This is a genomic window from Frankia sp. QA3, from assembly GCF_000262465.1.
GTDB lineage: Bacteria > Actinomycetota > Actinomycetes > Frankiales > Frankiaceae > Frankia.
Genome location: NZ_CM001489.1, coordinates 4,277,851 through 4,393,193, shown reverse-complemented (window position 1 = coordinate 4,393,193; position 115,343 = coordinate 4,277,851). Strand labels below are relative to the sequence as shown.

At 72.6% G+C, this 115,343-nt stretch carries 86 protein-coding genes and 5 pseudogenes (1 of these 91 running past the window's edge); 51 read left to right on the top strand and 40 right to left on the bottom strand.

Annotated elements, in window-relative coordinates; translation table 11 throughout:
- Positions 1 to 355, top strand: the final stretch of a protein-coding gene (pcrA, locus tag FRAQA3DRAFT_RS17925; RefSeq protein ID WP_009740460.1) for a DNA helicase PcrA. Its footprint begins 2,168 nt before the window's first position; 355 of the gene's 2,523 nt are visible here — the last part of the coding sequence; its start codon lies off the left edge, out of view; the stop codon is at positions 353 to 355.
- A gap of 324 nt (positions 356 to 679) precedes the next feature.
- Here the strand turns inward: pcrA and FRAQA3DRAFT_RS38820 are convergent.
- Positions 680 to 1,213: pseudogene (locus FRAQA3DRAFT_RS38820) on the bottom strand (esterase/lipase family protein); the annotation flags it as partial.
- 176 nt (positions 1,214 to 1,389) lie between these two features.
- A complete protein-coding gene (locus tag FRAQA3DRAFT_RS17920; RefSeq protein WP_009740459.1) occupies positions 1,390 to 2,895 on the bottom strand; it encodes a carboxyl transferase domain-containing protein in 1,506 nt (501 codons plus the stop codon).
- Positions 2,896 to 3,152: 257 nt separating this feature from the next.
- On the opposite strand from FRAQA3DRAFT_RS17920, the gene FRAQA3DRAFT_RS17915 reads away from it, so the two are divergent.
- The 8 genes from FRAQA3DRAFT_RS17915 (at position 3,153) to purH (ending at position 14,070) form a co-directional block, all read left to right on the top strand.
- Entirely contained in the window at positions 3,153 to 5,279 is a 2,127-nt protein-coding gene (locus FRAQA3DRAFT_RS17915) for a protein kinase (RefSeq protein ID WP_009740458.1), read from the top strand.
- A gap of 435 nt (positions 5,280 to 5,714) precedes the next feature.
- Positions 5,715 to 6,881 (top strand): ADP-forming succinate--CoA ligase subunit beta, encoded by a 1,167-nt coding sequence (gene sucC, locus FRAQA3DRAFT_RS17910; protein WP_009740457.1) that lies wholly within the window; start codon positions 5,715 to 5,717, stop codon positions 6,879 to 6,881.
- 24 nt (positions 6,882 to 6,905) lie between these two features.
- Complete coding sequence (gene sucD / locus FRAQA3DRAFT_RS17905; RefSeq protein WP_009740456.1) at positions 6,906 to 7,778, top strand: succinate--CoA ligase subunit alpha; 873 nt, start codon at positions 6,906 to 6,908, stop codon at positions 7,776 to 7,778.
- A 191-nt stretch (positions 7,779 to 7,969) separates the two neighbouring features.
- Entirely contained in the window at positions 7,970 to 8,872 is a 903-nt protein-coding gene (locus FRAQA3DRAFT_RS17900) for a hypothetical protein (RefSeq protein ID WP_009740455.1), read from the top strand.
- A 241-nt stretch (positions 8,873 to 9,113) separates the two neighbouring features.
- Positions 9,114 to 10,664 carry a DUF6350 family protein gene (locus FRAQA3DRAFT_RS17895; RefSeq protein WP_009740454.1) on the top strand — a complete coding sequence of 517 codons (1,551 nt, stop codon included), beginning with the start codon at positions 9,114 to 9,116 and terminating at the stop codon, positions 10,662 to 10,664.
- A 97-nt stretch (positions 10,665 to 10,761) separates the two neighbouring features.
- Positions 10,762 to 11,310 (top strand): helix-turn-helix domain-containing protein, encoded by a 549-nt coding sequence (locus tag FRAQA3DRAFT_RS17890; RefSeq protein WP_035921106.1) that lies wholly within the window; start codon positions 10,762 to 10,764, stop codon positions 11,308 to 11,310.
- Between the two features lie 451 nt (positions 11,311 to 11,761).
- Entirely contained in the window at positions 11,762 to 12,427 is a 666-nt protein-coding gene (gene purN / locus FRAQA3DRAFT_RS17885; protein WP_009740452.1) for a phosphoribosylglycinamide formyltransferase, read from the top strand.
- On the top strand, positions 12,424 to 14,070 hold the full coding sequence (gene purH, locus FRAQA3DRAFT_RS17880) for a bifunctional phosphoribosylaminoimidazolecarboxamide formyltransferase/IMP cyclohydrolase (protein WP_009740451.1): 1,647 nt from the start codon (positions 12,424 to 12,426) through the stop codon (positions 14,068 to 14,070). The genes purN and purH overlap by 4 nt, the downstream gene beginning before the upstream one ends.
- 673 nt (positions 14,071 to 14,743) lie before the next feature.
- On the opposite strand, the gene FRAQA3DRAFT_RS17875 is transcribed toward purH, so the two are convergent.
- Positions 14,744 to 15,064, bottom strand: a complete 321-nt coding sequence (locus FRAQA3DRAFT_RS17875) for a hypothetical protein (protein WP_009740450.1) — start codon at positions 15,062 to 15,064, stop codon at positions 14,744 to 14,746.
- 176 nt (positions 15,065 to 15,240) lie between these two features.
- A complete protein-coding gene (locus FRAQA3DRAFT_RS17870) occupies positions 15,241 to 15,876 on the bottom strand; it encodes an FHA domain-containing protein (RefSeq protein WP_009740449.1) in 636 nt (211 codons plus the stop codon).
- Between the two features lie 1,082 nt (positions 15,877 to 16,958).
- Here FRAQA3DRAFT_RS17870 and FRAQA3DRAFT_RS17865 point away from each other — a divergent pair.
- Complete coding sequence (locus FRAQA3DRAFT_RS17865) at positions 16,959 to 17,264, top strand: DUF3017 domain-containing protein (protein ID WP_009740447.1); 306 nt, start codon at positions 16,959 to 16,961, stop codon at positions 17,262 to 17,264.
- A gap of 51 nt (positions 17,265 to 17,315) precedes the next feature.
- Here FRAQA3DRAFT_RS17865 and FRAQA3DRAFT_RS17860 read toward each other — a convergent pair whose 3' ends face one another.
- The gene (locus FRAQA3DRAFT_RS17860) at positions 17,316 to 18,557 is read right to left on the bottom strand and encodes an NAD(P)/FAD-dependent oxidoreductase (RefSeq protein WP_232291651.1); all 1,242 of its coding nucleotides are present in this window, start codon (positions 18,555 to 18,557) and stop codon (positions 17,316 to 17,318) included.
- A 212-nt stretch (positions 18,558 to 18,769) separates the two neighbouring features.
- On the opposite strand from FRAQA3DRAFT_RS17860, the gene FRAQA3DRAFT_RS17855 reads away from it, so the two are divergent.
- The 3 genes from FRAQA3DRAFT_RS17855 (at position 18,770) to FRAQA3DRAFT_RS33320 (ending at position 22,033) form a co-directional block, all read left to right on the top strand.
- A complete protein-coding gene (locus FRAQA3DRAFT_RS17855) occupies positions 18,770 to 19,681 on the top strand; it encodes a serine hydrolase (protein ID WP_035921103.1) in 912 nt (303 codons plus the stop codon).
- Positions 19,682 to 19,987: 306 nt separating this feature from the next.
- On the top strand, positions 19,988 to 20,683 hold the full coding sequence (locus FRAQA3DRAFT_RS17850) for a 2'-5' RNA ligase family protein (RefSeq protein ID WP_009740444.1): 696 nt from the start codon (positions 19,988 to 19,990) through the stop codon (positions 20,681 to 20,683).
- A 30-nt stretch (positions 20,684 to 20,713) separates the two neighbouring features.
- Positions 20,714 to 22,033 (top strand): YihY/virulence factor BrkB family protein, encoded by a 1,320-nt coding sequence (locus FRAQA3DRAFT_RS33320; protein ID WP_232291650.1) that lies wholly within the window; start codon positions 20,714 to 20,716, stop codon positions 22,031 to 22,033.
- A 458-nt stretch (positions 22,034 to 22,491) separates the two neighbouring features.
- On the opposite strand, the pseudogene FRAQA3DRAFT_RS37390 reads toward FRAQA3DRAFT_RS33320, so the two are convergent.
- Positions 22,492 to 23,139, bottom strand: a pseudogene (locus tag FRAQA3DRAFT_RS37390) (D-alanyl-D-alanine carboxypeptidase family protein); the annotation flags it as partial.
- A gap of 407 nt (positions 23,140 to 23,546) precedes the next feature.
- Positions 23,547 to 24,905 (bottom strand): DUF1003 domain-containing protein, encoded by a 1,359-nt coding sequence (locus FRAQA3DRAFT_RS34185; protein WP_009740442.1) that lies wholly within the window; start codon positions 24,903 to 24,905, stop codon positions 23,547 to 23,549.
- An 850-nt stretch (positions 24,906 to 25,755) separates the two neighbouring features.
- Between FRAQA3DRAFT_RS34185 and FRAQA3DRAFT_RS17830 the strand changes: the two genes are divergently transcribed.
- A complete protein-coding gene (locus FRAQA3DRAFT_RS17830; RefSeq protein ID WP_009740441.1) occupies positions 25,756 to 27,243 on the top strand; it encodes a putative zinc-binding metallopeptidase in 1,488 nt (495 codons plus the stop codon).
- Here the strand turns inward: FRAQA3DRAFT_RS17830 and FRAQA3DRAFT_RS17825 are convergent.
- Complete coding sequence (locus FRAQA3DRAFT_RS17825; protein ID WP_009740440.1) at positions 27,191 to 27,727, bottom strand: GNAT family N-acetyltransferase; 537 nt, start codon at positions 27,725 to 27,727, stop codon at positions 27,191 to 27,193. The genes FRAQA3DRAFT_RS17830 and FRAQA3DRAFT_RS17825 overlap by 53 nt on opposite strands.
- Before the next feature lie 301 nt (positions 27,728 to 28,028).
- On the opposite strand from FRAQA3DRAFT_RS17825, the gene FRAQA3DRAFT_RS17820 reads away from it, so the two are divergent.
- The 5 genes and pseudogenes from FRAQA3DRAFT_RS17820 to FRAQA3DRAFT_RS17795 all read left to right on the top strand — a co-directional run bounded on the left by FRAQA3DRAFT_RS17820 (position 28,029) and on the right by FRAQA3DRAFT_RS17795 (position 31,019).
- Positions 28,029 to 28,598, top strand: coding sequence for a hypothetical protein (locus FRAQA3DRAFT_RS17820; protein ID WP_009740439.1), 570 nt, complete (start codon positions 28,029 to 28,031; stop codon positions 28,596 to 28,598).
- A gap of 373 nt (positions 28,599 to 28,971) precedes the next feature.
- A pseudogene (locus tag FRAQA3DRAFT_RS38815) lies at positions 28,972 to 29,046 on the top strand (helix-turn-helix domain-containing protein); the annotation flags it as partial.
- Positions 29,047 to 29,731: 685 nt separating this feature from the next.
- Entirely contained in the window at positions 29,732 to 30,016 is a 285-nt protein-coding gene (locus tag FRAQA3DRAFT_RS17805; RefSeq protein ID WP_035921097.1) for an SCO4848 family membrane protein, read from the top strand.
- A 267-nt stretch (positions 30,017 to 30,283) separates the two neighbouring features.
- Positions 30,284 to 30,457, top strand: a complete 174-nt coding sequence (locus tag FRAQA3DRAFT_RS37385; protein ID WP_232291649.1) for a type II toxin-antitoxin system HicA family toxin — start codon at positions 30,284 to 30,286, stop codon at positions 30,455 to 30,457.
- Entirely contained in the window at positions 30,450 to 31,019 is a 570-nt protein-coding gene (locus FRAQA3DRAFT_RS17795) for a hypothetical protein (RefSeq protein ID WP_009740436.1), read from the top strand. Before FRAQA3DRAFT_RS37385 ends, FRAQA3DRAFT_RS17795 begins: the two co-directional genes overlap by 8 nt.
- Positions 31,020 to 31,270: 251 nt before the next feature.
- Here the strand turns inward: FRAQA3DRAFT_RS17795 and FRAQA3DRAFT_RS35205 are convergent, their stop codons facing one another.
- A complete protein-coding gene (locus FRAQA3DRAFT_RS35205; RefSeq protein ID WP_009740435.1) occupies positions 31,271 to 31,510 on the bottom strand; it encodes a hypothetical protein in 240 nt (79 codons plus the stop codon).
- A 994-nt stretch (positions 31,511 to 32,504) separates the two neighbouring features.
- Here FRAQA3DRAFT_RS35205 and FRAQA3DRAFT_RS17785 point away from each other — a divergent pair.
- Both FRAQA3DRAFT_RS17785 and FRAQA3DRAFT_RS17780 read left to right on the top strand, forming a co-directional pair.
- Positions 32,505 to 34,847, top strand: a complete 2,343-nt coding sequence (locus FRAQA3DRAFT_RS17785; RefSeq protein WP_009740434.1) for a RecQ family ATP-dependent DNA helicase — start codon at positions 32,505 to 32,507, stop codon at positions 34,845 to 34,847.
- Between the two features lie 306 nt (positions 34,848 to 35,153).
- Complete coding sequence (locus FRAQA3DRAFT_RS17780; RefSeq protein ID WP_009740433.1) at positions 35,154 to 35,516, top strand: hypothetical protein; 363 nt, start codon at positions 35,154 to 35,156, stop codon at positions 35,514 to 35,516.
- A 163-nt stretch (positions 35,517 to 35,679) separates the two neighbouring features.
- On the opposite strand, the gene FRAQA3DRAFT_RS17775 is transcribed toward FRAQA3DRAFT_RS17780, so the two are convergent.
- From FRAQA3DRAFT_RS17775 to FRAQA3DRAFT_RS17750, 6 genes are all read right to left on the bottom strand, one after another.
- The gene (locus FRAQA3DRAFT_RS17775; protein ID WP_009740432.1) at positions 35,680 to 36,441 is read right to left on the bottom strand and encodes a succinate dehydrogenase iron-sulfur subunit; all 762 of its coding nucleotides are present in this window, start codon (positions 36,439 to 36,441) and stop codon (positions 35,680 to 35,682) included.
- The gene (gene sdhA, locus FRAQA3DRAFT_RS17770; protein WP_009740431.1) at positions 36,441 to 38,195 is read right to left on the bottom strand and encodes a succinate dehydrogenase flavoprotein subunit; all 1,755 of its coding nucleotides are present in this window, start codon (positions 38,193 to 38,195) and stop codon (positions 36,441 to 36,443) included. Before sdhA ends, FRAQA3DRAFT_RS17775 begins: the two co-directional genes overlap by 1 nt.
- 79 nt (positions 38,196 to 38,274) lie before the next feature.
- Positions 38,275 to 38,721: a succinate dehydrogenase hydrophobic membrane anchor subunit gene (locus tag FRAQA3DRAFT_RS17765; RefSeq protein ID WP_009740430.1), complete on the bottom strand. Its 447-nt coding sequence runs from the start codon at positions 38,719 to 38,721 to the stop codon at positions 38,275 to 38,277.
- A complete protein-coding gene (sdhC, locus tag FRAQA3DRAFT_RS17760) occupies positions 38,721 to 39,071 on the bottom strand; it encodes a succinate dehydrogenase, cytochrome b556 subunit (RefSeq protein WP_035921092.1) in 351 nt (116 codons plus the stop codon). Before sdhC ends, FRAQA3DRAFT_RS17765 begins: the two co-directional genes overlap by 1 nt.
- A gap of 245 nt (positions 39,072 to 39,316) precedes the next feature.
- The gene (locus FRAQA3DRAFT_RS17755; RefSeq protein WP_009740428.1) at positions 39,317 to 41,326 is read right to left on the bottom strand and encodes a serine/threonine protein kinase; all 2,010 of its coding nucleotides are present in this window, start codon (positions 41,324 to 41,326) and stop codon (positions 39,317 to 39,319) included.
- 93 nt (positions 41,327 to 41,419) lie between these two features.
- Positions 41,420 to 45,127 (bottom strand): serine/threonine-protein kinase, encoded by a 3,708-nt coding sequence (locus FRAQA3DRAFT_RS17750; protein WP_009740427.1) that lies wholly within the window; start codon positions 45,125 to 45,127, stop codon positions 41,420 to 41,422.
- 111 nt (positions 45,128 to 45,238) lie between these two features.
- Between FRAQA3DRAFT_RS17750 and tnpA the strand changes: the two genes are divergently transcribed.
- From tnpA to FRAQA3DRAFT_RS17720, 6 genes and pseudogenes are all read left to right on the top strand, one after another.
- The gene (gene tnpA, locus FRAQA3DRAFT_RS17745) at positions 45,239 to 45,640 is read left to right on the top strand and encodes an IS200/IS605 family transposase (RefSeq protein WP_009740426.1); all 402 of its coding nucleotides are present in this window, start codon (positions 45,239 to 45,241) and stop codon (positions 45,638 to 45,640) included.
- Between the two features lie 2 nt (positions 45,641 to 45,642).
- Positions 45,643 to 46,835 (top strand): annotated as a pseudogene (locus FRAQA3DRAFT_RS38810) (RNA-guided endonuclease InsQ/TnpB family protein).
- Positions 46,836 to 47,087: 252 nt separating this feature from the next.
- On the top strand, positions 47,088 to 47,615 hold the full coding sequence (locus tag FRAQA3DRAFT_RS17735) for a cytidine deaminase (RefSeq protein WP_369809466.1): 528 nt from the start codon (positions 47,088 to 47,090) through the stop codon (positions 47,613 to 47,615).
- Positions 47,612 to 48,910, top strand: a complete 1,299-nt coding sequence (locus tag FRAQA3DRAFT_RS17730) for a thymidine phosphorylase (protein WP_009740424.1) — start codon at positions 47,612 to 47,614, stop codon at positions 48,908 to 48,910. The genes FRAQA3DRAFT_RS17735 and FRAQA3DRAFT_RS17730 overlap by 4 nt, the downstream gene beginning before the upstream one ends.
- A 97-nt stretch (positions 48,911 to 49,007) precedes the next feature.
- Entirely contained in the window at positions 49,008 to 50,111 is a 1,104-nt protein-coding gene (locus FRAQA3DRAFT_RS17725; protein WP_009740423.1) for an adenosine deaminase, read from the top strand.
- A complete protein-coding gene (locus tag FRAQA3DRAFT_RS17720) occupies positions 50,108 to 50,767 on the top strand; it encodes a DNA-3-methyladenine glycosylase I (RefSeq protein WP_009740422.1) in 660 nt (219 codons plus the stop codon). The genes FRAQA3DRAFT_RS17725 and FRAQA3DRAFT_RS17720 overlap by 4 nt, the downstream gene beginning before the upstream one ends.
- A gap of 27 nt (positions 50,768 to 50,794) precedes the next feature.
- Here the strand turns inward: FRAQA3DRAFT_RS17720 and deoC are convergent, their stop codons facing one another.
- Entirely contained in the window at positions 50,795 to 51,574 is a 780-nt protein-coding gene (deoC, locus tag FRAQA3DRAFT_RS17715; protein ID WP_009740421.1) for a deoxyribose-phosphate aldolase, read from the bottom strand.
- Positions 51,575 to 51,611: 37 nt separating this feature from the next.
- Here deoC and upp point away from each other — a divergent pair, with 37 nt between their 5' ends.
- Positions 51,612 to 52,250 (top strand): uracil phosphoribosyltransferase, encoded by a 639-nt coding sequence (gene upp, locus FRAQA3DRAFT_RS17710; RefSeq protein WP_009740420.1) that lies wholly within the window; start codon positions 51,612 to 51,614, stop codon positions 52,248 to 52,250.
- Between the two features lie 44 nt (positions 52,251 to 52,294).
- On the opposite strand, the gene FRAQA3DRAFT_RS17705 is transcribed toward upp, so the two are convergent.
- Both FRAQA3DRAFT_RS17705 and FRAQA3DRAFT_RS17700 read right to left on the bottom strand, forming a co-directional pair.
- On the bottom strand, positions 52,295 to 54,040 hold the full coding sequence (locus tag FRAQA3DRAFT_RS17705; RefSeq protein WP_009740419.1) for a phospho-sugar mutase: 1,746 nt from the start codon (positions 54,038 to 54,040) through the stop codon (positions 52,295 to 52,297).
- Between the two features lie 16 nt (positions 54,041 to 54,056).
- A complete protein-coding gene (locus FRAQA3DRAFT_RS17700) occupies positions 54,057 to 54,869 on the bottom strand; it encodes a purine-nucleoside phosphorylase (protein ID WP_009740418.1) in 813 nt (270 codons plus the stop codon).
- Positions 54,870 to 54,908: 39 nt separating this feature from the next.
- Between FRAQA3DRAFT_RS17700 and FRAQA3DRAFT_RS17695 the strand changes: the two genes are divergently transcribed.
- The 7 genes from FRAQA3DRAFT_RS17695 (at position 54,909) to FRAQA3DRAFT_RS17665 (ending at position 61,870) form a co-directional block, all read left to right on the top strand.
- Positions 54,909 to 55,298: a hypothetical protein gene (locus FRAQA3DRAFT_RS17695; RefSeq protein WP_009740417.1), complete on the top strand. Its 390-nt coding sequence runs from the start codon at positions 54,909 to 54,911 to the stop codon at positions 55,296 to 55,298.
- A 114-nt stretch (positions 55,299 to 55,412) separates the two neighbouring features.
- Positions 55,413 to 56,024, top strand: coding sequence for a TetR/AcrR family transcriptional regulator (locus FRAQA3DRAFT_RS17690; RefSeq protein ID WP_009740416.1), 612 nt, complete (start codon positions 55,413 to 55,415; stop codon positions 56,022 to 56,024).
- Between the two features lie 186 nt (positions 56,025 to 56,210).
- Positions 56,211 to 56,921, top strand: coding sequence for a type 1 glutamine amidotransferase domain-containing protein (locus tag FRAQA3DRAFT_RS17685; protein WP_009740415.1), 711 nt, complete (start codon positions 56,211 to 56,213; stop codon positions 56,919 to 56,921).
- Positions 56,918 to 57,250 (top strand): TfoX/Sxy family protein, encoded by a 333-nt coding sequence (locus FRAQA3DRAFT_RS17680; RefSeq protein WP_009740414.1) that lies wholly within the window; start codon positions 56,918 to 56,920, stop codon positions 57,248 to 57,250. The genes FRAQA3DRAFT_RS17685 and FRAQA3DRAFT_RS17680 overlap by 4 nt, the downstream gene beginning before the upstream one ends.
- Positions 57,251 to 57,382: 132 nt before the next feature.
- Positions 57,383 to 59,236 carry an aspartate--tRNA ligase gene (aspS, locus tag FRAQA3DRAFT_RS17675; RefSeq protein ID WP_009740413.1) on the top strand — a complete coding sequence of 618 codons (1,854 nt, stop codon included), beginning with the start codon at positions 57,383 to 57,385 and terminating at the stop codon, positions 59,234 to 59,236.
- A 179-nt stretch (positions 59,237 to 59,415) separates the two neighbouring features.
- The gene (locus FRAQA3DRAFT_RS17670; RefSeq protein ID WP_009740412.1) at positions 59,416 to 60,564 is read left to right on the top strand and encodes a glutamate--cysteine ligase; all 1,149 of its coding nucleotides are present in this window, start codon (positions 59,416 to 59,418) and stop codon (positions 60,562 to 60,564) included.
- A gap of 88 nt (positions 60,565 to 60,652) precedes the next feature.
- Complete coding sequence (locus FRAQA3DRAFT_RS17665; RefSeq protein WP_009740411.1) at positions 60,653 to 61,870, top strand: amidohydrolase; 1,218 nt, start codon at positions 60,653 to 60,655, stop codon at positions 61,868 to 61,870.
- A 79-nt stretch (positions 61,871 to 61,949) separates the two neighbouring features.
- On the opposite strand, the gene FRAQA3DRAFT_RS17660 is transcribed toward FRAQA3DRAFT_RS17665, so the two are convergent.
- The gene (locus tag FRAQA3DRAFT_RS17660; RefSeq protein WP_009740410.1) at positions 61,950 to 62,390 is read right to left on the bottom strand and encodes a gamma-glutamylcyclotransferase; all 441 of its coding nucleotides are present in this window, start codon (positions 62,388 to 62,390) and stop codon (positions 61,950 to 61,952) included.
- Positions 62,391 to 62,581: 191 nt separating this feature from the next.
- Here FRAQA3DRAFT_RS17660 and FRAQA3DRAFT_RS17655 point away from each other — a divergent pair, with 191 nt between their 5' ends.
- Both FRAQA3DRAFT_RS17655 and FRAQA3DRAFT_RS17650 read left to right on the top strand, forming a co-directional pair.
- A complete protein-coding gene (locus FRAQA3DRAFT_RS17655) occupies positions 62,582 to 64,063 on the top strand; it encodes an NAD(P)H-quinone dehydrogenase (RefSeq protein ID WP_009740409.1) in 1,482 nt (493 codons plus the stop codon).
- Between the two features lie 449 nt (positions 64,064 to 64,512).
- Positions 64,513 to 65,874: an HNH endonuclease signature motif containing protein gene (locus tag FRAQA3DRAFT_RS17650; RefSeq protein WP_009740408.1), complete on the top strand. Its 1,362-nt coding sequence runs from the start codon at positions 64,513 to 64,515 to the stop codon at positions 65,872 to 65,874.
- A gap of 48 nt (positions 65,875 to 65,922) precedes the next feature.
- Here the strand turns inward: FRAQA3DRAFT_RS17650 and FRAQA3DRAFT_RS17645 are convergent, their stop codons facing one another.
- The 4 genes from FRAQA3DRAFT_RS17645 to FRAQA3DRAFT_RS17635 all read right to left on the bottom strand — a co-directional run bounded on the left by FRAQA3DRAFT_RS17645 (position 65,923) and on the right by FRAQA3DRAFT_RS17635 (position 70,231).
- Positions 65,923 to 66,318, bottom strand: a complete 396-nt coding sequence (locus FRAQA3DRAFT_RS17645) for a DUF5313 family protein (RefSeq protein ID WP_009740407.1) — start codon at positions 66,316 to 66,318, stop codon at positions 65,923 to 65,925.
- A gap of 59 nt (positions 66,319 to 66,377) precedes the next feature.
- Entirely contained in the window at positions 66,378 to 68,138 is a 1,761-nt protein-coding gene (locus FRAQA3DRAFT_RS17640) for a biotin carboxylase N-terminal domain-containing protein (RefSeq protein WP_009740406.1), read from the bottom strand.
- A 115-nt stretch (positions 68,139 to 68,253) separates the two neighbouring features.
- The gene (locus tag FRAQA3DRAFT_RS33295; RefSeq protein ID WP_232292135.1) at positions 68,254 to 68,421 is read right to left on the bottom strand and encodes an acyl-CoA carboxylase epsilon subunit; all 168 of its coding nucleotides are present in this window, start codon (positions 68,419 to 68,421) and stop codon (positions 68,254 to 68,256) included.
- A gap of 214 nt (positions 68,422 to 68,635) precedes the next feature.
- Positions 68,636 to 70,231: an acyl-CoA carboxylase subunit beta gene (locus FRAQA3DRAFT_RS17635; RefSeq protein WP_009740404.1), complete on the bottom strand. Its 1,596-nt coding sequence runs from the start codon at positions 70,229 to 70,231 to the stop codon at positions 68,636 to 68,638.
- 609 nt (positions 70,232 to 70,840) lie between these two features.
- On the opposite strand from FRAQA3DRAFT_RS17635, the gene FRAQA3DRAFT_RS17630 reads away from it, so the two are divergent.
- Both FRAQA3DRAFT_RS17630 and FRAQA3DRAFT_RS17625 read left to right on the top strand, forming a co-directional pair.
- Positions 70,841 to 71,608, top strand: coding sequence for a biotin--[acetyl-CoA-carboxylase] ligase (locus FRAQA3DRAFT_RS17630; protein ID WP_009740403.1), 768 nt, complete (start codon positions 70,841 to 70,843; stop codon positions 71,606 to 71,608).
- A gap of 66 nt (positions 71,609 to 71,674) precedes the next feature.
- Positions 71,675 to 72,208 (top strand): PH domain-containing protein, encoded by a 534-nt coding sequence (locus tag FRAQA3DRAFT_RS17625; RefSeq protein WP_009740402.1) that lies wholly within the window; start codon positions 71,675 to 71,677, stop codon positions 72,206 to 72,208.
- Positions 72,209 to 72,243: 35 nt separating this feature from the next.
- Here FRAQA3DRAFT_RS17625 and FRAQA3DRAFT_RS17620 read toward each other — a convergent pair whose 3' ends face one another.
- The 6 genes from FRAQA3DRAFT_RS17620 to FRAQA3DRAFT_RS17595 form a co-directional block, all read right to left on the bottom strand.
- Entirely contained in the window at positions 72,244 to 72,954 is a 711-nt protein-coding gene (locus tag FRAQA3DRAFT_RS17620; RefSeq protein WP_157467459.1) for a hypothetical protein, read from the bottom strand.
- A 27-nt stretch (positions 72,955 to 72,981) separates the two neighbouring features.
- Complete coding sequence (locus FRAQA3DRAFT_RS17615; RefSeq protein ID WP_009740400.1) at positions 72,982 to 73,350, bottom strand: hypothetical protein; 369 nt, start codon at positions 73,348 to 73,350, stop codon at positions 72,982 to 72,984.
- A complete protein-coding gene (locus tag FRAQA3DRAFT_RS34180) occupies positions 73,347 to 73,835 on the bottom strand; it encodes a hypothetical protein (protein WP_009740399.1) in 489 nt (162 codons plus the stop codon). Before FRAQA3DRAFT_RS34180 ends, FRAQA3DRAFT_RS17615 begins: the two co-directional genes overlap by 4 nt.
- A gap of 1,671 nt (positions 73,836 to 75,506) precedes the next feature.
- Entirely contained in the window at positions 75,507 to 76,964 is a 1,458-nt protein-coding gene (locus FRAQA3DRAFT_RS17605) for a hypothetical protein (protein WP_009740397.1), read from the bottom strand.
- Between the two features lie 358 nt (positions 76,965 to 77,322).
- On the bottom strand, positions 77,323 to 77,796 hold the full coding sequence (locus FRAQA3DRAFT_RS17600) for a TetR-like C-terminal domain-containing protein (RefSeq protein ID WP_232292133.1): 474 nt from the start codon (positions 77,794 to 77,796) through the stop codon (positions 77,323 to 77,325).
- A 710-nt stretch (positions 77,797 to 78,506) separates the two neighbouring features.
- Positions 78,507 to 78,968: a GtrA family protein gene (locus FRAQA3DRAFT_RS17595; protein WP_051054600.1), complete on the bottom strand. Its 462-nt coding sequence runs from the start codon at positions 78,966 to 78,968 to the stop codon at positions 78,507 to 78,509.
- 379 nt (positions 78,969 to 79,347) lie between these two features.
- On the opposite strand from FRAQA3DRAFT_RS17595, the gene FRAQA3DRAFT_RS17590 reads away from it, so the two are divergent.
- Positions 79,348 to 79,989, top strand: coding sequence for a carbonic anhydrase (locus tag FRAQA3DRAFT_RS17590; RefSeq protein WP_009740394.1), 642 nt, complete (start codon positions 79,348 to 79,350; stop codon positions 79,987 to 79,989).
- A 27-nt stretch (positions 79,990 to 80,016) separates the two neighbouring features.
- Here the strand turns inward: FRAQA3DRAFT_RS17590 and FRAQA3DRAFT_RS17585 are convergent, their stop codons facing one another.
- From FRAQA3DRAFT_RS17585 to FRAQA3DRAFT_RS17575, 3 genes are all read right to left on the bottom strand, one after another.
- Complete coding sequence (locus FRAQA3DRAFT_RS17585) at positions 80,017 to 81,360, bottom strand: UDP-glucose/GDP-mannose dehydrogenase family protein (RefSeq protein WP_009740393.1); 1,344 nt, start codon at positions 81,358 to 81,360, stop codon at positions 80,017 to 80,019.
- Positions 81,361 to 81,482: 122 nt separating this feature from the next.
- Entirely contained in the window at positions 81,483 to 82,436 is a 954-nt protein-coding gene (locus FRAQA3DRAFT_RS17580; protein ID WP_009740392.1) for a TIGR03089 family protein, read from the bottom strand.
- A complete protein-coding gene (locus tag FRAQA3DRAFT_RS17575; protein WP_009740391.1) occupies positions 82,433 to 83,986 on the bottom strand; it encodes an LCP family protein in 1,554 nt (517 codons plus the stop codon). The genes FRAQA3DRAFT_RS17580 and FRAQA3DRAFT_RS17575 overlap by 4 nt, the downstream gene beginning before the upstream one ends.
- A 714-nt stretch (positions 83,987 to 84,700) precedes the next feature.
- Here FRAQA3DRAFT_RS17575 and FRAQA3DRAFT_RS17570 point away from each other — a divergent pair.
- Positions 84,701 to 85,652: pseudogene (locus FRAQA3DRAFT_RS17570) on the top strand (RNA-guided endonuclease TnpB family protein).
- A gap of 21 nt (positions 85,653 to 85,673) precedes the next feature.
- Entirely contained in the window at positions 85,674 to 87,776 is a 2,103-nt protein-coding gene (locus FRAQA3DRAFT_RS17565; RefSeq protein ID WP_009740390.1) for a hypothetical protein, read from the top strand.
- 31 nt (positions 87,777 to 87,807) lie between these two features.
- Here the strand turns inward: FRAQA3DRAFT_RS17565 and FRAQA3DRAFT_RS17560 are convergent, their stop codons facing one another.
- Entirely contained in the window at positions 87,808 to 88,884 is a 1,077-nt protein-coding gene (locus FRAQA3DRAFT_RS17560) for a glucose-1-phosphate thymidylyltransferase (protein ID WP_009740389.1), read from the bottom strand.
- A gap of 403 nt (positions 88,885 to 89,287) precedes the next feature.
- On the opposite strand from FRAQA3DRAFT_RS17560, the gene FRAQA3DRAFT_RS17555 reads away from it, so the two are divergent.
- The 4 genes from FRAQA3DRAFT_RS17555 to FRAQA3DRAFT_RS17540 all read left to right on the top strand — a co-directional run bounded on the left by FRAQA3DRAFT_RS17555 (position 89,288) and on the right by FRAQA3DRAFT_RS17540 (position 95,084).
- Positions 89,288 to 90,751 carry an LCP family protein gene (locus FRAQA3DRAFT_RS17555; RefSeq protein ID WP_157467457.1) on the top strand — a complete coding sequence of 488 codons (1,464 nt, stop codon included), beginning with the start codon at positions 89,288 to 89,290 and terminating at the stop codon, positions 90,749 to 90,751.
- Positions 90,752 to 90,875: 124 nt separating this feature from the next.
- Positions 90,876 to 91,778 carry a dTDP-4-dehydrorhamnose reductase gene (rfbD, locus tag FRAQA3DRAFT_RS17550; RefSeq protein ID WP_009740387.1) on the top strand — a complete coding sequence of 301 codons (903 nt, stop codon included), beginning with the start codon at positions 90,876 to 90,878 and terminating at the stop codon, positions 91,776 to 91,778.
- A gap of 577 nt (positions 91,779 to 92,355) precedes the next feature.
- Entirely contained in the window at positions 92,356 to 93,027 is a 672-nt protein-coding gene (locus FRAQA3DRAFT_RS17545) for a TetR family transcriptional regulator (RefSeq protein ID WP_009740386.1), read from the top strand.
- Positions 93,028 to 93,173: 146 nt separating this feature from the next.
- Positions 93,174 to 95,084: an MDR family MFS transporter gene (locus FRAQA3DRAFT_RS17540; RefSeq protein WP_009740385.1), complete on the top strand. Its 1,911-nt coding sequence runs from the start codon at positions 93,174 to 93,176 to the stop codon at positions 95,082 to 95,084.
- A gap of 60 nt (positions 95,085 to 95,144) precedes the next feature.
- On the opposite strand, the gene FRAQA3DRAFT_RS38805 is transcribed toward FRAQA3DRAFT_RS17540, so the two are convergent.
- Positions 95,145 to 95,264: a hypothetical protein gene (locus tag FRAQA3DRAFT_RS38805; RefSeq protein ID WP_369809367.1), complete on the bottom strand. Its 120-nt coding sequence runs from the start codon at positions 95,262 to 95,264 to the stop codon at positions 95,145 to 95,147.
- 134 nt (positions 95,265 to 95,398) lie between these two features.
- Between FRAQA3DRAFT_RS38805 and FRAQA3DRAFT_RS17535 the strand changes: the two genes are divergently transcribed.
- A complete protein-coding gene (locus FRAQA3DRAFT_RS17535; protein ID WP_009740384.1) occupies positions 95,399 to 97,051 on the top strand; it encodes a hypothetical protein in 1,653 nt (550 codons plus the stop codon).
- A gap of 1,883 nt (positions 97,052 to 98,934) precedes the next feature.
- Here the strand turns inward: FRAQA3DRAFT_RS17535 and FRAQA3DRAFT_RS33275 are convergent.
- From FRAQA3DRAFT_RS33275 to FRAQA3DRAFT_RS17510, 5 genes are all read right to left on the bottom strand, one after another.
- Complete coding sequence (locus FRAQA3DRAFT_RS33275; protein WP_009740383.1) at positions 98,935 to 100,071, bottom strand: glycosyltransferase family 1 protein; 1,137 nt, start codon at positions 100,069 to 100,071, stop codon at positions 98,935 to 98,937.
- A gap of 49 nt (positions 100,072 to 100,120) precedes the next feature.
- Positions 100,121 to 101,797 (bottom strand): glycosyltransferase, encoded by a 1,677-nt coding sequence (locus FRAQA3DRAFT_RS17525; protein ID WP_009740382.1) that lies wholly within the window; start codon positions 101,795 to 101,797, stop codon positions 100,121 to 100,123.
- The gene (locus FRAQA3DRAFT_RS17520) at positions 101,794 to 103,287 is read right to left on the bottom strand and encodes a glycosyltransferase family 2 protein (RefSeq protein ID WP_009740381.1); all 1,494 of its coding nucleotides are present in this window, start codon (positions 103,285 to 103,287) and stop codon (positions 101,794 to 101,796) included. The genes FRAQA3DRAFT_RS17525 and FRAQA3DRAFT_RS17520 overlap by 4 nt, the downstream gene beginning before the upstream one ends.
- Entirely contained in the window at positions 103,284 to 104,765 is a 1,482-nt protein-coding gene (locus FRAQA3DRAFT_RS17515; protein WP_009740380.1) for an ABC transporter ATP-binding protein, read from the bottom strand. The genes FRAQA3DRAFT_RS17520 and FRAQA3DRAFT_RS17515 overlap by 4 nt, the downstream gene beginning before the upstream one ends.
- Positions 104,766 to 104,881: 116 nt before the next feature.
- Positions 104,882 to 105,823, bottom strand: a complete 942-nt coding sequence (locus FRAQA3DRAFT_RS17510; RefSeq protein WP_009740379.1) for an ABC transporter permease — start codon at positions 105,821 to 105,823, stop codon at positions 104,882 to 104,884.
- A 473-nt stretch (positions 105,824 to 106,296) separates the two neighbouring features.
- On the opposite strand from FRAQA3DRAFT_RS17510, the gene FRAQA3DRAFT_RS17505 reads away from it, so the two are divergent.
- The 4 genes from FRAQA3DRAFT_RS17505 (at position 106,297) to FRAQA3DRAFT_RS17490 (ending at position 112,017) form a co-directional block, all read left to right on the top strand.
- Positions 106,297 to 108,885, top strand: coding sequence for an HAD-IA family hydrolase (locus FRAQA3DRAFT_RS17505; protein WP_009740378.1), 2,589 nt, complete (start codon positions 106,297 to 106,299; stop codon positions 108,883 to 108,885).
- Positions 108,882 to 110,552, top strand: a complete 1,671-nt coding sequence (locus FRAQA3DRAFT_RS31630; protein ID WP_009740377.1) for a class I SAM-dependent methyltransferase — start codon at positions 108,882 to 108,884, stop codon at positions 110,550 to 110,552. Before FRAQA3DRAFT_RS17505 ends, FRAQA3DRAFT_RS31630 begins: the two co-directional genes overlap by 4 nt.
- 106 nt (positions 110,553 to 110,658) lie before the next feature.
- Positions 110,659 to 111,534 (top strand): helix-turn-helix domain-containing protein, encoded by an 876-nt coding sequence (locus FRAQA3DRAFT_RS17495; protein WP_009740376.1) that lies wholly within the window; start codon positions 110,659 to 110,661, stop codon positions 111,532 to 111,534.
- Positions 111,535 to 111,612: 78 nt separating this feature from the next.
- Positions 111,613 to 112,017, top strand: coding sequence for a VOC family protein (locus FRAQA3DRAFT_RS17490; protein WP_009740375.1), 405 nt, complete (start codon positions 111,613 to 111,615; stop codon positions 112,015 to 112,017).
- On the opposite strand, the gene FRAQA3DRAFT_RS17485 is transcribed toward FRAQA3DRAFT_RS17490, so the two are convergent.
- Positions 112,002 to 114,518 carry a WD40 repeat domain-containing serine/threonine protein kinase gene (locus FRAQA3DRAFT_RS17485; protein WP_009740374.1) on the bottom strand — a complete coding sequence of 839 codons (2,517 nt, stop codon included), beginning with the start codon at positions 114,516 to 114,518 and terminating at the stop codon, positions 112,002 to 112,004. The two genes, FRAQA3DRAFT_RS17490 and FRAQA3DRAFT_RS17485, sit on opposite strands and share 16 nt — an antisense overlap.
- Positions 114,519 to 115,343 lie beyond the last annotated feature (825 nt).

Here is a 115,343-nt window from a genome sequence, read left to right as displayed (position 1 = left end):
ACTCGTCGACGCGGCGCCGGAGCCGGCCGCCCGGCCCTGGGGCGGTTCCGGCGGGTTCGGGTCGGGCGAGTTCGGGTCGGGCGCGGCCGGGCAGGGCGGCGGGCGCTCGGGCGGCGGGGGCGCGTCGGCGCGCAAGCCGCTGCCGAACTCACCGTTCGCCGGGCGCGGCCGCCCGTCGGCGCGGCCCGTGCTGGAGCTGCGCCAGGGCGACCGGGTGACCCACGACAGCTTCGGCCTCGGCGTCGTCGTCGCCACCGGCGGGGTGGGGGATTCGGCCGAGGCGACGATCGACTTCGGCGCGGACGCCGGGACCAAGCGCCTGTTGCTGCGCTACGCCCCCGTCGAGAAGCTCTGACCGCTCCGGCGCCGCCGTCCCGGCCAGCCACCCGGCGACCCGGTGCGCCACCGCCCCGTTGAACGCCAGGGAGTGATGCCCGAGCCCGGGGACGGTGACGTTCACCGCGTCCAGATCCGGATGATCGAGCGCGGCCTGGGCCGGGCGGACCACCGTGTCCCGCCCGGCGGCGACGGCGACGAACCGCGTCCGGCACCCCGGTGCCGGCCCGCCGAGCTCGACCAGCAGCGGCGAGCCCGGCCGTAACTGGGCGAGCAGGGGATACGGCAGCGCCCGGGGCACCAGCTCGGCCAGCCGGGTGCCGCCGTGCGGGGTGGCGAGGGTGATCAGCGTGTCGACCTGCCGATCGCCGCCCATCCGCTGGACGTAGTAGCGGGCCACCAGGCCGCCCAGGGAGTGGGCGACGATGTGCACGCGGCCGCCGTCGCCGGCCGCGGCCGTGACGGCGTCGGCGAGCAGCCGGGCGCCGTCCTCGACAGTGGTGGTCCACAGGGGCAGCTCGACCGCCCGCACCCGGCGAAAGCCGCGCCGGCGCAGCTGACGGTGCAGCCGGACGAAGACCGAACGGTTGTCGACCAGACCGTGGACCAGCAGGATCGGTGTCCCGGCCGCGTCGGGCGCGCGGACCAGCAGGCCGCGTTGCAGCGGCGGCAGACCGTCGAGGGAATACGGCTCGTCGTCCCGGTCCGGCTGGCGGCGCAGCGCGCTCGCCGGGTAGAGGGCCAGGTGGGCGGCGATCCAGGCGGTCTCGACGGCGAGTCCGCGGGCGTTGTCTCCGGCGGCGCGCAGACCCGCGAGAAGCGCGAGGCGGGGACGCCTGGCCGTCGGCGTGACCGCTTGGCTGCCCGGTGCCGCCACTGCCACTGCCGGTGCCGCTGCGGGTGCGGGTGCCGGTGCTGCTGCCGGTGCCCGTCTGGGTGCTGGTGGTGCCGGCTCGCCGATGGCCGATCACCCTCCTTAGTCGCGCCGTCGCCCGGTGGGCTCGTGCGCGTTCGCCCCACCTCGCCGGGACCGGATCGAGAAACGCAGAGAGATTACAGACCGTTACGTAGTTCTGTCGACCATCGCTGGTGGCGCCGCTGCCGGCGCTGCACCGGGTCCTGCCAGAAGAGCTCGGCGAGCAGTCCCGCGGTCGCCTGCGCCACCTGGTCCGCGGCGGTCGCAGGCAGCAGGCAGTCGGCGAAACCGAGCCGGTGCAGATCCGTCGGGCGCAGCCCCGCCCTGTCCGCCGCCTGCTCGACCGGGATGCGCAGGGTCGTCGCGGCGCCCTCCGGGGAGAGCGCGGTGAAGTAGCTGTCCGGAGTCATGGCAACCACATCGGTGACCGCGGCGGCGAGAGCGCCGCCCGACCCGCCCTCGCCGAGCACGATCGACACGGTCGGGCAGGGGCAGGCCAGGACCGCTGCCATCGCGTCCCCGATCGCCGCGGCGATCCCGGCGGCCTCGGCGGGCGCGCCGCCGGCCGCGCCGGGGGTGTCGACGAGCGTCACCAGCCCGACGCCGAGCTTGCCCGCCAGTCGGGCGGCTCGGGCAAGCAGCCGGTATCCCGCCGGCCCTGGCGCGCTGCCGCGCCGGGCCCCGACCGCGGCGACCACCGCACGGATCCCGCCACCGCCGTCCGCCGCGGTCTCGGTGCCGAGCAGGGCACCGATCCGGGCACCGACCAACGGATCCGGCCCGATGAGATCGACACCGTCGGGCAGCAGCGCGCGCATCACCGTCGCACCGTCCGGGCGTTCACCGGTCCGGGCCGCCACCACCTGCTCCCAGCCGGAGCGGGCAGCCACCCCTTCGTAGCCCGCAGTCAGGTCGGCCCGTGCCGTCCGCGCCGCTGGCACCGCCGGCGCCGGCGACAGCGCCCGTGCCGCCGGCTCGGCCGGGCTCGGTGGGGTCAGCGCGCTCAGCGCCCGGCGCAGCCAGCCCGCGACGGCGTCGGGAGCGGGCGCGGCGTCGACCAGGCCGGCGGCGAAGGCGGACGCCGCAGTATGGCTGCCGGCGGGCGGCGGCGCCCCGGTCATCGCCGCGACCACGCGGGGGCCGGCGAAGCCGACCGTCGCCCCGGCCACCGCGCAGCGCACGTCGCAGCGCGAGCCGATGGTGACCCAGACCCCGCCGGTCGTCGGGTGGTCGGCGACGGCGACGTGACCGACCCCGGCCGCGTCGAGGGCCGCCAGGGCGAGGGCCGCGCGGGGCAGCCCGACGAGCCCGGCGACGCCTTCCTGCAGCCGGGTACCACCGCTGCGCAGGAACGACACCAGCGGACGGCGGCTCGCGACCGCCGCGGCGGCGGCCTCGGCGAAGCCGGCGGCGTCCGCCTCGCCGAAGCTGCCGCCGTGTACGGCGAAGTCCCAGACCGCCGCGACCGCCGGCACACCCGCGATCAGGCCGGCACCCCACCTAAGCGCCGGCCGTCCGTCGTAGTCCGGCCAGCCCAGACGGTTGACCGCGGGGGCGGTCGACGGCCTCAACGTGATACCGGCGAGCAGGTCCGCCCGCCAGTCGGCGGACGTCTGCCGCCCCGGTCGGCTGTCACTGTCCATGTCCGCATCTTGCGGCCGGCAGCGGCCGGATCGGTTGCCCGGGCGGAGGCGGTGTTGCAGGACACGCCGCATCGGGACGCTCGCCGGCGGCACCCGGGGCGATGCTCGGATGTCTCACGACGACGAAGGGAGGGGACATCTGTGACGTACCGTGCAGTCTGCTTCACGGCAGTCAGCGACATACCCTTTCGTTCACAGCCCCCTGAGTGGGTGGGTGCCCGCACCACACCCGCGAGATCAGTGGAGTGAGGAGAGCGATGCTCACACCGCTGCTGGAGGACGACCCCCGCCAGATCGGCCCGTACCGCCTGCAGAACCGGATCGGGGCCGGGGGCATGGGAACCGTCTATCTCGGCTTCACCCCGGAACAACACGCGGTCGCGGTGAAGGTGGCCGCCGAGGAGCTCGCCGAGGATGCCGAGTTCCGCAGCAGGTTCGAGCGCGAGGTGCATGCGGCGCTGCGCGTGCGGGGCAATGCGGTCGCCGCCGTGCTCGACGCCGACACCGACGCCCCGGCGCCGTGGATGGTCACCGAGTATGTCGAAGGCATCAGCCTGGCCGAGGCGGTCCGGGCCCGCGGCCGGCTGGAGAACCATCTCGTCCGCGGCCTCGCGGTCGGGCTGGCCGACGCGCTGGTCGCCATCCATGCCGCGGGCGTCGTGCACCGCGATCTGAAGCCGTCGAACATCCTGCTGGCGTGGGACGGGCCGAAGGTGATCGATTTCGGCGTCGCCCACATCAGCGACAGCAGCACGCTGACCCGCACCGGGCACGTGATCGGGACCCTGGCGTGGATGTCACCCGAGCAGATGCGCGGGGATGCGTCGGACTCCTCGGCGGACATCTTCGCCTGGGCCAGCTGCGTGACGTACGCGGCGACCGGCCGCCATCCCTTCCATGCCGAGACGCCCGACAAGCTCGCCGCCCGCGTGCAACGGGACACTCCGGACCTGGACGCACTGCCCGCCTACCTGCTCACGTCGGTGGCCGGGGCCCTGTCCAAGATCCCCCGGCAGCGGCCGACCGCCTCCGCCCTGCTCGCCTCGCTGGTCGGCCGGGAGGTCCAGGGGGTGACCGAGGCCGATGCCGTCGCCGGTGACTTCCTCGAACGCACCTGGACCGGCACCGCCCGGGCGACGAGCGAGGGCCTCACCGTCCTGCCCGCCGGAGAGTGGGCCGGCGTGAGCCGCGAGCGTGCCGCCGACGGCCCCGATGGGGACGGGTGGTCCGACTCCGCCGTTTCGGGCGACGGTCGCGCGCCCGCCGCGGGCGGCTGGTCGCCGGCCGTCCAGGGGCCGCCACCCGCCTCCGGCCCCTGGCCGGTCGGCCCGCCGCCGCCCGCGTCCGCGTTCCGGCCCGCCGTGTCGCCGCCGCCGACGATCCCACCGCCACCGCCGCCTCCTCCCTTCCGGCTGACCCCGCTGCCACCGTTGCCGCTGCCACCGTCGCCGTCGCCGTCGCCGTCGCCGTCGCAGTCCGCGTCGCCGTCCACGCCGAGCCCGGCTGGAAAGGGTTCCCCCCGACCCTCGACGCCCGCCCAATCCCAGTCGGTCGTCTCGCCCTGGACCTATGACATCGACGAACCGGACTCGCGGGCGCCCGTCCGGCCCCGGCGCGAGCCGCGACCCGACCGATCCGCGGCGGGGGAGAATCGGCCCGAGGCACACCCGTCGCGGCCCGTGCCGGGTGAGATCCGGCCCGGGTCGCGCCCGGACGATCCTGGCCGGCGCGAGAGCCGGGCGCAGGAGCGGGGGGCGTGGCCCGCGTCGCGCGAGAACCGTCCGCAGTCGCGGGAGGGCGGGGCGGAGGAGACCATCCGGCCGCCGGACCCGACCCCGCCGGCGCGCCCGCCGGACCCGTCGGAGTTCCAGGTGTGGATCAGGCCGGCCTCGGCCGGCCTGCCACGGCCCGGCCCGCCGGCGCCGGCCGCCGGCCTCGGTGGCGCGAGCGCCGCGGCGGGGTCCGGCCGCCCGCTTCCGCCCGCGAGCCCGGCTCCGCCCCCGCGACGGCCGGCCCCGGCCCGACCGGCCGCGGCTCGACCGGCCGCGGCAGCGCTGGGCGGTGCCATCACGGCGCCGGCCGACCGTGGGCGCGGCCTTCCCGTCACGTTGGGTGGAGACGGTTGGGGCACTCGCCGGTTCCCACCCACCACCCCGGTGCAGCATGGTCTCAACGGTCGGGCGTTGCTGTCGGTTGTCCTGGCATTGAGCTGGTTTTTCGGGCTCGGCAGCGTCGCCGCGATCGTGGTCGGCTCGGTCGCCCAGGCACAGATCCGCCGTCACAACCAGCGGGGGCGGCGGCTCGCGGCCGTCGGGATCGCGCTGGGCTGGACCGGAATCGGGCTGACCGTCGCCAGCCTGCTGATCGTTCTCGCGCTGCGGTGAATGCCGCCTCGACCGGTCGGAGCAGCCGGAAGGCCGACCACGATCGGTGTTGTTCCCGTGTGATTTCTGACATATATCCGGCGGTCAACTCCGTGACCTCGGACACGGGAGATCGCGGTGCCGCGCGCGGTGGTCACGCTCAGCGTCCTTTCTCGTACGCGTGATCCGCCCGGGCGCCGCGTGCCGGGGCCTCGCGGGGCGCGATGTGCACCTCATTTGTCCTGTATCGATGGGCCTGACGTGGGCACCCGGCCGTTCGAACCCGGGCGATGGCACCATCGGCGGCCCCCGACCGGCCCGCCCGCCGCCGCCGCCGACCGCGCGCGGCGGCACTTCGCGTGACGCGCGCCGTAACCGCCTCGTCAGTAGGCTCGCAGGCGTTCTGTGCCCCCCTACGTAACCCAACCCGTACGACCGCATCCGACTGGACGGACCGTGGATCTCTTCGAATACCAGGCGAAGAAGCTGTTCGCCGAACATGGCGTTCCGGTGCCCACCGGGAAGACGGCGACCACCCCTGAGGAGGCGCGCGCGATCGCCACCGAACTCGGTGGCAAGGTGGTCGTCAAGGCGCAGGTCAAGGCCGGAGGCCGAGGCAAGGCCGGCGGTGTCAAGGTGGCCGACGGGCCGGATGACGCCTTCGCGAAGGCGACGGCGATCCTCGGGATGGACATCAAGGGCCACACGGTCCACTCGGTGCTCGTCGAGGAGGCCAGCAACATCGCGGAGGAGTACTACGCCTCCTTCCTGCTGGACCGGGCGAACCGGACCTTCCTCGCCATGGCCTCCCGCGAGGGCGGCATGGAGATCGAGGAGGTGGCCGCGACCAACCCCGACGCGCTGGCCCGCATCGCGATCGACCCGCTGACCGGCGTCGACGCCGCGAAGGCGCGCGAGATCGCGGTCGCCGCGAAGCTGCCCGAGGCGGCGCTGGACGGCGCGGCCGAGCTGCTGGCCAAGCTGTGGACCGTCTTCGTGGAGTCGGACGCCACCCTGGTCGAGGTCAACCCGCTCATCCTCACCGCTGACGGCCGCGTCGTCGCGCTCGACGGCAAGGTCAGCCTGGACGAGAACGCCGACTTCCGGCACCCGGAGAACGCCGCGTTCGTCGACGTCTCCGCGGTGGACCCGCTGGAGCAGAAGGCCAAGGAGAAGGGCCTCAACTACGTCAAGCTCGAGGGCGAGGTCGGGATCATCGGAAACGGTGCCGGCCTGGTCATGTCGACGCTGGACGTGGTGACCTACGCCGGCGAGGAGTTCGGCGGCAAGCGCCCGGCGAACTTCCTCGACATCGGCGGCGGCGCGTCCGCCGAGGTGATGGCGAACGGTCTGTCGATCATCCTCGGCGACCCGTCGGTCAAGAGCGTCTTCGTCAACATCTTCGGCGGCATCACCTCGTGCGACGCCGTGGCCAACGGCATCGTGCAGGCGCTGAAGATCGTCGGTGACGTCACCACCCCGCTGGTGGTGCGCCTCGACGGCAACAACGCCGAGGAGGGCCGCCGCATCCTCGCGGAGGCGAACCTCCCGGTGGTCAAGCCGGTCGACACGATGGACGGCGCGGCGAAGCTCGCCGCCGAGCTCGCCGCGGCCGCGGCCTGACCAGGGCGAAGGGATTGCGAACCGATGGCTATCTGGCTTGACGAGAACAGCCGGATCGTGGTGCAGGGCATCACCGGCTCCGAGGGCACCAAGCACACCAAGCGGATGCTCGCCGCGGGCACGAACGTCGTGGCCGGGGTGAACCCGCGCAAGGTCGGCCAGCAGGTCGAGGGCGTGCCGGTGTTCGGCTCCGTCGCCGACGCGATCGAGCAGGCCGGCGCGAACGTATCGGTGATCTTCGTTCCGCCGAAGTTCACCAAGGACGCGGCGATCGAGGCGATCGACGCGGCCATCCCGCTCGCGGTGGTCATCACCGAGGGCGTGCCGGTCCACGACACGACCGAGTTCTGGGCGTACGGCCAGTCCAAGGGCACCACCCGGATCATCGGGCCGAACTGCCCGGGCATCGCCAGCCCCGGCCTGTCCAATGCCGGCATCATCCCGGCGGACATCACCCCGGGTGGTCGCATCGGCCTGGTCAGCAAGAGCGGCACGCTGACCTACCAGATGATGTACGAGCTGCGCGAGTTCGGCTTCTCCACCTGCGTCGGCATCGGTGGCGACCCGGTCATCGGCACCACCCACATCGACGCCCTCGACGCCTTCCAGGCCGACCCGAACACCGACGCGATCGTGATGATCGGTGAGATCGGCGGCGACGCGGAGGAGCGGGCCGCGGCCCACATCGAGGCGCACGTGACGAAGCCGGTCGTCGGCTACGTCGCCGGCTTCACCGCCCCGGAGGGCAAGACGATGGGCCACGCGGGCGCCATCGTGTCTGGTTCGTCCGGAACCGCGCAGGCCAAGAAGGAGGCCCTCGAGAAGGCCGGCGTTCGGGTGGGCAAGACCCCGTCCGAGACGGCCCGTCTGATGGCTGACATCATGCGGTCGTTGTAGACCTGTTTAGATGATGAGCCCCCGCGCCCCGCGGTGGCTCGTCATCCAGACGGTCCAGGGGTCGCGGGTTGTCGGGAATGAGGGACGCGGATGCCTTCCCTCATCTCCCCACGACTGCAAGACTCCTGCATCGGTGCGTAGGCGAACTGGCGTCGCCGTGCCGACCGACCTGACGAAGTGGGGTTCCCGTCGTGGCACAGATCGGCGGTCGTAGCGTCGCGACCAACGACATCGGGGTGATCGCCCCCGGGCTGCTCATGTTCATCGTGAGCTTCCTGCCGTGGTATTCGGTGAGCTACTCGTTCTTCGGCCGCGGCACGAAGGCGCATGAGAACGGCTGGGGGCTCGGGTTCAACTCCTGGTTCCCGGTGTTGCTGGTCCTCGCGGTGGCCGGTCTGCTCGCCGCGCGCCTGTTCGCGAATCTCCGCATCCCGGACGTCGGTCCGGTGTCCGCCCTGTGGATCCTGCCGGGCGTCTCGGCGTTCGCCACCCTGCTTCTGCTCATCCGGTGGATCAGGTTCCCCGACGTGCCGAGCGGTCTGGACGCCGGGCCGAGCGTCGGCTTCTATCTCGCGCTCGTCGCCGCCATCGCCCAGACGGTCTTCGGTGTCCTGGCCGCGTTGGCGAACGGTGCGACCATCCCCGGCCGCGGTCGAGCGGGTGGTCCGGGCGCGCCCGGCGGCTGGCCGCCTCCGCCTGGCCAGCCTCCGTACGGTCAGCCCTACGGCCAGCAGCCGACCCCCGGCTACGGCGCCCCGACCGGCGGCTACGGCCAGCCCGGCTACGGCCAGCCCCAGCCCGGCTACGGCCAGCCGCCCGCCGGCTATGGACAGCCTCCCCAGGGTGGCTACGGCCAGCCGCAGCCGGGCGGCTACGGCACGCCGCCCACCGGCGGCGGCTACGGCCAGCAGCAGGGCGGCTATGGCCAGCCCCCCGCGGGCTACGGCCAGCCCCCCGCGGGCTACGGCCAGCCGCCCGCGGGCTACGGCCAGCCGCCCTATGGCCAGCCACAGGGAGGTTACGGCCAGCCGTCGCAGCCTCAGCAGCCGCAGCCCCCGGGCACCTACGGCCAGCAGCCTCCGGCGGACCGTTAGCCGCCCCTGGCCTCCCCTTCGCCGAGCGGCCGCCGTTGTCCCTCACCGCGCCTTTCCATCGGGACGAACCGGGCACGGACGCCGCTGGAAAGGCACGGGAGACGTCTCTCGGGCGCGGCCGGCGCCGCGGGGGTGACCATCGATGCCGGGCGGTGCGGACGTTCGGGATGTTCCCGGCATTTCCGGGATCCGGACGGCGTGTTGTCCGGGATGGCGTGCAGCCGCGTGCGAGCGTCCTATCGTGCCCGCCTTCCCCCACCGTCCCGGTCCCGCAGGCCAGCTCCTCGACCGGTTGTGGCAGCGGGTCGGCCGGCCGGCGGTGGCGGCGATCGCCGCGTCGGCGGCCGGCCTGGTCTTCATCGAGTTCATCGTCCTGGTCGTGTGGGGCGCGGACACCGGCTCGTCCACCGGGCCCGCCGCGGCGCTGCGCGTCGGCGCCGACCTGTGGCTCGTCGCCCACGGCACGACGCTGCGGCTGTCGGACGGGGTCATCGCCTTCCGGCCGCTCGGGCTGGCGCTGTTCCCCCTGGCTGCGGCGCTCAGCGCCGCGCACCGGCGGGCAGCAGCCGCCCCCGCGCCAGCCGGCTCCACGCTCCGCCGCCCAGGTCGGGGCCCCTCGAGTTGGGGCCCCCCGGGTTGGGGCCGGCCGGGTTGGGGCCGGCCGGGTCGGGACGGATCCGGCCGGGACCGGATGGATCGGGTGCCAGCCGGTGTCGGCGGTGGTGCCGGTGTCGGCGGCGGTGAACCGACCGGCCGGGAGTCGAGGGCGTCCGGCGCCACCGGTCCCGGCGCCGGCGAGGTGAACGGGGCCAACAACCGGAGCCGGCGCGGCGCGCCCATCGGCGTCCCCTGGCGGGCGGTGGTTGGCGACGTCCTCGGTGTCGTCGGCGCGCAGACGCTGTTCGTCGTGCTCGTCGCGCTCGTCGTGCGCTCCGGGCCGGCTCGGCCGACCCTGCTGTCCGCGGCGCTGGGCACGATCGCGCTCGGTCTACCCGCCGCGCTGCTCGGCGCCCTCGCCGGCCGCCACCGGCTGCGGACCGCCTGGCGGGCGCTGCCGGTGATGCTGCGAAATTCCCTGCTGTGCGGGGCGGGTGCGTTCGCGTCGCTCGTCGCCATCGCCGCCTTCGGCGTCGCCCTGGTGCTCGCTGCCACGCTGCCCGAGGTGGCCGGGGCGGAGCGGGCGCTCGACGTCGGGGTGCTCGGCGGGATCGGGCTCGCGGCGACGCAGCTGGCGCTCGTGCCCAACCTGGTGCTGTGGGGCCTGGCCTACGCCCTCGGGCCCGGTTTCCGGACCGGGCCCGGCATGGTCCGGGTCGATGCGGTCCATCCCGCGGACCTGCCCGACCTCCCGGTTCTGGCGGCGCTGCCGCCGAGCGCGCTGCCGCGGCCCGGCTGGCTCGTCCTGGCCCTGGTGCCGATCGTCGCGGGCGTCGTGCTCGTGGCAATGGTCCACCGGGCTACCGCCGGGAGCCGGTCGCGGGAGCGGCTCGCAACCGTGCTGGTCGCGGGCGCGACCTGCGGTCTGCTCGCCGGGCTGGCGATTCAGACGTCGATCGGGCAGGTCGGCGGGGCCGACGGCCACTATGGGCCGACCGCCGGCTGGGTGTGCGGCCTGCTCGCCGGGGGCGAGGTCGCCGCCGTCGGCCTACTGCTGCTCGGCGGCATCGATCTTGCGGCCCGGCGTGCCGAGCGGCCGTTTCTGGCCGAGGACGCGGAACCGTCATTCTGGCGACGCCGGATGTCGCTGCCCGGCTCCGGGCTCTCGGCGCGGCCGTCGCGGCGCCCCCAGTGAGCCGGAGCGGACGGGCCCGGCCGGCTGGATCGTCGCCAGAAAATGTCCGTGGCGTGGGTTAGGGTGCCGGCGTTGGATCACCTTCACGGAGGTCGTCGTGCCGGTCGCGGTCGCCCACATCCGAGCCGAGGCCCGGCACCTGCGGGCACTGGGCTGGTCCTACCGTCGCATTGCCCGCAGGCTCCAGGCTCGCCATCGGCTCGGCGCGCTGGTGGCGTTCCGCCTCGCCCACGGCTGGACCCAGGAGGAGGCGGCGCGCCGGTGGAACGAGCGGTGGCCGGGGCGGGGACCGGCCAAGACCGGTAAGACCTGGTCGTACTGGGAGAGCTGGCCGGGAAAGGGCGGCCGGGCGCCCTCGGCCACGGTGCTGTCCCGGCTGGCCGAGCTGTACCTGTGCCGGCCCGGTGATCTGCTCGACGGGCCCGACTTCGGCGAGCTCGATGCCGGTGCGGACGGGGCCGGCGACCGGTCCGCCGCGGGCTGCTCGTGCGAGGCGGGCGCCGTCGGGGACGACGACGACCGTTGTGCGGGGCTGCTCTCCGTGGCCGCGACGCTCGCCTCCCCGACGGGACGCGACGCCCCGTCCGCTACGGCAATCGAGGCCAGGCTGGCCGAGTTTGTCACCGGGTGGGTCCCGGCAGCGTGAGCGGGGCGGCGGGGCCGGGCAGGCCGTGGGCCGTGCACGGGTCCGTGCCCGCCGCCGGTCGCTGGGCGTGGCTCAGGTCCGGGTGACGCATCGGTGTCCACGCGCGCTGCGGCCCCGGGTGGGACGTCCGGGTTCGGGCAGACAGTGCTCCACATGCTGTCCCGTGCGGCGAAGGTGGTCCAGTCAGTACAGTCGGATGGGTCGTCCTTCGCCGGTCGGGGACGCGGGCGTCGCGCGGTGTCGGTTGCTGTCAGAGTGCGGTGGCTGTCAGATCGCCGTGGCTGTCAGATCGCCGTGGCTGTCGGAGTGCGGTGGCTGTCGGAGTGCGGTGGCGATCGGAGTGCCGTGGCGGCCACCATGCTGGTATCGGGGGTTCGCCGGCGCTCTGGTCGCTCGGGGGGCGGCCAGCCCGGGTCAGTCGCGCCGCCCAATTCTGGTTACGGAGTGTGTTGTGTCTGCTCGCCTCGTCGTACTCGCCTCGGGCGCGGGAACCACCCTGCAGGCGGTCCTCGACGCGACCGCGGATCCCGGGTTCGGCGCGACCGTCGTGGCGGTCGGCACCGATCGTCACGACACCGGGGCGGAGCGTCGGGCCCGGGCCGGTGGCGTCGCGGTGTTCACCGTCCGGCTCGAGGATCATCCCGACCGGGAGGCCTTCAACGCGGCCACCGCCGAGCGGATCGCCGGGTTCGAGCCCGACCTGCTCGTCCTGGCGGGTTACATGAAGATCCTCAGTCGGCGGGTCATCGGCCGGTTCCCGACGATCAACACTCATCCCTCGCTGCTGCCCGCCTTCCCAGGCGCTTCCGCGGTCCGCGACGCGCTCGCCGCCGGGGTGAAGGTGAGTGGGGTGACGGTGCACTGGGTCGACGAGGGGGTCGACACCGGGCCGATCATCGCTCAGCGTCCGGTGCAGGTCGAGCCGGACGATACCGAGCAGACCCTTCGCGCCCGGATCCAGGGCGTCGAACGAGGACTGTTCGTCGCGACGATCGGCGAGATCGTGCGGTCGGGGAGCGCCCAGGCGGTTCCGGCCGGACACCGGCGCGCCCCCGGCTTGCGCGCGCCGGCCGAGGTTCAGGTACCGGCAGAGGCTCACGTCCAGGAGGAATCATGACGTCATCGGGCGAAGGTGTGGCGGGCGAGAGCGGCGCCGCCAGGGGATCCGAGTCCGCTGAGGTGATCCCCACCGGGCGCCGGCCGCTGCGCCGGGCGCTCGTCAGCGTCTACGACAAGAGTGGGCTCGAGGTCCTCGCCGAGGCGTTCCTGGCGGCGGGCGTCGAGGTCGTCTCCACCGGGTCGACCGCGGACGTGCTGGCCCGCCATGGTCTGGCGGTGACCCCGGTCAGCACCGTCACCGGCTTTCCCGAGGTGCTCGGCGGGCGGGTGAAGACCCTGCACCCGCACGTCCACGCCGGTCTGCTCGCCGACCTGCGCAACGCCGAGCACGCGGCCGTGCTGGCCGAACTCGACATCGCCCCGTTCGATCTGGTCGTCGTCAACCTCTACCCGTTCGCCGCGACGGTGGCCGCCGGCGCGAGCGAGGACGAGGCGATCGAGCAGATCGACATCGGCGGCCCGGCGATGATCCGCGCGGCGGCGAAGAACCACGCCTCGGTCTGCGTGGTCGTCTCTCCGGACGACTACACGGAGCTGGCCGAGGCGGTCCGCGGGTCGGGCTACGACCTGCCGGCCCGCCGCCGCCTCGCGGCGAAGGCGTTCGCCCACACCGCCGCCTACGACGTGGCCGTGTCCTCGTGGTTCGCCGGGGTCGTCGCCCCCGACGAGATCGCCCGGGAGACCGGCTGGCCCGACGTGCTGTCCGCGCAGTGGCACCGCTCGGACGTGCTGCGCTACGGCGAGAACCCGCACCAGCGGGCCGCGCTCTACGTCGAGTCGGGTGGCGAGGGGCAGCCGGGCCTCGCCACGGCTCGCCAGCTCCATGGCAAGCAGATGTCCTACAACAACTACACCGATACCGACGCCGCCCGCCGCGCGGTGTACGATTTCGCCGAGCCCGCGGTCGCGGTGATCAAGCATGCCAACCCGTGTGGCATCGCGATCGGCGCGACGATTGCCGAGGCACACCGTAAGGCGCACGCCTGCGACCCGGTCTCCGCGTTCGGCGGAGTGATCGCGACCAACCGGCCGGTCACGGTGGAGCTCGCCGAGCAGATCGCGGAGATTTTCACCGAGGTCGTCGTGGCGCCGGCCTACGAGGCTGGTGCCGTGGAGATTCTCGCCCGCAAGCCGTCTATCCGACTGCTGGAGTGCCCCGCGCCGCCGCATCAGCGCGGGATCGAGCTGCGCCAGATCAGCGGAGGCCTGCTGCTGCAGTCGCGGGACGCGGTCGAGGAGCCGGGCGACGAGCCGTCTGGGTGGACGTTGGAGGCGGGGGCTCCCGCGGACGAGGCGCTGCTGGCCGATCTGCGTTTCGCTTGGCGCGCGGTGCGCTCGGTCAAGTCGAACGCGATCCTGCTCGCCAACGACGGCGCCACCGTGGGCGTCGGGATGGGGCAGGTCAACAGGGTCGACGCGGCACGACTCGCGGTGACCCGGGCGGCGGACCGGGCCAAGGGTGCGGTGGCGGCCAGCGACGCCTACTTCCCGTTTCCGGACGGGTTCGAGGTGCTCGCGGAGGCCGGGGTGCGGGCCGTGGTCGAGCCGGGCGGATCGGTGCGCGACGAACTTGTCATCGCTGCCGCCCGGGAGGCTGGCGTGACGCTCTACTTCAGCGGGGTGCGCCACTTCGCGCACTGAAACCGGTCCCTCGTCAACCGGTCCCTCGTCGGGGTGACGGGGGAGTCCGCGTGCAGGCTCAGCGGAACCGTCGGGGGGCCCAGCGAGTTGCAGGGGCCGGCCGTGGATGCTCCGGCTCGATGGCCGGCCGGTCCGGGGACGGGGAACCCGGCGGGTCCGCCGCCGGAGCCGGCGGCGGTTCGCGGGCGCCGGTGGGCCGTTCCCGCGGGGGATCCGCCCGCGGCGGCGGTTGCGGCCGATTTGGGCTGTCGGGCGGTGGTGGCGGGTCTGGCCGGCCGGGGTCCGGCCCCGTGTTCGCCGGAGCGGATTCGGCCGGGGCGCCTTGTGGCGACGGCCGGGCAGGCTCAACCCCCGCGCTCGCGGCCTCCCACGGGTCCGGCCCGGCCGGCGGAGGTGATGGGGCCGTCGGGTCCGGCGATCCCACCGAGTCCGGCTGCGACCGGACGGCGGTGCGGTCCGGGGACGCGGCGGCTCCCGTCACGTGCTCTGCGGACCGCCCGCTCCCCGAGATGACAGGGGCATCGGACGGCCGCGCATCAGATCCCGGCGCCGACCAGCCCGGTGGTCGTTCCCGGCCCGGCAGCCGGACGCCGTCGACCGGTGAGCCGGCCGACTCCGATGACTCGTCGGTGGCGCCGCCCAGCGACGCGCCGCGCCGCCCGGTGCCACCGCTTCAGGACGCGGCGTTCGCCTCCGCGGCGGCCGAGCCCCGCCGTCCGGTCGCGCTGCCGTTCGCGGTGGTGGCCGTCGGCGCGCTCGCCGCTGCCGTCCCGCCCGGCTGGTCGCCGTTGGGCACGTAGCGCTGTGCGACCCAGTCCAGGGCGTCGCGCCAACTCGCGCCGTACAGCACCGAGATCCGGTCGGCCGTCTGCCGCGCCAGCGCCTGGACGAACACCCTGTCGTCGCTGTCCAGGTGTCGGGCGTCGCCGAAGGTCTCCCAGGCCCTGAACATCAGTTCCTGAAGCTTCTTGCTGTGAGGCGATTCGTCTGCCACGTCGAACTCCCTCCCAAGTGGGCACCGCGGCCGGAAGTCTGCCCTAAGGGGGTAGGACGCCCACAGGTGGGGGTGTTGAGCATTGTGTTCCCGATGTGCCCGAATGGGGCGATGGTGCACTTGCCCCCTAGCATGTGATATAGCAGCCATCTCCCCGGGACGTGCTGCTCGCGGGGTCAGGAGTGCTGCATCGGCTCCGCCACGTCCGGGCGCACGATCCCCAGGCGCATCACCTCGTTCGCCAGCCGTCCCCGCCGGTTCGGTCCCGGCGCGATGTCAAACTTGCGATAGAGCCGCAACAGGTGCTGCTTGACCGCTCCCTCGGTGACGACGAGATCCTCGGCCACCTCGCGGGTGGACGACGGGATCACGAAGGCACCCGGCGCCCCGGCGGGTCGGGACAGTGCGCGTAGCACGTCCCACTCCCGGCGGGTGAGGTCCGGTGGGTCGGGTACCCGCAGCTCGGCGGTCCGATCCCGGGCCGCAGCCCCGCCGCCCGCCTCGATGGTGAACTCGATCAGCGGCCGCCTGTCCTGGACGCGCACGCCCGCTGCGCCGAACCGGATGACGTCGCCGTCGTTGAGGATCCGCCGGCCGACGGGCTGGCCGTTGACCCGGGTGCCGTTGCGGGACAGTCCCTGATCCCAGACGTAGAGATAGGGGCCCCGCCGCACGATCTCGGCGTGAAGCCGGGAGACGCTGGAATCGGCGAGTGGCACGTCGACGCCCGGTCCTCGCCCCACCGTGGTGACCTCGGTGCGCAGGGGGAAGACCTCGCCGGTGATCTCGATCCGCAGACTCGGCCCGTCCACTTTTCTCCAACCTCGCTTCCATCGATCCACGCTCGTCCCTGACCTGCCGGTGCCCGCTCCACCGTGCCGGCATCGTGCAGGATCACTGGTGACCGCCTCCGTCTTGCTGGGACAAGCCTTTGGTCCGTGATCCCCGGTCGAGGGTCAGTAACACGTGACTTTCCGACGATCTGGACGCTTCGGATTCGCGGGCGGGGCGGTGGACGGCCGGGGCACGGCCTACCGTGTGTCCTGGGGATCCGGTCGTGCTGGTTGGATGAGTACTCTGCACCGTCCTGTCGCGGGGTGGGACCGCCGGCGACGGCGGGACAACGCCACGCCCAGCACGGCAGGCCTGTCCGCAACGATCCTGACCGGCGCCGGAGGTGGGGGTGACCGACGCGGCACGCCGGCCCGACCCGCCCCGGCCCGAGCGGGAGCCGGCCGGGCACGATCACCCGTATGACGCCCGGAGCCGTCCCGCCGGTGCCGGCCGTCCCGCCGGTGCCGGCCGTCCGGGCGATGCGGGCCGTCCGGGCGATGCGGGCTGGCGTGATGCGGGCTGGCGTGATGCGGGCTGGCCCGGTGATGCGGGCTGGCCTGGTGAGGCCGACCAGACGATTGGCGCTGACCCCGCCGAAGCCGGTCGGCGTGACCCGACCGGGTGGCGGGACGGTAGTGGCCGCAGCGACGCCGACCGGCACCGCGAGCTGCGCCGCCGGGACGACCGGCCCGCGCCGCCGGTGCAGCCGGCCACTCCGCCCTCCCCCCGCACCACTCGCGGCGGGGCGCGCCGTGGTGAGGAGCAGCGCAGGGCGGCCCGTGAGGTCGACACCCGTCCGCGTCTCGGGGCCCGGGGTCCCGCCGTGGACCGGCGACCGGCCGCCCGGCGCACAGCGGGAGCCGTCGAGCCGGATCCGACGGGGTCGTCCGCACCCGCCTGGCCACCCGGCGCATCCGCGGACCATGAACCGCCCATGGCACCCGCGGCCTCGCCGGCCGGTGTGCCCGCTCGGCCCGGTGTGCCCGCTCGGCCCGGTGTGCCCGCTCGGCCCGGTGTACCCGCTGGCCCGGATGCGTCCGGTGGGTCCGCCGCGCCTGCGGTGGTCGGTGCGTCCGGATCCGGCCGGTCGGGGGTCGTCGGCTGGCTGCGGCGCGAGATGCTGTTCGCGTCGGTGCTGGTCGGCGTCGCGGTCGGGTTGGTGCTCGTCTACCAGGACCGGTGGCGCCGCGGCATGCTGGTGGTCGGGGTCGTGCTGGTCCTGGCGGGTCTCGCCCGCCTCGCGCTGCCGACGCGGCGGGTCGGGCTGCTCGCCGTGCGCGGGCGGGTGTTCGACATCGTGATCCTGTTGCTGTTCGGGGCGTCGGTGATCACACTCACCTCCGCGGTGCCCTACCCGGGACCTTGACCATCGGCGGGTGCCCGCGGGGGCACGCGGTCCGCGTTGGGACGGCGATGGTCAGCGCCGCCCGGCCATGGTGCGTCGTACGGCGAGCCGGGTGAGGGAGCTGGCCGGGATGGTGCCCCGGCCCAGCCCGATCTCGACGAGGGTGTCGTACAGCTCGGTGCGGGTGCGAGCGGCCCGCACCGCGGCGTCCATCATCGTGCGGCGCCGCCCGACGAGGCCGGCGAGCAGCGCGGTGTGTCGCAGATGCCGGCCGAGCTCGGCGTCGAGCGAGCGCCGGTACCGCCGGCCGGCACCGGCGGGGCTCGCCACCCCGACCGCCGCCTGCCCGGCCAGGGAGCCGGACAGCAGCGCGTAGTAGATGCCCTCCCCGGTCAGGGGGTTGATCAGCGAGGCCGCGTCGCCGGCGAGGAGTACCGGACCGTTGGGCTGGCGCGGCCGATGAGTCGACAGCGGCAGATGGTGGGCCCGCAGCGTGGCCGGATCCGCCGGGGTTTGCGGCAGCATCCGGGCCAAGGTGCGGTGCAGGACCGTCTTCGCGCTCGCCCCGTCGTCGCCGCCGGTCAGACGGGAGCGCAGCATGCCGTAGCCGATGTTCGCCCGGCCGTCACCGATCGGGAACGACCACGCGTAGGCCGGCCAGCCGTCGTCGGTCATGTGGATGAACTGCTCGGGCGGGCGTTCGTCGGCGGGGAGGTCGGCGTACGCCCGCACCGCGATCGCCATCGCTTCCGGCGGGTTCGCCGCCAGGCCCAGCCCGCGTCGCACGACCGAGTTCGCGCCGTCCGCGCCGATGACGACCCGGGCCGTCAGCGCACCGTTGACGACGACGACCGGTTCGCGTCCCCGGCCGTCGGGCCGCGGCCGGTCGGTGAGCTCCAGGGTCCGTACCCGGCGTCGCACCAGGTGGGCGCCGCGGGCCCGGGCCGCGGCCACGAGACGGGCGTCGAAGACCTCCCGGGGCACCACGTAGCTGGCCCGGGCCGACGGGGTGGCCACCTCGGCGCCGCCCGGCGTGCGCAGCCGCATCCGGTCGACCGGCTGGTAGCCGGCGACGGCGTCGGTGACACCGAGGTCGCGCAGCACGTCGAGTCCGTGCGGGGCGATGCCGTCGCCGCAGGTCTTGTCCCGCGGGAACGCGGCGGCGTCCGCGATGACGACGCTGGCTCCGGGGCGTTCCCGCAGCGCCGCCAGCGCCGCCGCGCAGCCGGCCGGACCACCACCGACGACGAGCACGTCGATCGTGCGATCGGGCAGATCCGCCGACTCGTCGACGCGCACGATCGGGGTAGCCATCGTGATCGTGTCGATGTCCTTCGCTGGTCCCGCCGGGATGGGGCGTGGGCTGGACGGGGTGGGCGCTGAGGACGGGGTCTGCACGCCCGCCAGTCTCGCAGCCGACCATGGGAGGGTGCGCCAGCGCCCCCGTGCCCGCGGTGGGCCCGATCGTCGTCCGCCCAGGTCCGTCCGCAGCCCGGCCGGGCGGAAGAGTTCGTACAGTGCGTGGCGTGGACGCACTGGTGCAGGTTTCGCAGTGGCCGGTCAGGACGGTGGCGGTCACGGTCCTCGGCCTGGATGACGCTCCCGCCGCCGACGCTCCCGCCGCCGACTCTCCCGCCGCCGAGGTCTGGCGGGCGGGCCCGGGCGGGGCGGTCCGGGAGCTCGGCCGGACGGGGCCGGACGATCATCCTTTCCGGCTCGCCTCGGTGTCGAAGTTGCTCAGCGCCTACGCGGTGCTCATCGCCGTGGAGGAGGGCGCGATCGGGCTGGCCGACCCGGCCGGTCCCGAGTCGTCCACCGTGGCGCACCTGCTCGCCCACGCCTCCGGGCTGGCCTTCGAGGGCGACAAGGTCCTCGCCGCGCCGGGCACTCGCCGGATCTACTCCAACGCCGGCTTCGACCGGTTGGCCGAGGCGGTCACCCGGGCGACGGGGATCGCCTTCGCCGACTACCTCGCCGAGGCCGTGTTCGAGCCGCTGGGGATGCGGCGGGCCAGCCTCGCCGGCTCGGCAGCCTCCGGGGTGACGGCAACTCTCGCCGACCTGCGCAGCTTCGCCGCCGAGCTGCTCGCTCCCACCCTGCTGTCGGCCGAGACGTTCGCAGCCGCGACGTCGGTCGCCTTCCCGGGGCTGGCCGGCGTCCTGCCGGGTTTCGGTCGCCAGGACCCGAACGACTGGGGGCTGGGCTGCGAGATCCGCGGCGGCAAGAACCCGCACTGGACCGGCAGCGCCAACGCACCCGTGACCTTCGGCCACTTCGGCCAGGCCGGCACCTTCCTCTGGGTGGACCCGGTCGCCCAGCTCGCGTGCGTCACACTGTGTGATCGCGACTTCGGGGAGTGGGCGCAGCGGCTGTGGCCACCCCTGTCGGATGACGTGCTGGCGCAGGCCCGCCCCCAGGTGGTGAATCCCTCGGCGTGACCGGATCGAGGGGTGGGGCGTGCGGCGCGGGCTGCGCTGGACTTGTCGGGATCCTCCCGCCATCCGCCCGGCCCATATGGCGGGTTGCCACTGTTTTGGCCTGATCCTCGGGCGGCCGGGTCGCGGTCTTCTGGTCCGCGGGAGACAGGCGGCGTCCGTGGGCCATGATGTCGGCATGCTTTCCTCGGCGACACCGATCCCGACGGCCGGTCACCGACCCGGTGATGGCGTGCCCACGAGTACCGAGAGTGACGATCTTGGGGTGGGACGTCGCGGGCGCCGCGTCTGCCACGGTGCCGGTCGCGCATGACTGAAAGGTCGATCGAACCAGGAGCCGGCGTCGAACCAGAGGCCGGGATCGATCCGGCGTCCGCGGTCGGCCCGGTGCGCGCGGCGGATCCGACCCGCCCGGCCGACGCGGTGGACCTGGCCGACATAGGCGTGGCGATCGGCATTCCCGAGCCCTACCGGACCGAGCTCCAGGACTGGCGGGAGCGGCTCGGTGATCCCAATGCCGCCCTCATCGTTCCGCACGTCACCCTCCTCGGGCCGACGACGGTCCGGCTGGCCGATCTACCGGCGATCGAGCGTCATCTGGCGCAGCTCGCCCGTCCGAACGGTCCGTTCACGATTCGGTTGCGAGGCTCGGGCACATTCCGCCCACTGTCACCCGTTGTCTTCGTCGCACTCGTCGCCGGTGCGGCCCGCTGCGCGACGCTGGCGGCGGCGGTGCGATCCGGCCCGCTGGAACGTCCGCTGAGCTTCGCCTACCACCCCCATGTCACCGTGGCTCACGACCTCGACGAGGACGGTCTCGACCGCGCCTACGAGGCACTGGCCGACTACCAGGCGCAGTTCGACGTGCGAGGGTTCGGGCTCTACGAAAGAGGGGCCGACCTACGCTGGCGGCAACTACGCTTCTTCCCGTTCGGGCAGCAGGGGGACGAATCCGAACCGAACGGCGACGGAGGGCGACGCGCCGGCATCGGTTCACGGGAATGAGCAGGCGTCGCCGGGGGGACATTGACGGGTGTGACCAGACCTCGTGAGGCGGTTCGGGCCGGCGTCGGCACGGTTTCCGATACCGCCGGAGCGGTAAGGGCGAAACGTCCGTTTCTCGACCATCTTGTTCGGGCGTATTCCCGATACACCGCCGACGGCGGCGACCGGCTGGCCGCGTCGGCGACGTACTTCGCCTTCCTGTCGTTCTTCCCGATCGTCGCGCTCGCCTTCGCGGTCACGGGGTTCGTGGTCGACGCCTACCCCGACGTGCAGGACAGCCTGACCAAGCAGATCAACGACTACCTGCCGGGGCTGGCGGACAAGCTCGACGTCACCTCGATCGGCAACGCCAAGGTCGGTGTCGGCCTCATCGGTCTGCTCGGACTGCTGCTCGCCGGCCTCGCCTGGATCGACGCGCTGCGCGACGCCCTGCGGTTGATCTGGCACCAGGACATCGACGTCGGCAACATCATCAAGCGGCGGTTGCGCGACATCACCGTCCTCGCCGGCCTCGGGCTGACCCTGCTGGCCTCGCTCGTGGTCACCAGCCTGTCGACCTCGGCGACCGGGACGTTCCTGGACTGGATCGGTTTGTCCGGCAGTACGGCCGCCGCCTGGGTCACCGGCATCCTGGCTCTGCTCGTCGCCCTCGCGATCGACACCGCGGTGTTCCTCTACCTGTTCTGGCGGTTGCCGCGGCAGACCGACCGGAGCCGGTCGGTGCGTGGCGCGATGCTCGGCGCTGTCGGGCTGGAGATCCTCAAGGTCGTGGGGACCTGGCTGATCGGCCAGACCACGGGCAATCCGGTCTACGGCACGTTCGCGGTGATCGTCGGGCTGCTCATCTGGATCAACATCGTGATGCGGTGGACGCTGTTCGTCGCCGCCTGGACGGTGACCGCGCCCTACGCCTCGGACGTCTATCCCTCGGGAACGGCTGCGTCCCCCGAGGCTCACCGGCCGGCTGCGTCGCCGAACCGGGATGCCTCGCGGCGCGACACCTCCCACGGGCTTGCTTCCTCGTCCGCCCAGGACACGGCCACGCCGGCCCTGCCCGGGTCGGACCCGTCGCCGTCGAACCGGTCCGGCCCGGACTCGTCCCGGTCGAGCGTGTCCCCATCGAACGGCTCCCCATCGAGCGGGTCAGGGCCGAGCGGGTCAGGGCCGAACTCGTCGTCCGTCGAGCCGGCCCGGTCGATGGTGCCCGGGAGCCGGGCCGGGCGGATCGAGCCCGCCGACGCCTCCGGCGGGTCCGTGACCACCGATTCGGACGCGACGCTGGCCGCCAGGCTGCGGGCATTGCTGCGTCGACGCCACCCGTCGGAGACCTCCGGGGGCGGGTCGGGCTGAGGGGGTACGAGCCGGCGTGGCCGCGCGCCGAGCCTACTCACGGTGCGGGCCGGCGGCCCATCCGGCGAGGTGCCCACCGGCTGGCCGAGCCCACGGTGACGGCGACGCCGACGGGCCGTCCGCCGCATGAGCGCGGTCACGACGCAGGCGCCCGCCGTGAGCGCGAGCGCGATCCAGGTCATCGGGCCGATCTCGCCGGTGATGCCGCCCGAATGGTCCGCCCGGTGGACCGGCGGCGAGGCGGGCTGCGCCGCCGCCTGCGCACCGGCCATGGACCGGGTCGCGTCACCGGCCACGGCCCCCGCGGAGTTCGGCAGGTAGCCGACCGGCGTCACCTGCCCGGCGTGCGCGAAGCCCCAGTCGAGCAGGGCGCGGGCGTCGGTGCCGTAGGCGGGGGCCGCGCGCAGCAGCGCGACGATGAGCGTGCGACCGCCGCGGGTGGCGGCCCCGACGAACGTGGCGCCCGCGGCCACCGTGTAGCCGTTCTTCACCCCGATGGCGCCGTCGTACGTGCGGAGCAGCGAGTTGTGGTTCTGGATCTCGAAGCGCTGGTTGCCGCGCCCGGGGAGGGACGCCCGCGGGATGGTGAGGTATCCCCGCACGATCGGGTCGTTGAGCGCGGCGCGGCCGAGGATGGCGAGGTCGTACACGCTGGTGACCTGCCCCGGACTGTCCAGACCGGTTGGATCGCCGGCGACGGTTTCGCGCGCGCCCAGCGACCTGGCCAGGGCGTTCATCCGGGGCAGGACCGCCGCGCCGCCGCCGCTGGCCTCGACGAGGGCCACCGTCGCGTCGTTGCCGCTGGAGATCATCATCGCGGTTGCCAGGTCCCGGACGGTGTAGCCGACGCCGGGCACCAGACCGACCTTGGTGCCGTCCACCCGGGGGGCGTTCTCATCGACGGTGATGACCCGGTCCGGCGGCAGACCGGGGAGCACGGTCAGCGCAGTAAGGATCTTCATGGTGCTGGCCGGAAGATCCTGCGCGTGCGGGTGGGAGGCGGCGAGGACGGCGCCGCTGCCGGCGTCCGCGACCAGCCAGGCCTGCGCGGTCAGCCCCGCCGGTGCCGGCGGGGCGGGGGGTCCCTCGGGTGGCGGCGCGGGCATGGCAGCCGGATCTGCCTGAGCGCCGGTGTCCGCCTGGCTGCCGGCAGCCGTACTGCCCCCGGTACCGGCCTGAGCACTGCCGACGGCCTGGCCAGCCGCGGTGGGAGCCGCCGCGGTGGCGGCCACGGCTCCCGCCGCGGTTGCCCCCAGCGCCGGGGTAAGCCACGCCGCGGGGGCGAACAGCAGCCCGACGGCTGTGACGGTGAGGATCAGGGCGCGCCGAGCCCCCGGGTGGACGCGCTGCTCGAGCCTGCTGCCGCCCTGAGGCCGGGCGGCGTCCTGCACGGTGGCTGTGAGTGACCGGCGGGCGGTCTCGAACTCCGCTGACAGGGGTGGACGGGAGCGACACGACCGGCCGGCACGCACCTACAGAACGCTACTGGCTCGAGCCACTCCGGCGCGGGCGGTCACGAGCCGTGTCGCGAACGGGTGTTCACTGTGGGTGAATCACCCGATTTCGGGCGTTCCGCTGATCGACGTGCTGATCCGGCGTGAAGCGGGGCACGATGATGTCCGCGGCCCGCCGTAGCCCGGTTCGTCCGGTGGGTCGCGGTGCCACCGGCGCCTGCGTCTGCCCTGGCTGCGTCCGCGTCCACCGGATCGTCCCCCATCGGCGCGCCCGCGATCCCCGGCAGGGCGGGGTGGGAACCGGCGCTGTCGTTCGCGACGAGGTGCGCCATCGTCGGTCCGGAGCTGGCTGCGCCCGGCTCGGTCTCATCGGGCCGGGAGATACCACCGGGGTGCCCGGCCTGGCTGACTCCGACGGGTGGAGCAGGATCATCGCTCGCGGTGTCAACCCGCGGGCTGTCGGCCGACGACCCGTGGCCCGACGACCCGTGGCCCGATGACCCGTGGCCCGATGACCCGTGGCCCGATGACCCGTGGCCCGATGACCCGTCGACCGCCGATCGGCGGCTCGACGATTTGTCGTCCGGTGGTCCGTCGGCGGCCGGCCCGTCGGCCGACGAGATCCTGGCCGTTGCGACGTCGATGGACGCGTCCGTCGACGTGACCTTTGCGGACCGGGCGCGCTTGGCGCCCTTGGGGCGCTTCGGTGTCCTGGCACGGGCGAAGCCGGGCCCGTCGGCGTCCTCGGTGGAACCCGTCCCGCAGGCGCGGGCCGCGGCCGGGGAGTCGGCCGAGCCGGTCAACGCGCGGTCGTCCGCGCCGGGCTGGAAGGACGTGCCGGGCTGGAAGGACGCGCCGGAGCGGCGGGCGGCGTGGGGCTGACGCGGGAGCTCGACGGCCTCCCGGAGCAGGCTTTCGAGATCTCCCCGCAATGCCTCCAGCTGACCGGCCAGCTCCCCCCGGACGTACTGGCGGGTCGCCGCCTCGCTCTGAGCGAGCCGCAGGGCCGCGACCTCGCGGGTCAGGAACTCCGTGTCCTCGCGCATTCGGCCGGCGACGGCCCGGTCCTCGGTGAGTGAGGCCCGGTCACGGTCGTCCTGACGGTTCTGGGCGAGCAGGATCAGGGGTGCCGCATAGGCTGCCTGGGTCGAGAAGGCCAGGTTCAGCAGGATGAACGGGTAGGGATCCCAGCGCATCAGCGGTAGCGCGATGTTCAGGGCGATCCAGACGATGACGATGCCGGTCTGGATCGCGAGATAACGCCCGGTGCCGAGGAAGCGGGCGATGGTCTCCGCGATTCTGCTGACCGTCTCCCGGTCCACCCGGGGAAGCAGCGCGGGCCGGCCGGAGACCGGCAGGTCGAGACGTTCGGTGCCGAGACCGTGACGATCCGTGGTTCGCGATGCTGAGATGGTCATGGAAGCTCCCCATCCGCGCGCAACGGCCACCGCCGATGAGCGCGCACTCCTCGAGCAGGCCGCACGCGCCGTCGCCACGGCGGCCTCAGGTCGACACGACATCAATCGACCGCACCTGCTCGTGCACTGCCCGATCAGAGCCCCGCGGCCGAGAGGCCACGCGGATCCGGAAGCCGGCACCGACGCAGAGGCGCCGGCCGGGCCGCGGGGGGACGGACGAACGTCACACCGGGCCGGAGAAACGGCAGCCGACCACGCTGCGCTTGCGCGCGGGGGGCGTGAGCCGGACTGCGGCCGGACTTCCGAGCAGTGCCCCGGGAGTCGTCAACCCCGGGTTCGTGGACGCGGACCGGGCGCGCGCGGCGCGCTCCGGCCGGAGCTCAACGCCAGCTGGCGTCCACTAGCAGGAAGCGGCCGTTACTGGAGCACCCGCCAGGACTCACAGCGGCCACCTCCTCGCGTTGGTCCTCCGTGGAGGATTTTTCGGGGGCTTGTCAAGGATAACTGCCCGATCCGTGACCGGACCTATCGGGGTATCCGTGACCTCCGTCGCGAAGGTGTCACCTCCGGCGGTGGGTTTGCCCGGCCGGAGGTGCGACGTCCCCGCCAGGTTGCCGGCTGGTTACCGATGGTGGCGGGATTCGGGGCGGCGTGGTGCGGCACCAGCCCTGGATCTCGGGTTCCCGCAGCATGTCCGGGTTCGTCCGGGCTAGGCGACAGGCGGCAAATGTGGTGCGTGTGGCGGGCGCAGCGGGGTATGCCGTGGCCGGTTGGCGCCGGTACACCGCGGCTTCGGGGGTTCGCCCCCGTTGCCGCCCGCGGGCTGGGGCCGTGAAACGAGGGGAACCCGGTGAAGGTCAACGGATGCGCCCGGTGCGGGCAGCTCGTCTTCTTCGAGAACACCGCCTGTCTGCGGTGCGGTGCGCCGCTCGGTTTCGAGCCGGACGGGGGCCGGGTCCTCACCCTGGTACCCGATTCGCCGGCGGCGGGCGCGGCTGACCGTGACGACGTCCACGACCCGGCGACGGTGTTCTACGAGCTGCCACCGGTCGCGGAGGTGGGGGCTGCGCTCGGCGACGGGCCGGCGACCGGCGACCGGGCCGTTCCCCACTCAGTGGCGGTCCCGCGCGCCGGTTCCGATACGGACCCGATCGCCCGGGATCTCCTCGAGGCCGTCCCGGCGGCGCGTCGGCGCCGCTACCGGCGCTGCGCAAACGCGCGGCTCGCCGGCTGCAACTGGCTCATCGCCGTACCGGCGCCCGCGAATCCCGCGGCCGGTGTCGCCGAGGTGGACGGGGAGCCCGACGCGGGCGGATCCATGCCGTCGGCGGAACCCGCCTGGCCCGGTGGGCTGTGCGTCTGCTGCCGGCTGACGCGGACGCGGCCGGCGGACACGGATCCGGTGGGGAAGGAGCAGTTCGAGCGGGCGGAGGCGGCCAAGCGCCGGCTCGTGGCCCAGCTGCTCGAACTCGGCCTGCCCGTCGTCTCCCACGTCGACGACCCAGCGAACGGCCTGGCATTCGACCTGCTGAGCAGCACCAAGCAGAAGGTGATGACCGGGCACAGCGACGGCGTCGTCACCCTGGACCTGGCCGAATCCGACGACGCCCACCGTGAGATGGTCCGTACCCAGCTCGGGGAGCCCTACCGCACGCTGCTCGGGCACTTCCGGCACGAGACCGGCCACTACTACTGGGCCTCGCTGGTGGACGCCGATTCCGGGCGGGCCGCCGAGTTCCGCGACCTGTTCGGCGACGCGGACCTCGACTACTCCGCCGCTCTGGACCGGCACTACGCCGAGGGCCCCCCGCAGAACTGGCGCGAGACCCACGTCAGCGCGTACGCCACGATGCACCCGTGGGAGGACTGGGCCGAGACCTTCGCCCACTACCTGCATATCCGCGACACGTTGCGAACCGCCGCCGAGTTTGGCCTGGGGGTGACCGGCCCGGATCTCGGCTCCTTCGGGGTGGCGCCACGCAGCCACGCCGCCGAGCCCGCCGACCTGCCGCTCGGCGTGGACGGGCCCGGCGGGAGCTCGCCGGAGCTCGCCGAGATCGTTGCCCAGTGGCTGCCGCTGACGTACGCCCTCAACGCGATCAACCGCAGCATGGGGCGCGACGATCTCTATCCGTTCGTCCTGACACCCGCCGTGCAGGCGAAGCTCTCCTTCGTCCACGACGTCATCGCCTGCGCCCGGACCCGTACGTCGCGGACCGCACACGCCGTCAATGCCGGCGAGGGTACCGATCCGTCCCTCGCGGCGGCGCGTGGCGCCGACGCCGTCACCGGTGGCCGTGCGCCCGAGCCGGATAGAGCGGCCGCAGCATCGGGATGAACGTCTTGACCGACGGATCGTCCGTGACCGGCCGCGGACCGCTGAGGACGACGAAGCCGTGCCGGATGTACAGCCGTCGCGCCGGCCGGTTCGCGGGGGCCACCCACAGCTTCACCGCCTCGGCGCCGGCCCGGCCGGCCCAGCCCAGCGCGGTCGCCAGCAGGACGTCCGCGGCGCCGGTGCCGCGGGCCGCGGGTGCGATCCACATGGCACCCAGCTCGCGTAACCAGGGCCGGCCGGTCGGGGTGAACCCCTGCACCATGCCCACCGCCTCGCCGGCCCGTTCCACGATCGCCACCAGCTCCGCGGGAGAGTCCGCCCCGGCCTCGGCACGCCGCGCCCACTCGGCCGTTGGCTGCGCCCGCGCAGCCTCGAGCGTCTGCCAGAACGCGGCGGGCGAGTCGGCGAGTGCGGCCAGCCGCAGCCGGCGCAGCAACGGCCCCTCGTCGGGCCGGATATGACGACCATGGATGCCGTCCGTCACGGTGTTCGACTCCTCTGGCGTAGCGGTCTCTCGCGCAGGACGCGGCATCCGTGGTGGTGGCTGCCGCGCCGTCCCGGCCACGCGCTATAGCCGGGTCCAGGCCCTGAACGACCGGAGCCGGCCGGATGTCCCGACATCGCGCCCTCGGCGCGTCCGCCGGCGTGGTTGTTGCGCAGGGAAAGAGCGGTGTTGGGCGTAATCGGCACGACCTTTAGCTCAAACGGCTCCCAGGCGCCCCCGCGAGCGCGGATACTGATCAAAGCGGCGGGACGGCGGAGGAGTTCGCTGGAGATGATCCATCGTGGGTAGGCCCGTCACACTCATCGTGCGTCAGGACGGCCCCTCGTGGTCGGCCTGGTCCCCGCAGTACCCGGGGCTCGCCATGGTGCAGCCGGCCGCGGCGGACCTGCGGGCCGTGCTGCCCGAGGTCCTCGCCTGGTATTTCGGCGAGGACGCCGCGATCGAGCCGCAGGTCCACTGTGAGCGCGAGCTGCACGGTGTCATCGTCCGGCTCGCGCAGGACGCCCAGTTGTACGAGCGCGAACGGATCGCCGAGCGGCTCGGTGCCGCCCTCGGCGTCGCGAGCCAGCGGGCGCAGCTACGCTCCGGTCCCGTCAGCGGCGCGGGCGAGGTCACCTTCGTCTGCGCCCTGCAGTCCGACCGGATCGCCTGGCTGACCGCCCAGATGGAGGACGACAACGACGCCGTCGTCGCCCTCCTGCCGGTCGCCGAGACGATGCTGTGGGCCATCCGGTTCGGCGCGGCCGGTGATGGTTCCGCCGCGGTCCAGCCTTCGGCCTACCCGCCCGACACCACGCTGGGCGAGGTCATCCGCACCTTCGCCGGCCCCCGCCAGCAGCTACGCACCTGAGCCACGCCAAGACGAGGCCCATCCCGGTCCCGAGCCCGAGAGATCGGGGTGTTTCGCGGAACCCGGCACGCGCCTCGTAGCGCGTAAGCCCTGATCGTCGGGGGTGGTGGACGTGGGCGTTGTCGCCGGTGGACGTGGGGAGGTAGGCACCGACGTCGTCGCGCACGTCGGCCATGATCTGCCGGCAGCGGTCCAGCATCGCCGTGTCCAGGGCCCCCTGCCGGTACGTGGTGACGAAGACCAAACGGACGTGGACTGCGCGGACCACGTGTCTGCCTCGCCTGTGGCCGTCCGGTCTGCTCCTGGACCAGGGACGATGTCGGGGATGGCTATCGTGCGCTACCGCTAGCGTGCCTATCCGCAGCCGGGTCGGGTGGCGGCGTTGGCGCGGGCGTCTGGTTGCGCCCGGGTCGTGTTCAACGACGTGCTGCGGATCCGTGATGAGGCGTATCACGGAACATGATCGTGGTCTGAAGGCGGCGAGGAACATCCTCGCCGAGGGTGCTCGTATGGTCGCCGCTGGGCGGAAAGCCGGGGCTGGGATGCCCCGGCAGGCGGAGACCCTAAACGCCTGTGGAGCCGACGTGAGACCCGAACCTGTCCGGGCGGTTGGCGGGGAAACAGGAACCCATCGAGGTGCCGCGTGAGCGGCACGGCAGGAACCCCCGCCGCTCACGACGGGAAGGACGTCAGGGCTGTCGTCACGCACGAGGGCGACTGGTACGTGGCGCGGACGCTGGGGGTCGAGGTGACCAGCCAGGGAGTCGCCGGCGAATCTTCGCGAGGCGTTGGAGCTGTACTTCGAGGACCAGCCCTTCCCCGTGACTGCCGCGGACGGTTCCATCGTCGCTGCGCTGGACATCCGCCTGTCGGCGTGACGCCTGCCCTGCCCCGGGTCTGCGGGGCGAAGGTCGTGAGGGCCCTGGGACGTGCGGGCTTCGAAGAGGTCGCCACGCGCGGGTCGCACTGCAGCTGCGGCACAAGGAGAGTGCCCGGGTTGTGATCGTCCCGCTTCACCGGGAGCTGGCGACAGGAAACCCTGCCGCTGTTCTGCGTCAGGCGGGCATCGAGGCGCAGGAGCTTAGGACGTTGCTCACCTGAGCCTGAGGCGATCCCGGGTGCAAGCTGGGAGGGTGACTCTGTCGAAGCGCGCCTCCTGGTTCCTGATCGCGGTCGGGGTGTGGACGTGGGCGATCTGGCCGAACTTCCTACGGAACGTGTGGAAGGATGATCGTTCCTGGGACGACGGCCCGACCGGCTTCTTCACCGTCCACCTGGTCCTGACCGTCGTCTCCCTCGCGATCGGCTCCGTCGTCGGCTGGCTCGGTGTCCGTGCGGCACGCGCCGGTCGTTCCAGCGTTTCCAAAGAGGTCGCCCCACCCAGGCAACCGATCAATTCGGATTCATCTGTGATCTAGGTACCCCGCCCGGGCGGGCGCTCGGCACCCAGTAGGGCCACATTGTTTCTTTTTGTGTCCATCGGACCGCTTTGCGTGCTCTCCGTCGTATGGTCGACTCCTTCATCTCGATCAAGGAGTGGAGGATGTGATGAGAAGAGCCGCCTGTCCGCGAACACGGGAACGACACCCGGTGCCAGGCCCGATTTCCACGATTCGGCGACCGGGGAGTTCCCTTCGCTGAAGGCCCGCCAGCTCCTGCGGGTACTCGGTCGGCTGGGATATCGCGTGACCCGGCAGGAGGGCTCGTCGCACCGGTGGCTCGAGGCGGACGGGCTCCCGCGGCTGCGGATCGCGTCCCATGACCGGACTACCGTCGGGCCTGGGCTCGTCCGGCAGATACTGGTCAAGCAGGTTGGGCTGAGTGTGGAGGAGGCGCTGGAGGTGATCCACGGTGACTAGAGCCGTCTCCGTGATTGTTCGGCGCGACGGCGTCTCCTGGTCGGCCTGGTCACCCCAGTGCCCGGGACTGGCGATCGCCGAGCCGACGGCCACCGAGTTGCGCAGCGCATTTCCGGATGCACTTGCCTGGTACTTCGACGGCAATCGTGACCTGGATATGCAGATCCACCTTGAGCAGGAGTTGCGCGGCGTGGTAATCCGGATCGCGCAGGACACACAGGTATGGGAGCGGCAGCTGGTCGCCGGGCGGCTGGGCGCGGCGCTCGGGGTGGACAGCCAGGCCGCGGAGCTGCGTTCCGCGGCGCTGAACGCGGCCGGTGAGATCGTCTATGTCTGCGCCTTGCCGTCGGATCCGGTCTCCTGGCTGACCGCACAGATGGATGACGAGACGGACGCGGTCGTGGTCACGTTGCCGTCCGCGGAGTCGATGTTGTGGACCCTGCAGTTCGGCACCGTTGGATCCCGCGGTGAGAAGCCCTCCAGCCTCCGCTATCGGCCAGAGACGACCTTCGGTGAGATCATGCCGACCTTCGCCGGCCCGCGGCTCAGGCTCAGCGCCTGAACAGCGTTCTCGCTTCACCGAATGTAACGAATCTTGGCAGGATCGTACGGTCGGGCGAGTGCAGGCTGGATGGGCGACTCTGTCGAAGTGCGCCTCCTGGTTTCTGATCGCGGTCGGGGCGTGGACGTGGGCGATCTGGCCAAATTTCCTTCGGAACGTTTGGAAGGATGATTGTTCTTGAGATGATGGCCCCACCAGTTTTCCACGATCCACCCGAGGCTGACAGGGAGGGACTCGGGAAAACGACTTGCCTACGCAGGCACGAAGGCAGTGAGCTGAAATAGAGCTGCGGCTGGATCGCTGTCGCGCAGGCTCTCGGTCGTGGCGCCGATGAGGCCAGACGTGAAGCCAAAGAAGATAAGTATGGCGCTGGCCTTAAGGCCTTCGCGTACCCCCTCTCGAATCCAGCCCGAATCTTCTTCTCGCCAGATGCCGAACCGGAACAGACTCCATCCGGCAATAAACGCGGTTGATGCCAAGAACTCGGCCATGGTCTGCCAGCCGCCTGGCAGTAGGACTGAAAGAAGGACGAAGACCAGTCCGAGCAGGAGTGCGCCAAGTACCCATCGAGTAGCGGCCACAACCCTTGTCATATGAGCCGCCACGCCCCGTGGCAGATCGTCTCCATCGGTCTGCCGAAATCCAAGGGCCTCGCGAAGAGGCAGCCTACGAAGCTCTTGGAGGCGGCGGAGAAAGTCGGCGGGAAGGGTGCGTAGGCCCGGTAGAACGTCGCGCGGCCTTTTCGCCAATCCCTTGTAGAAGAGCAGAGTCTCTCTGTTCGAGAAGAGCATCACAAACCCCACGCCCCGGATGTCGTCCCGCTCGATCTTCCTCCGCCCTCGATTCTGGCGATCCACGGCTGGCTGCAAGGCCATCCAGCGCGGCAGTGAGGGATCTACGCGGTGTCCATCGCCGTATGTCGTAACGTGATTATGGGCACGACAGTAGTACCATTCTCCGGCTACCGGTGATCTACAGGGCTTATCTGCCCGTGCCTGTTGCGTGTGGAAGTACTTGCACTGGACTGGCCAGGTGGTTCCGCGGGCCATCCATAGGGTCGTTCTTAGCGCGACAGCAAGTATTGGAAACAGAGCGGCTATTAGTAGAGGCCACGGAAGAAGGGTTCGCTGGTCGAGCCAAGTGGCGAAAAGGATCAGGCAACGGCCAATGCCGTCGAGGATGTCGGCCACACGCTTAGGATAGGCAACTTATTCTGGCTGTATGCATGGTTGTGCTATCTGTTCGCGTTTCCGTTACTATTCATCGCGTTAGTCCCGATTGTGAATAATACGGCTCGCCGTCAAGTACTGGATGCGAAATTCCTGCTTCCCTTGGAACCTGTGAAATGATGATGGCCTCGGGGGGCTTCGTCTCCCTCGCGATCGGCTCCGTGGTCGGGTGGCTCGGTGCGCGGCATCGGGGGCGAGCGGACGCCTGACCTCGGCCGTTCCGGCTCTGTCGGTGGCGTCGGGTAGACACCTTGTCATGGCGGCAGACGAGACAACCTCAGCGCATCCGGTGGCCGACGGATCCGTGGCGGCGACCGGCCCACAGCCGGCCGGCGCGTCCGTCGTACCTCAGGCGGCCCCCGCGGAGGCGTCCGCCCCGGCAGCGGGCGGCGGGGCGTTGCGGGCGCGGGCGCAGGAGCTGCTGCGCGCGTTGGCCGGGCCGGCCGCGGTGCTGCGGGAGGACCAGTGGCAGGCGATCGACGCGCTGGTCACCCACCGGCGCCGGGTGCTGCTCGTGCAGCGCACCGGCTGGGGCAAGTCGGCGGTCTACTTCCTCGCCACCGCCCTGCTGCGCGGCGAGGCCGGGCTCGGCCCGGTGGACCCGGGCCGGCGGATCGGGCCGACGGTGATCGTCTCGCCGCTGCTCGCCCTCATCCGCAACCAGGCGGCCGCCGCCGGCCGGCTGGGCATCCGCGCGGGTGAGATCCACTCCGGCAACGTCACCGAGTGGGACGAGGTCTACGCGGCGCTGCGAGCCGGCGAACTCGACGTGCTGCTCGTCGGGCCCGAACGGCTGAACAACCCGACGTTCCGCGATGACTACCTGCCCGAGCTCGCCGCCACCACCGGTCTGCTCGTGGTGGACGAGGCACACTGCATCTCCGACTGGGGGCACGACTTCCGCCCGGACTACCGCCGGCTGCGCACCCTGATCGCCGGCCTGCGCCCGCAGGTCCCGGTCCTCGCCACCACCGCGACCGCCAACCAGCGGGTGGTCGAGGACGTCAGCGAGCAGCTCGACGCCGGTGCCGGGGCGGGGGCGATCGAGGCGCCGGGCACCCTGGTGCTGCGCGGGTCGCTCGACCGGGAGAGCCTACGGCTCGCCGTCGTCGCCCTGCCCCGGGCCGAGCACCGCTTCGGCTGGCTCGCCGAGCGGCTCCGCGAGCTGCCCGGATCGGGGATCGTCTACACGCTGACCAAGGCGGCGGCGGAGGAGCTGACCGCCTTCCTGCGCGGCGAGGGGTACCCGGTCGCCTGCTACCACGGCGGCACCGAGGCTGCCGAACGCGTCGCCGCCGAGGAGGACCTGCTCGCCAACCGGGTCAAGGCGCTCGTCGCCACCAGCGCGCTCGGGATGGGCTTCGACAAGCCGGATCTGGGCTTCGTCGTGCACGTCGGGGCGCCCTCGTCGCCGATCTCCTACTACCAGCAGATCGGGCGGGCCGGGCGCGCCGTCGACGCCGCCGAGGTCGTCCTCCTGCCGGCCGCGGAGGACCGCGACATCTGGCGCTACTTCGCCGACACCTCCTTTCCGCCCGAGCGCGTGGTCCGCGCGGTTCTGGGGGTGCTCGCCGACGCCGACCGGCCGATGTCGACCCAGGCGCTGTTGGCCGCCGTCGACCTCGGCCCCAGTCGGCTCGACCAGATGCTGAAGGTGCTCGACACCGACGGCGTGGTCCACCGGGTCAAGGGCGGCTGGACGGCGACCGGGGCGGCGTGGTCCTACGACGAGCCGCGCTACCGGCGGGTCGCCGCCGCGCGGGCCGTCGAGCAGCAGGCGATGCTCGACTACATCGCCACCCCCGGTTGCCGGATGGAGTTCCTGCGCCGCCAGCTCGACGATCCCCACGCCGCCCCCTGCGGGCGCTGCGACCGGTGCACCGGTCGGACGTGGCCGTCAGCCGTCTCGACGGCCGCCAGCACCCGGGCCCGCGAGGAGCTGATGCGTCCCGGGGTCGTCATCGAGCCGCGCCGGATGTGGCCGACCGGCATGAACCGGCTGGGCATCAGCCTGTCCGGCCGCATCCCGCCGACGGCCGGCGCCGAACCCGGACGAGTGGTGGCGCGGCTCGGTGACGTCGGCTGGGGCAACCGCCTGCGGCCGATGTTCGCCGCCGGCCCCGGCACGGGTCCCGACGATGGCCCCGGCCGCGACGCCGTGGTCGAGACCGGGGCCGACGGCCCGCTGCCCGCCGACCTGGTGGAGGCGGTCGTGGGCACGCTCGCCCACTGGGAGTGGGAGCGCCGCCCGGCCGCGGTCGTCGCGATCGCCTCGCGCAGCCGGCCCCGGCTGGTGTCCAGCCTCGCCGAACGCATCGCGGCCATCGGCCGGCTGCCGCTGCTGGGCCAGCTCGAACGGGTCGGCGGCGGTCCGCACGCCGGGCAGGTCCACAACAGCGCCCACCGGCTCGCCGGCCTGTGGGAGGCGTTCGCCGTCCCGCCGGGCCTGCACGACGCGCTCGGCGCGGTCGACGGCCCGATCCTGCTCGTCGACGACCGGATCGTCACCGGCTGGACGATGACAGTGGCCGCCCGCCTGCTGCGGAAGGCCGGCGCGCCCGCGGTGCTGCCGTTCGCGCTCGCCGTCGACACCACCTGAGCACGACCCGGCTCTCGGCGATCCACCGCCCTGGCACGCCGCCGGACACGCCGGGGGCGGGGCCGCGTGCGGGTGGCAATACGGCCGGAACCGGTGCAAAAGAAATACTCAACCATTGACGTTTCGGAAGCTGGCTTGGCACGCTGTGCGCACACCGAACATCACGCCCGCCAATGGTGTGACATCGAGGTGAAATCATCCGGCTGGCCATGGACATTCACCGTATTCGTCCTAGCCTTGGCTCGCGGGGGTTTCGGGACCGGCCGGTGACCGGCCGGGCGAGACGGAGGGCGGGCGCTGATCAACATGTTGGACGACGACCGTTGCACCGCCATGGTGATGGGGGGCGGGCGGAGATACGTCGCCCACCGGTGCGGCAAGCGAGCGATCGCGAAGGATCCGGACGGGCTGTGCCGGACCCATCGCCTGGAGCGGGAGGGCGCGCAGGACACTGACGCCGGCGAGCGGAACTGGCGGCGGAACAAGGAAACCGAGCGGCGGCTGACCGAGCTTGCCCGCCACCTCGACGACTTCTACACCCTGCCCGTGGCCCTGGAGTACGCCGAATCCGCGCCGACCCGCCCGCCGACAGGGCGACTCCTGATCGATCCCGACGATCTGCTCCGGGTGCTGCGCGCCCAGGATCTGATGCCGCGCCGCGTCGTCTGACCCACATCTGCCCGGGGCCAGGCCGAAATCGGGAAACCCGAAGGCCCCGAAAGACGGAATACGGTTTCGGAATTTCCTGCGTGCGTCGGTCGGTGCCGAGTGCCGATTCGGAGCCGTCGCGGCAGCTGCTCAGAGCCGGTGGTGGTTCAGAGGCGGTGGTGGTTCAGAGGCGGCGGAACAGCAGGGCGCGCTTGACCTCCTGGATCGCCTTGGTGACCTGGATGCCACGCGGGCAGGCATTCGTGCAGTTGAAGGTGGTCCGGCAGCGCCAGACGCCCTCGCGCTCATTGAGGATCTCCAGCCGCTCGTCGGCGCCGGCGTCGCGGCTGTCGAAGATGAAGCGGTGGGCGGCGACGATCGCCTGCGGTCCGAAGTAGTCCCCGTCGTTCCAGAAGACCGGGCACGACGTCGTGCAGGCCGCGCACATGATGCACTTGGTGGTGTCGTCGAAACGCGCCCGGTCCTCGGGGGACTGCAGCCGTTCCCGGGTCGGCTCGTGGTCGTCCGTGATCAGGTAGGGCTTCACCGCCCGGAACGCGTCGAAGAACGGTTCCATGTCGACGATGAGATCCTTCTCGACCGGCAGGCCTTTGATCGGCTCAATAATGATCTCGGACCCGAGGTCCTTCACGAGCACCTTGCAGGCGAGCCGGTTGACGCCGTTCACCCGCATCGCGTCCGACCCGCACACCCCGTGGGCGCAGGAACGGCGCAACGCCAGCGAGCCGTCGATGTTCCACTTCACCCACATGATCGCGTCGAGCAGGCGATCGCTGGGGTCGAATGGCACCTGGTAGCTCTCCCAGCGTGCCTCCGTGGCGAACTCCGGATCGAAGCGGCGGATTTTGAGCGTGACGGTCGCGGGCGCCGGTCCGGTCGCGGCCGGACCCGGGACCGCGGCGGGCCGGGAGTCGACGACGGTCATCAGTACTTGCGCTCCATCGGCTGGTATCGGGTGACGACGACCGGCTTGTAGTCCAGGCGGATGTCCGCCTCGGGTGAGGCGGCCGCCAGCGGCCCCGACCGGTAGGCCATCGTGTGGCGCATGAAGTTGACGTCGTCCCGGTTCGGGTAGTCCTCCCGCGAGTGGCCGCCGCGGGACTCGTTGCGCGCCAGCGCCCCCACCACCAGGACCTCGGCGAGGTCGAGCAGGAAGCCGAGCTCGACCGCCTCCAGCAGTTCGGTGTTGTAGCGGCGTCCTCGGTCGGACACCCCCACCTGCTGGTAGCGGGTCTTCAGCGCGGAGATGTCGCTCAGCGCCTGCTTGAGCGTCGCCTCGGTGCGGTAGACCGAGGCGTTGACGTCCATCGATTCCTGCAGCTCGGCGCGGATCGCGGCCGCGTTCTCGGTGCCGGCACCCGCGCGCAGTCGGCGCAGCATGTCATCCACGAACGACGTCGGGCTCGCCGGCAGGTCGACGTGATGCGGGGTGGCGTTCGCGTACTCGGCGGCGGCGATGCCCGCCCGCCGGCCGAACACGTTGATGTCGAGCAGCGAGTTGGTCCCCAGGCGGTTCGCGCCGTGCACGGACACGCACGCCACCTCGCCGGCGGCATACAGGCCGGGCACGACGGTGTCGTTGTCCCCGAGAACCTGCGCGTCGATGTTCGTCGGGATGCCGCCCATCGCGTAGTGCGCCGTGGGCTGGATCGGGATCGGGTCGTCGTACGGCTCGATCCCGAGGTAGGTGCGGGCGAACTCGGTGATGTCCGGCAGCTTCGCGTCGAGCTGCTCCGGTGGCAGGTGGGTGAGGTCGAGGTACACGTGGTCGGCGTCGGGGCCGCAGCCGCGGCCGGCGCGGATCTCGGTGTAGATGGCCCGGGCCACCATGTCGCGGGGGGCGAGGTCCTTGATGGTCGGCGCGTAACGCTCCATGAACCGCTCGCCGTCGCGGTTGCGCAGGATCCCGCCCTCGCCGCGGGCGCCCTCGGTGAGCAGGATGCCCATCTTCCAGATGCCCGTCGGGTGGAACTGGAAGAACTCCATGTCCTCCAGCGGGATGCCGCGGCGGAACGCCAGGCCCATGCCGTCGCCGGTCAACGTGTGCGCATTCGACGTGACCTTGAACACCTTGCCGAACCCGCCGGTGGCGAAGACCACCGACTTGGCCTGGAAGACGTGGATCTCGCCGGTCTTCAGCTCGTAGGCGACCACACCGGCCACCGCGCCTTCATGCAGCAGCAGATCGAGAACGTAGAACTCGTTGAAGAACTCGATGTCGTGCCGGACGCACTGCTGGTACAGCGTCTGGAGGATCATGTGGCCGGTGCGGTCCGCCGCGTAGCAGGACCGGCGGACCGGCGCCTTGCCGTGGTCTCGGGTGTGGCCGCCGAAGCGGCGCTGGTCGATCCGACCCTCCGGGGTGCGGTTGAACGGCAGCCCCATCTTCTCCAGGTCGAGGACGGCGTCGATGGCCTCCTTCGCCATGATCTCGGCGGCGTCCTGGTCGACCAGGTAGTCACCGCCCTTGATCGTGTCGAAGGTGTGCCACTCCCAGTTGTCCTCCTCGACGTTGGCCAGCGCCGCGCACATGCCGCCCTGGGCCGCGCCGGTGTGGGACCGGGTCGGGTAGAGCTTGGTGAGCACGGCGGTCCGGCAGCGCTGGCCCGCCTCGAGGGCGGCGCGCATGCCGGCCCCGCCCGCGCCGACGATGACCGCGTCGTACCTGTGGATCTGCACGCCTACCTCCATCCGTATGTCGCCGTCGGCACGTCGCATGCCGGGGACATGCCGGGGCCGCGAGTCCGACAACCGCCCCTCACAGGTCGGGGTCGAACGTGAAGATGACCAGCGTGCCGAGCGTGACGACCAGGAACGCCGAGGTGTACAGCAGCATCTTCAGCCAGAACCGGGTCTGTGCCCGCTCGGCGTAGTCGTTGATCACAGTCCGCAGGCCGTTGGTGCCGTGCAGCTCCGCGAGCAGCAACATCACCAGGTCCCAGGTGCGCCAGAACGGTGATGCCCAGCGGCCCGCGACGAAACCGAAGTTCACCCGCTGTACGCCGCCGTCGAGAATGTTCATGATGAACAGGTGGCCGAGCACCAGGAAGAACAGCAGCAGGCCGCTGATCCGCATGAACACCCAGGCGTAGAGCTCGAAGTTGCTGCGTGCCTTCGCGGCGCCCGGCTTCGTCCGCTGCCGCGGCGAGCGCGGGGCGACCAGCTCCGGGGCGCCCCGATCCGCCGGTGCCGCCGCCGTCGTCATCAGGTCGCGCTCCCGAACAGAGTCTCGGCGGTGTGCAGCAGCATCCGGTAGGCCGCCGGGACGAGCAGCACCACGAACAGCACGAGCTCGATGTACAGCATCTGCTTCTGGTACTTCGGCCCGGACTCCCAGAAGTCGATCAGGATGATCCGGATGCCGTTGAGCGCATGGAAGAGCACTGCCGCGACCAGGCCGACCTCGAGCAGGTTCACGATCGGGCTCTTGTAGACCTCGATCACCTCGTTGTAGGACGAGGGTGAGACCCGGACGAGGGCCGTGTCGAGCACGTGCGCGAACAGGAAGAAGAAGACCAGGACGCCCGTGATCCGGTGGGCGACCCAGGACCACATTCCCTCTCGACCGCGGTACAGCGTGCCCGCTGGTGCCTTCGGCAATGAAAGCTCCTCCGGATCGGCCCAGCCGCTCGGCCAGAAAAGATCATTTCAGCTACGCCTGCGGCGCCCTGGAGCCCCGATGCACCGCCCGGGGCGGCACCGCGCGCCTCCGGCCGATGCTAGTGCCGGGCCTGGTCAGCGGCGGGTCCGGGCCCGGCGCCGGCGGGTGAACTATGCCACAGGGGGTGTGGTGGCCGCCGTCACGGCGCGGTGGTCGGCGGGCCGGCGGTCGTCGGCGGCGATGCCGGCGCGGTGGTCGGCGGTGTCTTGGTGGGCGGGATCGTCGCGGAGGCGGACGCCGTCGGCTTGGTCGGTGGCGGCGTCGTCGGGAGCGTCTGCGTGGGTGCCGGCGTCAGCGTCTCGATCACGGTGCTCTCCGGCGTGTCCGGGGTGACCTCGGGGGCCGGAGTCGCCGACCGCGGCCGACGGGGGGTACGGTGCGGCGTCTCCGGGGTCACCGCCGCCGAGGGGGTGACCTGCGGGATCGTCGCCGGCGGCGAGGTGGGCACGGTGGCGGTGGGCGGGGCGGTCGTCTTCGGCGCCGTCACATCGTTGCGCTCGGCCGGAGTACTGCTCCCGGACAGGCCCATGGTCAGGGCGATCGCCGCGCCGACCAGGACGGCGACTGCGCCGGCCGCGATCGCGATGGTCCGTCGCCGGCGCCCCCCGGCGTCGCCGGGTCCCCGGCCGTGGCCGTCGGCCCCGCGCTGGTGCGCCGCCGCCTCGGAGTGTCGGCGGGCCTCGTCGAGAGGGACGAGGCCGGCGGCGTGATCGTCGTCGAACAACCCGAGGCTGGCCGTCGACGCGACGACCGGAACGGTGCCGATGCGGGTCTCGTCGTCCGCCCCACCATGCGTCGGCCCCGTCGCCTGCACGGGCGGCCCGATCCTGGTGTGAGCGTCATGATCGGCCTGAGGTCGGGTCCGGTGCGACGTGGCGGGCCGGGCCGGCTCGTGCCGGGGCGGCCGGGGGCCCCCACCGGTGGCGGGTGAGATGGCGGTCTCGTCCAGCGCCCCGAGCACCGGATCCGCGGTGATCTCGGTGTCGGCGGACTCCGCCGTCCCGCGGGACGGGATCGGTCCGCCGGGGGGCGGGACCGGGACACCCGCGGTGCGCGGGCCGGTGCCGCCGGTCTGGCCGGGCGCCGCGGCGCCCGTCGACGCCGCGTTCCACATCGCGGGCCCGGTCCGGCCGGTGGGGTGAGCCGCTGCCGGCCCACCACCGGCGATCGGGGTCGAGGGAGCCGGGGGCGCCGGTTCGTCGAGGTTCTCCAGACCGACGTCGGCGGCGCTGGCACCCCCGTCGTCCTCCTCGGAGCGCGGCCGGGCGTGCATCACTGACGCCGGCACCGGGTTGGCGTTGCGGGCAACGGGAATCAGCCGGCGCCGGATCTCCGTGACATCCGGACGTTCCTCTGCCGGGCGGTCCATCAGGTCGCTGAGCAGGTTGCGCAGTGGCCCCGCCAGCCGGAAGGCCCGGCGGCGACCCTCGACCACGGCCGTCAGCACCGCGTAGGTCTCCGGGCCCTCGAACGGCGGCTGGCCCTCGACCGCCGAGTACAGCGTCGCGCCCAGGCCCCACAGGTCGCTCGCCGGGCTGCCCGAGGAGCCTCGGACCCGTTCTGGGGCGATGTAGGCGGGGGAGCCGACGAGCGCGCCGGTCCCCGTCAGGGTCACGTCACCCTCGGTCGCGGCGATGCCGAAGTCGGTGAGCCGGACCCGGCCATCCCGGCCGAGCAGGACGTTGCCGGGTTTGACGTCGCGGTGCAGCACGCCGGCGGAGTGCGCCGCGGCGAGCGCGTCGGTCAGCGCCAGCCCGATCGCCGCGACCTGGTCGAACGGCAGCGGGCCGTGGGTACGGATCACATCGCCGAGGCTGTCCGCGTCGACGAGTTCCATGATGATCCAGTGCCGCTGGTGCTCCTCGACCACGTCGTACACGGACACGATGGCCGGGCTGTGCAGTCGGGCCAGCGCGCGGGCCTCCCGCAGCACCCGGGCCCGGATCGCGTCGCGCTCGTTCTGCGCCCCGGCCATCGGGACAAGGATCTCCTTGATGGCCACCGGTCGCTGGAGGAGCTCGTCCTCACCACGCCAGACGACGCCGGCTCCACCGCGCCCGATGGGCGTGTCGAGACGGTAGCGCTGAGCTACGTAACGAGGCGTGCCGTGCCGAGAGGTGTCCGGGGGCACGCTTGCCGATTTGGCCATCGTGTCAAGTCTGACAGACGGATGGATCCGCGCGCTCGACGGCGGGTGGGTTTCCGGCCGCCGTGAGAGTCGGAAACCTGACGAATGCTGACATCACGGACCGGGCCGGAAGGTACCGAAGAGTTCGTGCATCAAGGCTTGATCCTGCAACCACAGGTCCTCCCGGGTATGCCAGTAGAGGGCATATCCGTGGCCGTTGCGAATCGCGCCCCGGTTGAGCACATGCACCATGACCCCGTCCGACCTGCGGTACCCGAACTCCCAGTCGGCCTGCTCGGTGCCATCCCCGCCGTCGCTGGGAGCCAGCCGTACGCGCCGATAGTCCTGCACACTCCGAACGAAACCGGCCTCGTTGCGTTGCCAGTCGCCGACCGCGGAGGTGTTTGCCCGACTGACGCTACCGACCCGCAGGAACGCCCGGGTAGCCGGGTCCACGAAATCGACGTTGCCGGGGCCGCCGGGACCCTGCCGGCGCTGCCAGGTCGACGGATAGGCCACGGACCAGCCGGCGTCGGGATCGACGTAGGAGACCCAGCCAGGGGGCGCGGCGACCGGGGTGGTGTCCCGGGCCACCGGATCGGCGGTCCCGGCCGCCGGATCGGCGGGGCGGACGGCCGCGGCGGCACCGGAGGCGGCACCACCAAGGTCCGCGCCGGTCGATCCCGCCGGTGCACCGGCCCGGCCGTGCCCGGAGGAGACGCCGGCGGACCCCGAGCCACCCCCGCCGCTGATCAGGACCAGGACCGCGATGATTACCGCCGCGGCCAGCACGGCGAGTGCGGACACCGCGACGAGGCGGCGCCGGTGCAGGCCGGGGTCACGGCCCGCCGGCGGGCCGTCACCCGCGGGGTCGCCCGGCGTGGGGGCCCCGCTCCTGTCGCCCGGCCGGCGGGCCTGCGCACCGGCGGGAGACGGCGGCGTCCAAGGGGAGACCGGCCTGATCCGTTGCGAGACGGTGCCGGCGCCCGCGCCGGCCTCGGCCCCATTCGCGGCGCCGGTCGTTCCCGCTGGCTTGGTCGTTCCCGCTGGCTTGGTCGGAGTGGCTGGCTTGGTCGGAGTGGCTGGCTGGGCGATCGTCGTCGGGGCCACCTGGGTGGCGCGCTGGGCTGTCGTCGCCGGGGCCGCTGGAGTGGCCGCTGGAGTGGCGGGTGGGGCGGCGGTCGCGATGCGCGGGCGGGTCCACGGCTGGCCGAGCCGGCCGCGCCGCGGCGGGGCGACGGGCGAGGTCGGTGCGGTCGTCGCCCGGCCCGCGCCTTCGTTACCGGCGGCCGGGTCGACAGCGGCCGGGTCGACAGCGGCCGGGTCGACAGCGGCCGCGGCCGCGCTACCGGACGCCACCGCAGCCGCCGGGCCGAGGCCGGGGGCGGTCGGGAGTTGTGCGTCACCCACGCCGAGCACGCCGCCTGCGCCGGCCGCGGTGCCCCGAGCGTCCGAGTGCCCGGTCCCGGTGGCGCGACCCACCAGCCGAGCCCGCGCCGGGATCCCGCCGAGCGCCCGCATCCGGTCCATCGAGCGCATGCGCTCCAGCGGGCCGGTCAAGCGGGTCCGCATCGGCTGCGCGCGCCCGGCCGCGGGGGATGCGGCCGCCTCGGGCCCCGGTGGCGATTCGGTCGATTGCGCAGGTCCGGCTGCCGCGGGTGGGGGAGTCTCGGCCGGACCGGGTGCCCGCGCCTGCCCGGCAGATGCCGCCGGGCCCGCGGGGGGTTCGGCGCCGACGCCGACGATCCGCCGCGGCAGTGCCGGGACCGGGCCGTCCACGCCCTGGACACCCTGCTCGGCAGCACCGGGCGGCCGCACACCCGCGGCGCTCGGGGGAGCGGCGTCGGTCCCGGGCCAGGCGGCGTGGACCTCGGCTGTCCCGGTCCCGGCTGTCCCGGTCCCGGCTGTCCCGGTCCCGGCTGTCCCGGTCCCGGCTGTCCCGATCCCGGCTGTCCCGGTCCCGGCCGTGTCAGTCCCGACGGGCTCGAGCTCGCGGTTCTCGCGTGCGAAGGTCTCGGTTGTCACCGTCTCCGCGCCGGTAGTGCCCGTGCGGGCGGTGTCGCTCGCAGGTGCGGAGAGCGGCACGGCGGACGATTCTGTGACCATCCGAGGGGAGACCGTTGGTACGCCGGCTGCCGGCGCCGGAGGCGCCGATGCCCTAGCCGTCGGTTCGGAATACCCGGGGCCGGGAGCGCCGGCCGAAGATGTGGCGGTCGTTGCGGTCAAGGTGGGGGCGATGGATTCCGCGACATCGGGGCGTTTCGCGGCCTGCACCCTTCCAATCCCGTCCGGCCGACTTGCGGCCGCGCCGCGTTGTTCAAGCGCACAGTTCTCATCGTCCGTGCTGTGTTCTTTGTTCGCCGAGGATTGCTCCTGAGAGTGACCGGTGTCCTCGCCGTGCGGGCGGGACGCGTCGTCACCGGGAGGCTTGTCGGCCAGCCGCCCCGAACCGTGGCCGTGTGAATTCTCCCCGCCGTGGGAATGGCCCGCACCATGGGGATCGTCCCGGCGGTGCGGATCGTCCGCGCCGTGCGGAACGGTTCCGATGCGGGGTCCGTCGACCGCGTCGACCGGATCGCGACGGTCGGCCGGGTCGGCAGCGTCGGGCTGGTGGGGAGCCACCGGCGGTGCACCTGGGGCGCTCGTCGTCGCCGAGGCAGTGACCGTCGCCGCGGGCGGGATCGCGGCAACCGCTGTCGTCGCGTGGGGCGCTGTCGTCGCATGGGGCGCTGTCGTCGCATGGGGCGCTGTCGCCGGGGAGGGCGCTGTCGTCGCGGTAGGCGCTGTCGCGGCGGACGGCATGGGAGTGGCGACCGTGAGCGCGGGAGGTTGGGCCGTGTCGACCGTGGGTGCGGGAGACGGCGGGTTGGCGATCGCCGGCGGTGCTGGCGGCGCGGAGGGGGCGGTGCGAGCCGGTGGGCGCGGCCGGGTGGGGCGGGTCGGCCGGCCCGCCCGCGACGAGCGGCGCTCGCCGCCGCGTTCCAGGATCTCACGCAGCCGCTTGCGCACGATGGAGAGCGGGGGACGGCTCAGCTCGTGCGGCGCCATCAGATCGTCGATCACCGGCGCCAGCGGGCCGGCGAGGCGGAAGGGCTGGCGTCGCCCCTGCATGAGTGCGGCGAGCACCGAGATGGGGTCGCCGCCGGAGAAGGGTGGGCAGCCTTCGACCGTGGTGAACAGCGTGGCGCCCAGGCCCCACCGGTCACCGGCGGCGCTGCCCGCGTCCCCGCGGGCCCGCTCGGGCGGCAGGTAGGCCGGCGAGCCGAGCACCATCCCGGTGCTGGTGAGCCGGGGATCGCCGTGGCTGACGGCGATGCCGAAGTCCGTGAGCCGGGCCCGGCCGTCGGGGGTGACCAGCACGTTGCTCGGCTTGACGTCGCGGTGGACGATGCCGAGGCGGTGCGCGGCCTCCAACGCGTAGGCCAGACTGATGCCGACCCGGCAGGTCTCGTCGACCGGCCGCGGGCCGAGGTCCGCGATGATCCGCGACAGCGACTGTCCCTCGACGTACTCCATGACGATCCAGGGCAGGTCGCCGTCGTCGATGACGTCGAGGACGGCGACCGCGCCCGGATGGTGCAACCGCCCGGCGGCGCGCGCCTCGCGCAGTACCCGTTCCCGAGCCCGGTCGCGCTCCAGACCGCTCTCGGTGATCGGCAGCCGGACCTCCTTGACGGCGACCACCCGCTGGAGCAACTCGTCAGTGGCCCGGTGCACGACGCCGAAGCCGCCATGCCCGAGGACGCCGTCGAGCCGGTAGCGCCCTCCGACGAGGGCTACCGCCTCGGCCGGACCTGGGTCGTCCGGGGACTCGCCTGTCATCAAAGACCTCCGGAGGGGATTGTCGCCTTCAGGCGACAGGGGAATCCGGTACGGGCCCGCATCGGTTAGACTAGCCGCGCCGGTATAGTCGGAGGCGTGTCCCGCCAGGCGATGGTCGGCGCGGGTGGCGCCTATGACCTCGGCTACCACGTCGTGTGGTGCCCGAAGTACCGCCGTCCCGTCCTGACCGGACCGGTACGGGACCGCCTTGACGCGCTCATCCGCGAGCGGTGCGCCGAGCACGAGTGGCCGGTCGTTGCGCTGGAGATCGAACCGGACCATGTCCACCTGTTCGTCCAGGCTCACCCGGAGCACTCCCCGTCGTACATCGCCAACCAGGTGAAGGGCTTCACGTCCCACGTGCTGCGCGCCGAGTTCGCGCACCTGAGGTCCCGGATGCCCACCCTGTGGTCCCGGTCGTACTTCGTCGCCACCGTCGGCGCGGTCCCCGCCGAGACGGTCCGCCGGTACATCGACACCCAGAACGAGCGGCCGTGGCGCAAAGGGGCGTAGCAGTGAGGCGTGCGTACACGTTCCCGCTTCGCCCCGCCGTCCGGCAGACCATCGCGTTCGGCGAGATGCTCGATGACCATCGTGCGCTGTACAATGCGGCGTTGCAGGAGCGGCGCGACGCCTACCGGCACCCGTCGCAGACCCGCATCCGCTACGGTGACCAGTCGGCTCAGGTGAAGGACATCCGGGCGGACGACCCCGATCAGGCCCGCTGGTCGTTCTCGTCGCAGCAGGCCACGTTGCGCAGGCTGGAGCAGGCGTTCGCCGCGTTCTTCCGCCGCGTCAGGGCGGGCGAGTTCCCCGGCTACCCGCGTTTCAAGGGCGCAGGCTGGTTCGACACGGTCGAGTGGCCGTCCGACGGCGACGGGTGCCGCTGGGACTCGCAGCCCGAGAACCCCACGCGGACGTTCGTGCGGTTGCAGGGCGTCGGTCACGTCAAGGTCCACCAGTACTGGACGGTGCTCGGCAGGGTCAGGACGGTCAGCGTCAAGTGCGAGGGCAGGCGCTGATACGTCATCCTGTCCTGCGACGACGTCCCGGCCGAGCCGCTCCCGACGACCGGCGCCGTGGTCGGCGTGGATGTCGGTATCGCGCCGTTTTCGACGACGGCGAGCACGAGCCGAACCCGACGGGCCTCGTCCGGTCCGCCGGCCGGCTGGCCGCCGCTCAGCGGGACCTGTCTCGCACGAAGCGCGGCTCGACGCGGCGCAGGAAGGACGCCGCACACGTCGGGACGATCAGCCGGCATATCGCTCGGCAGCGGCTCGACCACGCCCACAAGACCGCCCTCGGGCTGGTCCGCGACCATGATCTGATCGCCGTCGAGAAGCTCACCGTCACGGGCATGACCCGGCGGGCGAAGCCCAGGCCCGACCCGGACACCCCGGGGGCGTTCCTGCCCAACGGGCAGGCGGCGAAGTCCGGGCTGAACAGGTCGATCCACGACGCCGGATGGGGGGTGTTCCTCGGGGTGCTGCGCGCCAAGGCTGAAAGAGCCGGACGGGTCGTCGTCGAAGTGAATGCCCGCCATACCTCCCAGCGCTGCGCGACCTGCGGGCACGGGGCGAAGGAGAACCGGCTCACCCAGGCCGAGTTCGCCTGCGTGCGGTGCGGGCACACCGCGGACGCGGACGAGAACGCGGCCGTCAACCTTCTCCGGGCAGGGCGTGCCCTTCAGTCCGCGCAAGCAGCCTGAGAAGCTGACGGCTCCAGCCGTCAGAGGAGTCACGGGATCACATCGTGGCCGGCCCGCGGAGGTCGGGCATGCTGGCGCTAGCGCCCGTCCGGACCACGGACTCAGCGCCCGTCCGGACCACGGACTCAGGACCACGGACTCAGGACCACGGACTCCCGGATCAAGGACTGCGGATCACGGACTCCGGTACGCCGGGTGGCGCGAACGATGGGTGGCGAGAACAAGGGGAGCAGGGACATGGGGAGCAGGGACATGGGGTGGAGTGTGGACGACAGAAGCTGGGAACGGCTGCGGAACGCCGCTGTCCGTGTCGCGCAGAGTGCCTACGCACCGTACTCGGGGCTGCGGGTCGGCGCCGCCGCGCTGGTCGTCGACCGTCCGGACGCCGAGGGCCGCACCACCGGAGACGAGCCGTGGATGGTCGTCGGCTGCAATGTCGAGAACGCCTCGTACGGCCTCGCGCTGTGCGCCGAATGCGGCCTCGTCTCGTCTCTGCACGCCCAGGGTGGCGGGCGGCTGCTGGCGTTCGCGTGCGTCGACGCGGACGGGCGGCCGCTGGCGCCCTGCGGCCGCTGCCGGCAGCTGCTCTACGAGCACGGCGGCCCGGACCTGCTCGTCGCGACGGCTGACGGCGTACGCCGGCTGGCGGAGCTGCTGCCCGGCGCCTTCGGCCCGCTCGACCTGCCGGACCCGCCGCGGCCGCCGGAGCCCGCGGCCGCGGCCGGCACCGACCCATCTCCCGTCGCAGCCACCCCGTCTCCCGGAGCGGGGGCGACATGAGCGCCGACTTCGACGTCGTCGACCTCATCCGGGCCAAGCGTGACGGGCGCTGTCTGCCCGCCGAGGCGGTGGACTGGCTCGTCGACGCCTACACCCACGGCCGGGTCGCCGACGAGCAGATGTCGGCCTACCTGATGGCGGTGGTGTGGCGGGGAATGTCCCCGGCCGAGCTGGCCCGCTGGACCACCGCGATGATTGACAGTGGGGAGCGGCTGGACCTGGCCGGGGTGGGCCGTGCGACCGTGGACAAGCACTCGACCGGCGGGGTCGGCGACAAGGTCTCGCTGGTGCTGGTGCCGTTGGTAGCCGCCTGCGGTGTCGCCGTCCCGCAGCTGTCGGGGCGGGGCCTCGGGCACACCGGCGGGACGCTGGACAAGATGGAGTCGATCCCCGGCTGGCGTGCCGACCTGCCGGTCGAGCGGATGTGCCGCCAGCTCGCCGAGGTGGGCGCGGTGATCTGCGCCGCCGGGGCCGGGCTGGCCCCCGCCGACCGCCGGCTCTACGCGTTGCGGGATGTCACCGGGACGGTCGAGTCGATCCCGCTCATCGCCTCGTCGATCATGAGCAAGAAGATCGCTGAGGGCACGTCCGCGCTCGTCCTCGACGTGAAGGTGGGCTCGGGGGCGTTCATGACCTCGCTGGACGACGCCCGGGAGCTGGCACGGACCATGGTCGGGCTCGGCACGGCCGCCGGGGTGCGGACCGAGGCGGTGCTGACCGGCATGGACCATCCGTTGGGGCGGACCGCCGGCAACGCGCTGGAGGTGGCCGAGGCGGTCGACACGCTGCGCGGGGGTGGGCCGAAGGACCTGGTGGAGGTCACCGTCGCCCTGGCTCGGGTGATGATCGAGCTGGCCGGCACAGGCGGGGCGCGGGCGGCCCGTGACCCGGCCGAGGTGCTGGCGGCCGGGGACGCCTACCCGGTGTGGCGGGCGATGGTCGCGGCGCAGGGCGGCGATCCCGACGCGGTCCTGCCCCGGGCGACCCACATCGAGACAGTGCCGGCCCCCGCGTCCGGGTACCTGGCGAGCCTGGACGCCCGTGCGGTGGGCGTCGCGGCCTGGCGGCTCGGCGCGGGGCGGGCCCGCAAGGAGGACGCGGTGTCCGCGACGGCGGGCGTGCGCTGGCGGGCGGGCATCGGCGACCGGGTTACCGTGGGCGAGCCGCTGCTGGAGCTGCACACCGACGATCCGAACACCCTCGGCCGCGCGCTGGCCGCGCTCGCCGACGCGGTGACGGTCACCCCGCAGCCGCCGCCGCCCACCCCGCTCGTCCTCGACCATATCCGCGCCTGAGCACGGCGGCGGGGGCGGAGGCGGCCCGGCCGACATCGCGGCGTCGCGGTTCTGTCGTACCCGTGGCCTACGGTCGGTGCAGGAGACGGAGGACCCGATGACGAATGACGCACCGCCCGGCCCGATCACGGTCGACGAGATCCGCCGGGTGCCGAAGGTCCTGCTGCACGACCATCTCGACGGCGGGCTGCGGCCGGCCACGGTGGTCGAGCTCGCCGAGGAGACCGGCTACCGGGACCTGCCGTCCACGGACGTGCATGCCCTGAGCACCTGGTTTCGCGGCGGGGCGCACAGCGGTTCGCTGGTGCGCTACCTGGAGACGTTCAGCCACACCGTCGCCGTGATGCAGACCCAGGAGGCGATCCGGCGGGTGGCGCGGGAGTGCGCCGAGGACCTCGCGGCCGACGGCGTCGTCTACGCCGAGGTGCGGTTCGCCCCCGAGCTGCACGTCGAGCGGGGCCTGTCGCTGGACGCGGTCGTCGAGGCCGTCCTCGACGGCTTCCGCGCGGGCGCCGCCGGCACGCCGCTGCGCATCCGCGCACTGCTCACCGCGATGCGTCACCAGGCCCGCTCGCTGGAGATCGCCGAGCTATCCGTGCGCTGGCGTGACGCCGGGGTGGTCGGCTTCGACATCGCCGGCGCCGAGGCCGGCAACCCGCCGACCCGGCACCTCGATGCCTTCCAGTACATCCAGCGGGCGAACGGGCACTACACCATCCATGCCGGCGAGGCGTTCGGGCTGCCGTCGATCTGGGAGGCGGTCCAGTGGTGCAACGCCGACCGGCTCGGCCACGGGGTGCGCATCGTCGACGACATCACGGTCGATCCGGACGGCAAGGCGATCCTCGGCGACCTCGCCAACTACGTGCGCGACGTGCGGGTGCCGCTGGAGATGTGCCCCACCTCGAACGTGCACACGGGTGCCGCGCCGAGCATCGAGCGCCATCCCATTGGCCTACTGCGCCGGCTGCACTTCCGCGTGACGGTGAACACCGACAACCGGCTCATGAGCGGCGTGTCACTGTCGAGCGAGTTCGCGACGCTCGTCGACGTCCACGGCTACGACTGGTCGGACATCCGCTGGCTCACCCTGAACGCGATGAAGTCGGCGTTCCTCCCCTTCGACGAGCGTCTCGACCTCATCAACGACGTCATCAAGCCGGGCTACGCGCCCTACGTCCACGAGGAGCTCGCCCGATGAGCACGAGCGCGGCCGGAACCGAGCCGCCCGGCGCCCCGGCGGCGCCGTCCAGCTCGGCCGGCCCGGTCCCGGCCCGGCCCGCCGCGGGCGCCGTGGTCGGGGCCGACGGGCGGGCGCGCTGCCCCTGGGGCCTGTCGGCGCCGGAGTACGTCGAGTACCACGACACCGAGTGGGGCCGGCCGGTCCGGGACGCGGTGGGCCTGTTCGAACGCCTCACCCTCGAGGCGTTCCAGTCCGGGCTGTCCTGGCTGACGATCCTGCGCAAGCGGCCGGCGTTCCGATCGGCCTTCGCCGGGTTCGACCCGGCCGTGGTCGCCGGGTTCGGGCCGGCCGACGTCGAGCGGCTGCTCGGCGACGCCGGCATCGTGCGCAACCGCCGCAAGATCGAGGCCACGATCGTCAACGCCGGGGCGATGCTCGCCCTCGACCGGCCGCTGCCCGAGCTGATCTGGTCGCACCGGCCGCCGCAGCGAGCCAGGCCGGCCACTCTCGCCGGCGTCCCCGCGAGGACCGCCGAGTCGGTGGCGCTGGCGAAGGGGCTGCGCGCGGCCGGTTTCGTGTTCGTCGGCCCGACCACCGCCTACGCGCTCATGCAGGCCTGCGGCCTCGTCGACGATCATCTGGCGGACTGCTGGGTGCCCCGCCCGTCCGAGTAGCCGCACTCCGCCGGCGGGACGCCCGGATCAGGCGGGGAAACCGGCGAGGACGTCCGCGGAGGCGGACAGGCCGAGGCGGGTCGCGCCGGCCTCGATCATCGCCATCGCCTTCTCCGCCGTCCGGATGCCGCCCGAGGCCTTGATCCCGAGGCGTCCCCCCACCGCTTCGGTCATCGCCCGCACCGCGCGCACGCTGGCACCGCCGGCCGGATGGAATCCGGTGGACGTCTTGACGAACTCGGCCCCGCCGGCCTCCGCCGCCCGGCAGGCTGCGATGATGCTTGCGTCGGGCAGCAGCGCCGTCTCGAGGATCACCTTGAGGATCACGTGCGGCGGCACCGACAGGCGGACCTCGGTGATCTCGGTCTCGATCGCTCGCCAGTTCTCGTCCATCGCGTTGGCGATGTCGATGACCATGTCGATCTCGGTCGCGCCGTCCGCGACGGCCCGGCGGGCCTCCTCGGCCTTGATGACGGTCAGATGCGTGCCGTGCGGAAAACCGATCACCGAGGCGACGGCGAAGGCGGGTTCGGCCTCCTGGCCGTCGCGATACGTGCTCGCCGCGGCGAGGTAGACGTGGGTCGGGGCCACGCAGACCGCGCCGACACCCAGCTTGGCCGCCTCGGCGCACAGCGCGAGCACCTCCTCGTCGGTCGCGGCCGGGGCCAACAGCGTGTGGTCGATCATTCGGGCGACCTCGGCCCGCCGCAGGGTGGGCCGGGCGCCCTCGGCCGAGGCGGGGGAGCCGCCCCCCGGTTCCTCGGCGGGACGGTCGGGTCCGGCGGGAACGGTTGTCATACCTTGCATCATTGCCGATCCCGTCTCGCGCCCGAGGAGTCAGTCCGTGCATCTGCACGTCGTGGACCATCCCCTGGCGGCCTCGTCGCTCACCGTGCTCCGCGACGAGCGCACGCCGCGCTCCCGTTTCCGGCCGACCCTGCACGACCTCGCCACGATGCTGGTCTACGAGGCGACCCGGGCGCTGCCGACGATGCCCGTGACGGTGACGACGCCGCTCGCGACGACCGCCGGGGTGCGGCTGGCCGCCGAGGCGGTCCTCGCCCCGGTGCTGCGCGCTGGCCTCGGCATGCTGCCCGCGGCGCTCGGCCTGCTCCCCGACGCCCACACCGCCTTCATCGGGCTGGCCCGGGACGAGACCACCCACCGACCCACCGTCTACCTGGAGGCCGTGCCCGCGGACCTGACCGGCCGGCCCGTGCTGCTGCTCGACCCGATGCTCGCCACCGGCGGCTCGGCGTTGCACTGCCTGCGGCTGCTGCTCGACCGCGGGGCGCGGGGCATCACGGTCATCGCGGTCGTCTCGGCGCCGGAGGGGCTGGCGGCGCTGGAGTCCGGCCTGCCGGCCGCGGCGGCGGCGGAGCTGACGGTGGTGACCGCCGCGGTCGACGAGCGGTTGAACGACACCGCCTACATCGTCCCCGGGCTCGGCGACGCCGGCGATCGGATCTTCGGCGAGATGTGAGGTCCTGCCGGGGAAGACGGGTCGGATCCCGCGTGGTCCGGCGGCTACGTCAGGCGGGTGACCAGATCATCGACCGCGGCGGTGAGGGCGGCCAGCCGGGACCGAGCTCGCTCGCGGGCCGCGGCGACGACGGTGACCGCGCCGGCCGGCACCGGCTCGACGACCTCGAGATACACCTTCAGCTTCGGCTCGGTCCCGCTCGGCCGGAAGGTCACCCGGTCGTCGTCGAGGAACAGCACGAAGACGTCGGACGCCGGCAGCGCGCCGTCGTCGAGCAGGTCGCGCCGGCCCGTCACCGCACGGCCGGCGAGCCGCTGCGGGGGCTGCGTGCGTAGCCGCCGCATGGTCGCGGTGATCCGGGTGACGTCGGCGAAGCGGACCGAACGCTGCCCGGTCTCGTGCACGCCGATCCGCGCCGCCAGTTCGTCGAGAAGATCCAGCAGGGTTCGGCCGCGCCGTTTCGCGGCGGTGGCGATCAGCGTGACGGCCAGCGCCGCGGTGATGCCGTCCTTGTCGCGCACCAGGTCCGGGACGAGGGCGTAGCCGAGCGCCTCCTCGTAACCGAAGACGAGTCCTGGATCCGCCCGCATGATCCACTTGAAGCCGGTGAGTGTTTCGTGCCAGGTGACACCGGCACGCCGGGCCAGGGCGCGCAGGCCGGACGAGCTGACCACAGTGGTGGCCACAGGGCCGGGCCGCCGGCGGAGCACCTGATCGGCGAGCAGGAGGCCGATCTCGTCGCCGGTGAGCAACCGTCCGTCCACCGCGACGGCGCAGCGGTCCGCATCGGGGTCGGTCGCCAGCACCAGATCCGCACCGAGGCGTTCTCCGAGCGCCAGCGCCCGGTCCATCGCGCCAGGCTCCTCGGGGTTCGGCCAGCGGACGGTCGGAAAGTCCGGATCGGACGCGGCCTGCTCCTCGACGGGCGTCGGGGCCGCGAGCCCGGCGGCGGCGAAGACGGCGGCGAGTGTCCGGGCGCCGACCCCGTGCAACGCGGTGTACGCGACGATCGCCGACACGGGTTCGGCCTCCTGCGGGGCGACGGCCGGCACCAGATCGGCGACCGCCGTCGCGGCGGCCCGAACGTAGTCCTCGACGATCCGTCGGTCGAGCCGGCGCCACGTCTCGGCCATCGGGATCGCGGCGGCCGGCCCGGCGGCGGCGATGCGCCGTTCGATGTCGGCGTCCGCGGGGGTGACGAGCTGCGCGCCACGTCCCGGGGCCGAACCGGCACCGCCGAGGTACACCTTGTATCCATTGTCGGTGGCCGGATTGTGGCTGGCCGTGACCATCACACCGGCATCGGCCCGTAGCTGGCGGACGGCGAAGGCCAGTACCGGGGTGGGCAGCGGCCCCGGCAGGACCAGGGCCCGCAGGCCGGCGCCGGCCACCACCCGCGCGGTGTCCAGCGCGAACTGCTCGCTGCGATGCCGGGCGTCGTAGCCGACGACCACCAGGGGAGCCGTGCTCGGGGCGGCCGGCCCTGTCCCGGCCGGCGTCGTGACGGCCAGCCAGGCAGCCAGGCCGGCGGCGGCTCTGCGGACCACGGCCGTGTTCATTCCCGCGGGCCCGGCGCGCAGCGGCCCGCGCAGCCCCGCCGTCCCGAACCGCAGCGGCGCCCGGAAGCGGTCGTCGAGCTCCGCGAGCGCCGCCGGGTCACGGGCGGCCTCGGTGCACAGCCGGGTCAGCTCCGCCCGGTCGCGGGCGTCGGGATCGTCGGCGAGCCAGGCGCGGACCCGCGCCGCGAGTGGATCGGGCAGGTCGGGCGGCAGGGCGGTGGCCGGCACCATCACGATCAGGCCGTGCCTAGAGGCGGGTGGCGACGTCGGCGAGCAGGACTCCCATGCGCTCCGCCGCGGCGGCCCCGGCGGCCAGCACCTCCAGGTGGTTCAGCGGTTCCCCGGTCATGCCTGCTGCGAGATTCGTCACCAGGGACAGGCCCAGCACCTCGGCGCCGGCGGCCCGGGCAGCGATCGTCTCGTGCACCGTCGACATGCCCACCAGATCGGCGCCCAGGAGCCGCAGCATCCGGATCTCCGCCGGCGTCTCGAAATGCGGGCCGGGCAGACCGGCGTAGACGCCTTCGGTCAGCGTGGCGTCGACCTGGCGGGCCAGGGCCCGCAGCCGCGGCGAGTAGGCGTCGGTCAGATCGGTGAAGGCGGGTCCCACCAGCGGCGAACGTCCGGTGAGGTTGAGATGGTCGGCGATGAGAACCGGCTGGCCGATGGTCATGTCGGCGCGCAGCCCGCCGGCGGCGTTCGTCAGCATGACCGTCGACGCGCCCGCGGCGCAGGCCAGCCGCACGGCGTGCACCACCCGCGACAGTCCGTGGCCCTCGTAGGAGTGCACTCGGCCCAGGTAGACGAGCAGCCGGCGGCTCTCGAGGCGCAGCGAGTAGGCGACCGCCCGATGTCCGGGCACGTTGGTGCCCGGTGGAAAGCCCCCGAGCTCGGAGAATGTGATCTCTGTTACCTTGTCGGCCCGCCGGGCGAGCACGTCCGCTGCCGGGCGCCACCCGGAGCCCAGCATGATCGCCACGTCGTGCCGCCCGGCTCCGGTCAGTTCCGCAAGCCGCGCGGCCGAGGCCGCCGCGTTCGGTTCCTCTCCCTGCTCTCGCACCCGGCGACTGTACGGGGTGACTGGGGGAGACTGGAGCCCGTGCCCCTGTTGCCGTCCCACCGTCGCCTGCCGGCTGTGCCGCTGGAGTCCGGTGAGTTCACCGAGGTCGTGCTGCGCGGACGGCTGACTGATCCAGAAGGGCCGGGACGGCTGACGTCGAGGGTGGAGAGCTTCGTCGGCCACCGGGTCGGCGCCTCCCGGTGGATCGTGCTCACCGACCGCAGGCTGCTCGTCGTCGCGCCGTTCCCCCGGGAGGGCGACTGGTTCGACGTCGTGTTCGACCGTCGCGAGGTGACCGCCTCCCGCGGGGTCAAGCACGGCGACGTCATCACGGTGGAGCTCGGCACGCCGCGCGGCCGCCAGGTTCTGCGCGTCCCGGGCCGACTGCGGACCGAAGCCGGGCGTTTCATCCGGGCGCTGCGCCGCTAGCCGGTAGCCGGCCAGCGGAGATCCCCTCGTGCCCGCGTTGACGGCCCGCTCAACCCGGACTAGTTTGATGAGCGTTCATTCAACTATCCGGTTGTCGGCGGGATGGAGGGGCGGATGGGGCGACGGCAGGTCTTCGACGCGGACGAGGTGCTCGTCGCGGTCATGCAGCTGTTCCGCCGCCGTGGTCACCAGGGGACCTCGCTGAAGGACCTCGAGGAGGCCACCGGCCTGCATCCCGGCAGCCTCTATCGGGCGTTCGGGAACAAGGACGCACTGTTCCGAGCCGCGCTCGACGCCTACGTCGACCGCGTGGTCGCCGGGCGGATCGCCGAGCACCTCGAGGCGGCCCACGACCCGCTTGCCGGGCTGCGGGCCTACTTCCGCTCCACCTTCGAGACCGGTCTCGACCCCGAGCCGGGTTGCCTGGTCACCAATACCGCCGTCGAGTCCTTCGCGCTGGACGAGCTGACCGGGCGCGGAGTGCGGCGCGGGCTGGACCTCATCGAGCGCGGTCTGCGCGGCGCGATCGTCCGGGGGCAGACGTCCGGGCAGATTCCGGCCGGGGCGGATCCGGACCGTCTCGCGGCCCGTCTGCTCGTCGACTACCAGGGAATTCTCGTCCTCGTCCGGGCGGGCACCCCGGCCGCTCGGCTGGGGGCGATGACGGAGGACATCCTCGCGGCTCTACGAGGCGAACCGGTGCTCGCGCCGGATCCCGCTCACTGAAAGATCGCGCGGCACCGGTCGGCGCGACGGCCGGTGCGGTCCTGGCGCGGCGGCTGGTGGCGCGCGTCTGGTGAGCAACGGATCAACCGGTGGACAGCCGGTGGCCTGTCGCGCAGTCATATCAATACTCTATGTAATTTATTAGTTTCTTTCTGTTTTTCGGCTGCATCCTGTCGGGAGAACCTCATGGTCACCCCCTCTGTTCTGATCGTGCTCACCTCGCATGACCGCTTCGGCGACACCGACCGCGCCACGGGCTTCTGGTTCGAGGAACTGGCCGCGCCCTACCAGGTCCTGCGGGCCGGCGGCGTCGACGTCCGGCTGGCCTCGCCGGCGGGTGGCCGGCCGCCGACGGACCCGGCCAGCCTGGCGCCGCAGGCGAGGACCTCGGCCGTCGAGGAGTTCCTCGCCGACCCGGCCGCCGCGGGCGCCCTCGACGACACCCCGCGGCTCGACGCGCCGGCGGTCGTGTCCGGCCAGTGGGACGGTGTGTTCCTGGCCGGCGGCCACGGCACCATGTGGGACTTCCCCGGGAACGCGCCGTTGACGGCGTTGATCGAGCTGATCGCGACCCGCGGCGGGGTGGTGGGTGCCGTCTGCCACGGCGCGGCCGGCCTGCTCGACGCTTCCGTCGCCGGCACGGCGCTCGTCGCCGGGCGGGCCCTCGCCGCGTTCAGCGACGCCGAGGAGGAGCTCGTGGGCGCCACCCCGTTGGTGCCGTTCTCGCTCGAACGGCGCCTGCGGGACGCCGGGGCACGCTACGAGGCGGGCGCACCCTTCGCCCCGCACACGGTCCGCGACGGCCTGCTCGTCACCGGGCAGAACCCCGCCTCCTCGGAAGCGGTCGCGCGGGCGTTCCTCGACGCGTTGCGCTCGGCAGCCGCGCCCCGCGGATGAGCGGCAGCGGCTCGCGCGAGCTCGCCGAGTTCGTCGTCGACCAGCTTGCGCCGCCCGGCGGCGTCAGCCTGCACCGTTACTTCGGCGGGTGGGCCCTGCGCCGGGATGGCCGCCAGTTCGCCATGGTGATGGACACCCTCTACCTGCGCGTCGCCGAGGATGTTCCGGGGGACTGGGCGGCGCGGGGCAGCCGTCCGTTCACCTACCAGGCGGGCGGACGCACCGTGACGGTTCGTCGCTACCACAGCGTTCCCGACGATCTGCTGGACGACTGGGATCGTCTTCTCGCGTGCGTGCACGACCTGACGTCGTGGGGCGCGCCGGCCTGACCGGACCGTCCCGGCGCACCGGCCGATAGGGTCGGGGCGGGATCCCGCGGCGGGCGTGACGATGTCGCCACAGCACAGGCGTGACACCGCGCCCGGTGGGCCGAACCGGACAGCGATGGGAACAACGGACCGATGACTACAACCCAGCCGGCCACCGGCGAGCTACCGATCCCGGGCCCGGGGGTCTCCGCGGCGAGCGGGCAGCGCACGGCCATGCGCACCCACCTGTGCGCCGACCTGCGGGCGGATCATGTCGGCCGGACCGTGTCCGTGTGCGGCTGGGTGGCGCACCGCCGCCAGCACGGGCAGTCACTGACCTTCGTCGACCTGCGGGACCACTCCGGCCTCCTCCAGGTCGTCGTCGACGGATCGGTCGACGTCCGCTCCGAGTACGTGCTGCGCGTCACCGGTACGGTCGCCATCCGGCCGGAGGGTACGGCGAACCCGGCCCTGGCGACCGGCGAGGTCGAGCTGCGCGACTGCGCGGTCGAGGTCCTGTCGGTCGCCACCCCGCCGCCGTTCCCCCTCGACGACCGGGCCGACGCCGTCGACGAGTCCACCCGGCTGGCCTACCGCTACCTCGACCTGCGCCGGGAGCGGATGCAGCGCAACCTGCGGGCCCGCTCCGCGGTGCTCGGCGCGATGCGCGCCGCCCTGGCGCCGCTCGACTTCGTCGAGGTGGAGACGCCGCTGCTGATGCCGTCGACGCCGGAGGGGGCCCGGGAGTTCATCGTCCCGTCCCGGCAGTTCCCGGGGAGCTTCTACGCCCTGCCTCAGTCGCCGCAGCTGTTCAAGCAGCTGCTCATGGTCGGCGGGACCGACCGCTACTTCCAGTTCGCGCGCTGCCTGCGCGACGAGGACCTGCGCGCCGACCGGCAGTACGAGTTCACCCAGCTCGACCTTGAGATGAGCTTCGTCGACCAGGACGACGTGCTCGATGTGATCTCCGCCGCGGTGCTTGCCGCGGCGCGGGCGGTGACGACCGAACCCGTGCCGCCGATCGAACGGATCACCTGGCACGAGTCGATGAACCGCTTCGGCGTCGACAAGCCGGACCTGCGGTTCGGCCTGGAACTCGTCGAGCTCACCGAGATCTTCGCCGGCAGCGGCTTCAAGGCGTTCGCCGGGGCTGAGGCGATCAAGGGCATCCGGGTGCCCGGCGGCTCGGCCGCCCACAACCGGCGCCGGTTGGACGATCTCACGGCGCGGGCCAAGTCGCTGGGCGCCAAGGGCCTGGTGTGGATGCGGGTGGGCGCCGGCGCTGAGCTGGAGTCGCCGGTGAAGAAGTTCCTCTCGGATGAGGAGCTCGCCGGGATCGTCGCCGCCACGGGCGCCGTCGAGGGCGACCTGCTGCTGCTGGTCGCCGACGAGTGGACCACCACCTGCGAGGTGCTAGGACAGCTGCGCAACGACCTCGGCCGCCCGCCGGCCGGCCGGGGACCGTTGCGGTTCGTGTGGGTGGTGGACTTCCCGCTGTTCGTCGGCATCGACCCGGCCACCGGACGGCCGAAGCCCGGGCACCACCCCTTCACCCGGCCGCATCCCGACGACATCGCCAAACTCGAGACCGAACCGCTCGCGGTGCGCAGCCGCGCCTACGACCTGGTGCTCAACGGCTGGGAGCTCGGGTCCGGTTCGATTCGGATCCACGAGAGCGCCCTGCAGCAGCGCATCTTCGGCCTGCTCGGGATCACGCCCGAGGAAGCGAACGCACGGTTCGGCTTCTTCCTCACCCCGTTCGGCTACGGCGCGCCGCCGCACGGCGGTTTCGCGGTCGGTATCGACCGGCTGGTCGCCATCCTGGCGGGTGAGGAGAACATCCGCGAGGTCATCGCCTTCCCGAAGACCCAGTCCGGTCTCGACCCGCTGACCGGAGCCCCTACCCCGGTAACCGACCGTCAGCTTCGTGAACTGGGTGTACGGGTGATTGCCCCGCCGGCCCCGGCGGTTAGCTCGGGTCCGGCGGGTGCTCAGGCGGCCGGATAGCTGTTGACCGGGCAGCTGGCGGTGAGGTAGGAGCTGGCGGGAAAGGGTGGGTCCTCCTCCGGGTGGGAACCGGTGGGTAGGAACAGCTCGAATGGGTACTCAGCTCCTGCTGTCCGTGAGCCGAGCGGAACGGTGACGGCTGCCCGACGCCGGCATCGGCCCCGATCCGAGGAGCCCAGGTGCAGATCCCCTTCTCGTCGTCGACGAGCTCCAGTCTCGGAATCGAGTGGGAACTGCAGCTCGTCGACCAACAGTCCCGCGAGCTGCGCGGCGAGGCCACCGCCATCCTGGATGAGCTGCGCGCGAAGATCGGCGAGCGGGAGGCCGCGAAGGCGAAGCACGAGCTGTTCGAATCGACCGTCGAGGTCATCACCGGAGTCTGCGGATCGGTGGGGGAGGCGACCGCCGACCTGGCCGGCACCGTGTCGCTGCTGCGCGATCTGGCGGAGCGGCGCGGGGTCGGTCTGATGTGCAGCGGCACCCACCCCATCAGTGACTACGCCGGGCAGCGCATCACCGACGACAACCGGTACTCGCGGCTGGTCAGCCAGATGCAGTGGCTGGCCCGCCGGCTGCTCATCTTCGGCGTCCACGTGCATGTCGGGGTCCGTTCCCCGGACAAGGCCATGCCGATCATGAACGCCCTGATGGCACACATCCCGCACTTTCTCGCCCTGTCCGCGTCGTCGCCGTTCTGGCTGGGTGGGGACACGGGCCTGGCCTCGTCGCGCTCCCAGGTGTTCGCGAGCCTGCCCACCGCGGGCCTGCCTTACCCACTGGAGGACTGGCCGCGCTTCGAGTCCTTCATGGAGACGCTCATCACCTCCGGGACGATCGAGACGATCCGCGAGGTCTGGTGGGACATCCGGCCGCATCCCAACTTCGGCACCGTGGAACTGCGGATCTGTGACGGGCTGCCCACGCTGATGGAGGTCGGCGCGGTCGCCGCCCTCGCGCAGTGCCTCGTCGACCGGATGAACACCCAGATCGACCGCGGGTACCGGCTCCCGACGCCGCAGCGGTGGCTGGTGCAGGAGAACAAGTGGCGGGCGGCCCGATACGGCCTCGAGGCCCAGATCATGGTCAACGATCGCGGTGGGGTGCGGTCGGTCCGTGACGACCTCGTGGACCTCGTGGAGGACCTGCTCCCGGTCGCCCACCGGCTCGACTGCGCGGAGCAGCTTGCCGACGTCCTGGTGATTCTCGAGACCGGCGCGAGCTACACCCGGCAGCGGGCGGCAGCCCGGCGGGCCGATGGAGATCTCACCCGGGTCGTCGATACCCTGCTGGAAGAGATGAATACCGGCCGTCCGGTCGTTGATCAATAGGTGCGTCGGCGGGGCCACACGGCCCGATATCCGCAACCGCGCGCGTCAAGGCCCGCGGGACGCCCGCAGGGAGGAGCCCGGCCGGCAGATGGAGGCCAACGAGACCGCGGCGGTCGCCGGATGGGTGACCGCGCACGAATCCGAGCTGGTCGCGTTGCGCCGCGACCTGCACGCGCATCCCGAGCTCGGCCGCCAGGAACGGCGCACGGCCGGACAGGTGGAGGCGAGGCTGCGGGCCGCGGGGCTGTCCCCGCAGCGGTTGCCGGACGTACCCGGCCTGTGGTGTGACATCGGGGTCGGGGCGGACCGTGATCCGGCGGCCCCGGTGGTGGTCGTCCGGGCCGACATGGACGCGCTGCCGCTGCCGGACGTCAAGGACGTTGCGTACCGCTCGACGGTGCCCGGGGTGGCGCACGCCTGCGGGCATGACGTGCACACCACGGTGGTGCTGGGCGTCGGTCTGGCCCTCGCCGAGTACGCGCGCACGGCCGCCCTGCCGGGCACCGTGCGTCTTGTCTTCCAACCGGCCGAGGAGCTCATGCCCGGCGGGGCGCTGGACGTGATCGACGCCGGCGTGTTGAAGCCGGCCTCGGCGGCGATCGCCGTGCACTGCGATCCAGCGCTCGACGCGGGCACCATCGGCCTGCGGACCGGGCCGATCACCTCCGCGGCCGACGCTATCGAGATCACGATGGCGGGGCCGGGCGGCCATACCTCGCGACCGCAGAACACGGTCGACCTGGTGTACGCCATTGTCCGGTTGGCCGCCGACATGCCAGCCGCGCTCGGCCGGCTGGTCGATCCACGGTCGGCGCTGTCTCTCGTCTGGGGCCAGGTACAGGCCGGCACCGTCGCCAACGCCATTCCGCGCACCGGGCAGCTGCGCGGCACCATCCGCACCCTGTCCAGGGAGACCTGGGAGTCCGTCCCCGCCCTTGTGACTCGGGTCGCCGAGCAGATCATCGCTCCCTACGGCGCGCAGATCGTGGTCGACTACCGGCGCGGCGTTCCTCCCGTCGTCAACAGCGCGGAGGTCGTCGACGTCTTCCAGAGTGTCGTCGACCGCGCCCTCGGCCACGGCGCGTCCACCACGGTGGCGCAGTCGCTCGGCGGGGAGGATTTCGGCTGGTTTCTCAACCACGTGCCCGGCGCGCTGGCACGGTTGGGTACCCGTGTTCCCGGGGGTCCCACCTACGATCTCCACCAGGGCGCCTTCGACGTCGACGAGCGCGCAATCGGGATCGGGGTGCGGCTGCTCGCCGGCACCGCTCTGGATCTGCTACGCCGCACCCCGGCCAGTCTCTGACGCCGTTCCCGTCGCCGTCCCCGCTTCCTTCCTCGACCAACCGACAGGAGTCGACGTCATGAGCGGGTGCAGGAGCCGGCTACGCAGTTGGCCGAGAGCGGAGCTCCTTGACGTAGTCGGCGGGTGCCCCCGCCTTCTCGGCGGAGTCGGCGATCATGTCGAGGTACCACCGGGAGGGCAGGCCGCCCTCGTAGGAGTTGAGTACGTAGGTCCAGGCGAGGGCCTCGCCGTCGAGCGTGTAGACCCTGACGCGGATGCGGGTGTACAGACCGGTGTCCGCGCCCTCCCACACATCGAGCCGCTCCAGGTCATAGCGGTCGAGGTCGTACAGCAGCACGTACGCATGGTTGCCAGGTGACTCGACGATCGTCGCCAGCGCCCCGTCCCAGCCGACGTTCTCACCGCCGAAGGTCAGACGCCAGCCGTTGATCCATCCAGTGCCGATGACGGGCGAGTGGGGGGCCCGTTCCTTCATCTGCGCCGGGTCGAGGTTGCCGGCGTACGCCGCGTACAAGGTCATCGTCGTCTCTCGGGGTGACGGTGCGTGGCTATAGCTGCTATTTCCGTTTCGAACTCGGAAGAAAGGTGACTTGGGCGACTTCGTGCATGTCGGCTTCCGCCTGCGATCCTACGGAGCTCTCCGCACCGGGAGGAGCGCAGCCGTCGGGGCGGGGGAAGATGAAAGGAAGAGATGTCAGATCGGGAGGGCACGTGACGCGCATCGTCATTCTCGGTGGAGGGCCTGGTGGCTATGAATCGGCGCTCGTGGCAGCGTCGCTGGGCGCGACGGTCACGGTCATCGACTCGGATGGGATCGGCGGCGCCTGTGTGCTCACCGACTGTGTTCCTTCCAAGACGCTGATCGCGACCTCGGAGACTATGACCAATCTCGCACTGGCTCCGGGGCTCGGTATCCGCCCGCATGGGCTTGGTTCGGCGACCGAACCGGTGCTGCCCGCGGTGGCTTGGGGCATGCGTAGCGGTCTGGACTCGGCTGTTCCCCCGCTCACGCCGCCCGAGGTCGTCAGCGTCGATCCGGAACAGGTGTACGAACGGGTCCGGGAGCTCGCGAAGGCGCAGTCCCTGGACATCGAACACCGCCTCGAACGGGAGAAGGTCGAGGTGGTACACGCGTCGGGTCGGCTGGTCGGGCCGCATGCAATCGAGACGAACACCGGCGAGACCTTCGTGGGTGACGTGATTCTCATCGCGACGGGGGCGAGTCCGCGGGATCTTCCGACCGCCCGCCCGGATGGCGAACGCATACTTACCTGGCGCCATCTCTACGATCTCAAGGAGATTCCGGAGCATCTGGTCGTCGTCGGCTCCGGCGTCACCGGCGCCGAGTTCGCCAGCGCCTACCGGGCGATGGGCGCCGAGGTCACCCTCGTCTCGTCCCGTGAACGGGTCCTGCCCGGCGAGGACCCGGATGCCGCCCGGGTCATCGAGGATGTGTTCGTACGGCGGGGCATCGAGGTGCTCAATCGCTCGCGCGCCGCCTCGGTCCGCCGCATCGGCGATGGCGTGATCGTCGAGCTCACCGACGGTCGTACAGTGACGGGGAGTCATGCCCTGATGGCGGTCGGCTCTGTTCCCCGCACGAAGGGGCTCGGCCTGACCGACGTCGGCGTCCGTCTCGGTCCCGGGGGGCACGTGAACGTGGATCGGATGTCGCGCACCTCCGTACCGGGCGTGTACGCGGCCGGCGACTGCACCGGCGTTCTGCCGCTCGCGTCGGTCGCCGCGATGCAGGGCCGGATAGCGATGTGGCACGCTCTCGGGGAGGCGGTGAGCCCGCTGCGACTCGGGACCGTGTCGTCCAACATCTTCACCGAACCGGAAATCGCCACGGTCGGAGTCACCCAGGTGATGAAGGACACGGGTGCCGTCGCGGCAGAGGTGACCACCGTTCCACTGTCGCGTAATCCTCGGGCGAAGATGATGGGGATCGAGGACGGTTTCGTCAAACTGTTCTGCCGCCCCGGCAGCGGCAGTGTTCTTGGCGGCGTCATCGTCGCCCCGCGCGCGTCGGAGCTCATCCTTTCTGTGTCGCTCGCGGTCGAACATGGTCTTACCGTCGATCAGATCGCGCATACCTTCTCCATCTATCCCTCGTTGTCCGGCTCGATCACGGAGGCTGCCCGGGTTCTGCGGCCTCGGGACTTCTTTGCAGGTTTCGACAACCCCGTGTGAGGCCGACCTTGGCCGGGGTCGGCCGTCGGGGGAGCGGCTGCCGTCGATGTGTTACCGGCCGGAGAACGGCCGGATGGCCGCCCTTTGCCACGGGGGATGGTGCGAGCATAGGCGACCCTCCCCGTCGGATCCACTGTCCACCGGATTTTCCAATTCCTCTTGAGGCTGTGGTCGCCATTTGGTCGATCCTGGCGTGCGCCGGTTGTTGATCAAATGTCGGTGATGAATGTTCTCGAGGTTATGGTCGTGCGCCCTTCCGGGCTCGCTTAGGCTTGGGAAGCCAGCCTGGCTTAGATGGCTGGAGTGAGCTATGCTTCCGAACATGCGTTCGACGTGCGAGTCGATGGACTGTCATCGATCCCTTGAGCATCGATCGTGGAAATTTGGGTCGAGCATGTTCGTTCCCGGAGCCCGATCCTCCCGGCGATTTCCCCGTGGCAGGTGGCGCAGTGTATTCTTTTTCTGAATTCGAGAAGGCGAATCACCCCGGCGTACGGTCCAGTGAGGCGAAGGACGACGGTGCCCCGGGTCCGGATGTCACGGCTGCGGGCGAGCGTGACGACGTCGGCATACTGGAATCGCCGTTCACGCGTCGGGTGGATGATCTCGACGCGCGCAATTGTCTGCGGCTGGACGTACAGATCGGGCAGGAGATCGCGCGCTGGGAGGCCGCACGGTTGGTCGTCCGCGCGAGGTTCGCACGGTTGCGGCCGCCCGAGCTTAACGGGGGCGAACAGCGCTACCAGGCCTTCGACGAGTTCGCCGGGGATGAGCTGGCCGCAGAGCTGAAGCTGTCGCCGGCAGTGGGCGGCAGGCGCCTGGCCTTCGCGGTGAGCGCGGTTCGTCGCATGCCCGCCGCGGTCAACGCCCTCAGCTTCGGAACCATCGATCTGGAGCGTCTGGGCGCGCTGGAGCGGCTGACGGCGAACCTCACCGACGAGCAGGCAGACCAGGTCGCCGGAGAGGTGGTGAGCAACGGCGGCGGCCGCCCGAGCCACAGCGCCTTCGCCGCAGCGGTGCGGCGCCGGGTCATCCGGGTGGACCCTCAGGGTGCGGAACGTCGGCGCCGGAAGGCTGCGAACGCACGTCGGGTGACGGTGCAGGCCGAGGCCGACGGGATGGGACGCATCTCGGCGCTTCTCCCCGCGGAGCGCATGTTGGCGGCCTTTCGCCGGATCGACGGGCTGGCGAAGAAGGCTGGAGCGCCGAAGGAGGAGCGTGACCTCGACCAGCGTCGGGCCGACGTCCTCTACGACCTGCTCATGGGGCGTGACCGTGATCGCATCAATCTCGAGATGCAGGTCATCGTGTCGGCGGAATGCCTGTTGGGCTTGTCAGAAAAACCCGGCGAAATTCCGGGATACGGGCCGATTCCCGCCGGGATCGTCCGCGAGATGGCGGCCAACCCCAGGTGCACCTGGCGGCGCATCCTCACGGATCCGGCGGAGGGACGGGTGTTGGAGGTTGCCCATCGGCGATTCCCGTCCGCCGCGTTGGCCCGGCATGTCCAGGTCCGCAACCCCACGTGTATCTTTCCCGGTTGCGACAAGCCGTCAACCGCCTGCGATCTCGATCATACCCGCCCGCATGGGCGAGGCGGCGAGACGAACGAACGCAACCTCGGTCCGGAGTGCCGGCGGCATCACCGGCTCAAGCACGCCGCGGACCGGCCGCCCGGAGCCGCGGATTCCGCCACGACCAGCACGGCGATGCGATGGAAGGTGTGCCAAGTCAAACCCGGACACTTCGTCTGGACGAGCCCGGAAGGTCACAAGTACCACGTTGGTCCGGAGCGTCATGGTGAGGACTGATCGGGAGTAGAAACTGATCGGGAGCAGAGACCAAATCAGAGCCGATGGCTACTCGTCGTCATCATCGTTCGCCGGAAACACCGGGGGGAAGCCGTGTTGCTCCAGCCTTCGGTTCCGGAAGAATCCGCTGGTGGCGAAGCCGAGCCCCGCCGCGGCGACCAGGAGGAACGCGACAGTGACCGCACGAACGGCTGCCTCCCCCGGAAGTAGGGCGAAGATGACGGCAAACGGCAGCATCAGGATGAATGGGCGTGCTGCCTGCCGCGTCCGCCAGCCGGGGCCGGTCAGATCCTTGGAGATCCACGCGTTGTAGGTGGGAGGAAGTGTCCCACCGAGGAGATAGTGGATGCGGCCCGTCAGCGGAGGCCGTTCGGCCTCCGCTGACGACGCTGTCGCCTCCGGGTCCTGCCCGCGCACCGTCGCGCTGTCTTCACCGCCGTCCATACCCGCAGCTTACGAAGTAGACGGCCGGCAGGAAGACAGCCGACGGGCGGCGAACCAGATCAGTCCTTGATCTCACAAAGGACGGCGCCGCTGGTGACCACCGCGCCTACGGCCGCGGTCAGGCCGGTGACGGTGCCGCCCCGATGAGCGTTGATCGGCTGCTCCATCTTCATCGCTTCCAGCACGATGATGAGGTCGCCTGCGGAGACCGTGTCGCCGTCGTTGACGGCGACCTTCACGATGGTGCCCTGCATGGGGCTGGTCAGGGCGTCACCGGTCACCTTGGCGGCCGCCGCGCCACGTGCCCGCCGCTTGGGTGCGGCGCCACGCGACGCGGTCGACGTCGAAGCGGCGCCGAGCCCGGCCGGCAGCACGACCTCGAGACGCTTGCCGCCCACCTCGACGATGACCGCTTCCCGTGGCTCGGGGGTGGTGTCGGCGTCCGTGCCGCCGGTGAAGGCGGGGATGGTGTTGTCGAACTCGGTCTCGATCCAACGGTTGTGAATGCGGAACGGTTCTGCGGTGTCGTCGGGCGCGAAGGCCGGATCCCGTACGACGGCACGATGGAACGGCAGTGCCGTGGCCATGCCGTCCACGACCATCTCGTCCAGGGCGCGCCGCGCACGCTCCAGAGCCTCCTGGCGAGTGGCGCCGGTGATGATCAGCTTGGCGAGCAGGGAGTCGAAGGCGCCCCCGATCACACTGCCGCTCTCGATACCGGTGTCGAGGCGCACGCCCGGGCCGGCCGGCGCGACGAGCTTCGTCACCGTCCCCGGCGCGGGAAGGAAGTTGCGACCGGGGTCCTCACCATTGATCCGGAACTCGATGGCGTGGCCACGGGGCGCGGGGTCGGTGAAGTCGAGTGCCTCACCCTCCGCGATCCGGAACTGGGCGCGGACCAGGTCCACTCCGGACACCTCTTCGGTCACCGGGTGCTCGACCTGGAGCCGGGTGTTCACCTCGAGGAAACTGATCATGCCGTCCCGGGCGACCAGGAATTCCACGGTCCCCGCGCCGACATAGCCGGCCTTCTTGCAGATCGCCTTGGACGCCTCGTAGAGCGAAGTGAGCTGCTCCTCGGAGAGGAACGGCGCCGGCGCCTCCTCGACGAGCTTCTGGTACCGCCGCTGCAGCGAGCAGTCACGGGTGCCGACGACGACGACGTTGCCGTGGGTGTCCGCGAGGACCTGCGTTTCCACGTGCCGGGGCTGGTCCAGGTAACGCTCCACGAAGCATTCGCCCCGGCCGAAGGCGGCAACCGCCTCCCGAACCGCGCTGTCGAACAGCTCGGGCAGTTCCTCCGCGGTCCAGGCGACCTTGAGGCCCCGGCCACCGCCACCGAACGCAGCCTTGATAGCGACCGGCAGCCCGTACTGCTCGGCGAAGGCAACGACTTCTTCGACGCCTGCGACGGGATCCGCGGTGCCCGGTGCGAGCGGAGCGCCGACGGCCAGTGCGATGTGGCGGGCCGCGGTCTTGTCTCCGAGGCGGCGAATGGCCTCGGGCGGCGGACCGATCCAGGTGAGGCCGGCACCGATCACAGCCTCGGCGAAATCCGCGTTCTCCGAGAGGAAGCCGTATCCCGGATGAACCGCGTCGGCCCCGGACGACTTGCAGGCATCGAGTATCTTGTCGATGCGTAGGTATGAGTCACCAGGGGTCGTACCACCCAGCGCAAACGCCTCGTCGGCAACGCGCACGTGCAGCGCGTCGATGTCCGGTTCGGCATATACCGCGACGCTGGTGTATCCGGCGTCGCGGCAGGCGCGGGCCACCCGAACCGCGATCTCTCCCCGGTTGGCAATGAGGATCTTACGCACGCTGCTCCCGTCCTCGTCCGGCCTGCCTGAGTCTAGGCGAGTCGGGCCGCACAGTTCGCTCTCGTTGTGCCCGGATGTGATGCCACTGACATCCCGGCGTCATACATCTGTTCAGTTACCAGCCAGCCCGGGTGCGTACACCCGGGCTCATTCCGGAGCGTCGCCACGAACCTGCCCCGGTAGCGAGTGGGCCGCGCAGCGCCTGAGCCGGATCCGCCCAGGCGGAGCGGACGGGGGACGGACTTTCAGGCGGGACCGCGCGGGCCGAGAGAAGCGCGACCACCGCGGCGATCTCTTCGGGTGTCGCGTTCCCACGGATCAAACGCAGCCGGGGCGGGCTGGTCTGTCCGTCGTCGTCCTGGGCCACGGTCCTCTCCTCACTCGACTTCCTGCCGTGCGCTGCCTGCTGTCCGTCTCCGCCGCGCTGTTCGCCCAGCCAGCGCGTGATCGCGCGGTAGGCGGACCAACCGGTGTACCAGCGAAGGTCCGGAGTCGGGCTACAGCGGGATGTTGCCGTGCTTCTTCGGCGGCAGGGACTCACGCTTGGTACGCAGCAGGCGCAGGGCCCGAATGATCTCCCGGCGGGTCTCGGACGGGTTGATCACCGCGTCAAGGTAGCCGCGTTCTGCCGCGATGTACGGAGTCGCGAAATGATCGGTGTAGTCCTGGATGAGTTCCGTCCGGCGGGCGTCCGGGGACTCGGCCTTGGCCAGATCACGCCGGTAGATGATGTTCACGGCCCCGCGGGCACCCATGACGGCGATCTCGGCGGTCGGCCAGGCGAGGTTGATGTCGGCTCGCAGGTGCTTCGAACCCATCACGTCGTATGCGCCGCCGTATGCCTTCCGGGTGATGACGGTGACCTTCGGAACGGTCGCCTCCGCGTAGGCATAGATCAGCTTGGCGCCTCGACGGATGATCCCGTTCCATTCCTGGGAGGTGCCGGGCAGGAAGCCGGGCACGTCGACCAGGGTCAGCACCGGAATGTTGAAGGCGTCACAGGTCCGGACGAAGCGGGCGGCCTTCTCGCTGGCGTCGATGTCCAGGGTGCCGGCGAACTGCATCGGCTGGTTGGCCACGACACCCACCGATCGGCCGTCCACCCGGCCGAAGCCGACGATCAGGTTCTGGGCGAACTGGGCGTGGACCTCGAGGAAGTCTCCGTCGTCGACCAGCCGCTCGATGATCTGGTGCATGTCGTATGGCGTGTTCGGGGAGTCCGGGATGAAGGTGTCGAGTTCGGGGTCGATCTCGGCGGCCGGGTCGTCCACCGTGTCGTAGCTCGGGGCATCGTCGAGGTTGTTCGACGGGAGGAACGACAGCAGCGCCCGGGCGAGCTCCAGGCACTCCGCCTCGTCGGCGGCCTGGAAGTGCGCGACTCCGCTGCGCGAGTTGTGGGTGGCGGCGCCACCCAGCTCCTCCATCCCGACGTCCTCACCGGTGACCTCTTTGATGACGTCCGGGCCGGTGATGAACATGTGGCTGGTCTGGTCGACCATCAGCGTGAAGTCCGTGATCGCCGGGGAGTACACGGCGCCGCCGGCGCACGGGCCCATGATCAGCGACAGTTGGGGGACGACGCCGGAGGCCATGACGTTCCGGTAGAAGATCTCGCCATAAAGGCCGAGCGAGACGACACCTTCCTGGATGCGAGCTCCGCCGGAGTCGTTGATGCCGACCACCGGGCAGCCGGTCTTCAGTGCCAGATCCATGATCTTGACGATCTTCTCGCCGAAGACCTCGCCGAGGCTCCCCCCGAAGACCGTGAAGTCCTGGCTGAACACGCAGACCTGACGGCCATCGACCGTGCCGTAACCCGTCACCACGCCGTCGCCGTACGGGCGGTTGGCCTGGACGCCGAAGTCGTGCGCCCGGTGCCGTGCGAAGGCGTCGGTCTCGACGAACGACCCCGGGTCGAGGAACGCCGCGATCCGCTCACGCGCGGTCATCTTGCCCTTAGCATGCTGGGCGTCTACGGCCCGCTGCGACCCGGCGTGGACCGCGTCTTCGTTCACGCGCCGCAGTTGAGCAAGTCGCCCTGCGGTGGTGTGCGGGTCGGGAGCAGAATCCTCAGTGGACGCGGGAAGAGCCATAGGCCGCAGCGTACGACCCCCGTGGGCTCACGTGCTCGATTGTTGTGGAGTTGATCTCATCGATTGGTTGGAATCTGCGGGCTCGCTTCCGGCCGGTCGTATCGAGGGTCACAGCACCCCGCTTCTGGTACCCCCGGAGGGGAGCTCGGAGTACCCGGCACGCCGTCGCACTGGCCGACTCGTGGCATCCGGCGCTGATCGGACGGTGTGAGATCCGTCTCGATGGCCTCTTCCGCTCTCCGCGTCCGGCGCGCTGCTGGGCCGGGCGGGTTGCCGCGCAGGACCGCTCGTCATGTCGGCGGATGCCTTGCTGCTTGTTGCGGCGGCCTGCTGCGCGTCCCGATCGCCGGACAGCGCCCGCGCGAGCGGCAAGGCGTGTTCTGGCAGGCTGTCTTCGTGAGCTCGTCGTCGGATTCCTCTCCCGTGGGGCCTGCGGGGGAGCCAGCCACTCCGTCACCACCGCGGTCGGCGTCCCCGCCGCGGGTGCCGCCGCGCCTGGCGGCCGACACCTTCCGGAGTCGGCCATCGAGATCTCCCGGTGAGCGGGGTCCGCTCGACGCAACGCGGCTGACGGCCGCCGCGGCGGCGGTCGGGCTGGACCTGACGGTGATGTCGGAGATCGACTCGACCAGCGCGGCCCTGGCCCGGATCGCGAGGGGCGAGACCAGCGATCCGAACCTGGCCGGGCTCTCGCGGCGGTGGCGCGCGGGCTCGGGGCCCGAGGGCGCGACGCGCGGTGGCGGTCTGGTCCTCGTCGCCGAACGGCAGACCGCCGGGCGTGGGCGTCTCGACCGCTCCTGGGTGTCCCGACCCGGCGCCGGTCTGACCGTCTCCCTGCTCATCCGGCCGCGGACCGCGGTGTCACGGCTCGGCTGGCTGCCGATGGTCGTCGGGACCTCGCTGGTCTCGACGGTGCGGGCCGTCGCCGGGGTGCCTGCCGTTCTCAAGTGGCCCAACGACGTCCTGATCGAGGGCGCGAAGCTTGCCGGCATCCTGGTGGAGGTCGTTCCGGTTCCGTTGTCCGCACCCTCGGTGGTCATCGGCTTCGGGCTCAACGTCAACGCGGAACCGGACGAGTTGCCCGAGCGGTCCACGAGCCTGCTGCTCAGCGGCGCTCGCCCGGCCGCCCTGAACCGGACCGAGCTGCTCGGGCTGATCCTCGAAGGGCTCGTCGGCGCGCTCGCCGCCTGGGAGGCCGACCCGCAGTCCGCCCGCGCCGCCTACCTGGAGGTGTGCGCGACGATCGGCCGGGAGGTCCGCGTCGAGCTCCCGGACGGCTCGGCGGACACCGGCAGGGCGACGGACGTCGATCCCGAGGGGCGGCTGGTGGTGGCCGGTCGTGCATACAGCGCCGGCGACATCGTCCACCTGCGGTGACCGGCGAGCCGGGAGTGTTCCGACCGTCTGCCGGCCGCGGGTGAGGGACCCGGGTGTGGTCTGTCGGTGCCGGATGCGACGATCGTCACCGTGGCGTTCCCCGACGACATCCTCACCCAGGACGAAGAGGTTGTCCTGCATCTGCACCCGCATTGGGTCAGCCTGATCGTCCCGGCTCTCTGGACGGTGGTGGCTCTCGTGTTTGCGGTGCTGGGCGTCTTCTTCGCGCCCGGTGGGGTGCTGCAGAAACCCATCCAGTACCTGGTGCTGCTCGTCGCTCTCGGCGCGATCGCGTATCTGGGCGCGCTGCCCTGGCTGCGCCAGCTGACGACCCACTACGTCGTTACCAACCACCGGCTGGTGATCCGGGAGGGCCTGATCACCCGTGCCGGCCGGGACATCCCGCTCGCCTGGCTGGTCGGTGCGACGGTGGAGCAGAATGTCATCGACCGCGCGCTGGGGTCGGGAAGTCTGATCGTCGAGACGGCCGGGCAGCGCGGTCGGGTCGTGCTCTCGTGCATGCCGCACGCCGAGCGGGTTCAGGAGACCCTGGCCGAGCTCTCGGCGCCTTACCGGCCGCGGGGCTTCCCCGACTACTGAGACCACCTCGCCAGAGGGTCCCGAGGGCGGAGTCCTCAGATCGGGTCGTAGTCGCGCCACCAGGCCAGGAGCCGGCCCGCGTCGGGATCATCGGCGGCGAAGCCGAGGAGTTCGTCGTCCACGGTCCAGTACACCGCGAACCGACCCGGTCCGGCCGCGCAGAGGAAGGTGCCGCGGCGCCGGGCACTGTGCGCCCAGCGCTCGATGCTGGTCTGGCCCCGGTAGCAGTCCCCGGCGTCGGTGAGCGCCGTCGACCGGTGATCGACGTCGCCCCGCAGCGCCGCGGCGTCCCGGTACCGGATAACCGAAAGCTTCGCCGGCGCCGGCGCCTCGGTTGCGACCCCGGGTGCGCAGGTCAGCGCCGCCTCCACGCCGTCACCGTCACGGGGGGCGGCACGGCAGTCGGTGACCGCGAACGGCCGTAACGAGGCCAGCAGCCGGGCGTCGGCCGCGTCGAGCGTCGCGCTCGGCGTCGGGCTCCCGGCCGTGCCGCCGCCGGGTCGGTCGGGATTCGGACCGGCGGTGCTCGAGGTGGGCCGGCTGGTCGCAGCGCCGTCCGAACCGCCGCTCACCAGCAGCCCGACGGCAACGCCGCCACCGACGATGATCGCGGCGACGACGCCGGCGACGACGGCTCGCCGCCGGCCACCACCGGTGCCCGTGCCGCGGTGATCCCCGCCCTCACCCACCGGCCCACCTGGGCTGCCGGCGGGTTCCGGCGATGTGCTCTCGTCGGGATCCTGCACGCGGTCCGCCTTCCCGAACGATGTGACTCAGCGGCGCAACGGGTCGAACGAGTGCCACCAGTCGTTGATGCGGGCCGCCTGCGGATCGTCGGCGGTGAAGGCGATCAGGTGGTCGTCGTACGTCCAGAACTCGTAGAACCGGTTCGCGAAGAAGTAGCAGAGCCGGCTGCCACCGGTGGTCTCGGCCGGTGAGCTCCACCGTTCCGAGCTCTGCTGCCCGTCGTCGCAGTTCCCCTCGTCGAAGTAGAACGTCTCCCGGGCGCCGATCTGCCGATCCAGCGCGGAACGGTTCGGGAAGTGGAACGCCGTGACCTCCATGCCCGAGGGCGCCTTGCAGATGAGGGTGGCGTCGGCGTAGGCGCTGTCGCTGCGTGCCGGGGCGGCGCAACCAGTCATGACGGCGGGATTGAGCAGCGATCGCAGGACCTCCCGCGGGTTGCCGCCGGCCCCGCCCGCCGCGCCCGGGCGGCGGCTGCCGTCCCGGCGCCGGCCGGGCGGGCCGGGGCCTCGACGGCGACCGGCTCGCCGCTGCCGTCGCTGCCACCAGTGAAGGCGAGGATGCCGAACACGAGCACCAGCACCAGCAGCAGCCCGCCGCCCCCGGCCAGCAGACGCCGGTCGACCAGCACCTTGTGCCGGTCGGCCGCGGGCCGGCGGGCGCCCTCCCACACGTCGCCGGTCGGGGGCGCGGAGCCTTCCGTGCCCTGCGGCGGCAGCCCGGGCAGCAGCCCGGGCAGGGACGGGATGCGGCCCCCGTCCGGGGCGGGCGCGGCGGGCAGGGGGAAGGCGTCGTCCCGTCCAGGTGCCGCCGGCGGGGGAAACCCGTTCGTACCCGCTCCCGCCGGGTACGGGCCGAACGAGGCGGGACGGTGGTCCGGCACCGGACGGGCGCCACCGATCGTCGGCGGCGGGTACCCGCCGAACGATCCAGCTGGAGGAAAGCCGACTGGGTGAGCACCTCCGGCTGGGTGAGCACCTCCGGCTGGGGGAGCACCTCCGGCTGGGGGAGCACCTCCGGCTGGGGGAGCGTTGAACGCGGCCGCCTCTGGTACCGCTGTTCCGGCGGCACTGGAGGCCGGCAATCCGGGGGGCGCGCCGGCGGGTTCGGTGCCCCGGCCGCGGGCTCCGAACGGCCCGAGGAAGGTCGTGTCACCGTCCGCGCCGGGTTCCAGGTGCCCCACAGGGGCGTTCTCGACGGGGATGTTCTCGACGGGGATGTTCCCGACGGGGGCGTTCCCGGCAGGGGCGGCTGGGGGATGGTGGCCGGCGGCCGGGTGGGCGCTGGGGCGTCCGGGGGACGTCGAGCCGGGCGGGGTCAGGCGGTAGGTGAGTTCGCTGTCGCCTGCCCAGGACGGGGCCGTATCAGCGGGACGGGGCCCTGGCGGAGGGCCGGCTGGCGTCGGTGCGCCGGGGCCGGGGTTCGGCACCGGGACGGCTCCGGGGGCCGGCGGGGAACGGTCGCGGCGGGAAGGCGGGCTCGGCCGGCGAGGTGAGGCCCCCGGGGAAGCCTCCCGGGGGGCTGGCGGGCACGGGCGTGCCGGGCGGGACTCCCGGCCCGGAACCGGACCTGACCGGCGGAGCGTAATAGAGCGGCCCGGGTGGTCCGGCGAGCCCTCCGGGCGGGCCCGGGGGGGCCGGCGGCGCGGGTGGTCCGGGTGGGCCGGGCGTGCGCGACTGCTCCAAGCCGATGGCACCCGGCGGACCGGGGACGGGGGCCTGCCCGGGTGGGCCGACGGATCCCCGCGGACCAACGGGTCCGGGTGGGGGGGTGGGTCCGGGTGGACCACCGGGTCCGGGTGGGGCGAAGCCTCCCGGGGGAACCGGCCCGGCCGGACCGGTCCGCGGTGGTGCGGCGACGGGCGGACCGGGCGTCGAGGGCCAGGCGGGGACTGCGGAGGTCGGCGGGCCGGGGGGGCCGCCCGGGCCGGTCAGTCCGCCGAACCGGGGTGGCGCCGACGGGATGGGGGGGCCGGGAGGTTGGACGGGCTCGCGCGGGCCGGTGTCGGCGGCGGGGCCGGCGGGTGGAGAGTTCGGTCCCGTGTATGGCGGCGGCCATGAGACGTGCCCGGGCCCGGGGCCCTGCCGCAGCGGATCCGGGGTCGGTCCTGACCGGCCCGCGCCGATCGTCGGGTTGGTCCCGAAGCGGTCACCGGGTCCCGTCGGGGGGTAATGCCCAGGAGGCTGCAGGATGGTGCGATCGGCGTCGTCGAGGTCCGAGTCCGGGTCCGGACCGTCGCCGAGGCGCGGCCCCGGCGGCGACTGCTCGGCTGAGAGCGGCGTCTCGTCGTCGCCATTGCCGGGGCTCGGCACGGTTCCTCCCGAGATGGGTGACGGGTGCGGTCCCCAGAGTAGGCGCACCATCCTGCGAATACTGGCGGTATGGGGCTACTGCGCAACAAATGCCGCCCTATCACCACCCGCCCAGACGCGTGGCAGCAGGCATGCGGCCGGGATAGGGGGAGCCCGCTGTCCGACCGCGCCTCCTACCGTGCTCCGGACACCTCGTTCTGGGCCCTGGCCGGTGGCCTGAGCTGGTATCGGCTGCGGCCGGATCAGCTCTGCGGCACCGGGTCGAAGCCGCTCCACCATTCATACAAAGCGACGCCGTCGGTTCCGGTCGCCATGAACGAGACCAGCTTGTCGTCGTAGGACCAGAAGATGAAGTGACCGTTCTGCCGCTCCGTGCAGACTGCGGTGCCCTGGGTCTTGCTCTGGTCGAAGTTCCAGGTGAAGATCTCGCTGCCGCCCTCCTTGCACTTGCCGTTGGGCGCGGTGACCCGCGACTTGCGCACGCCGATGTCGCTTGTCAGGTCACCGGCGGTGGCGTAGGCGTAGGCGGCGACGACCTTGCCGTCGTCGGAGTTGCAGAACAGCGAGGCCAGGATGTGGTCGCCCTCGACGTCGCTGTTGGGCTTGCAGTCGGTCATCGCCGACGAGTCGAGCTTGGCCAGCAGCGCGTTCTCGGCCGGGGTCAACTCCGCGGACGCGCTCGGTGACGGGCTCGGCGAGGAGGTAGGCGTCGTTGAGGGTGTGGCCGACGCGACCGGCGAGGCGCTGGGGGAGGTTGAGACGGTCGCCACCGGTTTCCCGTCGTCGGATCCGCCGGTCAGCAGCACGATCGGGATGACGATGAGCAGCAGCACGGCGACGACGGTCGCGCCGATTATGATCATCCTCCGGCGACCGGAGCCGGCTGGGGGAGGCCCACCTCCGGGTCCGGAACCGGGAGGTGGGCCCGCCCCGTATGCCCAAGCCGGTGGGTAGCCCTGCTGATATCCGTCAGGCGCCGGATAGCCCTGCTGTTGGTAGCCCTGCTGCTGGTAGCCCTGCTGTTGGTAGTCGTCGGGCCCCGGGTAGCCGTGCTGGTAGCCCTGCTGCTGGTATCCCTGACCGTAGTCGGCGCCCGGCTGTAGGTAGCCGCCTGGTGGCGGGTAGCCCAAGGGCTGGTACCCGGGTGAGCCACCGTAGCCATCGCTGTCCGGACCGCTCGGGCCGCCGGCCCCGGGCCCCGGGCCGTATCCCCCTGCTGGCGGATAGACCGTGGTCGGCGGGTACTCGTCCGCGCCTGGATTCCGGTTCTGCCCGCCGGACGATCCGGACGGGTATGCGCCTCCCGCACCGTCTGGCAGTATCCGGGTCTGCGCGTCCTCGCCGTACGGGTCCTCGCGGCGGTGGGGGTCGCCATGACCGTAGCGGTCTTCGCGGCCGTAGGGATCATCGCGGTTGCGCGGATCGCCGCGGCCGTAAGGATCATTGAGCGGGCGGCCCGCTGCGGCGGGCGGGAATCCTGCGCCCATGGACGTGGGCGGCTGGCCGACCGGCGGCCAGCCCCCGGGGTGGCCGGGCTGGTAGCCGGCGGGGTTCTCGCCGACCAGGCGGGTCCTCTCCGCATCGTCGTCCGGCTCGTAACCGCCCGGGTAGCCCGCGTCCGGGCGGGAACCGGCTGGTGTTCGATCGACCCGTCGGGTCTCGGCGTCCGGGTCCTGGGGGCCTGGGCCCGGTGACTGCATGAGGTCCTCCTGTGCCGCGCGAAGGCGCCCCTGCCCCCGCGCCCGTCCCGCCTGCCCAGCTGGCCGAGACGGCTTCGTGGTGGCCGGTCGCCCCGCTTCGCCCACGCCCGTCGCGGCCGGGAGGGACAAACCAGGTCTTCGTCCCAGATCGGGTCCGCTGCTGATGGTAGGGCCTTTGCTTCCGGAAGGAAGGGGGGGTCGTCTTCTCGACGTACCCGTGGTAGCTGGTGACCGCTCCCCGTCCGCGGATGCGGTTGCCGCTGGCGGCCCTCCGCCCGACCGGTGGCTCCGCACCGGTCCACGCCGGCCGCCTGGGGTGGGGGTGGGCCGGCGGAACCGCCGGGCGTCCGGGGCCGGTTCAGGCGGCGTATCGGATGACGATGTCGTCCACGATCGACTCCAGGAACGCTCGGTCGACGGGTTCGCCGGTGAGGAGTATGCGCTGCAGGATGATGGCGGTGCCGATCTCCATGAGTACCGCGCGATCGACGTCCGGGCGGAGTTCCCCACGGGCGATCGCGTGTTCGACGATGGCGTGGGAACTCGCCTCGCGTTGTGTCCAGAGTCCGCCGCGCAGCGCGTCCCGCAGATCAGGATTGCGGGGCATTTCCGAGATCAGCTCCGCGATGATCCGCCCGCGATCGCCGCGGATGGCCTCGTGAAAGGAAGTCAGGAATTCGATGATGTCCAGCCGCAGGGAACCCGTGTCCGGAGTCGGCATGCGTTCCTCGGCGAAGGCATTGATCGCATCCATCACCATCGCCAGTTTCGACGGCCACCGCCGATAGATCGTGGCCTTGCCGGCACGGGCGCGGGCCGCCACCCGGTCCATCGTCACGCCGTCGTATCCGAGTTCGGCGAGCAGGTCCAGCGTGGCCGCTCGGATCGCATGGTCCCGGCTCTCGTCGCGAGGCCGGCCGCCTGAGCGCGGCGACGCGAGCGAGGACTGGGTCACGGCACCTTCTCCCGACAGCTGCGGACCGGCCGGCGCCTGTCGCGTGCGTTCCGGAAGTCGAACAGTGACGCCTGGTGGATGACCGTGAACGCGCAGCGCCGGTTTGGTCCGCAGAGCGTAACTCACCGGGGATGCTTCGAGTACGGGTTGGCGCCGGAGCGGATGGTGCTTCCAGGTGTCCGGACGGGACCAGACTTGCCTGCCTCGCGGGTGGCCGGCCTGCGGCGTCTACCCGTTCGTGACCCCGGGTGGACACCGGGGTGTGGTGTGTCGGCGCCGGTGAGGCCGGTCCGAGGTGGGGCGCCCATCGGTGTGCCGCCCTGGGCCGGTATGGCGGCCCGGAGTCGGGCCGGGGTTGTCCCGCCCGGGCGGGTCCGGGCCGATCCTGCGCGGGCGGTGGCGAAGACCGTCGCGGGGATCCAGCCTGGTCGACGGCGCCGGCCTGTCGGCGGGTCGGCAGGCACTGCGGCGACACCTGTCGCCGCGCGAGGGTTGCCGGTAGCTCGGCCGGATCCCGACGACCAGGTCGGCCAGGCCTGCCGGCGCCGGCTCCTGGGCGCGAGGTGGGCTCCGGGATGGGGCGAAGGTCAGATCCGGCCGGCGTGCTCCGGGACCGGACGATGGTCCTCCTGGTCGGTGCCGGTGTTCATGACGGCCTTGGGGTGGTCAGGGTGCAGGAACACCCACTTCTTGTATGCCCAGAAGCGGAACACCGTGCCCAGCCCGGTACCGATGACGTTGCCGAACAGGTTGAAGGCGAGCACGCCCCGCAGGTCCAGCACGTACCGGGCGAACCCGAGGCAGCCGAGCGCGATCAGCAGGCCAACGGTATTCAGGATCACGAAGAGGGTGTACTCACGGCGTAGACCGGTCCGGGCGCGGTGGTTGAAAGACCACTGCCGGTTTCCGATGTAGGAAAAGGTGGCCGCAACCACCGTGGAGACGGTCTTCGCGCTGAGCGGACCCATTCCGAGAAGCGTGTGACACAGGTTCGAAACCAGGAAGTCGATGGCATAGCAGACGCCGCCGACCAGCCCGAACTTGCCCATCTCGTGGATGAGTACCTGCATCGGCGAGCGTGTCTGCCGGTGCCTCACCACAGGCGACCTCGTTCGATTCTTACCACTCGAGGAGAGTACCGGCTGCCTCCGCTTCGGCTCGGGGCCACCCCCTCGGACGGGGTTGCCGGCGCGATCGCCGCCCCGGTCGAGACCGGGGACCCGACTGCGTGCGGTGATGGGTAGCCTACCGGGCCGTGGTCGAGTCACCGGAGAAGTGTTCCCCGGCCTACGATGAGTGATGCGACTGTTCCGCTGTGATGGGCAACGTGAGCGGCGCAACCTCGCCGAATGGGCGGAACATTGACGAACCTGGGTAGGTGGGCGGCATCCTGACTACGCGGGAGCACGGGCACCATCGATCGGGAGGATGGACCACTATGATCTCTTTCACCAGTCGGTCGCGCGGCTGATGTCGACGTCGACCGAGTACCAGAGCGCGGCCGAGGTGGCCGCCGACGTGCACGCGGACCGGCATCGCCCGGCGGGACCGGTAGGCGGCACGGCCACCGTGACGGAGCTGCTGCTGACCTACGCGGCCGGCAACCCGGCCCGGCGGCAGGAGGCCGGCCTGCCCGCATCCCCGGCCGCGCGCCCGCGCCTGGGCGTCGCGGTCGTCGCGTGCATGGATGCTCGGATCAACGTCGAGGCGCTGCTCGGCCTGACCGAGGGGGACGCGCACATCCTGCGCAACGCCGGCGGCGTCATCACCACGGACGTCGTACGCTCGCTCGCGGTCAGCCAGAACGTGCTCGGCACGACGGAGATCATCCTCCTGCATCACACCTCCTGCGGCCTGGAGAAGATCACCGACGACGGCTTCCGCGACCAGCTGGAGCGGGACACCGGCGTGCGCCCCGAGTGGTCGGTGCAGGCGTTCGCGAACGTGGAGGACGACGTGCGCCTGTCGCTGCGGATTCTGCGCTCCTCGCCGTTCCTGCAGGCTACGACCTCGGTCCGCGGGTTCGTCTACCAGGTCGAGACCGGTGGGCTGGTAGAGGTCCTGGCCTGATCGCCCTGACCGGCCCGACCGGCGCGGTCAACGCCACGGCCGGCCCAGGGCTCGGTAGGTCCAGCCGGCCGCCCGCCACCGTTGCGGATCGAGGGCTCCCCGGCCGTCGATGACGACGGGCCGCGCCACGTGCGGCCGCAGCACGGCCGGATCGAGCTCCCGGAACTCGTGCCACTCGGTGAGGACGAGCACGACCTCGGCGCCGACCACCGCGCCGACCACCGAGTCGGTGAAGCGCAGGTTCGGGTGGCAGGTGCGGGCGTTCACCACGGCCGCCGGATCGTAGACCGACACGTGGGCTCCAGCGCGGCGCAGCGCCTCGGCCACGTCCAGGGCCGGCGAGTCGCGGATGTCGTCGGAGTTGGGCTTGAACGCGGCGCCGAGCACACCCACCATCCGGTTCGCCGGCGAGCCGCCCAGTGCCTCCCGGGCCAGCGCCACCACCCGCGCCCGCGCCCGGACGTTGACGGCGTCGACCTCCCCGAGGAACGCCAGCGCCCGGCCGACCCCCAGTTCGTCGGCGCGGGCCTGGAACGCCCGGATGTCCTTGGGTAGGCAACCGCCACCGAATCCGATGCCCGCCTGGAGGTATCGGTGCCCGATCCGGGCGTCATGCGCCAGCGCGCTGGCCAGCTCGACGACATCGCCGCCGGCCGCCTCGCACACCTCGGCCATGGCGTTGATGAAGGAGATCTTCGTCGCGAGGAAGGCGTTCGCGGCGACCTTGACGAGCTCGGCGGTGGTGTGGTCGGTGACGATGACGGGGGTACCGTTGTCGATCATCCGGGCGTAGACCGCCCGCAGCCGTCGCTCCGCCGTGCCGCCCGGGGCGACACCGAAGACCAGCCGGTCCGGGCGCAGGGTGTCGTCGACGGCGAAACCCTCCCGTAGGAACTCGGGATTCCAGGCGAGCTCCGCGCCGGGCGCACCCGCAGTGAGCTTCGCGGCGAGGCGGGCGGCCGTGCCCGTGGGCACCGTCGACTTGCCGACCACGAGGGCGTCGGGGCCCAGCCCGGCCGTGATCAGCCCGCTCACCGCTGCCTCGACGTGGCGCAGGTCCGCCGCGCCGCTGTCGGGCCGCTGCGGCGTTCCGACGCAGATGAAGTGCACGTCGGCCCGGTCGACCGCCTCGGCCAGCGAGCCCGAGAATGTGAGCCGCCCGGCCTCGAGGTTCTTGCGCAGCAGCGCCTCGAGACCCGGTTCGTAGAACGGCACCTCGCCGGCGGACAGCCGCCGGATCCGGCCGGCGTCGATGTCGACGCCGATCACGTCGAAGCCCAGCTCGGCCATGCACACGGCGTGGGTCGCGCCGAGGTAGCCCGTGCCGACGACGCTGATCCGCGGATCGGTGGACCTGCTCACGCTCGGCACCTCCGCTGCGCAGGGGATCGGCGTGGATCCCCTGCGCCCCGTCGTTGCGCACAGGGAGCCACCGGTTGACGAGAGTAATAGCTACCCTCCGGCGTCGGCCGCCACGTCGGCCCCATCGGGCATCACCCGAGAAGGGGGAGGCGCAGCGCCCGCACGCCCGGGCCCGCGAGCGTGATCTGGTCGGGGACGGCGGCATCCCCGGGGCCCGCGCCACCGGGTCCGCCGGCCGGGGCGGGCGCGGCGGCGGCGATGGCGGTGACCCGCTCGGTCGCGATCCGCCGGGTGAGCGCGGCGGGGTCGAGGCGCCGGCAGAGCACGATCGACGAGCCGGCCACCAGCGGGGCGAGCAGCCCTCCGAGGAGCCCCTCGGTCGTCGCCACCGGTGCGGTGGACAGGACCCGGTCCGCGGGCCCCAGCCCCCAGGCCGCCGCGGTCCGTGCGCCGGCCCGCAGCAGCTCGGCCTGCTCCGGCGGGGGCGGCGGCGGGGCGAAACGGTCGCCGTGCGCAGGGACCTCGGCGGAGTAGTCCAGTACGCCCGGAACCGGCCGCAGCATGCGGCCACCCAGCGGGCGTAGCGACAGGGCCACCGTCTCGTCGACCACCAGATGGGCGGTCGCGTCGAGCCGATCCTCGGCCACGAACAGCGCGCCGAGCCGGGTCGTCGGCGGTAGCGTCGAGCCCGCGGCCTGCGCGCCCGCGCCGTCGCTCTCGCGGGCGGCGGCGAGGACGACCTCCAACCCCGCCGACCAGCCGGCGAGCGGGATGACCAGGCCGAGCCAGTGGGTCGGCAGGTCGACCCCGATGCGGTCGCCGGCACCGAGCCCGAGAGTGTCGACGAGCATGTTCGCGGTCTTCGCGACCCAGTTGTCGAGCGTGGTGGCGGAGAACTCCAGCCGCTCGCCGGTCGCGTCGTCGTAGAAGGTCACCAGCGGCCGGGCTGGGTCGGTGGCGAGCCGGTGGGCGAGCAGGCTGGCGATGCCGCGCACTCCCGCGGGGACGTCCCCGTCCGGCGGACCGGCCGTGCCCGCCGGTCCCAGCAGTCGGGCCGCGGGTACCAGCCGCGGTGCCCCGGTCACGGCGTGCAGGAGGTGTCGGCGGCCGGCGGCATCGAGGCACCGGCGACGCCGGCACCCGTCCCCGCGCCGTCTGTCCCCGCGCCGTCTGTCCCCGCGCCGTCTGTCCCCACGGCACCTGTCCCCACGGCACCTGCACCCGCGGCGGATGGAGTGGCAACCGTTGCCATGCCACCCGTCGTGGTAGCGGTGGCCGCTGTCGTCCACTCGCTGCCTGGGCCTGCCGCGCCTGGGTCGGAGGTGGTCGCCAGCCCCGCGAACGCGGAGCCGAGGACGACGACGAGTCCGTCCCCGGTCCGTGCGGGATCCTCGACAAGCAGGCCGCCGGGCAGCCGGGCGGCCAGGGTGCGCGCCGCGGCCTGCTGGCCCGGGGGATGGTGGATCTCGGTCAGCGTCTGACCGGTCGTCGTCGCCGTCGTCATCGGTCCAGTGAATCCGAGCGACCGCAGCGCGTCGACCGTGGCGGCGGCGAGGCCCGTACGCCCCGAGGCGTTGCGGACGGCGGCGACCGTGATCCCGGCGGGGTCGACCGTGATCCCGGTGGGGTCGGGGGTGGCCGCGGCTGGCCGTGCGCTGCCCGCGGGCCGCAGCGGCGCCAGCACCTGGGCGAGGCCGGCCTGGTCGGCGACGAGCACGGCACCGTGCGGTGGGATCGTCCCCATCCCGTCGACGGCGCCGTCGACGGGCAGCGCCACCCGGGTGGGGACCGTGACGAAGCGGACCCCGCCCGCGCTCAGCCCGCTGGCCCGTTTCGCCAGGGTGAGCAGCGCGGTCTGGTCGAGCCCCTGGTCCACCCTGAGCGCCCCGCCGACCGCGCCGAGCAGCGCGGTGATCTTTGCGGGGTTGGTGAGTACGCCCGCGCTGGTCGCCGTCGCCAGGAGCTTGGCGAGGAACTGCTGCTGGCGCAGGACGCGCAGCCGCTCGTCACCGAGGGCGTAGCGGGTACGGACGAAGGCGAGCGCCTGATTGCCGTTCAGGCGGTTCTCACCGAGGCGGCCGTTCCAGCCGGACATCGTGTCGTGCAGGTTGCGGGTGCTCCCGTCAGGCAACGGCGTCACGCAGACGGTGACGCCCCCCACCGCGTCCGTCATCGTCCGGAACCCGGCGAGATTGATCGAGATCGTGTGATCGATCTTCAGGCCGGTGAGCGATTCCAGCGTGGTGACGAGGCCGGGCACGTCCGCCAGTTGGAGCACCTCGGTCAGCTTCGCGCGGCCGTCCCGGGCCACGGCCTGTGCGGGGGGCACGACCGGCACGAGCATGTCGCGGGGAAAGGACAGCAGGGTCGCGGAGCCGTCCCTGGCGAAGTGGGCGATGATCGTCGTATCCGATCGCACCCCGTCCACGACGCCGTACTCTCCGTTTGTGCCCGCCCGGCTGTCGTCACCGAGCAGCAGGATGTTCTGCTCGCCTGCCGCACCCGCCGGTCGGGCGCCTTCGACGTCCCAGTTCACGCGGGTGAGGGCGTCGTCGAAGTGCCGGTAGGCGGCCCAACCCAGCGAGCACATCCCCAGGACGAGCACGGACAGCAGGCCGGTGACGATGAGCGACAAGCGGCGCAGGACCGAGCGGTGCCGGCGTCGCCGGCGGGGATCGAGCTCCGGCGGCAGCGGCCGCTGCCGCGCGGGCCGGCCGCGTGGGCCGCTCGGGCGGTACAGCCCGGCCGGCCGGGCTGGGCGCGGTGGTGCTGGGCGCGGTGGTGCTGGGCGCGGTGGCGCTGGCCGAGCGGGCGCCGCAAGTGGCTCCGGCGCCGGTGGTCCCCCGCGCACGTGCCGCCGGTCGGGCGGGGTACGCGGGGTGGGTGGCATCAGCGCCGGACGGGGGTGGGGGCTCACGGGGTCGCGGACCCTCCTCGGTCAGGCGGTCCTCGTCGGTGATGCCGTCGGAACGCACGCCGCGGCCGTTGTGATGATGGCGTCGTAGTGATGAGGTTTAGGGGATGGTTCATCTATTAGACCGTTCCCGGTGGGTTGTGTGTTGCCGGGTGAGCACCAGTGGGCCTGGTGTGGGGGAGAGCTTGGGGTTGCGCGTTGCCCCGGGACGCGCCCACGGCGACCGGCGGTCAGCCGCGAAGACGTGAGCCGGCAGAGCTGGGATGTCCGGGGTCGTCGGGACCATCCTGAGGGGTGAATGCTGCTGCCGTTTCAGTACCGGATAGCACTGGGTAGCGCTTTATGGTCGCGGTGTTAACCCTGGTGAGTGGGTGGTTGCGAACGGAGTCGGGCACTCTGCGGCGCGGCCGGGGTGGACGCTACCGGTGCCGCCGGGTGACGACACTGCAGGCGTTCCGGTTCGCGCTCGATCCGCACGACATCCAGGCCGCCGCGGTATCCCGGCATGCCGGCGCGGCCCGGTTCGCCTTCAACCGGGGTTTGGCCCGGGTGAAGGCCGCGCTCGCGCAGCGGGACGCGGAGAGGACCTACGGCGTTGCCGGCGCAGACCTGACGGTGGTGCCGTGGACGCTTGCCCGCCCTGCGGCGGGAGTGGAACAGGGCCAAGGCGACGGCGGCGCCGTGGTGGGCGGAGTGCTCGAAGGAGGCGTACTCCGCCGGCCTGGACCAGCTCGCCCGCGGGCTGAAGAACTTCGGCGATTCCCGCAGCGGGGAAGGGCAGGGGCCGCCGGGTCGGCTTCCCCCGGTTCACAGAGCGGGGCCGGGCCCGTGCCAGCTTCCGGTGCACCACCTGCAGCTACGGCCCTGACGGGGACCGGCATGTGAAGTGGCCAGCCAGCGCCGGGACGGGTTGCACAGGCTCACCAGCCGGCTCGCGACCACCCATGACGCGATCGTGGTGGAAGACCTGCACGTGGCCGGGATGGTCCGTAACCGGCGGCTGGCCCGTGCGGTCGCGGACACCGCGATGGCGGAGGTCCGCCGCCAGCTCGGGTACAAGACCGGCTGGTACGGCTGTCGGCTGGTGGTGGCGGACCGCTGGTATCCGTCGAGCAGGACCTGTTCCGGTTGTGGCGGGCGAAACCCAAGCCTGACCCTGTCGGATCGCATGTTCGTCTGCCCGTCGTGCGGGCTGGTGATCGACCGTGATGTGAACGCCGCGGTCAACCTGCGTTCCCTCGTCGCCGCCAGTATGTCGGAGACGGTAAACGCCCGTGGAGGCGACCAGAAGACCCCGCTCGCGGGGCAGGTGGCAGTGAAACGGGAACCCGGCACGGCTCCGGCCGGCAAGACCGGGGGTGCCTCACCGCAAGGCGAGGCGGCATGAACGGCACTGTTGAGCGCTCTCATGCAACGGTCGTTTACCCTGACGTCAACCATGGATGAGCCGGAGACGACGCCCGCCGAACGCACCGACACCGCCGGGCCGGCCGCTGCCGGCACCGCCGAACCGGCCGCTGCCGACATAACCGGGCAGACGCCGGCCGAAGGTAACCCCGTTCCGGCCCAGCCGGGTGCGGCGCGCACGCCCCGGTCAGGTGAGCACCCCCGGCCGGCTGAGCACCGGTCCCCGGCATCCGGAACTCGGGGTTCGGGACCGAGCCCTCGCCTCGCGCGCCGGGTGCGGCGCGGGCCGCTGCTGCTGGTGCTCATCACCGCGGTCCATCTGGCGATGCTGCTCAGCTACGCCCTCGTGTACCCCACCTGGACGGGTTACGACGAGGCCCAGCACGTCGACATGGTCTACGGCCTGCAGCACGGCGCCGGCTGGCCCGCCCCCGGGGAGAAGATGATCGCTACTGGGGTGGCGGCGACCTCGGACGACTACGATCGCGGCCGCTATCAGGACATGTTTCAATCCGGGGGGAAGCGGCGCGGGGCTGCCCCGTTCGCGGAGATCGACCCGACGCCGCGCGACCAGCGGAAGTCCTTCGACGCCCTCGGCGGGTCGACGCCGGTCGACGACGGGCGCCTGTCCAACCAGATGGTGCAGCATCCACCCCTGATCTACGCGGCAGGGGCGGTGGTGTTGCGCGCCCTGCCCGGCTCCGGCGACTGGGCCTACGACCAGCAGGTCTTCGTGCTGCGCCTGCTGAACATCCTGGTCGTCGCGCCGCTGCCGCTGCTGGCCTGGCTCGCCGCCCGCCGCTTCGGCCTCGGTGAGCCCTCAGCGCTCGCCGCGGCCGCCCTGCCGCTGGCCATCCCCGGATTCACCCGGGTCGGCGCCACCTTCAACAACGACGGCATCCTCATGCTTACCACCGGCGGGCTCACCGTGGTCCTGGCCGGGGTGCTGCGCGGCGATCTGCGGCGGCGCACCGCGTTGTGGGCCGGGCTGTGGCTGGGGCTCGCGCTGCTGTCGAAGGCGTTCGCGCTCACCCTGCCGGCCATGATTGTCGCCGCCTACCTGGTCGGTTGGTGGGGCCGGCGGCGCGGATCGGGTGCGGCGGCGCCCGGCGCGGGCCGGTGGCGCCGGCTACGGGTCGCCGTCGCCTCCCTGCCGTGGATTCCCGCGGTGCTGGCCGTCGGCCTCGGTCTCGCGCTCGGTGGCTGGTGGTGGGTTCGTAACTACCTGCTGTACGACGCCGTCCAGCCCAACGGCTGGGCGACCAACCCGCCGCGGCGGGAGCCGCTGCTGCTCCCCGACTCGTTCCTGACCTGGTTCTGGTACTTCTTCCGCACGATGATCTCGAGGTTCTGGGGCGGCCTCGGGATGTTCGAGCCCCCGCAGCTCTCCCCGGTCGCGATCGTGCTCGCCACGGTCGCCGCCGTCGGGCTGAGCGTGACGGCGGTCGTCGGCGGCCGCCACCGCGCCGGGCGGGCCGAGCGGTCGTCGCTCGTGGCCGGGGTGGTGGTCCTGCTGCTGCCGGTCACGTTCGCGTACCTCATGGTCGGCCAGCGCAGCTGGGCAGAGTACCAGCGGTACACCCGCGGCATCGCCGTCCAGGGCCGTTACCTCTACCTCGGTCTGGTCGGGCTGGGGGTTGTGGTCGCGCTCGGCCTGCGCCGGGCGTTGCCCGGGCGCGAACGGCTGGCCCCGCTGGTCCTGCTGGTCGGCGCGCTGCTCATCCAGGGCGCGGCGCTGCTCGCGATCTGCTCGTACTACTGGTTGCCGCGCCGGGTGTCGTTCACCCCGGCGCGGATCCCGGACGTGGTGTCGGCCATCGGCCGTTGGGCGCCGTTCCCCGTCGGCGTGACGATCGCCGTGTTCGTTCTGGCCGCGCTACTGTTCGCCGGGACCATCGCCGCCGCCGCGGTGCAGGCCCGCCGGAAGCCGGCCGTGGCTGCCGCCCCGGTCGTTGCCGCCCCGGTCGTTGCCGCCGACTCCGCTGCTCCCACGGCCCTGGTCGCCGCCGACTCGGCTGCCTCCATGGAGCCGGCTGCTGCCGCCGACTCGGCTGCCGCCATCCCGGGCGGCCCCGTCGCGGCGAGATCGGGCGCGCAGGACTGACCGGCCCCGCGCGAGATCCCGCCGGCGCCGATCAGGTCCCCGTCGTGGCGACGGAGACGCGGGAGTGGTCGCCCAGCATGAGCCGGTGCGCCTTGGGCAGGGCGGCCGAGGGCACGACCTCGACGTCCCGACCGATCAGCGAGTCCTCGATGCGCCCGATCCCGCGGATCGTCGCCCGCTCCAGGACGATCGAGTACTCGATCTCGGTCCGTTCGATCGTGCAGGAATGGAAGATCGAGGTGAACGGGCCCACGTAGGTGTCGACCAGGGTGGTGCCGCGCCCGATGATGGCCGGCCCGCGCACGGTGGAGCGGACCAGCGAGGCGCCGTCCTCGATCACGACCCGGCCCACGATCGAGCTGTCGGCGTCCACGGTGCCGTGGATCGCGGGCTCGATCGACTCCAGCAGGTGCCGGTTGGTCTCCAGCATGTCGGCCAGCCGGCCGGTGTCCTTCCAGTAGCCCTCGACCAGGTGGGAGGCGACATCGCGGCCGCCGTCGACCAGCCACTGGATGGCCTCGGTGATCTCCAGTTCGCCGCGGGCCGACGGTTTGATCGACCGCACGGCCTCGTGCACGGCGGTGCCGAACATGTAGACGCCGACGAGCGCGAGATTGCTCGGCGGGACCAGCGGCTTCTCGACCAGCCGGACGATCCGGCCCTCCGCGCCGAGTTCGGCGACGCCGAAGGCGGAGGGATTGTCCACCTTCGTCAGCAGGATCAGTGCGTCCGGGGTGGTTCGCCGGAACTCCGTGACCAGGCCGGCGATGCCGCCGATGATGAGGTTGTCCCCGAGGTACATGACGAACGGTTCGTCGGCGAGGAAGTCGCGGGCGATGAGCACCGCGTGCGCGAGCCCGAGCGGCGCGTCCTGGCGGATGTAGGTCACGCGGATCCCGAACGCCGACCCGTCGCCGACCGCCGCCTCGATCTCGGCGGCCGTCTCGCCGACGATGATTCCGACGTCGACGATGCCGGCGTCCCGGATGGCCTCAAGGCCGTAGAAGAGCACCGGTTTGTTCGCCACCGGAACCAGCTGCTTGGCGGACGTGTGCGTGATCGGCCGCAGACGGGTTCCCGAGCCACCGGCGAGGACGAGGGCCTTCATGATCTCAAACTCTATCGCGTCGCTTTGAACTAACCGAAAGTAACAACAGGTGTGGCGTCTGTTATCGGATTAAACTAGTCCCTTTTGTCCTCGTGGTGGGGTGAACGTCCCTATCGGTGGCCCGTCTTTCCTACGGCATCGGGTTGGAGGCGGGTGCGCGCCAGCTGATACGGGTACGTTGAGTAGTCGAAGGGTTCGCTAGGGCCAGCGGCCGGGACGCTGCGCGGCCGGCCGATCGTGCCATGCCCGGGACACATCTCCGGCCGCCTGGGAGGGGGACACGGTGACCGAGGCGCCGCCGCGTCCACCAGGCGATCCGCAGACGGACGGTCGCGCCGGGCGATCTCGGCGGACCCACAGCCGCCGCTCCGCGGGGGCCCGCCGGGCGGTGGTGCGCCACGCCATGCACGACACCCGTCGCGAGCGGTCCCCGCTGGGTCGGTTGCTGATGCTGCTCGCCGCCGCGCTCTCGGCCCTGATCCTCGTGACCACGATCGGCGGCTGGACCGCCTACGAGTACTTCGGCGCGCAGATCCACCGCATCCGGCTCGGCCTCGGCGACGACCGGCCGGCGGACGCCGCCTCCGGCACCCGCAACTTCCTGCTGGTCGGTTCGGACAGCCGGGCCGGCACCGGCGGCGAGTACGAAAGCCAGGGGGTGGTGACCGACGAGCGGTCGGACACCACCATGCTCGCCCATCTGGACGCGGATGGGACGACGACGATGGTCTCGTTCCCCCGGGACACCCTGGTGCGCATCCCCGGCCACGGCCGCGGCAAGCTCAACTCGGCGATCACCCTTGGTGGCCCCAGCCTGTTGATCAGGACAATCGAGAACTTGACCGACATCAAGATCGATCACTACGTCTCGATCGACCTCGCCGGCTTCAAGGAGATGACCGACGCCGTCGGCGGGGTGACCGTGTGCGTGAAGCCGCTGCCCGGCGGGGGCAGGTCCAACCTGTACGACCCGTGGTCGCAGTGGCGTGGCCGGGTCGGCGAGAACCGGCTGTCGGGCGAGCAGGCGCTGGCGTTCGTGCGCCAGCGCCACGGCCTGCCGGACAACGACTTCGACCGCATCCGCCGCCAGCAGCAGTTCATCGGCGCGGTGTTCACCCAGGCCACCTCGTCCGGCGTGCTCACCAACCCGGTGCGGCTGGAGAACCTGCTGCGTGCCGCGACGAAGGCGCTCACCGTCGACGACGGGACGAGCATCAACGACCTGCGCGCGCTCGCGACGCGGTTGCGCGGCATGTCTGCCGACCAGATCCGGTTCGAGACGATCCCGGTGCACGCGCCCACCCCCGCCGAGGGCGGCAACGCCCTCGGCGAGCTGCCCCGCTTCGGCTCCGTTCAGCTTTACGAGCCCATCACGCTGGAGAAGTTCCTCGCGCCGCTGCGCGGCCGGCCCAGCCGGGCCGGCGTGCCGGCGGTGAGCCCGTCGCCGACGGTGCCCCCGGCGAAGGTGGCCGTCGACGTCTACAACGGCGCCGGGGTGAGCGGTCTGGCCACCTCGGCCGCCGCCGCGCTGGAACGGGCCGGCTTCCAGGTGGGGCCGGCGCGGACCTGGCGCGCCGGCGTCCTGCGTACCACGCAGGTGCGCTACCACCCGGGTGCGGCGGATGCCGCCCGGACGGTCCAGGCCGCCGTGCCCGGCAGCCGGCTGCAGCAGGACGCCGCCGTCCCCGCCGGCCGGGTAAGCCTCGTCCTCGGCACCACTTTCGAGGTGGACACGATCGCCGTTGCGGCGACGTCCGCCGGCGCACCGGCGGGCCCGTCCGCCGGCGCCGCGGTGCCGGCAACCGCGACGGCGCCGACCGCCCCCGCCGCGACTGCCACGGAGATCACCTCGCGTTGCACCTATTAGCCCGGCGCCTGCTCAGCCCGGCCCCGCCTGCTCAGTCCCGGGTCCTGCTCAGTCCTGGGGCCTGTCGGTGCGGCACGGCGGAGGCTGCCGCGATGTACGCCGACTGGTCTGCCAGACTCGGGCCGTGCGCGTTCTCGTGACCGGTGCCGCCGGACAGCTCGGCGCCGACCTGTGCCGGCTGCTCGAGGCCCGGATGGCCGAACCGGACTCCCCCGTGCGGGCCTGGGCGGGCCTCGGCCGGGCCGAGCTGGACATCACCGATCCCGCGCGGGTCCGTGCCGTCCTGCGTGACCAGGCCCGGCCGGCGAAGATCCAGGGTGGCCTGGTCGTCGTCAACACCGCGGCCTGGACGGACGTGGACGGTGCGGAGGCCGACGAGGCCGGGGCCTACGCCGTCAACGCCACCGGACCCGCGCATCTCGCCGCCGCCTGCGCCGAGGTCGACGCCACGCTGGTGCACCTGTCCACCGACTACGTCTTCGACGGCCGGGCGACCAAGCCCTACGAGACCGGGGACGAGACCGGTCCCGCCTGCGCGTACGGCCGGACCAAGCTCGCGGGCGAGGAGGCCGTGCGGGCCCTGCTGCCGGCGTCCTCGTACGTCATCCGCACCGCCTGGGTCTATGGCCGGACGGGCGGTAACTTCGTCAAGACGATCATCCGGCTGGCCCGGGAGCGCGGGGCGGTCTCGGTCGTGGCCGACCAGACCGGCTCGCCGACCTGGTCGGCCGATCTGGCCGCTGGCCTGCTCGACCTCGTCGCCTCGTCGGCGCCGCCCGGGGTCTACCACTGCACGAATACCGGCGAAACGACCTGGTATGGATTCGCCCGCCAGATCATGACGGAGATCGGGCTGGACCCGGCCACGGTCAGCGCGACGACCACGGAGGCCTTCCCCCGGCCCGCCGCACGGCCGGCCTTCTCCGTGCTGTCCACGCGATCGTGGCTAGACGCGGGTCTCGCCCCGCTGCGTCCCTGGGACGAGGCCTTGCATGCCGCCTTCGCCGGCGACGACCTGCGCGGCTGAGTCCGCCCTGCGCCCGTCGGGGCCTGCCTGGACGAGCAAGTCCGCTGTCCTGGGTGGTCGCTGCGGGGAGCAGGCCACCGGCGCCGGACCGCGCCGCTGCGCCGCCCACCAGCCTGGCCCCGGTCTCCCGGCCAGATAGTGGCCAAATAGCGGCCAGATAGCGGCCAGATCGTGCCGAGGCCAAAGCACGGTTCTGGGCCAGAAAACCGTCATTGAACCTCGGCACGATTCTGTATCGGATCGATGACGGACGGTGCGGCGGCTGATGGTGCGGCAGAACCCGGACTACGACCAGCAAGCCGCGTGCGGCAGCGGGGACCGATCGACGCGTCCCTGACTGATCGACGCGTCCCTGACTGATCGACGTGTCCCTGACTGATCGACGTATCTCTGCTGACCCGTCGAGTCTCGGTTCCCTGGCCTCCTTGCCGCGCAGCGCCCCCGGCCGGTCAGTACCGATCCCGAGCTCATCTGTGTGCAAGTCACCTCGGTCAAATTTTGCATAGTGAGAATAAATTCAGGGACTACAAGGTTGTAGCTGCTGCATCCAACGAGACGTCAGGCCGGGGAGGGAACGATGACGACCCAGGCGGGCCCGGATCGGGCGACCATGGAGCCGTCGGTCGGGGCCCGGCCGGCGGAGCTGGGCCTGCGGGAACGCAAGAAGCTGCGGACCCGCCGCGCGCTGCGGATGGCGGCCATCCGGCTCGTCGCCGAGCGCGGGCTGGACGGTGTCTCGGTCGACGAGATCGCCGCCGCGGCGGAGGTCTCCACCCGGACGTTCTTCAACTACTTCCCCACCAAGGACGATGCGCTCGTCGGCATCGACCCGGAGGACATCCGCGAGATCACCGAGGCGCTGGCGGCCCGGCCCGCCGACGAGGATCCGTTGGCCGCGGTGCGCGCGGTCATGTTGCAGCGCGCCGAGCTCATCGCACCCGAACAGGCCGATCTCTGGCGGGCCCGCCTCGCGATCATCCGCCGGCATCCGCATCTGATGACGGCCAGCGCGGCGAGCTGGAGCTCCTACGAGAACGCGCTCGCCGAGGCCGTCGGTCGCCGCTGCGGCCTCGATCCCGCCCGGGACCCGTATCCCGCCGTGCTGGTCGCCGCGGCGCTGGCGATCGTGCGAATCCTGTCGGTGCGCTGGCAGGAGTCCCCGGGCGCTCCGCTGGTCGACCTGCTCAGCCAGGCGTTCGACAGCCTGGCCCGTGGCCTGCCGCCACCACCCGGCGCGTCCCCAGCCTGACCGGCGCAGACCGGATACCGCGCCGTCCCCCGCACGTCCCACCCCCGCACGTCCCGCTCCTGAACCGCACGCACCCTGAGGAAGCCGACACCGATGAGAACGACGGAACTCTGTACCGACCGCCACGACCACGAGGGGAGCTGATCATGACCCAGGCTCAGGCGTCCGCGCCCGGCGTCGAGGTCCCGGCCGACGCGTCCGCGGCACAGGTCGCCGACAAGCGCCGGCTCTGGATCATCATGGGAGCCCTGCTCCTGGGTATCCTGCTGGCCTCGCTGGACCAGACGATCGTGTCGACGGCGCTGCCGACGATCGTCGGTGATCTCGGCGGGGCGACCCACCTGTCGTGGGTCGTCACCGCCTACCTGCTCGCCTCGACGGTGTCGACGCCGGTGTGGGGCAAGCTCGGTGACCTGTACGGGCGAAAGATCCTCTTCCAGGTGTCGATCGTGCTGTTCCTGGCGGGCTCCGTCCTCGCCGGCGCCTGCACGTCGATGGGCCAGCTCATCGGTTTCCGCGCCCTGCAGGGCCTCGGCGGCGGCGGCCTGATGATCGGCGCGATGACCATCATCAGCGATCTGGTGCCGCCCCGGGACCGGGGCCGCTACCAGGGCCTGTTCGGCGCCGTGTTCGGCGTGTCGTCGGTGGTCGGCCCGCTGCTCGGCGGGCTGTTCGTCGACCACCTGTCGTGGCGGTGGGTCTTCTACGTGAACCTGCCGGTCGGCGCGGTCGCCCTCGTGGCCACGGCGCTGGCGCTGCCGGCGACGACGAACCGGATCAAGCACGTGATCGACTATCTCGGCACCGTGCTGCTGGCCGCGGCGACCACCAGCCTGGTGCTGCTGACGAGCCTGGGCGGCACCACCTACGCCTGGGGCTCGCCGGAGATCATCGGCATGGGTGTCGCGGGTGCCGTGCTGCTCGTCGCGTTCGTCTTCGCCGAGCGCCGGGCGGTCGAGCCGGTCCTGCCGCTGTCGCTGTTCCGCAACCGGGTGTTCTCGGCGGCCGGGGCGATCGGTTTCGTCGTCGGCTTCGCGATGTTCGGCGCGATCGTCTTCCTGCCGCTGTTCCTCCAGGTGGTCAAGGGCGTCGACCCGACCGAGTCCGGCCTGCAGATGCTGCCGGTCATGGGCGGGCTGCTGCTCAGCTCGATCACCTCCGGCCGGCTGATCAGCAAGTGGGGCCGGTACAAGGTCTTCCCGATCGTCGGCACCGCGGTGATGTCGATCGGCCTGTTCCTGCTGTCGTTCATCAGCCCCGACATCGCCACCTGGCAGCTGGCGCTGTCGATGTTCGTGCTCGGCGTCGGGATCGGCTCGGTGATGCAGGTGCTCGTCATCGCCGTGCAGAACTCCGTCGACCACCGGCAGATGGGCGTGGCGACCTCGGGTGCGACCTTCTTCCGCTCCATCGGTGGCTCGTTCGGTACGGCCGTCTTCGGGGCGATCTTCGCAAACGTGCTGGCCGGCAACATCAACGAGCGGCTGGCGGGCCTGCCGCTGCCGCCCGGCCTCGCCGCGTCCGGGGCGAACATCAGCCCGAAGCTCCTCGAAACGCTGCCGCCGGACATCCGCTCCGGCTTCGTCCAGGCGTTCTCGGACTCGATGCAGACGGTCTTCCTGGTCGCCGTGCCGATCGGCCTGGTCGCCTTCGCCCTGACCTGGCTACTGCCGGAGATCCGCATGCGCCACACCGTCGACACGGCCGACACCGTCGCCCCGACCGCTGGCACCGCCCCGACCGCTGGCACCGCCCCGACCGCTGGCACCGCCCCGACCGCTGGCACTGAGCCGACCGCTGGCACTGAGCCGACCGTCACTGCCGCCGCCGTGACTGCTGCCGGTCCGACCGCCGCCGCGCCGATCATCGGTCTAGTGGCTGCCGGTGGGGTGGCCGCCGGTGTGGGGACCGACATGACCGAGGGCGTCTCGTCCGTCGCCAACGGGGTGACGGAGCGGTACGGCGCCGGTGAGCCCGCCGGAGGCGTCGCGGTGGCGGAGGCCGGCGAGGCCCCGCGACCGGACGGTTCAGGCGACGCCGCGAAGCTCCTCCAGTAGACGGGCCTTCGGACGCGCTCCGATGACCGAGCGCACGAGCTGCCCGCCGCGGTACACATTTCAGGGTCGGCATCGACAGGATGTGTTTGGCGGCGGGCGCCGGGGCGCGACGTCGACGGTCACCATCCGCAGCCGGCCGGCGAGCTCCGCGGCGATCTCCACCAGCACCGGCCGGGCCATCCGGCAGGGCGGGCACCATGGTGCCCAGAAATCCACCAGGACCGCTGGACGCTGACGTCGACGTGAAGGGCCACCCGTCACCGGCGCAGGTCCGGTGACGGGTGGCGGGTGGGGCGCCTGCGAGACTGGGGGCGATGGTTAGCGTCAGTCAGGTGCCGGGCGACGCCGGTGTCGTCGACGACCGCGCGGGTGACCTGGACGACGCGCCCTCGGCCAGCCCCACCAGGGCGCGGGCGGCCCTGGCGGGATGCCGTCGGGGGGCGCGGCGGCACGTGGTCTTCGGCGTCCTGCTCGCCGTCGCGGTCGCCGCCCGGGTGCTGGTACTGGTCGCCTACCCGCCGGCGCTGATGTATCTCGGGGACTCCGCCGCCTACCTGGACCAGGCCTGGCGCGATCTGTGGCCGGGGGACTGGCGGCCGTCCGGCTATCCGATCTTCCTGCGGATCCTCGACGGTCCCAGCCACGTGACCCGGATCGTGGTCGTGCAGCACCTGCTGACCCTGGCCGTCGCGGTGGCGCTCTACGCGGCGGCGCTGCGTGCGGTCCGCCGGCCCTGGTTGGCCGCGCTCGCCGCGGCCCCCGCGTTGCTCGCGCCGTGGGTGCTGGACCTGGGCCAGTTCGTGCTGGCGGACAGCCTGTTCGGGGTGCTCGTCTCGGCCGGCGTCGCGGTGCTGGCGGGCTGGGAGCGGCCCCGGGCCGTCGCGGCCGCGGGCGCCGGGCTGCTGCTGGGCGCGGCGCTGTGTGTGCGGACCGTGGGCTACGGGCCGCTGACGGTCGCCGTCGTCGTGCTGGTGGTCGACGCGGTCGCCGCCCGCGGCCACCGGACGCCGGTGCGGGCGGTGGCCCCCGTCGTCGCGTTCGTGGTGGCGGCCGCCGTGCCGGTGGGCGCCTACGCGGGCTGGAGCGCGGCTGAGGGCAAGGGCTTCGCGGTGTCCGCCCATTCCGGGTTCTTCCTGTACGGGCGGGTGGCGCCGTTCGCCGACTGCTCGACGATCTCCCGTGCGGACCTGCGCACCCTGTGCGACCCGCGGCCCGCCGGCCAGCGCGGCGCCCCGGTCCGCTACCTGTGGCCCGCCGACTCGCCGCTGCGCCAGGGCCACCGGCAGATCCCACCGGGGCGGGAGGACCTCGCGGGGACGTTCGCGCGCGGGGTGGTGCGCGAGCAGCCGTGGGCGCTCGTCACGTCCTCGGCCCGTTACCTCGCCGGCTACCTGTACCCGGTCCCGTACGAGACCCCGAAGACGTCCCGGGCGGACACCTGGGAGCTGCCAACCCGCGGCACCAACGTGCTGCCCCCGGACGACGCCCACGCCGACGACGGCTACTTCGTCGCCACGGCGGTGCACTCGCCGCCGGCCGGCCTGCTCGCCGCCTGGTCCAGGCTCTCCTACGCCCCGATGCCCCTGGTCGGCCTGGGCCTGCTGGCGGGCATGGCGGCGTCGCTGCTCACGGCGGGCCGGGCGATCCGGGCGATCCGGACCCGGCGGGCGGCACGGGGAACCGGGCAGCACGTCGACCGGCCCGACGGGGCTACCACCGGCCCGCCACCGGCGGCGGAGTCCGATCTGGGACGGCCGGCGCCGGCGCCGCATCCCGCCGCACCTGCCGGGGCCGGTCGGTTGTTCTGGCTGGCAGCCGGGTCCGGTGTGTCGACACTGGTGCTGTCCGCGGTCACCTCCGGCTTCGACTACCGCTACCTCGGTGCGGTCATCGGGCCGATCGCCCTGGCCGCGATCATCGGTGCTGGCGAGTTCGTCGCCGCGCTGCGGCGGCGAACCGCCGAATAGCCGACCCTGTCCGGGCGCTACCGTCATATCCGCCGGGACGGACGGGTGCCCGCGCGCCGCCGGTTGATCGGCGTGGGGGGTTCGGCATGGGACGGCACCGATCGGCCGGCCCGGACGGAGGCGCCAGAGCCGCCGCGGACGGCACGGCCGCCCAGGACACGGCCGCCCTAGGAGCCTGCGCCCAAGGAGCCGCCGCGGGGGGAATCGCGGGTGATGATCCGCGCGGTGCGCCGACCGGGGCCGCCGGCGGCGCCGTGGCGGTACGGCGGTGGTTCGTGACCGGGGTGGCCGCGGCCGGTCTGATCTTCTGCTCGCTGGGTCTGCTCGTCGCCGCGGTGGTCCCGCCGTTCACCGGCGCCGACGAGGCGCAGCACACGGCATACGCCCTTGAGCTCGCCCACGGTTCGCTGCCGCAGCTCGACACCCCCGTGCGCTCGCGGGTGCCCGGCATGCCGGGCCTGCCGGCGCGCTGCCGGGCCTCGCCCGCGCAGGTCCGGGCAGCGGTCGACGCGCACGCCGATGGGCTGTGCGGGGTGCGTCTCGGCCGGCCGCTGTCCAATTACGATCTTGTCTACACCGCCAACCATCCACCGTTGTTCTACGCGGTGGAGGCGGTGCCGCTGGGGGCCGGCGAGGCGTCGGGCCATCCGCTGGCCGGCTTCCGCGCCGCCCGCGCCGTCAACGTGCTGCTCGGCGTGGGCGTCGTCGTCGCGACGGCGGCGCTGTGCCGAGCGCTGCTGCCGCGGCGGCCGGGTGTCGCGGTCGGGGCGGCGGCGATCATCGGGGCCGTCGGGCTGATCGTCGTCACCTCCGGGCAGATCTACAACGACGCCCTGGCGATGGCGACGGTGACCGGGCTGCTCGCGGTGACCGTCGCCCTCGCTCGCGGCGGGCCGCGGCCGCGGATCCTTGCGGGTCTCGCGGTGCTCGGGCCGGCCGCGGCGGCCAGCCGGGCGAGCGGCGCGGTGGCTCTCGCCGCCGTGGTGCCCGCCGTCGCCGCCGCCGTCGCGCTGCACACGACGGGAAGCCGGGCCCGCCGGGCCGGCCGGGGCCTGGCCGCCGCCGGTGCGCTGCTCGCCCTCACCGTCGGCGCCGTCGGCTGGTTCTACCTGCGTAACCTGCGCCGCTACGGCGATCCCACCGCCTCCGGGCGGATCGCGGACATGTTCCCGCTCGGCGGGGCACGCCCGTCGATCTGGCAGGTGCTGCGCGACGGCGATCTGTGGTGGTACGTCTACCGCGGGTTCTTCGGCCGACCCACGCTCGTCACTGGGCACGCCGAGCAGGTCGCCGTCGGCGTCGCCGTGGTCACCGGTGCCGGTCTGGTCGTGGCGGGCCTGCGCGCGTGCGCCCGGCGCCTGTCCGCCGTGGGTGTCCGCGGACCCGGTGCGGATGCCGGTCCCGTGCCCGCAGCGGCCGCCACGGCGCAGGCGCAGGTGGGCGGGTGGGTCCGCGGGAGGGGACCGGGACCTGCGTCGGGCCCGAGGAACGGCGGCGCGGCCGTCGGATGGCCCCTGCTGGCCGTGCACTGCCTGCTCGTCGTCGCCACCCTGGTGGGCTACGTGGCCGCCGGCGGGGCGTCGTTCACCCGTTACCTGCTGCCGATGGCGCCGGTGCTCGCGATCGGCGTCGCCGCATCCTGCCGATCCCTGCCGCTGGGCCGGCGCGGGCTGCCGACCGTGGCCGTCGTCGCGGCGATGGCCGCCTGCACGCTGGTGCTCGTCGGACGGGAGCTGGCCTGGAAGCGGCCCGCCCTCGCGCCGCTCGCCCTGCCCGACCGGCTGCGCGCCGCGTGGGCGCTCGCCGGGCCCGGCTCGCCGCGGGTCGGCCTGTCGGTCCTGGTGGGCTGCGCGGTCCTCGGTGGGGCGCTGCTTGCCGTCGCCCTATGGAAGCTCGGCGACCCGGCGGTAGACGCCTGCCGTCAGCTCCGCGGTGCGCCGCCAGGTGAAGGTACGGGCGTGGGCGCGGCCCGCCTCGGCGTCGCCGGGAGAGGCGAGCAGGGCGAGGATCGCCTCGGCGAAGTCGTCGGCGAACGAGTCCCGGTCGGCCTGGCGGACCAGCCGCACCGGGCTGCCGACGGGATCGAGCAGGGCTCCGGTGACCTCCCGGACGGTCGGGATGTCGGCGGCGACGACCGGGGTGCCGGCGGCGAGCGCTTCCAGGGGCGGTAGGCCGAAACCCTCGTAGCGCGAGGGGAAACACAGCACGCTGGCGCCCGCGACCGTCGCCCGAAGCTGCTCGGCGTCGAGGTAGCCGGCGGTGATCACGCTGCCGGCGGGCAGCCCGGCGAGGTCGAGGGTCGGCCCCCACCCCGGCGGTCCCACGAGGACCAGCGGAGGGGCGCCGAGCCTCGCCGCGTGCAGCCGGCGGACCGCCTCCAGCAGCACCGGCAGGTTCTTGCGCGGTTCGACGGAGCCGACGAAGAGCAGGTACCGCTCGGGCAGGTCGTGCGCACGCAGCCAGGCGGCCGTCGGCGCCGGGGTGGTGAACCAGGCGTCGTCGACGCCGAGTGGGGTGGGGGTGACCAGCGCCGGGTCGAGCCGGTAGGCGGTGACGACCTCCTCGGCGACGGCCCGGCTGGGGGTCAGCACGGCCGCGGCGCGGCGCAGCCCGCGGGGGACCAGATCGCTGTAACGGGCCGAGGCCGCCGTGACCGTGTCCGGGGTCCGCAGGTAGGACAGGTCGTGGACGGTGAGCACGCCGCGGGCCCGGCGCAGCGGCGGGAGCACGAAGTTCGTCCCGTGCACGACGTCCGCGGCGCCGGTGAGCCATTCGACGGGGGGCCGATCGCCGCGGACCCAGGCGTCCTGCAACAGTCTCGCCGGCGCCCGGCGGGCCGCCGGGCGCACCCCCGCCGGCAGGCTCCCGGCGAGCTCGTCCAGCCCCCGCCAGGTGAACGCCGTCGCCGCCAGCTCCCAGGAGGTGTCGAGCCGGGCGAGGCCGGCCAGCAGGTGCTCGGTGTAGCGGCCGACGCCGGTGCGCCGCCCGAGCAGCGGCGTGCCGTCGAGCACGATCCTCATCCGGTGGCTCCTGCCGCTGTCATGGCGATGCCGCGCCCCCGTGTCCCGGTCAGCCCTGGTAGAGCCGGCGGCGGTCGGCGATGTCGCGCCACTGGTGGGCGAACGCGTCGTCCGAGAAGGTCTGGGCCCGCTCGATCGCCGCGGCGGCGAGCCGGCCGCGCAGGCCGTCCTCGGCGGCCAGCCGGCGGGTGAACGAGGCGACCTGCTCCGGTCCGGTCCACCGGTAGCCGTCGACGCCGTGCCGGACGATCTCCCGCTGCCCGGCGCGGTCGATGACGACGGGCACGCAGCCGCCGGCCATCGCCTCGACGGTGGTCATCCCGAAGTGCTCCGCCGTCCAGGGGCGGCGCCGGTCGTCCTCGCCGTAGCCGGTCGCCGACCAGAACACCGAGCTGGTCGACAGCAGGTGCTCGACCTGTGCCCGCGGCGCGTTCGGGTGGATCTGCACCGGCAGCCCGGCCCCGGCGGCGCGGACCTGCTCCAGGTAGGGCAGCTGGGAGTCCTCGCAGCCGCCGACGACGTGCATCGTCCAGCCCGGCAGGTCGCCGGCGCGGTACAGCTCACCGAACCACTGCACCATCTCCAGCTGCCGCTTGGCGTGCCCGAGGCCCGGCGCGAAGAACCGCCCGACGGTGACGACGGCCTTCTCCCGGACCGGTGCCGGGTGCAGCCGCTGCACCTGGATCGGGGGGAACAGCACGTCGGCGTCGCGCTTCCACAGCCGTCGGATCCAGCCCTGGGTGAACTGGGAGTTGGCCATGACCACGTCGTAGCCGTCGAGGTAGGCCAGGTCCGCCGGGTCGCGCAGCAGCCAGGGGAAGCGCAGCGGCAGGCGGGCGATCGGTCCCTCGTCGCCGTCGGTGACCCGCGGCCGGCTCACCGCGACGCCGAGTTCGCGCACGTCCGCGTCACCCGGCGAGAACGCGTCGCTGACCAGGGTGAGCTCGGTGCCGTCTGTGGTCGGCGGCAGCGGCACCTCGAACGGGGCGAAGTCGGCGCCGATCTCCAGCTTGGCCAGCACCCCGCCGCCCGCGTCTAGGACCCGCAGCGATGTGCCGGTGGGCGCGCCGGGGCGGCCGATGTCGGCGCGCAGGGTGCGCCGCTCACCCGGACTGACGGCGAGGATGCCCGACCCGTTCGTCCAGGTCCACTGCCGCCGGCGGCCGCCCTCCGGCGGGTACCAGCCCTGCCCGAAGCTGACCGCCGGGCGCACCCCGCGCAGCAGCGGGCCGGCGGTGCGCACCGCGGCCTTGCGCCAGGCCGCCATGTCGTGGTCGAAGGGCGTCGGGAAGAAGCACAGGTACGCCGACCGCGGGGACTGCGGCGAGATGCGGCTCATGTACGAGCCGTTGACGAACAGGTCGTAGCCCGCGGACAGGGCCGCGATGGCCTCCTCGCCGCGGTCCGGCAGCCGGACGTAGCGGCAGCCGGCGAGATCCAGGCCGAGATGGCTGCCGAGCCGGTCGAGGTCGACCTCGGAGTGCCCGAGGATGTCGACGCTCGCGCCCTCGGCCGCCAGCACCTGGGCGATCATGCCGTTGTGGCGTTCCCCGCCGCCCATCGAGTGCCAGAACCGGTTGTAGACGGCGGCGCGAACCCCCCGCGCCGGCTGCTCGCCGGGGCCCCCGGCCGCGGTGGCCGTCGCGGCGGCATCCGTGGCGGCGGCATCCGTGGCGGCGGCATCCGTGGCGGCGGGGTCCGTGGCGCCGCCTGCGACCCCGCTCAACGGGGGACCAGCCAGCTCTGCAGGCTCGCCCGCCGCTCGGCGGCCGTGCGGCCGATCTCGCGGCGGGCCCGCAGCATCGCGGGCAGTAGCCGCAGGTACGAGCCGCACACCCGCAGCCGCAGCAGCGTCGGGCGGATCGCCGGTCGGCTGCGGCCCCGCCACGCCTGACGCAGGGTGCGCACCGCGATGGAGGCGGTCGTCGCCGGGTAGCGCAGCGCCGCGGACAGCGCCAACGTCGCCGTCGCGTCCTTGGTGAGCATCAGCAACCGGTTGCGGTCGGTGTGGAAGACGAACAGCGGCGACCACTCGACGCTCGACGCCGAGTGGATGTGCCGCAGCACCGCACCCGGGACGTAGCGGATCGTGTACCCGCGGGCCCGGATTCGCCACGACAGGTCGGTGTCCTCGTAGTACAGGAAGAACGCGTCGTCGAACCAGCCGAGCTCGTGGCCCAGCGACGACCGGATGGCCATCCCGTTGCCGCAGGCGGTGAACACGTCCTCCGGCTGGTCGAACTGGCCGGTGTCGACCTGCTGGTAGCCGCGGTCCGCGCCGTAGCCGTCGGTCAGCACGATCCCGCCGACGTTGTTGACCACGTCGACGCGCGGCGCCTCCCCGCCGACGGTGAGCGTCACCGTCGTCGACTCGGGGCCGACGGCCAGCTCCGCCCGGCCGCCGTCGGTGGCACCGGTCGGGCCGTCCCAGCTCAGGGTGACCTGCTTGCGTGACTCCGCCGCCCAGGTGAACCCGAGGGTGACCGGCCCACCGTCCGGGATCGGCACGCACAGCTCGCCGTCGCCGCGGGTCCAGAAGTACGGGGCCTTCGCCGGTCCCTCGGCGCCGTAGGTCAGCTTCTCCCAGAGCACCTCGCGCAGCGCCTCGTGCCCGTCCACCGTCACCGACGACACCCGCACGCCCAGCTCGCGGGAGTCGTGCGGGCCCGGCACGAAGGTGGGCGTGCTCAGCCGCATCCGCAGGAACCGGGGCAGGAACACGACCTTGCCGGTGATGGCGCCGAGGCGCTGGCCGCCGGGCTCGCCGAACGGCGCCAGCAGGGCCGCGAGCCACGTCGGTTCGGGGATGGCGTCGTTGTTCACCAGCACCGCGTACGGCGTGGTGACCTGGCGCAGGGCGAGGTTGTTGCCGCCGGCGAAGCCGAGGTTGCGCTCCGATGGCACGACCCGCACCCACGGGTACCGCTCGGCGAGCAGCTCCCGGGAGCCGTCCGCGGAGGCGTTGTCGACGACCCAGGTCTGGAACGCGAAGCCGGCATCCTGCTTGGCGATGCCGTCGAGGCAGGCCGGCAGCAGGTGCGCCCCGTTCCAGTTGACGATCACGATGGTCGCCAGCGGCTGCGCGGACACGCCGCCGCCCGGCCCGGCGGTGGTCCGGGCCTGCTCCGGTGTCCGGGCCTGCTCCGGTGTCTGGGCCTGCTCCGGTGTCTGGGCCTGGGCCGTCGTCCGGGTGTGCTCCGGCGTCCGTTCCGTCATCCGCGCAGCCTCGCCTCGTAGTCGACCTTGAGAAGTCCGTCCGCCTGCGGGCCGCTGACGCCGAACAGCTCCTCGAAGCGGCGGGTCGTCACCGGGGCGCCGGTGGTGGCGTCCGAGACGTGCACCTTGACGGCGAAAGCCCCGAGCAGTTCGGGCAGGTGCGGGACGGAGAAGTCCACGATGTGCCGGCCGGGGCCGACGGCGAGCCCGCCGGGGGGCGTCTCCATCATCCAGATGGGCACCTCGCTCTGCCCGACGATGTAGGTGTGCAGGTAGATCTGCTCCGGTGCGCCCTCGGTGACGTCGAGCTCGACGCTGACCGTGAGCCGCTCGCCCGGGTCGTACTGCACCATCGGCAGCCCACCGGGATCGGGGCTGAAGGCCACCGACTGGGGACGGACGGTGGCGTACTCCCACGACACCGGCCCCTCGGCCGGCAGGCTGCCCAGCTTCTGCCGCAGCAGCTTCGTGCCCACGGCGGGGTTGCCGTCGTAGATCAGCGAGCCGGACTCCAGGACCAGGATCCGGTCGCACATGTTCTCGATGAGGTCGAGGGAGTGCGTGACGAACAGGATCGTGCGTCCCTGCGCCCGGAACTCGGCGATCTTGGCCAGGCACTTGCGCTGGAACGCCTCGTCACCGACGGCGAGCACCTCATCGACGAGCAGCACATCCGGATCGACGTGCACGGCCACGGCGAAGCCGAGGCGCACGTACTGGCCGGACGAGTAGTGCTTCACGTCGTCGTCGATCTTGTGTCGCAACTCGGAGAAGTCGACGATCGAGTCGAACAGCCGGTCGATCTCCCGCTTGGACAGCCCGAGCAGCGAGGCGTTGAGGTAGACGTTGTCCCGTCCGGACAGCTCGCCGTTGAACCCGGCGCCGAGCTCCAGCAGCGACGCGATCCGGCCCTGCACCGAGACCTCCCCGCTGGTCGGGCGCAGGATGCCGGCGAGCACCTTGAGCAGCGTCGACTTCCCCGAGCCGTTCGCGCCGGCGAGCCCCACCGTCTGGCCGCGCCCGATCGTCACGTCGACGTCGCGCAGCGCCCAGAAGTCGTCCCCGGCGGGGCCACCGCGGCGGACGAATCGTTCCTTCAGGCTCGTCGCGCGGTTGTGGTACGAGACGAACCGCTTGCTCACCCCGGTCCCCTGGATCACCACCGCCGAGCCGGGGGCCGGCCCGCCGTCGCCGACCTGCCCGGGCGCGCCGACGGGATCGACCGCGCCGGGCACGCCGGGCACGCCGGCCGGCGCCGCGCCGTTCGCGCCGGGCATGCCCCAGGCGTCCAGCGGGCCCGGCGGCGGCGGCGCGGCGCCGGGGTAGGACGGCGCGGCCGGCGTGGCGGGGTCGAGCGCGGCCGGGGCGGCAGGGCCGGCCGGCGCGGCGCCGTCGACCGGGCCGCGCGGGGCCGCGGAACGCCGCCCCCACGGCGGGGAGGCCGCACCGCGCTGGTACGCGGACGAGTGTCGGGCCACTACAACTCCTTGCTGGCCGCCGGCGGACGTCTCACCATGATCGCACCGCGGTCGGCGTGCTGGCTCCAGGGCTCGCGGCGGCGGACGACGACGTCGCCGGGCCGCCGGGAGCCCACCTACAGATCCTCGGCGAAGTCCGCCTGCATGGTGCGGAACACGTGGAGCCCCACCCAGAGCAGGACCAGCGAGATCACCCCTGCGACGGCGAGATGTTCCAGGTAGAACGTGTAACCCGGGTCCGCCAGGACGGGGGTCGAGCCGGTGGAGCCACCCCCAGGATCGTAGATCGCGCGTTGGAACGTGATGACCACCACCGCCATCGGGTTGAGCAGGTACACCCACGTCCATTCGTGCAGCTGGGTCTGGATGAGGCCGAAGGCGTAGACCATCGGGTTCAGCCAGAACCAGGCGAGCAGGGCGACGTCGAGCAGGTGGGAGGTGTCGCGGTAGCGCACGTTCAGCGCGCTGACCAGCAGGGATAGCGCCACCGTGAACGTGATGGCGACGGCGCCCGCGGGCACGAGCAGCAGCAGGTCGGCGCCGAACAGGTTGTAGCCGAGAATCAGGATCACCACGAAAAGCACGAGCAGCTGGAGCAGGAAGTGCACGGCGGCGAACCCGACCGCCGACAGCGGGAGCACGGCAAGCGGGAAGCGCACCTTCTTGACCAGGTTCGCGTTCGCGACGACGCTGCCGCACGCCGAGGACACGCTGCCCGAGAAGGCGTTCCAGACCAGCAGCCCGGACATCAGGTAAATGCCGAACCGGTGAATTCCCGACTTGAGGACGATCTGGAAGACGAACGTGTAGACCACGAGCAGGAGCATCGGGTTCGCCAGCGACCAGGCGAAGCCCAGCGTGGAACCCTTGTACTTGACCTTCAGATCCTTGCGGACGAGATTGCGCAGCAGTTCCCAGCGCACCCTCGTCTGCGCCCGGCTGCGGCGGGCCAGCCGGCTCGGGTCCATCGCGTGCTGCCCCGGGCCGGGGCCCACCTGCTGCGGGGACGGGGCCGTCGGAGTACCAGCCGGCAGCGGAGCGTCAGCCAGATGTGACACGGCCGGCCCTCCCCGTCCCCCGGAGGTCAGGCCGCCGGTCCCCGGCACGGCGTGGTTGGAGCTGCACCTGTCCGCTCCTCACTCGACACGACAGAGATCCGACAGTACCGAGAACCGTCGCCGGCTCGGCGCACCCCCGGCCGGGGCCACGCCGGGACACACCCGCCGGACACTGCGCCCACCGAGGGTGTTGTCCCGATCGCGGATGAATGGCCGATGGCGCGCGATGGCGAACCGGCCCGCTTCTCGGCGGAATCGTGACGGTACCGTGCCCGGACCTGGCCGGCGCCGCCACCCGGTCCGGTGGCCGGTGTCCGGAACGGGGTTCATAGTATCGACCCGTCCATCTGGCTTCGGCCGGCCGATGCCGCGTGGGGGATTCCCGACGTTTGGCGGCCGTCGGGGCCGACCCGGCGGAGGCGGCCGTACCGGTCGCATGGAGCGGCCGTTTCGGTCGCATGGAGAGGACGGCCGTGTTCACCGACGTCCGACTACGCGAAGTGTGGTCGCATCTGGAGTCGGGCGGGGCACAGGCCCTGACTCTCGATGTCTTCGACACCTTGTTGTGGCGCATGGTGCCCGAACCCACCCACGCGTTCGTGCTGTTGGGCCACCGGCTCGCCGACGCCGGCCACCTGCCGCCCAGCGTCTCGCCGGGGGAGTTCGCCCGGCTGCGCGTCCACGGCGAGCATGTGGCGCGGATGCATGCCCATGACGCGCGCGGCACCCATGAGGTGCGCCTGGACGAGATCTGGCAGGTGCTCGCCCCCGCGCTGCCGGGCACCGCCGGGGTGCAGGACCTGATCGACGCCGAGGTCGCGGTCGAGCGGGAGCTGTGCCGGGCCGATCTCGCCGTGGTCGAGCTCGCCGAGCTCGCCATGACCAAGCTCGGCCTGCCGGTGTACCTGCTGTCGGACACCTACTTCTCCGCCAGCCAGCTCGAACGGCTGCTGAACCGGCCGGAGCTCTCGGGGGTGCAGTTCACCCGGATCTTCACCTCCTCCGATGCCGGGACGTCCAAAAGCGACGGGCTGTTCCGGCACATGCTGGCCGCGTCCAGTCTCCAGCCGTCCCGGGTGGTCCACCTCGGCGACCATCCCGTCGCCGACGTCGAGGGCGCCCGCGAGCACGGGCTCGTCGCCATCCATTACCCCAAGTACGCCGGATCGCTGCGGCACACCCTCGACCTGGAGGGACTTCGCAACCAGCCCAGCGACGACGCCCCGATCGACCCGGTCGACGGCGACTTCGGGATGACCGCCCTGCGCGCCCGCACGCTGCACCGCGCGGACGCCCTCGCCGTGCCCGCCGGGCTGCGCCGCTACTGGGAGACCGGGGCCACCGTCTTCGGCCCGGTCTTCGCCGGGTTCGCCGAGTGGGCGGTGGAGCGGGCGCGCGACTTCGGCGCCGACCACATCCACTGCCTGATGCGGGAGGGGGACTTCCTGTCCCGCCTGCTCGTCGACCCGGGCGAGGACGTCGGCATCTCCGTGTCGACCATGTGGGCGTCCCGGCAGGTGTGCGCCCTGTCCAACGTCTTCGAGGGCAGCCCGGAGGAGCTGAGGAGCTTCCTGGTCCGCCGGCACGCGCCGAGCGTCGGCCAGCTGCTGCGCCAGCTCGGCGTCCGGCTGGACAACGTCGCCGGCATCTCCGCGCTGGCCGACCGGCGCCTCGACGTGCCGGGCCTGCTCGACGACACCCTTGAGGCGCTCTGCTCGGACGAGCGGATCCGCAGCGAGATCGTGCTCACCGCCACCCGGCTGCGGGAACGCTACGTGCGCTACCTCGACAGCCAGCTGCCGGAGACCGGTCGGGTCGTCTTCCTCGACCTGGGCTGGGGTGGCACCATCCAGGCGCTGCTCACCCGGCTGCTGGCCGCCACCGGCCGCAAGCTGGACATCCTCGGCCTGTACCTGGCGACGAACCAGGCGGCGATGAGCCACCGGCTCGCCGGTATGGAGCTGGAGGGCTACGTGGCCTCCGGTGGGCAGCCGGAGACGATGGCCAACCAGCTCATGCGCAGTCCCGAGGTGCTCGAACAGCTCTGCATGCCCGACGTGGGGTCGCTGGTCTCGTTCGACGAGATGAGCAACCCGGTGCTCAGCATCGACCGGACCTCGCGCACCCAGGTCGCCCAGCGCGCCGCCGTGCAGGACGGCATCCTCGCCTTCCAGCGCGAATGGCTGCGCTACCGGCGCTCGGAGACCCCGATGCCGTCGCTCGCCTCCGCCGGCGCGCGCCGCGCGGGCCTGCGCATGCTGACCCGCTTCGTCGCCCGGCCGACCGCCGCCGAGGCCGCCGCGTTCGGCTCCTGGGCCCACGACGACAACTTCGGCTCCGACGCCTCCGAGGGGCTGCTGCCGCCGGAGCTCGTGCGCCGGATGCCCTACCTCACCCCGGCCGACATCGACCGCATCTCCATGCGGGAGCTCTACTGGCCCGCGGGCGTCGCCGGCGTCGCCAACCGGCCGCTCGCCGTCATCAGCGGGCTGGCCGCCGCCGCCGGCGTCCCGCCCGAGGAGGTCTCGCCGGAGGCCGCCGCCGGCCCCGTCGAGGTCTACGTGGACACCGGGGCCGACTTCGTCAACGGGGTGAAGGAGACGGCGCTGACCCGGTCGGCGCGCGACGGGCTGTCGCTCGTCCGGCTCAGCGCGCAGGCCGTCGGTGCCCGCCGCATCCGCATCGACCCGGCCGGCCGGCGCGGGCTGCTCCGGTTGGACTGGCTGACGCTGTCGTTCCACATCAACAACATCGCCGAGCCCTACAAGGTGACCATCACCTCGCTGGACGACCCCGCCCAGCAGCTCGCCCTCGTCGGCCTGCGGCTGCTCCAGCCGAACCTGGTGGAGATCCTCGGCGACGACCCCCAGCTCGTCTACACGATCGATCTGGCCTCCCAGCCGCATCTCGCCGGGGTCTACGCTCTCGACGTCGAGATGGCCTTCGGCTGGATGGGCATTCGAGGCGATCCGCTGATCCTGCCCATGGCCGGCCCGGGCCGTGACGGGCTCCCCGTCCGGGCGGCCCGCAAGATCCGGCGCGAGCTCGGAGGACTGCGGTGACCGACCAACGGGACCCCGAACCCGCCGCGACCGGGCCGGTGGACGGTGCCGACGCCCCGGGAGCCCGGGGCGAGGGCGCCGAGCCGGGCGAGCCCGCGGCGCGGGGCCCGTTCGAGGTTCGCGGCGGCCCGTCCCGCCCGCCCGCCCCATCCCCGTCGGCGGTGTCCCCGGCCGCGTTCCCGGCGGTGACCGACGTGGCGGCGCACGCCGTCGCCAGGACCGGCACCGGTCCCGCGGCTTCGGCCCGGTCGGTCGACCCGGAGGAGCACGGCGCCGTCCGGGACAGCTTCGCCGAGCTCGCGGCCATCGCCACCGGTAGCGATCCCGCCGATAACGATCCTGCCAGGCCCGATCCTGCCGGGCCCGATCGCGCCGGGCGCGACGGATCGGGGATCGACCTCGGCGGGCCGGGGTCCGGGTTCGACCTCGTCCGCCAGGACGATCACGCCCTCGACGTGGGGGACGCCGCCGAGCCGACGCTGGCGCCGTTGCTGCTGCACTCCCTGTCCGACCTGCGGGAGATCTGGGTGCCGTTGATCGAGGCGTCCGGTGCGCGCAGCGTGGCGGAGATCGGCTCGGAGAGCGGGGTCACCACCTCCCTGCTCGTCGACCTGCTTCGTCGCGGCGGCGGCGGTCGGCTGGTCGTCGTCGACCCGGACCCGGGCGTGGCGCCGGCCTCCGGCGGCGGGCTCGACGTGCAGGTCATCCGCGGATACAGCCCACAGGCGCTCGACGGCCACGCGCCGACCGACGCCTACCTCATCGATGGAGATCACAACTACGCCACCGTGCACGGCGAGCTCACGGCGATCGCCGATGCGGTCGCCCGGTTCAGCCGCTCGTACTTCCCGCTGGTGGTCCTGCACGATGTGGGTTGGCCGGCGGGGCGGCGCGACCAGTACTACAGCCCGGACCGGGTGCCCGCGGACGCCCGCCAGCCGTACTCGTGGGACGTCGGCGTCGAGATCGACGATCCCGGGGTGGTCCGCGGCGGTTTTCGCGGGATGGGGGCGTTCGCCTGGGCGCTGACCGAGGGCGGGCCGCGCAACGGGGTGCGCACAGCGATCGAGGACTTCGTCGCTGAGCACTCCGACCTGCGGTTCTTCACCGTCGCGCCAATCTTCGGCCTGGGCGTGATCGTCGACCGCCGGGCGCCGGGGGCGCGCCGGATCGCCGATCTGTTGACGCCGTGGGTCTCCAACCGCCTGCTGTCCCGGATGGAGCGCAACCGCGTCGACCTGTACCTGCACGTGCTGCGGTTGCAGGACGCGGCGGCGACGGTGGCCCGGGCGCGGCAGCGCGAGTGGTCGCGGCTCGACGACGAGCGCAGCCGGCTCGCCGCCGCCGAACTGGAGCACCTGCACCGCATCGGCCAGCTTGAGCAGGAACTCGCCGAGCTGCATCGGCGCGAGACCGTGGACGCCGAGCGCGCCGTCCACGGTCACCCTGCGGCCGCCGACGAGCCGAAGCTCGTGCAGGTCGCCCGGATCGCGGGCTCGGCACTGCGGTCCCGGCTGAGCCCGACCGGGCAGGAACGGCTGGCGCGGGTGCAGACCCGGATCGCCGACACCGGCGCCGGCCGCACGGCCCTGCCCGTCCTGCGCCGTCGGCCGGGTGCCCCGTCGCGGGGTGGCCCGAACGATCCGGACGCCCCCCCGCACGGGTAGGACCATGGATCCTCCACCGACCACGGACCCTCGACAGACGATCGCCCCCCGATCGACGATCGCCCCCCGTCGACCGAGGACGGCTCCCCGATCCGGGACGGCCCCGGTGTGCTGGCCAGCCCACCGGTCCTGGACGCGGATCGCCGTCCCGGCCGATCTGCGGGAGACGGTGCAGGCGTTCTGGTACGCGCACGTGCCGGTGGGGGACGGCTGGGAGGCGAAGCTGCCCGGCGGGTCGTTCCAGCTCGTCGTCAACCTTGATCGGGACCGTTTCACGGCCCGGGACGGCTCCGGCGGCGGCCGGTTCGCCGCCGGCGGAGCCGCGCTCGCCGGGGCGTTGGCCCTGCCGGTCCTGCTCGATCGGTCCGAGCGGCGGCGGGTGTTCGGGATCAGCCTGCGGCCGGCGGCGGGAGGGGTGATCGCCGGTGGCGCCTGCCCGCAGGCAGCGGCGGTGCCCCTGATCGACCTGGGCGAGGTGTGGGGCACAGAGGGACGGCTGCTGCGCGAGCGGCTGCTCGCCCTGCCCGGTCCGGCCGAGGTGGCCGATCACGTCGCGCAGGTGCTGCGCCACCGGGGCCGCGCCCACCTCGATCCGGCCGCGATCGCGCTGGCCGCCCGGGCCGCGGGCCGCCTGGGCCGGGGGATGCGGGTGACCGCCGTCGCCGACAGCCTGGGCGTGAGTACGTCGACGTTGACGCGGTTGCTGCGACGGGAGCTGGGCCTCACCCCGAAGGTCCACCAGCGGGTCGCCCGGTTCCAGCGGGTGCTCACGACGGTCGGGGCCGGCCCGGACACGGGCAGGGCGGTCGGATCGGACTGGGCGGCCATCGCGGCGGCGTGCGGCTACTACGACCAGTCGCATCTGATCCACGAGTTCACCGCGCTCGCCGGGATGCGTCCGGGGCACTACCTGCCGAACCACGCTGATGGCCCCCACCATGCCGCCCTGCCGAAGGACGCCGCCCGAGTGGCGCGGGCCTGACGGATTTTTCCAAGCCACCGCCACGGAGCGCTGCCATCATGAGACCGCCCGTGTCGCTACCCTCCCCTGAGGTGGATCATGGCTGTTCTCCGGATCGTCGCCGACCTGCCGTCCCGCTCCCTGCCGGCCGCCCGGTGCTTCTACGCGGCCGTCCTCGGGCTTGAGCCGATCATGGACCACGGCTGGGTCGTGACGTTGAGCGATCCCGACCGGCCCGGCCCGCAGCTCACCCTGCTGACGCACGACCTCACCGCGCCGGCCGTCCCGGCCGTCTCGGTCGAGGTCGACGACGTCGACGCCGCCCACGCCGCGGCTCTCGCCGCGGGTGCCGGCATCGTCCACCCGCTGACCGACGAGCCGTGGGGGGTGCGCCGGTTCTTCGTCCGGGATCCGGACGGCAACGTCGTGAACGTCCTCGGCCACACCCGGTCCCGACGACCGGCCCCGCGGTTAGCAGACCGGCTCGGTCAGCAGACCGGCTGATAGGGGACGTCGGCGATGTGCCGCTGCCATTCGGCGTCGTTGATCTGCTTCGACGGGTCGGCGCAGGCGGCGGCGGTGAGGCTGGCGTCATCGATACGGCTGATTCGCACGGTGTAGTCGTCGCTGGCGGTGGCGATGCCATTGCCGTCCGGTGTCCACGCGAGGGCCTGGATCCAGTCGCCGTGCCCGCTGATCGTGCCGACCGACGCCGGCCGGCCGGTGCCGGAGACGTCCCACAGGTGCACGGTGGTGTCCCAGCCGGCGGTGGCCAGCGTCTTCCCGTCCGGGCTGAAGGCCAGGTCGAACACCCACTTCTCGTCGGCGGGGAAGGAGGCGGTGGCCGCCGGGCGCGACGGGTCGGCGATGTCCCAGATACGGGCCGTGCCGTCGTAGGCGCCGGTGGCCAATCGCCGCCCGTCGGGGCTGAACGCCACCGCCCACACGTAGTCGGTGTGCGCGGTGATCGCGGCCAGCGGCCGCGGCCGGCGCGGAGCGGTGATGTCCCACAGCCGGGCGGTCCGGTCGGCGCTCGCGGTGGCCAGCAGGCGGCCGTCGGGGCTGAAGGCGACCTCGTTGACCCAGCTCGTATGGCGGTCGAGCACGGACAGCTCGGTGGGATGGCGCCGATCCGTGATGTCCCACAGCCGGGCGGTGTTGTCGTAGCCGGACGTGGCCAGCGTCCGTCCGTCCGGGCTGAACGCGGCGTCGAGGACCCAGCCGTTGTGCCCGAGGATGACGGAGAGCTCGGCGGGATGGCGGGGGTCGCTGATGTCCCAGAGGATCGCCGATCGGTCGTAGCTGACCGTCGCCAGCGTCCGTCCGTCCGGGCTGAACGCGGCATCGAGAGTCCAGGAGGTGTGCCGGGTCAGGGTCGACAGCTTCACCGGATGGGTCCGGTCGGAGATGTCCCACAGCTGGACGAGGTTGTCCGCGCCGGCCGAGGCGAGCAGCCGCCCGTTCGGGCTGATGTCGACGCCGAGGGCGGACTCGGTGTGCCCCTCGAGCACGCTGGCCGTCGCTGCGGCGAAGGAGGTGCGCAGCGCGGCGCGGGCCTCACGTGCCGGGCTGAGGCGGTAGGCGGCCAGCGACAGCCGGGCGGCGAGGTCCGCGTCGGAGTTGCGCACGGCCTCGGCGGCCAGCGCCACCCGCGCCGCCGTCTCCTCCCGGCTCGGCCGCTGGCTGGCACCGGTGGTCAGCGCCAGCGGCACCAACGCCGCGATGAGCAGCACCGCGAGGATGGGCGCGGCGAGCAGCGCGATGCGCCGCCGGTCCCACCGGCCGTGGTGTCGGCCCCGGGCCGCGGGGTCGTCCGCCGTCGCACTTCCGACCGCCAGGTCGTCTGTCGCCGGGGCGGCGGGACCGGGCCCGCCGCCGAGCGACGCCTGGTTTCGGTCGCCCGGCAGTGGCAATGCCCGTCCGGCGCCGAGATCGGGGCCTGTGCCGGCGGGGCCACCCCGCCGGCCCCGGGCCGCCTCGCCGTCGGACCGATCGGGGGAGGTCTCGGGTCGGGCCGGATCGGCAGGTCGAGGCCGCACCTGCGACCACCCGGTCGGCCCGGCGCCGGGCGGCGGCCCGTCGCCCTCCGCCCCGATGCGCTGGGGCGGAGCCAGGACCGGCGCCGCGGAGCGGATGACGCGGGTCACGTCCGGATCGGGATGGGTCGAGGGTCCCATCCCCACCAGGCGCAGGAACAGATCCTGCGCGGTCGGCCGGGCGGCCGGATCCTTGCGCATGGCCTCCTCGACGATCGGGCGCAGCGCCGGGTCGAGGCCGTCGAGCAGCGGCTCGCGGTGCACGACCCGGTAGAGCTGAACCGGCGTCGGGCCGTCGCCGAAGGGGAACGACCCGGTGCCCGCGTAGGTGACCAACCCGCCCCAGGCGAACACGTCCGCCGCCGCCGTGACGGGTTCGCCGTTGGCCTGCTCCGGCGCCATGAACGCCGGGGTGCCGACCCGCTGGATCTCCTGGCTCAGCATCGTCTGGGCATCCAGCGCCCGTGCGATCCCGAAGTCGATCACCCGCGGGCCGAGGGAGGACAGCAGCACGTTGGACGGTTTGAGATCGCGGTGCACGAGACCCGCGCCGTGGATCGACGTCAGCGCCGCCGCGACGCTCACCGCGAGGCGTTCCAGGTCGGCCGAACGCAGCGGGCCCTCCGCGGACACGCTCTGGGCGAGGGTCAGCCCGTCGATGTACTCGGTGACGAGGTAGGGCAGCCCGTCCGGTGGGTCGACGACGTCGAGCACCTCGGCGGTGCAGAACCGGGCCACCCGGCGGGCGATGTCCGCCTCGCGCCTGAACCGGGCCCGGAACTCGGGCACCCGGGCCAGATCCGGTCGGATGACCTTGACCGCGACGAGCCGGCCCGCGTACCCGGTCACATCGGGACGGCCCCGCCCGAGGTAGACGGTGCCCATCCCACCCTCGCCGAGCCGGCCCAGCAGCTCGACGTGGACGAGCTCCCGCGGGTCGTCGCGGTCGAGCGGCGCGACCGGTCCCACCCCGCCCGGTCCCACCCCGCCCGGTCCCGCCCCGCCCGCTGTATCGCCACCGGTCGCCGGTGTGATCGGGCCCCTGCCTGTAACCGCGCTCCCGCCTGTAACCGCGCTCCCGCCTGTAACCGCGCTCCCGCCTGCGGCCGCGCTTCCGCCGGTGGTCGGGCGACCGGCTGTGGCCGGGTGGTTTACCGGGCCGCGTGGCTCGGCGTGGGCGCCGCCCGGCGCCGGGGATGGCGCGCCGGGCGCATTCCCCGACCCTGCCACGCCGGCGCTCGCCAGCCCGGTCGCGGCGGCCAGTGAGGCGTGCGGCAGCGGGTCCTGGGACAGCGGCGGGTGGGGCGCCGGCGTGGGGGGCGCCGGCGTGGGGGGCGCCGGCCCCTCGACGGGGATGGGTGGGGACGGCACCGCGGCGGGACCCGGCGCCGGATACGGGCCCTGGTCGGGCGGCGGCGCGGGCGGGGGCGTCACCGCCCGCGCCCTGCCCGTCTCCCGCTTGCGGCGCAAGATTCCCCCCGAACTAAGATGGCCGACACCGCGGACGTCTTGCTTACGATCATCATCTCACGGTCCGTCAGCCCCGGCCGGCGCCGTCGCGGTCGGCCGCACCTGTCCGGGCTCCGTGCCAGTGTGCCGCTGCGCGCATGAGCGTGCACACTGTGCAGTGGATATCGGACCCTATGTCGCCGATCGTCGTTCCGCCGGGATCCGGCGGTCAGCGCGGTTGCGGATGGCGGGCGCCGTCGGGTTCGGCGGCGGCGGAGCTCGGTGGCGGTGCCGCCGGCGGCTGGGTCGCCGCGGGTGGCTGAACCGCCGCCGCTGGCTGGGCCG

Coding starts and splice junctions, on each gene's coding strand:
- FRAQA3DRAFT_RS17560 (WP_009740389.1), bottom strand. CDS start 88,884: ATGAAGGCCCTCGTCCTCGCCGGTGGCTCGGGAACCCGTCTGCGGCCG.
- FRAQA3DRAFT_RS17635 (WP_009740404.1), bottom strand. CDS start 70,231: ATGGCTCTTCCCGCGTCCACTGAGGATTCTGCTCCCGACCCGCACACC.
- FRAQA3DRAFT_RS17490 (WP_009740375.1), top strand. CDS start 111,613: ATGGCTGTTCTCCGGATCGTCGCCGACCTGCCGTCCCGCTCCCTGCCG.
- tnpA (WP_009740426.1), top strand. CDS start 45,239: ATGGTCGGCGCGGGTGGCGCCTATGACCTCGGCTACCACGTCGTGTGG.
- FRAQA3DRAFT_RS34185 (WP_009740442.1), bottom strand. CDS start 24,905: ATGACCATCTCAGCATCGCGAACCACGGATCGTCACGGTCTCGGCACC.
- FRAQA3DRAFT_RS17920 (WP_009740459.1), bottom strand. CDS start 2,895: ATGGACAGTGACAGCCGACCGGGGCGGCAGACGTCCGCCGACTGGCGG.
- FRAQA3DRAFT_RS17720 (WP_009740422.1), top strand. CDS start 50,108: ATGAGCACGAGCGCGGCCGGAACCGAGCCGCCCGGCGCCCCGGCGGCG.
- FRAQA3DRAFT_RS17750 (WP_009740427.1), bottom strand. CDS start 45,127: ATGACAGGCGAGTCCCCGGACGACCCAGGTCCGGCCGAGGCGGTAGCC.
- FRAQA3DRAFT_RS17755 (WP_009740428.1), bottom strand. CDS start 41,326: ATGGCCAAATCGGCAAGCGTGCCCCCGGACACCTCTCGGCACGGCACG.
- FRAQA3DRAFT_RS17520 (WP_009740381.1), bottom strand. CDS start 103,287: ATGACGGAACGGACGCCGGAGCACACCCGGACGACGGCCCAGGCCCAG.
- FRAQA3DRAFT_RS17860 (WP_232291651.1), bottom strand. CDS start 18,557: ATGGCTACCCCGATCGTGCGCGTCGACGAGTCGGCGGATCTGCCCGAT.
- FRAQA3DRAFT_RS17775 (WP_009740432.1), bottom strand. CDS start 36,441: ATGACCGTCGTCGACTCCCGGCCCGCCGCGGTCCCGGGTCCGGCCGCG.
- FRAQA3DRAFT_RS17630 (WP_009740403.1), top strand. CDS start 70,841: ATGTCGGAGATCGACTCGACCAGCGCGGCCCTGGCCCGGATCGCGAGG.
- FRAQA3DRAFT_RS17600 (WP_232292133.1), bottom strand. CDS start 77,796: ATGGACCGGGTGGCGGCCCGCGCCCGTGCCGGCAAGGCCACGATCTAT.
- FRAQA3DRAFT_RS38805 (WP_369809367.1), bottom strand. CDS start 95,264: ATGGCCCGGCCGGTGCTGGTGGAGATCGCCGCGGAGCTCGCCGGCCGG.
- deoC (WP_009740421.1), bottom strand. CDS start 51,574: ATGCAAGGTATGACAACCGTTCCCGCCGGACCCGACCGTCCCGCCGAG.
- aspS (WP_009740413.1), top strand. CDS start 57,383: ATGACTACAACCCAGCCGGCCACCGGCGAGCTACCGATCCCGGGCCCG.
- FRAQA3DRAFT_RS17780 (WP_009740433.1), top strand. CDS start 35,154: ATGTTGGACGACGACCGTTGCACCGCCATGGTGATGGGGGGCGGGCGG.
- FRAQA3DRAFT_RS17590 (WP_009740394.1), top strand. CDS start 79,348: ATGGACCACTATGATCTCTTTCACCAGTCGGTCGCGCGGCTGATGTCG.
- FRAQA3DRAFT_RS17725 (WP_009740423.1), top strand. CDS start 49,008: ATGACGAATGACGCACCGCCCGGCCCGATCACGGTCGACGAGATCCGC.
- FRAQA3DRAFT_RS17915 (WP_009740458.1), top strand. CDS start 3,153: ATGCTCACACCGCTGCTGGAGGACGACCCCCGCCAGATCGGCCCGTAC.
- FRAQA3DRAFT_RS17535 (WP_009740384.1), top strand. CDS start 95,399: ATGGTTAGCGTCAGTCAGGTGCCGGGCGACGCCGGTGTCGTCGACGAC.
- FRAQA3DRAFT_RS33275 (WP_009740383.1), bottom strand. CDS start 100,071: ATGAGGATCGTGCTCGACGGCACGCCGCTGCTCGGGCGGCGCACCGGC.
- FRAQA3DRAFT_RS17765 (WP_009740430.1), bottom strand. CDS start 38,721: ATGACGACGGCGGCGGCACCGGCGGATCGGGGCGCCCCGGAGCTGGTC.
- sdhC (WP_035921092.1), bottom strand. CDS start 39,071: ATGTGGTCCTGGGTCGCCCACCGGATCACGGGCGTCCTGGTCTTCTTC.
- FRAQA3DRAFT_RS17555 (WP_157467457.1), top strand. CDS start 89,288: ATGCACGACACCCGTCGCGAGCGGTCCCCGCTGGGTCGGTTGCTGATG.
- FRAQA3DRAFT_RS17685 (WP_009740415.1), top strand. CDS start 56,211: ATGGTCACCCCCTCTGTTCTGATCGTGCTCACCTCGCATGACCGCTTC.
- FRAQA3DRAFT_RS17565 (WP_009740390.1), top strand. CDS start 85,674: ATGCAACGGTCGTTTACCCTGACGTCAACCATGGATGAGCCGGAGACG.
- FRAQA3DRAFT_RS17545 (WP_009740386.1), top strand. CDS start 92,356: ATGACGACCCAGGCGGGCCCGGATCGGGCGACCATGGAGCCGTCGGTC.
- FRAQA3DRAFT_RS35205 (WP_009740435.1), bottom strand. CDS start 31,510: ATGGCCGAGTTCTTGGCATCAACCGCGTTTATTGCCGGATGGAGTCTG.
- FRAQA3DRAFT_RS17645 (WP_009740407.1), bottom strand. CDS start 66,318: ATGGACGGCGGTGAAGACAGCGCGACGGTGCGCGGGCAGGACCCGGAG.
- FRAQA3DRAFT_RS17615 (WP_009740400.1), bottom strand. CDS start 73,350: ATGACTGGTTGCGCCGCCCCGGCACGCAGCGACAGCGCCTACGCCGAC.
- sucD (WP_009740456.1), top strand. CDS start 6,906: ATGGCTATCTGGCTTGACGAGAACAGCCGGATCGTGGTGCAGGGCATC.
- FRAQA3DRAFT_RS17850 (WP_009740444.1), top strand. CDS start 19,988: ATGACTGAAAGGTCGATCGAACCAGGAGCCGGCGTCGAACCAGAGGCC.
- FRAQA3DRAFT_RS17665 (WP_009740411.1), top strand. CDS start 60,653: ATGGAGGCCAACGAGACCGCGGCGGTCGCCGGATGGGTGACCGCGCAC.
- FRAQA3DRAFT_RS17705 (WP_009740419.1), bottom strand. CDS start 54,040: ATGGTGCCGGCCACCGCCCTGCCGCCCGACCTGCCCGATCCACTCGCG.
- FRAQA3DRAFT_RS17660 (WP_009740410.1), bottom strand. CDS start 62,390: ATGACCTTGTACGCGGCGTACGCCGGCAACCTCGACCCGGCGCAGATG.
- purH (WP_009740451.1), top strand. CDS start 12,424: ATGACGTCATCGGGCGAAGGTGTGGCGGGCGAGAGCGGCGCCGCCAGG.
- FRAQA3DRAFT_RS17605 (WP_009740397.1), bottom strand. CDS start 76,964: ATGCAGTCACCGGGCCCAGGCCCCCAGGACCCGGACGCCGAGACCCGA.
- FRAQA3DRAFT_RS17680 (WP_009740414.1), top strand. CDS start 56,918: ATGAGCGGCAGCGGCTCGCGCGAGCTCGCCGAGTTCGTCGTCGACCAG.
- FRAQA3DRAFT_RS17690 (WP_009740416.1), top strand. CDS start 55,413: ATGGGGCGACGGCAGGTCTTCGACGCGGACGAGGTGCTCGTCGCGGTC.
- FRAQA3DRAFT_RS17540 (WP_009740385.1), top strand. CDS start 93,174: ATGACCCAGGCTCAGGCGTCCGCGCCCGGCGTCGAGGTCCCGGCCGAC.
- FRAQA3DRAFT_RS17595 (WP_051054600.1), bottom strand. CDS start 78,968: ATGGGCAAGTTCGGGCTGGTCGGCGGCGTCTGCTATGCCATCGACTTC.
- FRAQA3DRAFT_RS17730 (WP_009740424.1), top strand. CDS start 47,612: ATGAGCGCCGACTTCGACGTCGTCGACCTCATCCGGGCCAAGCGTGAC.
- FRAQA3DRAFT_RS17785 (WP_009740434.1), top strand. CDS start 32,505: ATGGCGGCAGACGAGACAACCTCAGCGCATCCGGTGGCCGACGGATCC.
- FRAQA3DRAFT_RS17735 (WP_369809466.1), top strand. CDS start 47,088: ATGGGGTGGAGTGTGGACGACAGAAGCTGGGAACGGCTGCGGAACGCC.